Source organism: Bradyrhizobium sp. HKCCYLR20261 (assembly GCF_051168435.1).
In the GTDB taxonomy this organism is placed as follows: domain Bacteria; phylum Pseudomonadota; class Alphaproteobacteria; order Rhizobiales; family Xanthobacteraceae; genus Bradyrhizobium.
The window spans coordinates 172,350-284,493 of the sequence record NZ_JBNPUZ010000002.1; the positions used below are offsets into that span (position 1 = coordinate 172,350).

A 112,144-nucleotide genomic window follows, 5' to 3' on the forward strand; every position below is an offset into this window, starting at 1 on the left:
TTGGCCTCGGCGCGCGCGGCGAACGGCTGGTTCATGTTGACGGCGTCGACGCGGCCCTGGCGCAGCGCATCCTCGGCGACCGCGAAGCCGACCTCGACCAGCTTGATGTCTTTGGCGGGATCGAGCCCGGCCTGCTTCAGGAGCAGGTTGAACGGCCCCTGGGTGCCGCCGCCGATGACGGAGATGCCCACCGTCTTGCCCTTGAGATCGGCGATGGTCTTGATCGGCGAATCGTCCTTCACCGCCCAATACACCGAGAACCCGCCGGGCTTCTCATAGACGTGCTGGGCGACGATGTAGGCCTTGAGACCGCCGCCGACGACGCCGTTCGACAGCGACAGCGGCGCCTGGGTCGCGCAATCCAGCGCGCCAGCGGCGAGCGCCTGGGTCATCGGTGCCGTGCCCTGGAACTGGGTCCACTCGATGTTGTAGGTCTTGCCGAGATCCGGAAATTCGCTCGGCCGCTTCATCATCCAGTATTTGGATTCCTCCGCCGGAATGGTCCAGCCGACGCGGATCGTCTGCTGCGCGAAGCCCGGCCCCGCATTCGTCGCCAACGTCATCGCTGCCAGCGCCGCCAGCATTAACCGTGTCCGCATCACGCCCCTCCGAAATCGTTTAAAAGGAACCTCGCGGGGAATGTTTCATGTCTCAAATATCGGTGCAAGCGCGGAAAACATTCCGTGCTTGCCTCTGCCATGAGCAGCTTTCGCCGCACCGCGACAATGCGTCGGCAGGCGGAAAACACATGATGGCCGCGTGGAGTTTGCAGGACGCCAGACCCGCAATTTAAGGTCGCGTCGCTCCGAAGCCGTCGCAGCCGACTGGCATTGCGGCGCGGCACGCGCTAGGGAGAGGCCCCGAATTGACCTTTTAAGGAGTTCTCTCGATGTCCATCCAGCGCTTTGAAGTCGGCCCGCGCATGAGCCAAGTCGTCGTGCACGGCAATACCGTCTATCTGGCGGGCGTCGTCGCGCAGAAGACCGCCGGCGAAAGCGTGACCAAGCAGACCGAGGAGATCCTGTCGATCATCGACGGTCATCTCGCCAAGGCCGGCACCGACAAGACCAAGCTGTTGTCCGCGACGATCTACCTCACCGACATCAAGACCTTCGGCGAGATGAACGCGGTGTGGGACGGCTGGGTCTCGGCCGGCAACACGCCGGCGCGCGCCACCGTCGAGGCTGGGCTGGCCGCGCCGCAATACACGGTCGAGATCATGGTGATCGCGGCGAAGTAAGTCGTGCTCACTGCCCGCACGCGGAGTGATTTGAGTCGATAATCTCGCGGCGTGCGAACCTCTCCCCGCTTGCGGGGAGAGGTCGGATTGCATCACCAGATGCAATCCGGGTGAGGGGGTACAGGTCTCACCGCGAACGCTCCCGGCGCGTGTGCCCCTCTTCACACCACCCGTTCCGCTGCCCCTCACCCCAACCCTCTCCCCGTGAAGAACGGGGAGAGGGAGCGTAGCGAGTTCGCGGCTTCTATTTAGTCTCGCGCCGGCCGGTGTTGCGATTGAGCGGCGCGCGGCGCTCGCGCGTCAGCCCTTCCGGCAACACCGGTTCGGTACCGGGTAAGGGCTCGGCGCGCACGTCGGCGCCCCACTGCTCCCGCTGGCGCGGCGTCGTTTCGTCCTTGACCTGCTGCGGTTGCGGCAAACCGTCCTTGCTGACGGGATCATAGGCGCCGGAGCGCAGGTCGCGGGTGTCTCTGCCTGTCATGGTCGTCCAACGGACGTTGCCACCGGTTCGTTCCTACACGTGATCCTGCGACCGGCCGATGCGCACCGCCGCCAGCACGAAGTCGAAATGCGTCTCCCAGAACGGGTTGGCGAAGGCGAGCTGCTCGGCGCGGCGGGGATCGTCGACGCGATCGAATTTCGCCAGCAGGCTCTTCTTGACCCCGAACACCGCATCGGAATCGATGTAGCGATCGTCGGGATCGAAGATGTGGGTGGTCAGCGTCTCGAAGCCGTCGCCCGAGATGATGAAGTGCAGATGCGCCGGCCGATAGGGATGCCGGCCGAGCTTGCCCAGGAGCTGGCCGACCGGGCCGTCGTCGGGGATCGGATAGAAGCGCGGCTTGACGGCGCGGAACCAGTAGCGGCCCGCCTCGTCGGTGCGGAACACGCCGCGCAGGTTGAAGTCGGGCTGCAGGCCCTTCTGCTGCACGTCGTAGAAGCCGTCATCGTTGGTCTGCCAGACGTCGATCTTCACATTCGGGATCGGCCGCCCCTCGGTGTCGCGGATCGTGCCGGAGATCACCATGTCCTCGCCCTTGCGGTCGAGGCAGATGTTGCTGCCGAGCGGCAGCTCCGGCGCGTCGTGCACGTAGAACGGCCCGAGCACGGTGCTCTCGGACGCGCCGGCCGGCTTGCGGTGGTTGATCGCGTCGACCAGCATGGAGACGCCGAGCACGTCCGACAGCAGGATGAATTCCTGCCGCCATTCGTTGCACATCTGGCCGGTGCGGGTCAGGAACATGATCGCCTCGAACCATTCCTGCTGGGTCGGCTCGATCTCCTTCACCGCCTCGTGCAGCTTGCGGGTGATGACCGCCATCACCTCCTTCAGCCGCGCGTCCTTGGCGTTCTTGTTGCGGCCGATCACGACTTCGGCGGAGTTCTCTTCGGTGAAATAGCCTTGCTCATGATCGTCCATGAGGTCTTCCCTTTCCGCTTCAGTTCGCCAGGATCTGCTTGAACACGCGGCGCAGCTCCGCCGCCGGATCCTCGGCCAAGGTCTCGCGCCGCCAGCACACGTGCTGATCCGGCCGCGTCAGCACGATGCCGCCGTCCCTCACCTCGCGCAACCGCGACCAGTCGCCGTCGAGATCCTGCCAGACCTGGCGCGGGCCGATCACATGCGCGTCGATCTCGATGCCGAGCTCCTGGCTGAGCTTCCTCGCCGCCGCCGCCCAGGCCTCGCCGCCGATACCGGTCAGCACCGTGAACTTGCCATGGCCGGCGAGATCGAGCGTCGAGATTTTCGTGCCATCCTTGCCGAACAGCCACGCATGCGGCAGCCGCGCGCCAGGCCAGGTCGTCTGCTGGAAGTGCAGCTCGGGATCCCGGGTGAAGGCCGGCTCCTGCTGCCCGTCGGTCACGATGGCGTCCGAGCGATAGCGGTGGTTCATCTCGACGCCGTGGGCATCGAACTCATAGACCTTGCTGGCGATGGTCTCGCGGATCTTGGCACGCTGCTGCTCGGCCTGCTCGGTGCGGTCGCAGCGCGCGTCCATGTTCTGCTGCATCTTGACGGGATCAATCGAGTCCAGCAGGCCGAGCGCCTGGAAGATCGGCCCGAACTCCTCGATCGACTTGTTGGCGCGGGTGACGATCTGCTTGGCGACCGGCGCGCGCTCGATCGTGTAGCTGTCGAGCAGCTTTGGCCCGGCGCGGTCCTTGATGACATAAGCGAGCTTCCAGGCCAGGTTGAAGGCGTCCTGGATCGAGGTGTTGGATCCCAAGCCGTTCGATGGCGGATGGCGGTGGATCGCGTCGCCCATGCAGAACACGCGGCCATGCGACGTGCGGGTCGCGTACATGTTGTTGACGGTCCAGGTCGATACCGACTGCAGCTCGATCTGAAGCTCCTGGTCGCCGACGAGATCGCGCGCGACCTTCAAGGCAAACGCCTCGTCGACATCCGGCGCCGGCTGGTTGATGTCATAGCCCCACACGATCAGCCATTCGTTCCACGGCCGCACCATACGCACCAGACCCATACCAATGCCGCCGACATCGGCGCCGGGCTGCACCACCCAATACAGCACCGACGGCCGGTGCGCGACGTAGCGCGACAGATCGGCCTTGAACAGGATGTTCATCGAGCCGCCGACGCCCATCTTGCCCTCGAACGGCAGGCCGGCATGCTGGGCGACCAGCGAGTTGCCGCCGTCGGCGCCGATCAGATATTTCGAGCGCACGGTGAACGTCTTGCCGGTCAGGCGGTCGAGCAAGGTCGTGGTGACGCCGTCATCGTCCTGAACGTGGCTCTCATACACCGTCGACATCCGCGCCTGCGTGCCGCGCGAGCACGCCGTCTTGAACAGCAGCGGCTCCATATAGGTCTGCGGCAGGTCGTTCATCTTCGCCGGCGACGACAGCTGGTGCTCGGCGCGCGACAGCGGGTGATTGCCCCAGGTCTTGAGCCGGCCGATCTCCTCGCCGGCGAGCGAGGTGCAGAACACGTTCTCGCCCATGATGTCCTGCTCCGAGGCGAACATGTAGGCCTCGTCCTCGACGTCGCGGCCGAGGTCGCGCAGCACCTCCATCGTACGCTGGTTGGTGATGTGCGCGCGCGGCGTGTTGGCGAGCCAGCGATAGCGGTTGACCACCATGTTCTCCACGCCATAGGTGGACAGCAGCGCCGCCGCGGCCGAGCCGGCCGGACCGGTACCGATGATGAGAACGTCTGTTTTGATGTCGGCCATCGGGCCCTCCCTGTCGTTTGTTGTCAGTTGTCGATCGGTCCGCCGCGCAGCAGGCGGCGGACCGGCAGCAGCTGGATGCCGGTCCGGCTCGCGAACAGGCCCCACAATCCTTGCGGCGCGAACAGCATGATGACGATGCCGATCAGGCCGAGCGCGAGCAGATAGAGCGAACCGAAATCGGCGAGCAGCTTCTGCAGGGCGAAGAAGATCAGGACGCCGACGATCGGCCCCTCGATGGTGCCGATGCCGCCGATCACGACGATGAAGATCACATAGGCGGTCCAGTCGATCACCGAGAACGCCGCGTCCGGCGAGATCCGCGCCTTCTGCACATAGATCAGCGCGCCGACGAGACCGGTCAGCGCCGCGCTGGTCAGATAGACCATGGCCTTCAGCCGCCGCGCATCGACGCCGACGGCGCGCGCAGCCTCCTGGTTATCGCGGACGGAGGCGAGCGCGAGACCATGGCGCGAGCGCAACAGCCGATACACCGTGAAGATCGTCGCGACCGCGAGCAGCAGCGCCAGCCAGTAGCAGATGATGTCGACCGCCTGCGCCGGCCGCACGCCGAACAGACGCTGCACGACATCGGTGCCGAACATGGCGCGGGTCGCGGCCCCCGGCAGCGATGTGCCGGTGCCGCCGCCGAGCGTCTTCCATTGCGCGACGACGAGGCGGACGATCTCCGCGACCACCCAGGTGCCGATCGCGAAGTATGCCCCCTGCAGACGGAAGGCGAAGAAGCCGGCGGGGATGGCGAGCGCAGCCGCAGCCACGCCACCGAGCAGGATCGAGAGCAGCGGATCGAGCTTGAGCAGCACGACGCCGGCGAACATCGCGTAGGCGCCGAGGCCGACGAAGGCCTGCTGGCCGACGGAGACGAGGCCGGCATAGCCCGCGAGCAGGTTCCAGCTCTGCGCCAGCACCAGCATGGTCAGGATGAAGAACAGGTCCTGCAAGGTCGAGCGCGGCAGATAGGCCGGCGCGACGACGCCGGCCACGACGATGAGCGCCGCAATGATGGCGAAGACAATCGAGGCCTTGGTCCTCGTCTCGACGCGCCAGGGGATGGATCGTCCGTGCATCGCCCTGCCCCTCAATCGACCGCGCGCGGGAAGAAGCCGCGCGGACGGACCAGCAGCACCAGCACGAAGGCGATATGACCGGCGAGGATCTGCCATTCCGGATTGATCGCACCGCCGAGCGTCTGCGCCGCGCCGAGCACGACGCCGCCGGCCAACGTCCCCCACAGCGAGCCGAGCCCGCCCATGATGACGGCCTCGAACGCATAGATCAGGCGCGCCGGACCGATGGTCGGATCGAAATTGGCGCGGGTGCCGAGAAACACGGCGGCGATCGCGACGATCGCCATCGCGATGCCCGTCGCCACCGCAAAGGTCCGGTTGGGCCGGATGCCCATCAGGCCGGCGGTCACGGCGTCATCGGAGGTGGCGCGGAAGGCGCGGCCGAGCTCGGTGCCGTAGAGCACGCGGTTGAGGATCAGGATCACGCCAACCGCCGAGGCGAAGGTCAGCATCGGCATGACGCCGATGTTGAACGGCCCGATTGCGACCGACGCAGTCTCCAGCGAGCCTGCGGGAATGCGGCGGCTGTCGGCCGAATAGGCTTGCAGCAAGCCGTTCTGCAGCACCACCGACAGACCGAAGGTCACGAGCAGCGGCGGCAGGATGTCCGGGCCGAGCGTCCGGTTGAGCACATAGGCTTGCAGCAGCCAGCCGATGCCGAACATCAGCGGCATCGCGATGACAACGGCGACGAACGGATGCAGGCCAAGACCGCTGACCAGCACCAGGATCAGATAGGCCGCGAGCACGATCAAATCGCCATGCGCGAGATTCACCAGCCGCATGATGCCGAATACGAGCGAGAGCCCGGCGGCGAACAGCGCGTAGAGGCCGCCGAGCAGCACGCCCTGCAGGATGGTGTCTGCCCAGCTCATGCGTGCGCTCCGAAATAGGCCGCGTGGATCGCTTCGCGGCTGAGCTCCGCGGGCCGGCCGCTCAGGGTCACGCGGCCCTCCATCATGCAGTACAGCCGATCCGCGACCTTCATGGCCTGGCCGATGTCCTGCTCGACGATCACGATCGACGCGCCGCTGGCGCGGATCGCCGGAAACGCGGCGTAGATGTCCTTGATGATGATCGGCGCGAGGCCGAGGCTCAGCTCATCGCACAGCAGCACGCGCGGGTTCGACATCAGCGCTCGCCCGATCGCCACCATCTGCTGCTGGCCGCCGGACAGCGCGGTGCCCGGCGTGTGGCGCCGCTCCTTCAGCACCGGGAACAGCCGGTAGATCGTCTCCAGCGACCAGGGCCCCGGCGCTGCGCGGCCGTAGCGCCCGATCAGCAGGTTCTCCTCCACCGACAGCGAGGGAAACAGTTTTCGTCCCTCCGGCACCATCGCGATGCCGAGCGCCACGACATCAGGCGCAGCCAGCGCGCCGATCGGGCGTCCGTCGAACAGGATCTGATCGGCGCCGTTGCGCAGCACGCCCGAGATCGAGCGCATCAAGGTCGACTTGCCGGCGCCGTTGGCGCCGACGATCGCAATCGTCTCGCCGGCCTCCAGCACGAGGTCGACGCCGAACAGCGCCTGGAAGTCGCGATAGAACGCCGTCAGTCCATGGGTTGCGAGCAGCGCCATCAGACCTCGATCCCCAGATAGATCTCGCGCACCGCGCTGGAGGCCATGATCTCCTCGGGCTTGCCGATGCCGATGACCTTGCCGAAATTGAGCACCAGGAGCCGCTGCACCACGGCATTCAGCGCATGCAGCACGTGCTCGATCCAGACGATGGTCACGCCGGAGGCGTGGATGCTGCCGATCGTCTCGACCAGCGATTGACATTCGGCCTCCGTCAGGCCGCCGGCGATTTCGTCGAGCAGCAGCAGTTTCGGATCGGTGGCGAGCGCGCGCGCCAGCTCCAGCCGCTTCCGCTGCAAAAGGCCGAGCCCGCCGGCCAGCATGTTGGCGCGGTCGATCAGCCCGGTCTTGACCAGGATGTCGGCGCAGCGATCGGTGACCTCGGATTCCGCCTTGCGCGATCCCATGCTCGCGGCCACCACGAGGTTCTCGAACACAGTCAGCTTCTCGAACGGCTGCGGGATCTGGAACGTGCGCCCCACCCCCGCATGACAGCGCGCCATCGGCGGCATCCGCGTGACGTCGACGCCATCGAACGCCACGCGGCCGGCGTCAACACGCAGATTGCCGGTGATCAGGTTGAACAGCGTCGACTTGCCGGCGCCGTTCGGACCGATGATGCCCAGCGCCTCGCCCGGCGCGACGTCGAAGGTCACGTCATCCGTGACCTTCAACGCGCCGAAGCGCTTGGCGACATGATCAAGCTCGAGGATGGGCACGCCGGCTGCTCCGCTCATCACATGTCAGGCGATCGGCTCCATCTTCCCGCCCGCGGGAATGTTCGGCGCCGTCTTGTTGTCGGTGATGACGAGGTCGTAGCCGCCGCCATCCTTGAGCCGCCACTGCCCGCCGACCAATGGCGTCTTGCAGACGTTCTTCGCGGCGAAGGGCGGCAGCTTGGCGCCGTTCCAGGCGATCGGACCGACGATGGTGTCGAGCTTGGTCGCGGCGACCGCGGCCGTCACCTTGTCGGCATTGGTCGGATCGTCGACACGCTTGAGCACGTCGGCCGCGATCTCGAACAGCGCGTGCACGAAGCCGATCGGCTGCGTCCACGGCCGCTTGGTCGCGGCGGTGAAGCCGTCGGCGAGCTCCTTGGCTGAAGCACCCGTGAGTGACGATTTGAACGGATGGCTCGGCGTCCACCAGACTTCCGAGGAGAGATTGTGCCCCTGCTTGCCGAGCGCTTCCACGGCTTGCGGGAACAGCAGCGCCTTGCCGATCGAGGCGATCTTCGGCGCAAAGCCCTTCTGCTTGGCCTGATTCCAGAACGTGGTGAAATCCGGCGGGATCATCACGCCGGTGATCACCTCGACATTGCCGGATTTGAACGCGTTGATTTGGGCGGAGAAGTCGTCCGACAAATTCTGGTAGCGGCCGGGATCGATCAGCTTGTAGCCCTTCTCGGTCAGCACCGGCGGGAAGCCGACCTTCGGATCGCCCCAGGCGTTGCCGTCGCCGTCATTGGGGAAGAGACCGCCGACCTGCTTGTTGGTCGAGAGCTGCGCCCACATGTTGGTGAAGACGGCGATGACGTCCTCCAGGCCCCAGAAGAAGTGATAGCTCGAGCTGAACGGCTTCCACGACGCGGGATCGCCGGGATTGCCCTGCTGGCCGATGAACCAGGGCTGCCATGGCGCGACGGTCGAGATGCACGGCAGGCCCTCGGACTCGCAGGTCGTCGACACCGGGTTGGTCGTCTCGGGCGTCGAGGCGACGAGCATGAGGTTGACCTTGTCGCTGACGATCAGCTCCTTGGCAACCTCGGCGGCGCGGTTCGGATTCGACTGGCTGTCCTTGACGACGACCTGCACCTGAAGGCCGGCCGCCTTGGCCGCGGCGTTGAAGCCGTCGATGATGAACTTGTCGGCTTCTGCAAATGCGGCAAGCGGTCCGCTCTGCGGGCTGACATAGCCGATCTTGGCCGCCTTGCCGGCCGCGAGCGCGGGCTTGAAGATCGCATCCGTCGCAGACAGCAGGCCGCCGACAGCGGCAGTCTCGAGGAGCCTTCGTCGCGTGATCATGTCGTTCCCTCCCTGTTTTGTTTTTTAAAGTAACGATCGGTCTACAACGGTGGTTCTGTGCCGGCCCAGGCGTCCTGCAGCAGCGCGCGGATGTCAGCCTGGCTGAACGACCGCGGATTGGCGTAGGGGTTCCTGACAGCAATCGCGGCCGCCCGGTCGAGATCGGACTCGGTCAGGCCGAAATCCTTCAGCCGGGTCGGCGCGCCAAGCAGAACAGCGAAGCGATGCAGCGCCTTGCCGGGCGTCGCGCCGCCGAATGCCTGCGACACCGGTGCCAGAAGATCGCCGGCGACCGCGGCGTTGAAGCCGATCGTGTGCGGCAGCAGGATCGCATGAGTCTGCGCATGCGGCGTGTCGAAGCTGCCCCCCAGCGTGTGACAGAGCTTGTGATGCAGCGACATCGAGGCGCCGCCGAGGGTCGCCCCGCACAGCCATGCACCATACAGAGCATCCGCGCGCGCGACTCTGTCGGAGAGATCCGCCACCACGGCCGGCAGCGCGGTCGCAAACGCCCTGATCGCGTCGGCCGCCATCAGCGACAGGATCGGATTGCGGTCGGGCGCATACAGCGCCTCGGCGGCATGCGCGATCGCGTTCAGGCCTGACGAGACCGTCATCTCCTTCGGCAGGCTCAGCGAGAGATCGACGTCGTAGATCACCGTCTCCGGCAGGATCGCGGGATCACGCCGCGTGGTCTTCTCGCCACTGCTGGTCTCGCCGAGGATGTCGGTCATCTCGGAGCCGGCATAGGTGGTCGGGATGGCGATCTGGTCGGCCCCGGTGCGCAGCGCGATCGCCTTGCCGAGCCCGATCGACGAGCCGCCGCCGAGCGCGATCACGCAATCCGCCCCACTCTGCTCATAGGCCGCCACGGCTTCGCGGGTGACGTCCACGGGCGTGTGCATCACCGCGCCGGCGAAGACGCCGGCCGTAGCGCTGCCGAGCCGGTCGGCGAGCGCATCGATGTCCTTGCGCTGCTGCGGCGTCGCCAGCAGCAGCGCGCGCCTGCGGCCGAGCCGCTGCAGCTCGGCGCCGAGCTGCGACAATGTGCCCGCGCCGAACACGACGCGCGAGCGGATACCCGGGAAGACGAAGGCGCGTGTGCTCGTCATGTCATGCTCCGCGTCTTCGGCGCGCGCGCCATGACGAAGGTGTAGGCGAGGCTCCACGGCACATCCTTGCGCCGCGTCGGCTTGAAGTCGGCGAGCAGGCTCGGCTTCACGCAATGCAGCGCGTCTTCGGTCGTATCAGTGCGGTCGAACAGCTGCGTCGTGATCGGCTCGAAGCCGGCGGCGGAGACGATGAAATGAATGCTGGCCGGGCGCCGCAGCGGACAGCCGAGCTGCCCGAGCAGCCGGCCCGCGGGACCATCGACCGGCACAGCATAGCTCGCCGGCTTCACCGTGAGATAATCGAACGCGCCATCAGCATCGGTGGTGAAAATGCCGCGGAGATTGCAGTCCGGCTGCTCGTCCGGCTGCTGGTTCTCGAAGAAGCCCTGCCCGTTGGCCTGCCAGGTCTCGACGACGGCGCCGGCAATCGGATGACCGTCGAGATCCACCACCCTGCCCGCGACCGCGAGCGGCTCACCTGCGCCGTCGAGACAGATGTTCGCGCCATTGGGGCGGCGCGGCGCGTCGGCGCGATAGAACGGGCCGCGCGGCGCGTTCGGCGTGGCGCCCGCGGGACGGCGGCTGTTGATGTCCTCGACCAGCGCGGTCGCGCCGATGAGGTCGGCCAGCAGCACCCATTCCTGGCGGTTGTCGGTGGTGGCATCGCCGACGGCTGCGAGATACGCCATCGCGTCGCGCCATTCTGCCCTGGTCGGACGAAGCTCGCGGATCAGCTGATGGATGTGGCTGACGATGGCGATCATGCCGATCGCCAGCCGGCCGTCGCCGGCCCGCGCGATGCGCTCCAGCATGGCCTCGCCCGGCTGTCCGCCACTGCGATCGATGGGCAGCTCCTGCCGCATCGTCCCTCCCCGGAAACATTGTCCTGTTTTGTGGAACGGTAGCAGGGCCCGGCGAGGGCGTTGATGATTTCTGCGCGGGATAATATAGCACATTGCTATGAAGATCGACGAACGCCACTTGGTTCAGCTCGCCGCCGTCATCAATGCCGGGGGCGTCACCGAGGGCGCCGCGCTGCTCGGCATGACGCAGCCGGCGGTCTCGCGCACGCTTGCCGCCCTGGAAAAGCGGCTGGGCGAGCCGCTGTTCGTCAAGGGCCGCCGGCCGCTGCGTCCGACGCCGTTCGGCCGGGCGCTTGCCGATCACGGCCAGGCCATGCTGCTCGCCTCGCGCAAGGCGTCCGAGTTGATTGACAATTTCCGCCACGGGCTGGCCGGCACCGTGCGTGTGGCCGGAACGCCGTTCTTCATGGATGGCCTGATCTCCGGCCTGATCGCCGAGTTTCACAACGTCCGCCCCGACGTGCGCGTGATCCAGAGCTACGGCTACATGCCGGACCTGCAGGAGGCGATCCGTGCCGACCGCATCGATCTCGCCATCTGCCCGGTCGACGTGCTCGACGGCGATGACCTTGAATTCCAGTCGATCCTGCCCGGGCGCAACGTCATCGCTTGCCGCGTCACCCACCCGCTGCTGATGAAACGCAAGCTGAAAGGGCCGGAGATCCTGGATTACCCCTGGATCGCTCCGCCGCCGAACAGTCCGCTGCAGGCCGACATGCGCGCGCTGCTGCTGTCGTTCGGCTCGACCGGCGTGAGCATGCCTTACGTGGGCGGCTCGCTGGCAAGCGCGATGAACTATCTGAAGCGCAGCGATGCGCTCACCATCCTGCCGCACGGCGTCGTCTTCGCCTATCGCAAGGAGCGCGAGATCACCGCGCTGCCGCTGCGCGTGCCGCATCCGGAGCGCGCGCTCGGCATTCTGCGGCTCGCCGGAAGCCCGCAATCGCCCGCGGTGCTCGCGTTCTCGGACTCGGTCGCAAAGGGTTTTGCCGCGCTCGCCGAGTTGATCCGCCGCCACGAGCAATCGGTGATCTGGAAGGGCTGATCACCGCAGATAGCTGGCCAGGTTCAGGCTCTGGATCTTGGAGATCGCCGTGTACGAGGCCGTCAGTTGCGCCTGATACGTCGACAATTGTGCGGTGACCGCCGCGACGTCGACGCTGGTCAGGTCGGTCGCAAGGCTCTCGGCATAGCTCTTGTAATCGGTCTGCTGCGACTTGGCGCTCTCGATCCGCGACGCGGCGTCGGATAGCTTCGCCTGCACCGTCGCCACCTCGTCCACGGCCTGATCGGCAAGCGTCAGGGCCGCGCTGATGTCGCTGTCGGACAGGTTCGCGCTGTTCGCAACATATTTGAGGACGCGCATGACCTTTTCAAACGCCGGGTCGTCCGCCGTCACACCATAGCTCACGGACTGCCGGTCCGACACCCGCACCGACGCAAGCTCGCTGTCACCCTGGTAATAGCTGGTGTCGGCCGTCGTCAGCGAGCCCGTTCCCGACGCGAAGGCCGAGGTGTCGACGGCGGTTGTCGAGGTTCGCGCGCCGCCGAACAGATATTGTCCATCGTACCGCGTGTTGAGGATCCCCGTCATCTGCTGCAGCAATTGCTGCGCGGTACTGATGGCAGAGGAGGTTCCCGTGCTGCTGCCAGACGTCGCGGCGCTCAGCGCCGATCGCAGCTGCGTGACGACATCGGACACCTGGCCGACCGCCGAATACATCACCTGCACCTTGCTGTCGGCCAACGTCGCCGCATCGATATAGGACTGGGCACGGGTGACCGAGACCTGCAGGTTGACGACATGCTGGGTGTCGGCGCCGTAGTCCGCAAGATACTCCGATTTCAATCCCGACGCTTCCTGGACCTGCAGCGTCGCCATGGTCGCCTGCGTCCGCAGCGAGCTTGCGATCATCTGGTCGGAATTCGCAAAGGTCGCGATCCGCATCGTCATGGCATTCGCTCCGGGTTAGCTCGACTGCACGGCGCTGAGCAGCGACGAGAACATGCTGTTGACGACGGAGATGACCTGAGACGCCGCCGCATATTTGTTCTGCAATGCGCTCAGCCTGGCCGTCTCCTCGTCGATGTTGACGCCGGATTGCGAGGACAGGGAACTGGCGTAGGTCGATTGGGCCGTTGATTTCGTCGTGTAGGCGCTCGATGCCTGCGACGCCTTGCTGGCGACATTGGCGACGATGGCCGCCGCGTAGTCGGCGAACGAACCGGTCGTCGCGCTCAGGCCTCCGGCCGACGAGAAACTCGTCGCGCCGGTCAGCCTGTCGTAGAGCGCGTTGATGATCGTCGCCGACCCCGACGTCAGCACCTGGCTTCCGGTCGTCAGGGTCGTGGACCCGTCGAGCGATCCGGTCGGCAGGCCTGCATCGCCGGACAGGATGCTGCTTCTCACCGCGAAGTCGGCAGCGCCCGTCCCGGTCACAAGGTCGTTCATGCCGAAATAATCGGAGAAGCCGGCGCCGCCGATCGCGCTGCTCATATCGTTGATGGCGACGCCATACGAGGACGACGTTGCGCTGATCGACAGATGCCCGGCAGAGTCGACCGACGCGGAGACACCGGAGATGCCGTTCAGGGCGGTGACCAGGTCACCCACCGTGGCATAGGACGACAGATCGAGATCCTGGTAGGAGACGAGATTGCCGCTCTGGTCGGCCACGGCGATGCGGACCGTACCGGAGGCAGACAGCGACGCCACGCCGCTGGTCGCCGTCGTGCCGGTCAGATTGTTCGGCGGCGGCACTGCCGATGCGCCATTCGTGGTCTCGTTGAGCGCCGATGCCAATTGTGACGCCAGTTGATCGAGCTGGCTCTGCACCGCCGGGAGCGTCTGGTCGCGCAGGGTCACCAGCGCGCCGATCTTGCCGGAGGTGATCTGCGAGGTCACGTCGACGCCGTCGACCATGATGCCGCTGAAGCCGCCGGACCCATAGCTGGAGGACGCCGAGACGTTGGCCGACGCCGTATAGCTGAGCACGTGAACGGAGCTGTCGACCAGCGCCCGCCCCGACGACGTGTAGACCTGCAGGTCGCCGTTCGACGCCGAATAATAGCTGACGTTCATATAGGACGAGAGATCCTGCAGCGCGGCGTTGCGCTGGTCCTCGAGGTCGGCCGTGGACTGGCCCGACGCCGCCAGCTTCCGGATCTCGACGTTGAGATCGGCGATCTGCTGCAGGTCGTCGTTGACGCTTTCGACCGACGACGCGATGTCCTTGTCGGCGTTGGCGCGGAGAGTCTGTACGCTGCTGGACGTGCCGCGCAGCTGGCTCGCGAAATCATCGAGGGCGCTGACGACGGCGGACTGCAGCGACACGCTGCTCGGCGAACTCGCCAGCGATGACAGCGCTGACTCCAGCGATGCCAGCGAGTTGGCGAGCGACGTTCCGCCAGTCGATGTCCCCGACGTCGAGGCGCTGCCGAACAGCTGCTGAAGCTGTTCGAGATAGTTGTTCGTGGCGTCGGCGGAGCCGAGCTCGGAATTGGCGGCGATCAGCGACTTCAGCAGCAGCTTGTCGACATTGCTCGAAATGCCGGTGATCGACACGCCGGTGCCGATCCCGGCCGTGACGTCGGCGACCTGGTTGGCCGATTTCCGCGTATAGCCCGTGGTATCGGCGTTCGAGATGTTCGACGACGCCAGACTGATCTGCAACTCCGTCGCGGAGATGCCGCTGAACGCGACGAGCCGTGCTATATCGAGCGACATCGTTCGACTCCCGCTTCCCGTTGTCGATCACGCCCGGACATTGGTTCCGCAGGACGTCGCACGCGCGGCCAGACGACCGCCGGCCCCATAGGGCGAGGCGCTCGCGATCTGGTCGCGGATGGCCTGCATGATCGCCTCGATCCGCCGATGGCTGGCGTCGATCGCAGCGCGCAGGCGGACCAGATTCTCGTCCATCGCGCTGCGCAGCCTGATGATGTGCTCCATGAGCTGCTCGCGCAGCACGCGGTCGCGCACGTCGAGGCTCGCCGTCTGCCTGGCACATTCGGCGACCCGCTGCTCGAAAACCCCGGCCAGCCGGCTCTTGTCGTCGAGCTGCTTGGACCGCGAGGCCGGCAGGCCCTTGGCGAGCTCGGCATTCTCTTCCGAGATCACAGCGATCAATTCATCGATCAGCGCGAGCAAGGTGCGCACGTCGTCCTCGCTCGCCGGCCGTCGATCTGCCTGGGTTCCCTGTTTCATTCTGTCGCTCCCATCTCAATGTTCACGGCGCCGGCTTGCCTGCGCCACGCGCGCGTAGCTGCTCAAGGCGGTCACGCGGACCGCGGCAACCCTGAATTCTTCCTCGAGCAGCGCGCACTCGCGCAGCAGCTTGCGGCGGACACTCTCGATGTCGTCCATCAGCGCCAGCAATTGCGCTCGATCATCCTTGCCGACGGCCGCCGCGCGGAGCTTCAGCCGCCGCAACTTCCTCAACAGCACCTCGCCCTCACCGAGCCGGTCCTTGCTCCGCTCGGTCATGGCTACCTCATCGACGAGATCAGGGTGTCGTACATCTTGTTCACCGCCGAGACGACCTGCGACGCCGCCGAATAGGCCTGCTGGGCGGAGATCATGCTGCTGAACTGGCCTGTCGTGTCCGTCGTGCTGGACTCCAGCTCGCTGCCGTAGACCGTCCCGGCGCCGTTCTCACCGGATGCCTGCAAGGTCGCGTTGCCGGAGGTCGCGGTTGCCGAATACATGCCGCTGCTGTGCGCCACCAGCCCGTTCGGATCGCCGAAGGTCGCCACCGCGATCTTGTAGATCGGCACGGTCTCGCCATTGGAATAGGTCGCTTCGACCAGGCCGTTCTTGCCGACAGAGATGCTGCTCAGCGTGCCGAACGAGACGCCGTCGGAATTGGCGCTGAAATTGGAGACGCTCGGGGTGGTGCTGCCGGAGGCCTTCTGCGTCAGGCCGTCGGTGCCGCCGCCGGTGGTGCCGAAGCTCAGCGCGATCGAGCTGGCCGCCGCGCCGTTGTTCCAGGTGATGCCGAGATTGGTCGAGGAGACGCTGCTCAGCGAGCCATCCGAGTTGAAGTCGATGGTATAGGTGCCGCTGGTCACCGTGCCGTCCGTGCTCGTCGCCGGCGCGAAGTCGGCGGTCCATTCGTTGGCGGTCGTCGACTTGGTCCAGGTGATGTTCATGGTGTGCGCCTGGCCGAGCGAGTCATACACGGTCATCGAGCTGCTGAACGTGTCGCCGCTCGCGGCATCGGCCGGCAGATTGGCGGCAAGCGAGGTCTCGGTGGTGGCTCCGCCGTTGGTCAGCGCGACCCTGGTGTTGACCGGCTCGAGCCCGTTGCCGACGACGTTGCCGCTCGCATCGGTCCGCCAGCCTTCGAGATAGTAGCCGTTGTTCTCGAGATAGCCGGCATTGTCGATCGTGAACGCGCCGTTGCGCGTATAGAACGTCTCGCCGCCAGCGGTGGTCGAATTGGTCGCGACGAAGAAGCCCGATCCCTGGATCGCGACGTCGGTCGCGTTCGTCGTTGCGGCCAGCAGTCCCTGCTGCGTGATGTTGGCGCGGCCCGACACCGACACGCCGCCGGACGAATAAGCCTTGGAACTGCTCGATGCCGTCACCAGCTGTTCGAACAGGCCGGACGTCGTCTTGTATCCGGTGGTGTCCGCGTTGGCGATGTTGTCGCTGATCATGGCAAGCGACGAGCTCTGCGCGTTGAGCGCCGAGATGGCCGAGGACAGTGCTCCAGACAGACTCATGATGCTACTCCGAAAGGTCGCGTCAGGACGTGACGCCGATGATGTTGCTGGCGCTGACCGGGACGCCGCCGACGGTGAGCGAGGGCGTGCTGGTCGATGTGTCGATGCCGGTCACCGTTCCGGTGACGGTCGTATAGTTGAGGACCGAGTTGCCGGCCGAATCGGTGGCGGTGACGGAGATCGTGTATTGGCCGCCGTCGCTGAGCTGGTTGCCGCTCGAATCCGTGCCGTCCCAAGTGATGCTGTTGCTTCCCTTGTTGCCCGTGCCCGTGCCGGTCCAGACCGTGTTCCCCGAGGAATCGTTGATCGAGATCGATACATTCGATGCGGCCGAGGACAATGAGTAGCCGAACGTGGCGGAGCCATTGGAGAGAACGGCCGTGTCCGTCTTCGCCTCGACGGTGTGGCCGATGTAATTGACGGAGTTCAGCGTCACCAGGCTCGAGAACGAACTGGCCAGCGAGGTCATGCTGCTGTTGAGCGACTGCTGCGACGTGTAGTTGGCGTAGGACGTCATCTGATTGACGAAGTCGGTCACGCTGGTCGCGTTGAGCGGATCCTGGTTCTGCAGCTCGCTGACGAGCAACTGGAGAAAGTCGGTCGAGCTCAGCGTCGTGCGCGAGTCGCTACTCGATGACGTCGAGGATGTCGTCGTTGTCGACGAGCTTGTTGCAGTAATCGTCATGGCTGGCTCCGGCTCTCGCAGCACCTCCGGCGTGGTGGAGATGTCTGCTGATCAAACGGCCGAAGCGCCGAGATCAGGCGCACAATCAGGTCGCGAACTACGTTGTTTTGGCGGCAGAATTTGCCGCTGCGCGCTCAGCCGAGGCGGCAAAATTCGCCTGGTACGCAGCGCGGCGAGGCTCGGGCGCGCAACGACGCATGATGACGACGGCGAACCGTCGCGACCGGCTCAATGCGCTCGAGCGCGAACGCGCCATCCGATGCGACCGCCGCATCGATTGATCATTTGGTGGGTGCGGAGTGCGTGGCCCGGCTCAGCCGGCCTCGTGGACATCGGCAGATGCGGGCGCCGTCTGTTCGGACGTCGCCTGGCCAGCCGCCGCAACGATGCGGGCGGCAAGACCGGAGGGGGCACGGATCGGCGTCGACGCCAGCGCCTGCCGCACGAGGCGCGCGTCCGCGAGCAGTCGTTCGGCGTCGGGTGACGACGCCAGCAGATCGGTCGCCGACTGGCGCTGCTCAGCGGGCCATTGGGAGAGGTCCTCACCCAGGCGGTCGATCAGATCCTCGAATTCCCTGACGTCCATCGTCCGGCCATCCCGCGTCATCAGCCTCCTCATAAAGCATTCAGGCGGCGCGCGAAATTGATATTGGCCGACGGCGACGACGGACCACAGGACACGGACCGAAAACCTGTCGATTTTGGCAGGCGGACGCGACTGCGGCCGACCGGAATACCGCGCGCGCCGGTTGATGCTGACTGTTTCCAGCCAGTTTCAGGGAATTTCTGCGGTGCAACAGGAGGCTGATTCGGGCCTATCGGCGGGAGCTCGAATCGCCAGGGGGCCGCACGCTCCGCGCAGCCGCGTCGACGGACTCCCAGGCCTCCCGCAATTGGAGCAGGCTGTTCGTGATCGTCTGGACATGCTCGCGCATGCGAGGCTTGCCGTAGGCGCGCAAGGCCGCGACGATCAGCCCGTTATAGGTCTCGAACAACTGCTCCGCCACGGCCCCGCCCCTGACGGAGTCGAGATGCAGGCTCAATCCGCGCAGGATCGCGGTCGCCCGGGTAAGCTGGGCGTACCCCTCCTCGAAGCGGCGGGCCTCCTGCGCCTGCACCGATTTCTGCAGACAGGTCATCGCGCCATTGAGCAGCATGATCACGGCGCGCAGCGGCGGCACCGCCACGGCCGCGCCGCGATAGGCCTGGCTTGCAAGTTGGGCCATCGAACTCTGGGTCATCAGTCACTCGAACTCGCGTTGAGAAGTGCTTTGAGGTAGGTCAGGGTGTTGTTGGCGCTCTCGATGGCGGCCTGATATCTCGCATACTGTGCCGTGAGCTGCGTCTGGAAGGTCGCGGCCGCGCTCTTGATGTCGTCGACCTTGGCCTGCATCGTCTCGTCCTGGGACGTCAGATTGTCGATCAGCGTCTGCAGCGATCCCGTCGTGGACGAGACGTTCTTCGCGATCTGGTAGATCTGCGTGGCGAGCCCCTGTGTCGACGTCACCGTGATCGATTGCGACGTCGAGCCGGTGTAGGTGAAGGCCATGCCGGCATAGATCGTCCCGGAATTGCCGACGATGGTATTGCCGCTGACGGTGAACAGCGAACTGTCGCCGCCGACCGAGGCGGCCGTCAGGCTTCCCGACGAATCCACCGTGAGATCGAGCGTGAAGGATTGCGGCGACGTTCCGGTGTTGACGACGCTGAGCTGACTCGACGAGGTCTTGGTCTGCGCCGACAGCAGCGTGGTCACACCGCTGAGATTGGTGCTGAGGATCGTCGACAGCGTGCCGGTGTCGAGCTCGAGCTCGTTCTTCTCGTTGAAGGACAGGCCGAGATCGGCCATGGTGAGGCCGCCGACCGAGGTTCCGAGCACCGCCTGCAGCGTGTTCATGATGTCGCGCATCGTGCCATCGCCGAACAGCACCGCGCTCGATGCGGCGGTGCCGTCCGAATTGGTCGTCTGTTGCGCGATGACGGCGTCGCGAAACGCGTTGTAATCGGTGACGAAGGTCTGCAGCGCCGACGAGATCTGGCTGGTATCGGTGCCGATGTCGATGGTCAGCGACGTCCCCGACGGCGTCGCCTGCAGCAGGTTGAACGTCACGCCACTGAGGACATCGGTGATGTCGTTGGTCGTGCGGGTCATGCTGATGCCATCGAGGGTGAACTCGGCGGCCTGCGCGGTCTGCAACACCGTCGAGAAGTCGCCGGCGCTGTCGGTGACGCCGAGCGCATTGAGGACATCGTCGCCGGACGAGCTCGACGTGGTGATGTCTGCGGCATCCTGCGTTCCGGTCAGGACCAGCTGATACGATCCGCTCGACACCTGAACGATGGACGCCTCGACATTGGTCGTGGACGTCTGCGCATTGATCGTATCGACGACGTCCAGCAACGACATGTCGCTCGTGATGGTGATGTCGGCGGTGCTGCCGCCGGTGAGACCCAGTGAGAACGTGCCCGCGTATCCGAGCGCGTCGGTCTGGCTCGACTGCGCCGTTCCCGTCACCTTGTGCGCGGTCGCGATCTGGCCGATGGCCAGCGTGTGGCTTCCCGTCGCCGCGCCGTTGCTCACCGACATCGACAACGCCGATGAGGCACTGACGTCGCCGGTCGAACTGAGCGTCGCCGCCCGCGTCGCGAAGACGTTGGTGGCGAGCGAATTCACCATCGACGTCGCGAGCGAGGAAAGCCCTGACGACAGCGTTTTCAACGCCGTCTGCAGCGTCTGATACGCGGTGATCTTGGCCTCGTTGGCGGTGATCTTGGTCGAGATCTGCGTCGCCTGGGTCAGCTTGGCATTGACGGCAGACTCGATCAGCGCGCTCCAATCGATCGTGCTCGTGGTGCTGGTCCCCGAGGTGGTCAGGGAACTGCTCGAGCTCGTCGATGAAGAAGACGACGATGTCGTACTGCTGGTGCTCGACGTCGCGCTGCTCACCGTCATTCATCGTCCTCCGAGAATGGAGCCGGACCGGCGCAACGCCGGCCCGGCGGATCGCGGCTCAGCCGAGCAGCTTCAGGAGATATTGCGGGATCTGGTTGGCGGCGGCTTCCGCCGACACCGCCGCCTGGGTCTTCACCTGGGCCGAGGACAGCTTCGCCTGCTCCGAGGCGATGTCGACGTCCTTGATCGCCGAATTGGCGGACTGCAGGTTCTGGGTCTGGGTCGAGATCGAGTCGGCCGAGAAGTTGAAGCGCGACTCCTGCGCACCGATATCCGCGCGGGCCTTCGACACCGTGTCGATCGCCGTATCCAGCGTCGTCAGCGCCGTGTTCGCGCCGGCCTGCGTGCTGACGTCGAGCGTCGAAACGCCGAGCGTGGCGGCGGTGAGATCCGACAGTTTGATGTCGATCGTATCGGTGGCGGAGGAGCCGACCAGCACCGACACGCCGGTGGAGAAAGTGCTGGTGCCATCGAGCAGGCTCTGTCCCGAATAGCGCGTGCCGGTCGCGATCGAGGTGATTTCGCTGATCAGCTGCGAGAATTCCGACTGAATGTAGGTGCGGCTGGTTCCGACCGTGGTGCCGGAGGCCGACTCGGAGGCCAGCGACTTCATGCGCGCCAGGATGTCGCTGATGTTGGACGCGCCGCCGTCGGCGGTCTGCAGGATCGACGTCGCCTGCGCGGCGTTCGTCGCGGCCTGCTGCAAGGTGGTGATGTCGGACGAAATGCGGGTCGAGATGGCCAGGCCGGCGGCATCGTCGGAAGCCGCGGTGATGCGCGAGCCGCTCGACAGCTTCGACAGCGAGCTCGTTTCCTGGTTGGAGTTGATGTTCAGGTAGCGGACGGCCGAGTTGGCGGCGATGTTGGTGGAAATGGCGGGCACGGTGAGAACTCCTGAATGATCGGCAAGACACGCCGCATCGTGGACGGACTGACGGTGCGGATCAGCCCCGTCTGATCGATCAAACGGAAGCGACTGCGGGAATCAGGCGGGATTTCTGCCGCGCCGTCGCGCGTATGGTTAGCGGTCGGTAAAGGCGCCGCGAATGTCGCGCTCGTGCCGGCGCAGGATCTCGCGCAGTTGCTGACGTCCGCGCTTCAGCAGCGACTCCACCGCCGAAACCGTCGTGTCCATGACGCCGGCGATCTCACCGTTACTCATGTTCTCGTGATACGACAGGATCACCGCAATGCGCTGCTGCTCGGGTAGCCGCTGCATGGCGGCATCGAGGATGTCGCTCATCTCGGCGCGCTCGATCACGCTGACGGCGTCGGGCGTGCTGTCGGCCACCTCCGGAACGACGTCGACATTTTCGGTCCGCGGCTTGCGGCGGATGTCGATGCAGCGATTGCTCACGACGCGATACAGCCAGGTCGAGAACTTCGCGCGGCCGTGCTGCCAGCGCCCGCGATGGGTCCAGACCTTGAGCATCGTGTCCTGGACGACATCCTCGGCGTCCGCGGCGCTGCCGACGATGCGCAGGGCGATCGCATAGGCGCGGTCGACGTGGCGCTCGACCAGCAGACGGAACGCAAGCTCATCTCCTGTTGCAAGCCTGTCGAGCAGTTCCTTGTCTTCATCAAAGATCGCAGGTTCGACGACGGGCTCGCAGGCGGGAACGGTGCTGGCCGACTCGCTCCAGGGCATCGATACGGCATCCTGCGACGCCGGCTCGTTCAAGGACACGCCATCGGCCGGGGCACAGACATCCAGCGCGTAGCTCATTTCCGACTCTCCAACCCGCATTGCCGATCGCGCAGTTCGCAGACGGCTTCCGATCCTTGAACGGTGCGATCGCCAGATCCAGGCAAGCTATTTTTGTTGTTTTTCAATTGCTTAGATGGAAACTTTTGCCTGGAGCGCGGCAAATTCTGCCGCACGCGAAGGCCGGGTCGCGCGATGTTGAAGACGAGAAAGCCGCTGGTCGGCATGGCAGGGATTCATTCCGGACGACGAATTCAGTAGAAAACGCAACCGCAACGCCAACTAACAGCAGCCGGTGACCACATCTGGCGCAACAGCGCAGCGTCGGCCCCGATGACTCGCGATGTCGTGCGAGCAGTGATTTTCACTCGGCAAATTTTTCCGAATCACGTCGTCGAAATTATCGTATTTTTTGACGCTGTCAGTTGCCGCGTGCCGCGTTTTCGGAAACTGCCGAAGATTTTTTACGACAGTGTGCGCCTGATCGCGCGATTTCATCCGTTGTAGTTGATGCATATGATGATTTAGAGGACGATCGACCTTGCAGGTCGAGCGTTTCGTGCGCGCGTGTATTGCTGAATGTTTCAAATCACGTCGGATCTATGCACGATGATGTCTCTCGCTGTCATGAGAGCATCGGTCGCGACGTTCGCCGTGCGCGCTATCCTCCTGCCATCGGCAATTCCGAGTGCCGAACAACGCCATTGCAGAGCCAACTAATCAAACCCGCGCCCGACGACGGGACTCCATCCTTTCGCGGCCACAAGCTCAACCGCGACACGTTGAAACATCTCGAAAAGAAATACGCGTTTGCCGTGTGAAAGTAACAAGCGCAGCCGCCGATTCAGATCGCCGGACTTCAACTTGATGCGCCTGATTGGCCGCCGTCGTCCGTTTCACGCTGAAGAGGACACGGCATGACGCGATCAGACTTTCACTCCATTCACGGCGCGATAGCAATCTTGCGCAGACATGGCGTCAAGCTCGGCGACCAACAGATGCGCCGCCTGGAATGGCTGTCGCATGCGGTGGGACCTCTCGCGATATGGAACGGCGACCGCCCGTCCGCTGGCGGACGATACACCATCGTCGTCATTGATCCCCCAACGGGCGCGGGCGCGGAGCTCCTATTCGGCGCGATGAAATCGGGCGACGCCATCGTCATTCCGTTCGGAGAAAATCCGGCATTCGATTTCCTCAAATCCAAGTTCACGGAGTGCGGCACGGTCGGCGTCTCCGCGGACGCACCCCACCAGCTATGGTGGGGAGGCATCGACCGGAGCTCTTCAAGCGACGCGGCCGCCAAACCCGCAATGCGCATCGTCTCCTGCCATCCCAGCCGCGTCGGCGACCTGCACGTCTATCATCTGCGGCGATCGCTCGAGCGTCTCGGGCTCGCTTTCGACATCGAAGCGATCGACGGACGGGATCGGCTGACCGCGGCCGACAAATCCGCTTTCGTCGCCCGCATGTGGCGAAGCGCCCGCGAGCCGCTGCTGTATGTCGACCCCGACGTGATGTTTCAGGCGGTGCCTGATCTTCCTCAGCTCGCCACCTGCGATTTCGCGGTCCACAAGTGGAACGGCTGGGAAATGTCAGCACGGACGCTGTATTTCGGCCGCTCCGTGGCGGCCGAGGCGCTGCTTGCAACCTGGCACGACATCGCCACCTCCTATCCGGATGTCTGGGACGGCTACGTGATCGACCAGGCCTGGAGCGCAGTGACGTCCCAGATGGCCCTGGACACTGTCTGGCTGCCGCGATCCTACCATGCCGTCGCAGGCGAAGCCGATATGCGGCGCGCAACCATCGTCCACAATCTCCCGCCGACTGGCATGGATCGGGGCGCCGATGCGGATTTCGCCGTCAGGGCCCGCCTGCCCAGGCGGGCAGGTCGCGCGGGAGCCACGGATTCACTGCTCGTGATCACGTCCGAGGCGGCATCCGATCAAGCCGTCACGGTCATTCTGCGTGACGAGGGCAGCCCCGCGCGTGATACAGCCGCGAGCCTTCAGGCGCTGACCACGGCATTCGCTCGCGACAATGGCGGCTTCTGCCGCCTCGAAGTCTCGCTTTGCGCCTGGCAAGACGACGTCCGGATTGTCAGGGACGCTGCGCGCCGATCGGACAACAATCTGATCGAGATCGCGCCCGGCCAAACGCTGCGGCCCGACCTGTTCCGCGCGCTTGCCGCCAACGCCAGGTCCCAACCATTCAACCTCGTGACCGACCGCCCCTAACCCCACCGGGATTGCGCACCATGTTCGATACGATCATCCTTCTCACCGGCAGCCGCGATCAGCACCTCGCTCTGACCGAGCTCCTCAAGGCGCACAATCCGGCCTTGTCGTTCCGCTGCGCCGTGAGCTTGCAGGAGCTCGAACGCATCGAACGCGACCTGCTCGGCAGATCCCGCCTGATAGCGTTCACGGCGGGCGTCATCGTGCCACCTCATATCCTTCAGGCCCTCGGCCATGGCGCCTACAATTTCCACCCCGCCACGCCCGACTATCCCGGCTGGGCTCCCGCCCACTTCGCCATGTACGAGGGTGCCGAGCGCTTCGGTGCGACGGCCCATGTGATGGAGACCCGCGTCGATTGCGGCGCGATCGTCGGGGTCGAGACATTCGACATCCCCCGTGGCATCGACGTCCGCGGCCTCGAGCAGATGGCGTTCGTGCGAACGGCCTATCTGTTCTGGCGCATGGCGCGCGAACTCGCCTGCCACGCCGCCCCGCTGCCGGAGCTCGATATCAGTTGGAGCGGAGTCAAGAGCACGAAGCAGATGTATGCTGCGATGTGCGAGATGCCCGCCGACATCGCGCCGGCCGAGATGATGCGCCGTATCCGCGCCTTCCACGACGATTACCGCGGCATCGCGCTCACCGTGACCGTCAACGGCGTGCGGTTTGAACTGTCGCGGGCAAGGACTGCGGATGGACTGAAATCCGTGAGCGCCCCCGCTCTTGCGGCCGATGGCGAGGTGCGGTCGGAGGCTCTGCTGGCCAGCAGGGTCAGCTGAACGCCCGGCTGACGGAGCGCGGCGTCGCCCCCGCAGCAGGACGAAACCGGAGCCGCAGGCGACTCATTTCATCTTGTCCCGCGTCGCGTTTTCGTCTCTAATTTGATCGTGCAGCATCGCTGCATGTCCGCACGCTCCGAGGCCGCAGCGTGTTTCCAAGGCAATGATCGCCATATCTCCCTTTGCGGAGAACGGCGACTTTTGGCCGGTCTCCGCACGGGCAAGCGGAGATTCGCATGATCCTCGATTCCTACCGAATTGACGTAGAACCCTATTACCAGCCGTCCGGCCAGGAGGTCGCGACCTTCATGGCCGCCTATCACGAGCGGCTGCCGGTGATGCTGAAGGGCCCGACCGGCTGCGGCAAGACCCGCTTCATCGAGCACATGGCCTGGCGGCTTGGAAAGCCGCTGATCACGGTTGCCGCGCATGAGGACATGACGGCAGCCGATCTCGCTGGCCGCTATCTGCTGGAGCCATCCGGCACGGTCTGGCACGACGGGCCGCTGACTCTCGCCGTGCGTCACGGCGCGATCTGCTATCTCGACGAGATCGTCGAGGCGAGGCAGGACACCACGGTCGTGATCCATCCGCTGACCGACGCGCGGCGCATCCTGCCGCTCGACAAGCACAATGAGGTCGTGCCGGCGCATGCCGACTTCCAGCTGACGATCTCCTACAATCCCGGCTACCAGAGCGCCGTCAAGGACCTCAAGGAATCGACCAAGCAGCGCTTCATCGCGATCGATTTCGGCTATCCGCCGCCGGCCACCGAGAGCGCGATCGTCGCGCGCGAGAGCGGGGCCGATGCCGATCTTGCCCGCCTGCTCGTCAGCATCGCCGAGCGCTCGCGCAACCTGCAGGGTCACGGGCTCGACGAGGGCGCCTCGACGCGGATGCTGATCCACACCGGCCGCATGGTGCGCGCCGGCCTGCCGCTGCCGGCCGCCGTGCAGTCCGGCATCGTGCTGCCGATCACCGACAATCCCGACATCCGCGCAGCGCTGTCGGACGCGATCGAGGCGTGCCTGCCGTGAGCGCGGCGCCGCTGCAACTGCTGACCGATCCCGACGGGCCGACGCGGACGCTGCATCTGTGGATCCGTCAGCGCGAGACGTTGCGGCCGCTCTTCCTTGCGGCATGGGAAACATTGTCGCGCCGCTTCGATGCCGCCGAGATGGATGCGTGGGCTGGCGCCATGCTCGTGCTCGCGAACGTCAATGCCGGGCCGGCCTGCCTGATCGCCTATTGGGAGGCGAGCACCGGCGATACCGCCGGCGAGATCGCACCGCTGCTCGGCGCGGCGCAGGCAGCCGCAGAGGTGTGCCGCCATGCTGGCGCGCCGGCCGCGACAAGTGCGCTGAAGGCGCTGCCCGCAGCCCGCCGCATCCTCGGCCCCGGCGCGGCCCTGTCGCGCTGGTGGCGAACGATGGACATGCTGGCGAAGCAGGCGCCGGAGTCGATCGCTGCCGCCGCGAGCCACATGACCGAGATCCTGCGGCCGGGTACGATCGCGGGGTTCGAAAGCTTCGTCGCCGCCGGCCTGCGCGCCGCCGCCGGCGATCGCCGCAAGCGGCTCGCCTTCTTCTCGCTGCAGGACGAGCTGGCACGCCGCCTGATCGCGCGCGATCCAGGCAGCGTGACGTTCGGCGATGTCGAGACCGAGCTGAAAGCCTTCCTCACCGCGCTCCATGGAGCGGTGCCGCTGCTACGGAGCATGCCGGTCGAAGGCGGGCAGACGCCGCAGCGCCGCTCCGCCCTCGCCGGGCCGCTGATCCGCCTGCCGGAGGTCTATCGCGGCATGCAAGGCGAGGCCGCCCGCGCCTTGTTCCGCGCCGCTGCCGCGCATGCGCAGGCGCATCTCGTGCTCGGCCGCGCCCGCTTTCCGATCGGCCAGCTCAAGCCGCTGCAGGTCGCCCTGGTCAACCTGATCGAGGATGCGCGCGTCGAGGCGCTGGCGATGCGCGCGCTGCCCGGCCTGCGCCGGCTGTGGGCGCCCTATCACGTCGCCGTGCCCACCACCGTTGCGACGGCGCCGACGCTTCTCGCGCGGCTGGCGCGGGCGCTGTTCGATCCCGACTATGCCGATGACGACGGCTTCGTCGGCAAGGGGCGCGCGCTGTTTTCAGCGGCGCGGCCGAGGCTCGATGACCACGCGATCAGCCGCGAGATCGGCATGCTGCTCGGCAACGATCTCGGCCAGATGCGGGTGCAGTTCAACGCCAAGACCTATGTGGTCGAGCCGCTCTACCGCGATGACGGTCTCGGCCTGTGGGAGTTCGATCAGGACACGCCGCCATCGGCCGAGACATTGGAGCTGTTCATCGACGCGGTCAGGCCGGAGCAGCAGCAGCGCGACGATGGCGAGCGGCACGAGCAGGATGCCGAGGACGCGCCGGCCGAGCCCGGCCGCGCCCGTCCCGTAGCCCCGGACGCCCGCGGCGTGATCATCGCACGTTATCCGGAATGGGACCGCGTCGACGCGATCGAGCGCCCCAACTGGACCACGGTGCGCGAAGTGGCCGCGCCGGCCGGCGATGCCGCGCGCATCGAGCATGCGCTGGATCAGGCGAGCGCCCTGCGCAGCCGCGTGGCGCGGCTGGTGCGCAGCGTGCGCATCGGCCGCACGGTCAGGCTCAAACGGCAGCAGGATGGGCACGACCTCGATCTTGATGCAGTGCTCGACGCGGGGATTGCGCTGCGCAGCGGCGAGATGCCGGACCTGCGCGTATTCCGCTCGGCCAAGGCGCTGCACCGCGACCTCTCGGCGCTGCTGCTGATCGACATTTCGGAATCGACGCGCGACCGCCTCGCCTCGGGCGCGACCGTGCTCGACGTCGAGCGCCTTGCGGTTGCGCTACTCGCCGAGGCCATGGATCAGCTCGGCGATGCCTTCGGCCTGCTCGCCTTCGCCTCGGACGGGCGCAACGACGTCCGCATGACCACCATCAAGGCGTTCAGCCATGCCTATGACCGCGACTGCCGCGCGCGGCTTGCTGGTCTCGCATCGGGACTGTCGACCCGGCTCGGCACGGCGTTGCGCCATGCCGGCGCGGTGCTGCAGACAGCCACCACAAGCCGCAAGCTGCTGATCGTGCTGACCGACGGCGAGCCCTCCGACATCGACGTGCCGGATCCGCTCGATCTCATCGAGGACGCGCGGCTCGCCGCGCTCGGACTACATGGCCGGGGCATCGATGCCTATGGCGTCGTGCTCGGCCGCGGCGGCGTCGATGCCGCGACGCGCATCTTCGGCCGCGGCGACACGATGCTGGTGCATAGTGTCGAGGATCTGCCGGCGCGGCTGTCGGAGCTGTATTTCAGGCTGGCGCGGCGCTGAGCTATTTGCGCCGGCGCGCCAGCGTCAAGCCGAGCGCGGCCTCGGCCGCAACATGGAAGGCAGCATCCATCGCGCGCGACAGGATGCCGCCGTCCGGCGCGAGGATGCGCAGCACGAGGCCGGCGTCGTTCGGTGCGGCCGACGTGCCGGCCAGCGCACCGCAGGCATCGGCCGCCTGCTGCAGGCTCTTCGCGGACGGCAACCGATCGGCCGGCGCGATGAGGACGAGATTGGCGGCCGCGGCCATCGCGCCCAGCGCGCCAGAGAGGTCGTCGCCGCCGATGCGGCCGGCGTCCTGCAGCAGCAGACGGCCGTCGGGACGCACGATGCGCAGGCGGCTCGACAGCTCCGTGAACATCCGGCCGCTCCCGCGCGGATCGTGCACGGCAAAGCCGTCCGCCACACACAGCACGGCATCCTCGGCGACCGTCGCCGCGGTCCGCAGCGTGAGCTCGGCCCCGGGAAACAGCACATAGGGATCGTTCGTCACGGCGCAGAACGCACCGGCCTCGACCGTCACCGTCAGGCGTTGCACGGCGCCGACATCGCGGCCGTCGTGAACCACAGTCGCCGCCTGTGTCGTGAGGTGAAACGCCGCGCCGCGCGCGACGCTCACATCGAGGCCGATGCGGTCGCCGGCATAGAGACCGCCTGACGCCGATTGCAGATACAGCGTCAGCAGATCGGGTTTGGCCGCATCGAGATAGAACCCGCGCGTCACATGCAGGGGATAGCCGACATGCTGACGGCGCAGCATGCTGCGGCCGCCGGCATGTTCGATGGACAGCGCGGCCTCGACCGCGCGGCCCTCAGACGCGGAACAGGACGGCAGCGGAGATCGCATCGGCGACCGCCTCCACGCCAGTGCCCGATTTCAGATTGGTCGAGATGACCGGTCGCCCGCCACGCACCTGCCGCGCGTCGGCGAGCATGCGCTCGAGATCGACGCCGACATGCGGCGCCAGGTCCATCTTGTTGACGACCAGGAGATCACAGCGCAGCAAGCCAGGTCCACGCTTGCGCGGGATATCGTCGCCGCCGGCGACGTCGATGACGAAGATCCACCAGTCGACGAGGTCGAGCGAGAAGGTCGAGGCGAGATTGTCGCCGCCGGATTCGAACAGGATCAGCTCGACGCCGGGAAAGCGCGCCTCGAGCTCGTCGCCGGCCGCGATGTTCAGTGTCGGATCTTCGCGGATGACGGTGTGCGGACAGGCCCCCGCCTCCACCGCCGACACCCTCTCGGGATCGATCAGGCCGGAGCGGCGCAGCCGCTCCGCGTCCTCCTTGGTGACGAGATCGTTGGTGACGACGGCGAAATCGATGCCGCGCCGCTGCAACACCGGGATCAGCGCCTCGATCAGCGCGGTCTTTCCGGAGCCTACGGGACCGCCGATGCCGACGCGTGCGGCCCCCGTCGCCGCTTGCACATCGGTCGACCTCAATGTCTGCAGCATCGTCTCACCTCAGCATGTAGCGCCGCGCCAGCGGCAGCTCGCGCGCCGGCTCGCAGGTCGCGAGCTCGCCGTCGACGAAGACATCGAAGGTCTCGGGATCGACCCGGATGTTGGGACACGCATCATTCCACACCATGTCGCGCTTGGAGAGCTTGCGCGTGCCCTTCACCGGCAGCAGCTGCTTCGACAGGCCGAGCTCGGCAGCGAGCCCGCGCTCGATCGCCAGCGGATGCACGAAGCAGGCGGACAGCGCTGCGGGCGCGCGGCCGAACGCGCCCCATTGTGGCCGCATCAGCATCGGCTCGCAGGTCATCAGTGACGCCGCGCTGTCGCCCATCGCGCCCCAGGCGATGAAGCCGCTCTTGATCACGAGCTCCGGCTTGATGCCGAAGAACGCCGGACGCCACACCACGATGTCGGCGATCTTGCCGTCCTCGAGCGAGCCGATGTGGTCGGCGATCCCAAACGTCTTGGCGGCATTGATCGTGTACTTCGCGATATAGCGGCGGATGCGGGCGTTGTCGCCGAAGCCGGGCTTGTCGTCCGGCAGCGGCCCGCGCTGGTCCTTCATCTTCGAGGCCAGCTGCCAGGTCCGGCAGATCACCTCGTGGATGCGCCCCATGCCCTGGCTGTCGGAGCCGAGCATCGAGATCGCGCCGATGTCGTGCAGCACGTCCTCGGCCGCGATGGTCTGCGCGCGGATGCGGCTCTCGGCGAAGGCGACATCCTCGGGGATGGCCGGATTGAGATGGTGGCACACCATCGTCATGTCGAGATGTTCGTCGAACGTGTTGACCGTGTAGGGATTGGTCGGATTGGTCGACGACGGCAGGCAGTGCATCTCGCCAGCGACGCGGATGATGTCGGGCGCATGACCACCGCCGGCCCCTTCGGTGTGATACATGTGGATGGTGCGGCCGCCGATCGCCTCCAGCGTGTTCTCGACGAAGCCGGACTCGTTCAGCGTATCGGTGTGGATCTGGACCTGGAAATCCCAGGCGTCGGCGACCTTCAGACAGGTGTCGATCGCCGCCGGCATCGTGCCCCAGTCCTCGTGCAGCTTCAGCCCCATCACGCCGGTCTGCAACTGCTCGATCAGCGGCGCCTCGCGATACGAATTGCCGCGGCCAAGGAAGCCGAAATTCATCGGCCAGGCCTCGGCCGCCTGCAGCATCTTGCCGGTGTTGAACGGACCACCGGAATCGATGCCGACGGTGATCGGGCCGAGCGAGCCGCCGATCATCGTGGTGATGCCGCTCGCCAGCGCATGCTCGACCAGGCCGGCGCTGTCGAAATGGACGTGCACGTCGATCGCGCCAGGCGTCGCGACCAGGCCCTCGCAGTCGCGCACGGTGGTGCCGGTCGAGACGATCAGCCGCGGATCGACGCCGTCCATGATCGCGGGATTGCCGGCCTTGCCGATGCCGACGATGCGCCCGTTGCGGATGCCGAGATCGCCCTTGACGATGCCGATGACGGGATCGATCACGGTGACATTGCAGAGCAGGAAATCCAGCGCGCCTTCGGCGCTGGTGATGCCGGCCATGCCGATGCCGTCACGCAAGGTCTTGCCGCCGCCATGCAGGCATTCGTCGCCGTAGATCGCGTGGTCCTTCTCGACCACGGCGAACAGCGAGGTGTCGCCGAGCCGCACCGCATCGCCGGTGGTCGGGCCGTAAAGTGCGGCGTAGTCACGCCGGTCGATCGTCGCCAATGGATATCCCCCTTCAATTGGTCAGGCGCCGCGGAAGCCGCGCGCCTTGGCGCGCGCCAGCGCCGCACTGCGCACCGCAGGATCCGACGCTGCGCCATCAGTCAGATTGTTGAGGCCCGACAGTTGCTGCTGGCCGCCGAACTCCACGAGCGTGACCTCCTTCGAGGCGCCCGGCTCGAAGCGCACGGCGGTGCCGGCGGGAATGTCCAGCCGCATGTTGAAGGCTGTGGCGCGATCGAATTCGAGCGCCTTGTTGACCTCGAAGAAATGGAAGTGCGAGCCGATCTGGATCGGACGGTCGCCGGTGTTGACCGCGGTCAAGGTCACGGTGCGGCGGCCTTCATTGAGCGTGAGCTGGCCCGCCTGCGCCCTCACTTCGCCCGGGCGCTCCGGATCAGCGGTGGCGCCCGGCGCGGGACGGATCGGCTCATGCACGGTGACGAGCTTGGTGCCGTCGGGAAACACGCATTCGACCTGGATGATGTCCATCATCGCGGCGATCCCCGGAAGCACGTCGTCGGTCGTCAGGATGGTCGAGCCGTGGCTGATCAGGTCGGCCACGCTGCGGCCGTCGCGCGCGCCTTCGAGGATCTCATCGGTGATGATCGCGACGGCCTCAGGGTAGTTCAGCTTGAGCCCGCGGGCACGGCGGCGGCGCGACAGCTCCGCGGCGTTGAAGATGGTGAGGCGCTCGAGTTCGGTGGGTGTGAGCAGCATGCAGTGACACTCTCAATTGGCGAACAGCCGCAATTCGGCATGGACGTGCCGCGCGGCGGCAATGTCGAGAACGGGGATGAAGCTCTCCAGCTCGGCGTCGTCATCGACCGGACGCGCGACCAGCTCGTCGATCAGCGGCAGCAGCGCCTGCAGCACGCTCTGTCCCTGCAGCGCGCCGACACTTCCGAGCCGCACAGCGGCCGTGATGAGCCCGGAGGCGACCGTGTAGGCCGAGCACAATTCGGCATGCCGCTCCTCCAGTTGCAGCGCAGCCCAGACCGCGCCCTGCATGACGGCGATATGGCCGTGGCCCTCACCTGCCCTCAGGCGCTCGCGCAGCTTCACCGCGAGCGGCTGGCCGAGCCGCGCATGCGCGGCCAGGAAGGATGCGCCGTTGCGCCGCGAGCCCGCGCGCAACGCCTCGATCAGGGTCGACGCCTCGACCTCCCGGTCGATCGCGTCGAGGACCGCGACGTCTGGCCCGGCGCGGAACGATCGCAACAGGGCAACGCGGTCATAGCTCGCCCAGCGCTGCTGCAGCACCGCCGCGCAGAGGCGCTCGAACTCCGGCAGGCCCATGTCGGGCCGCAGCGCGAGCGCGCCCTCGATGCCATAGGAGAACGCGAACGCGCCGCTCGGGAATGCGGCATCGGCCTGCCAGATCGCACGCAGCAGCGGCAGCATGGTCAATGATCGCCGTGATGATGATGGTGGTAATGATGGCCGCCGGTCGACGCCGGCTCGGCAGGCGCCGGGGCATCCGCGGCATCCTCGTCGAGCACGGTGACGGCGACGCGGCGCGCCGCGATCAGGTTCTCGATCCGCGCGGTGTAGTCCTCAGGGCGCCCTTCCAAGGCGACCAGCAGCACCTCGCCGCCGAACCTGACGCGCCAGTGCAGATTGCCGACTTGGTAGCCGAGCTCGACCGCGTCCGAGATCGAGCGCGGCTCGAGCCGCAGCCAGCGCTCGGTCGCGGCGCGCACCACGATGGCGCGGTCGGCCTCGAGCAGCAGCACCGCGCCGTCGAACAGTTTCTCGGTCCGCGGCAGCGCAATGGCTAACTCCTCGCCGCTGCGCGTCGCAATCAGCAAACGGCGGCGTGCGAGGTCGGCGGCCGGCACAGTGACGACATCGACCGCCCCCTGATGCTCGAGACGATGGAGCTCCTCGGAGAAGTCCGGCTCAAGCCTGCTGCCCAGCACGTGCTCGATGCGTCGCATCGCAGAAATCTCCATTCACCCGATGACAAGACAATGTCGGCGGCGGATGTGGCCCGCCGCCGACGGCATTCGAGCTAGCGGTGCGCGACCTTCTTGTTCGGGATGCCCTCGATCGGGCATTCCTCGGTCCCGACGGTCGAGCGGGTGAACGACTCCACCATCTCGCGCGTCCCCTCGGGATCGGCGACCCATTTGGCGTAGAAGTCGTACGGACAGGCCGCGACGCCGCGATCGCCGTCACCGGAGTTAATCAGACCGGTGTAGCCGCGGTGGACGAGCTTGAAGAGGTGGTTCTGCGACTGGCCGTTCTTGCGCGCGTCGCGGATCAGCGACTTGGACAGCTGCGCATACTGCACGCCGTAATCCTCCTCGCCGCATTCGCCGAGCGTGCGGCCGTCGAAGCCGATGATCGCCGAATGGCCGAAATAGGAGTAGACGCCATCGAAGCCGGAGGCGTTGGCAACCGCGACATAGACGTTGTTGGCCCAGGCCATCGCCTTGGCCATGATCACCTGCTGGTCCTTGGCCGGGTACATGTAGCCCTGGCAGCGCACGATCAGCTCCGCGCCCTTCATGGCGCAATCGCGCCAGATCTCTGGATAGTTGCCGTCGTCGCAGATGATCAGCGAGATCTTCAGGCCCTTCGGCCCTTCCGAGACATAGGTGCAGTTGCCGGGATACCAGCCCTCGATCGGCACCCAGGGCATGATCTTGCGATACTTCTGCACGATCTCGCCCTTGTCGTTCATCAGGATCAGCGTGTTGTAGGGCGCCTTCTTCGGGTGCTCCTCATGACGCTCGCCGGTCAGCGAGAACACGCCCCAGACCTTGGCCTTGCGGCAGGCTTCCGCGAAGATCTCGGTCTCGTCGCCTGGCACTGTGGAGGCCGTCTCGTACATCTCCTTGGAGTCGTACATGATGCCGTGAGTCGAATATTCCGGGAAGATCACGAGATCCATGCCCGGCAGGCCCGTCTTCATGCCGACGATCATGTCGGCGATCTTGCGGGCGTTGTCGAGCACCTCCGCCTTGGTGTGAAGGCGCGGCATCTTGTAGTTCACGACGGCGACGCCGATCGTGTCGTTGCTGGACGTGATATCACCGTGAAGCATCTTGCTCTCCTTGCTGCCAACCCGTCAGAAGCCTGCCGTTCGCGATGCGATGCGCCGGCCCGCGCATCCACTTTCTCCACGACATCCGATCGTCACACTGCCATGTGGCGGTGAACCATCGCGTCGGTGAGTTCCGAAATGTCTCCCGCCGCGACGATGCGGCCCTTCTCCATCATGGCGAAGCGGTGCGCCGCGTTGCGTGCGAACGCGACGTTCTGCTCGACCAGGATCACCGTCAGCCCGACCTCGCGGTTGAGCCGGATGATGACGTTCTCGATCTCCTCGACGATCGACGGCTGGATGCCTTCGTTCGGCTCGTCCAGCAGGATGATCCGGGGGTTCGCGGCCAGCGCGCGGGCGATCGCGAGCTGCTGCTGCTGTCCGCCCGAGAGCACGCCGCCGTTGCGGTCGAGATTGTTCATCAGATACGGGAACAGCTCGGCGACCAGCGGCGGGATCTCGCGCTTGCCGTCGGCCCGCGCGAACGATCCCATCAGGATGTTCTCGCGGATGGTGAAGTCTGGAATGATCTCGCGCCCCTGCGGCACATAGGCGATGCCGGCGCGCGCCCGCTTGAAGGTCGGCTCGGCGCCGATCTCCTGATCGCCGAGCCAGATCTGGCCGTGCATCTTGTCGGTCAGCCCCATCAGCGTCTTGAGCAAGGTCGTCTTGCCGGTGCCGTTGCGGCCCAGGATCGCGGTCACGCGGCCATCGGGCACGTCCAATGAAACGTCGTGCAGGATGTGGCTGCGGTCGTAGAAGCTGTCGACATGCGCAAACGCCAGCATCAGGTGATCCCCTTCGATCCGAGATAGGCGGCGCGCACCTTGGGATCGTTCTCGATCTCAGACACGCTGCCTTCCGCCAGCACCTGGCCGAGATGCAGCACCGTGATCCGCTCGGCGATCTCGCGGACGAAGGCCATGTCGTGCTCGACCACGATGATGGTGTGGCGGCCCTTGAGATTGTTGACGATCAGCGAGGTCTTGTGGGTCTCGGCCTGGGTCATGCCCGCGGTCGGCTCGTCCAACAGGATGATCTTGGGATCCTGCGTGATCAGCAGGCCGAGCTCCAGCCATTGGGTCTGGCCATGGCTGAGATAGGCCGCGACCTGGTTGGCCTCCTCGGTCAGCCCGATCAGCTCCAGCACCTCGTCGATCTTGGATTTCGCTGTAAAGCCAAAGCCGAGATTAGCGAACACGCCGGGATTCTTGCAGCTCGCCACTTCCAGGTTGCGGCGGACCGTGAGCTCCTTGAACACGCTGGGGATCTGGAACTTGCGGCCGATGCCGGCGCGGGCAATCTTGTGCTCCTCCCAATTGGTGATCTCGGTGTCGTGTACGAACACGCGGCCGCCGGTCGACTTCGTCTTGCCGGAGATCAGGTCCATCAAGGTCGTCTTGCCGGCGCCATTGGCGCCGAGCAGCACGCGTAGCTCGCCGTCCTCGACGATCATCGAGACGCCGTTGACCGCCTTGAAGCCTTCGAAGTCGACGCTGAGTCCGTCGATGGTAAGCGCTGCCTGGGCCATGAGCTACTCCGCCGGCTGCGAGGATGGATCGTTGACGCGCAGGGCCGGCGCCGGGGTCGACGGCTTCCGCGCAATGAAGCGGTCGATCAGGTCATGGGCGAGTCCCGCGATGCCGCGTGGCATGTAGAGCACGACCAGGACGAAGATCAGGCCGATGATCGCCTTCCACGCTTCGGCAAAGCCCTCGGTCTCGCTGACCGTCGCCGAGATCATGTTGATCAGGATCGCGCCGATGCAGGCGCCGAGGATCGAGGCGCGGCCGCCGACTGCGGCCCACACCACCATGGTGATCGAGAAGCTCAGATCCATGAAGGTCGGCGAGGCGAATTCCGACACGATCACATAGAGCATGCCGGCAAAGCCTGCGATCAGCGCCGACACTGCGAAGAAGAAGATCTGGTAGGCCGGCACGTCGAAGCCGAGATAGCGGGCGCGGTTCTGGTCGTCACGGATCGCCTGCAGGATGACCCCTGCCCTTGTCTCGACCAGGAGGCGTGCCAGCACCAGCACGACGCTGAGCGAGATCGCGATCAGATAATAGGTCGGCACGACATAAGGATCGAACTCGAACTCGCCGAGCTTGAACCAGCCGAGGTCGGTAAGGCCATTGAAGCCGTTGGTGACCGGCTGGGCGTCGATCATGACCAGCCGCACCAGCAGCACCAGCGCCAGCGTGATGATGGAGACGAACACGCCGGCGATGCGCTTGCGGAACACGATCGAGCCGAGCACGAAAGCGATCACGACGGGCAGGATCAGGCCCATGGCGACACCGAACCATTGGCTCTGGAACGGTAGCCAGAGGAACGAGGCCTTGTTGATGCAGCACAGCTCGGTCTTGGCGCCGGGCTCGGCGTTCCAAAGCATGAAGTCCGGCACCGGCCTGTCGGAGCCCTGCTGCAGGCTGGTGGTGCTCGCGAGCTTCAGCGACATCGCCAGCATGTAGGCGCCGGCGCCGAAGAACAGCCCCTGCCCGAGGTTGAGAATGCCCGCGTAGCCCCAGGACAGCGCCACGGCGATGCCGAGCATGCCGAACACGAGATACTTCGCCAGGCGGTTGAGCCAGAACGAATCCATGACGAGCGGCACGAGCATGATCGCGACGATGAAGATCGCGTAGATCGCCCAGTCGATACGGCGCTTCGACAGCATGTCAGCGCCCCTTGAGGGCGAACAGGCCCTTCGGCTTGAGCACGATGATGGCGATGACGACGCCGAACACGACGGCGCGGGCGAGGATGTCGTTGGTCGCGGCCGCAACGAGCCCGTTGATCTCGCCGAGAATGCCGGCGGACAGCACCGATCCGAGCAGGCTGCCGACGCCGCCCATGACGACGACAAGGAAGCCGTCGACCACCATCGAGGTGCCCATGTCGGGAAACACCGTCTTGAAGCCGGACATCATCACGCCGGCGACGCCGGCAAGGCCCGATCCGAAGGCGAAGGTCAGCGCGTTGACGCGGGTGACGTCGATGCCGCAGGCGGCCGCCATTTTCGGATTGCGGATGATGGCACGGACCTGCGTGCCGGCCACGGTGCGGTAGATCACGAACCAGGTGGCGATGGCGAGAACGGCCGTGACCAGGATGATGAAGGTCCGATAGCGGTTGATGTCGGAGCCGAAGACATGGAACGTGCCCTGCAGGATGTCGGGCACGCTGACATTCTGCAGCCCGGGGCCGAGGCCCTGGATGTGGATGCCGAAAAATGACAGCCCGAATTCGAGCCGCACGGCCTGCTGGATCAGGATGGCGATGCCCCAGGTCGCGAGCAGCGTGTCGAGCAGCCGGCCATAGAGCTTGCGGACCACCACACGCTCGATGAGCAGGCCGAGCAGCGCGGTGACGATGAACGCGAGCGGGATGGCGACGAAGATGTTGGTGCCCAGCCACAGGCCGGAGAGCACGGTCACATAGGCGCCGACCATGACCATCTCGCCATGGGCCATGTTGATGACGCCCATCGCACCATAGGTGATGGCGAGGCCGAGCGCGACCAGGAGCAGGATCGATCCCAGGCTGAGACCGATGAACAATACCTCGAGCATGACATGTCTCCCGCCATCCACCGCGCGAGGGAGGCGCGCGGTGGATGAGGTTTCCTTACGACGTCAGGTTTTCAGCTTGGCCGCGTCGAGACCTTTCCCAGTACAGAAAAGGTTCGTCGGGGTCTCGCCATAGGCGACGTAGGGAAGCGGCATGACCGGCTCCTTGTAGGCATCGATGATCTTGCCCTGCCCGTCCGGAAGCCACTGCGCGATGCGCGGCGTCAAATAGGTATGCAGGTTCTCGGCCTCGATCTTGACGTGGCCGTTGGGCGCGTCGAACTCCTGGCCCTTCACCGCCTCGCGGATCGCCACCGGCGTGATCTCGGCGGCCTTCTCGACCGCCTGCTTCCACAGGAACACCTGGAAGTAGGACGATTCCAGCGCGTGATGGGTCACCGCCTTGGGGTCCTTGACGAACTTGCGGTAGCGCTCGATGAACGCCTTGTTGCGGTCGGTGTCGATCGCCTGGAAGTACGGGAACGAGGTGAAGGAGCCGACCGCATATTCGGCGCCCATGGCCGCGATCTCGATCTCCGAGGTCACCGTGGCGCAGATCGGCAGCTTGTCGTGGGTCAGGCCCTGGTTCTTGTACTCGCGATAGAACGCGATGACGGAGTCGCCGACCACGTTGGACAGCACGACGTCGCAGCCCGAGCTCTTGATCTTGTTGACCATCGAGCCCCACTCGGAATGGCCGAGCTCGAGATATTCGTCGGCGATCCACTCGCCGCCGTTCTTCTCGATCAGGATCTTGGAGACCTTGGCCATCTCGCGCGGATAAATGTAGTTCGATCCGACGATGAAGAACTTCTTCTTGCCGAGCGTCTTGATGATCCAGGGGATGAAGTTGGACAGCTGCTGGTTCGGAACGGCGCCGGTGTAGACGACGTTCTTCGAACACTCGAAGCCTTCATAATAGGTCGGATAGAAATACAGATTGTTGCGCTTCTCGAACACCGGGAGCACGGCCTTGCGGCTCGCCGAGGTGTAGGAGCCGAACACGGTCGGGACCTTGTCCTGGATGACGAGCTTGGAGGCCTTCTCATTGTAGGTCTTGGGATCGGAGGCGCCGTCCTCAGCGATCGCTGAGATCTTCATGCCCTTGACGCCGCCGGCGGCGTTGATCTCGCTGATCGCCATCATCGTGGCGTCGTGCAGCGACTTCTCCACGATGGATAGACCGCCCGTCAGCGAGAATAGCACGCCTACCTTGATCTCGCCGGCCGCCTTGGCGCCAGTCGAGAACACCCATGGCGAGGTAATCAGTGCGCCGCCCGCCAGGGCGCCGCTCTTCAAGAATTTGCGTCGATCGACTGCCATACCGCACACTCCCCGTTGTCCAGGCACACGTCCTCGTTCGCGCCGAAGCACGTTGCTTGCTGCCAAAATTCGCCCAGAGCGGTTCGAGCTCCGACGACGCGCGGAGCGCCGGCGGTCAAACTCGAGCCCAAAAACAAAAAAGCCCGACGAACCCTTCACGGGTTCTTCGGGCTACCTAGCCGATGCCAGACCAGCATCCTTGATGGTCCGGCGGCGCTGAGATGGATCAACTCCCCTCAACTAACAAAAGCTAATCATTCTTCGCGCGGTATTGCAAGAGCTCGTTTGCATGAATGATTGCCGCAGCCATGTCGTCCATCGACAGCCGCTTGGACATCGCCTGCTTGCGGATGCTCTCATAGGCATCAGCCTCGCTCAATCCCTGGCCATCCATCAGGATCGCCTTGGCTTTCTGGATCCGCTGGATGCCGGCAAGCTTGCGCTCCAGCTTCCGGACGCGCTTTTCGGCTTCGCGCCGCTCCAACCACAGGCTGCGCGCAATCGTCAGATTCGTGAGCAATCCGAACGGCCGGATCGGCCGCTCGATGACGGCGACCGCACCGGCCTCAAGTACCAGTTGCAAGGTGGATGGATCCTCATAGGAGACGACGGCGATGAGGGTCGGCCGATGGTTTGCATCCGATTTGAGCAGCCGCTGGATCTCCAACCGCATGTCGTGCTCGATCGCGAGCAAGACGACGTCGGCGCCATCCGCCCATCCATCCGGCACCGGCCACTGGATCTCGACCATGCAACCAATGCGGCGCAGATGCTCGACGAGCTTGGTCCGCTCGCTGTCCGGCGGGTGCACGACATGGACCCGCAGGCCGCGCAGATCACGAAGAATTTGGATCGCCACGCCCGATTCTCCGCCACGCTACCGCTGGACCATCAGGACCGAATGAGCTGCTGCTCGTCGACCGACCAGTCGTCGAGGCTCTGCACCACGCAATAGGGATCAGGCTTGACGCGCACGCCGGGATTCCAGACGATCTGAAAACGGCCCTGACCATCGACGCGCGCGATCCGCGGCCACAGATAGGTGTGGTTGTTCTCGGGATCGACCCGAACGCGTCCCTGCGGCGCATCGAACTCGAAATCCCGCATGTTGCCGAGCACCTGCTCCGGATCGTCCGAGCCGCATTTGGCGACCGCCCGCATCGCCAGATGCACCTGGAAATAGGCCGCTTCCGCGCAAGCCGTCACCGGCGCATCATCGCCATATTGCGCCTTGAAGCTCGCAACGAAGCGCCGCGCCGCCTGCGAGGACAATGTCTCGAAGAACGGTGCCGCGGTAATGTGGCCTTCCGCGACGTCCGCCCCCATGTCGGCAACTTCCGCTTCGCTGGTGCTGAGGCTTGCAATCGGCATTTTCGTCGGATCGAACCCCGCCGCGCGATAGGCGCGATAGAATTCCGCGGTCCCGCTGCCGACCACGGTCGAAAAGATCACGTCCGGCGACGTTTTCTTGACGCGGGCGATGACCTTGTCGAAATCCTTGGCCTGCGCATGCAACGGCACGTAGATCTCGTCCAGCACCTTGCCTTTGCCCTGCACCACGAAATCCGCCATCAGCCGGTTCGACTCGTAGGGAAAGACGTAGTTGGAGCCGACGAACAGGAAGCGGTTGCCGTAAGTCGATAGCAGGAAGCGCGCGAGCTGCAGCGAATTCTGGTTCGGCGCGGCCCCGGTATAGATGCAATTACGGGAGTACTCGAAGCCCTCATACAGGGTGGGATAGAACAGCAGGCCGCGATGGCCTTCGACCGACGGCAGAACCGCCTTGCGCGTGCTCGACATGTAGCAGCCGAACAGCAGGCGGATGCGGTCGACCTGGAACAGGCGCTCGGCAAACGAGCGAAACTTCTTCGGCTCGGAACCGGGATCGTAGATGATGGGCTCCACCGGACGCCCGAGGATGCCTCCGGCGGCGTTGATCTCGGCGATCGCAAGCAGGGTCGCGTTCAGTTGTGTCCGTTCGATCCCCGAGGTCACGCCGGTCTGCGAAAACAGCACGCCGACACGCCAGCTTTCGAGCTGCCTTTCTGATGATCCCATCTGACGACTGCACCACGCCCCGATTGACCGTCTCCCGACACCGCTGATCGGCATCGGAGACAACCGCCTCTCGCATTCTGTGTAGGATGACTGTTCGCGTGGCGTCAACTCGTCGGCCATGTCGCTGCCGACGGGCGGAACGTCAACCGGCGCTCGAAATTGCCCCCGGATCGGTTTCGACGATGTCGCAATGGTGGGTCAGGCGGTCCAGCACTGTGCTGACCGATGGCCTGCCGGCGGTCGAGGCCGCCTGCACCGAGACGATCACCGCGGCCGTTGACGCGAGCGCAAACGGAGGCGCGAGCGCGATCGTTTCCGCGCGGGGAACACGCACGGACACCCGCATCTGGAACCATAGGAACGATTCGCTGTGCCGATCTTGAGTTGATTGCAGAAGGAGACCGGGCTCGCCGGCGACGGATGGCCCATGAGGACGAGAGCGGATGCAGGCAGGTTTTGCGTTTACGAAGCTGGTTGACCGCCTGAGGAGTCTGACGGAATTGTCGATCGATGATCTCGAGCTCCTCAGGCGAATGCCAAGCACGATACGAAGCTTCGCCCCGCATGAGGAGGTCTGGCGCAAAAGCGAGGAGCCTCCGACCTGCTGCTTGCTGCTGCAGGGCTATCTCTGCTGGAAGGATGTCGATGCGGGCGCTGGCCAGATCACCGCAATCTACGTTCCGGGGGATGTGCCGGATCTGTACACGACCATCGTCCCGCAAGTCGCGGGACACCTCTGCGCTCTGACTCCGGCCGTCGCGGCCTTCGTGCCGCATGCCTTCTTTCGCGACGTGCGCGCTCACTCCGAACGGCTGGCAACGGCGCTCTCGCTGCTGATGCTGGCCGACGCGGCGGCGCTACGAACCTGGCTGACCAATCTGGGGAGCCGGGACTCGCTGAGCCGCGTGGCGCACCTGATCTGCGAGATCACCGTGCGGCTGCGGGCCGTCGGGCTCGGGCACGAGTTGCGTTTCCCGTCGCCGTTCACCCAATCGGATCTCGCGGCGATCTGCGGCATATCCCCTGTGCATGCCAACCGGACCATCCAGGACCTCCGCCGCCGGGCCCTGCTGCATTGGCATTCGCGGACGATCACGGTCACGGATTGGAAGGGGCTGACGCGACTGGCTGGCTTTCGGCCGGATTATCTGATGCTGCGCCAACCGCCAGCACTTGACCCTGCCACGGCGGGGCCGCTGGGCCCGGAGCCTACACTGGGCCTGGACGCGGCGAGCTGATCGCGGCGACCCGGTCGCACAGGGCTTGCCTCACCTGGGCGACGACACCAGTCCAGTCTCCCGGCGACTGCTGGTGAAACAACCGTGTTCGCGGATACCAATAGGTTCGCATTCCGGCCGCGGGCCAACGCCAGTCGGGGTCTGCGTGCAACATGATCCAGGTTTCGCAACCGAGCGCACCGGCCAGATGCCCCACCATCGTATCGACGGTGATGACGAGATCGAGAGCGATCAGCGTGTTCGCAAGCACATCGATGTCCGCCGAGCTGATGTCTCGGGCACCGATTTCGGCGACCTCCGCCGCGCCGAGGTCGGCTTGCAGCGAGAATGCAGCGATGCGCGGGATCAGCAGCGTTCGAACGAGGTCGGCGGGCAGCTCCCGCCGCTTGTCCCAGTTTCCGACGCGCCACACCAATCCGACCGCGAGGCCGTCATGCGCAGGCAGCGCCACCGGCGGCCCTGCGGGCGCGAGATAAGACGCTCTCATGCCGGCATCTTCGCCATCAACCCGCAGCGCATGCGCGAGCTCCATGATCTCGATATCCACCTCGAAGGCCACATCCGGGGTACCGTCATGCAAAGGAAGCACATGCCGGACGCCCGGCACCCGCGCGATCAGGCCGCACAGCGCCGGCTGGCACCACACGATCACGTCGCGGGCGACGCGGGCAAGCGCCGGCAGGAACCGGGCAAACTGGATCGTGTCGCCGAGCCCATGATAGCAGCGCACCAGCACGACCCTGCCGCCCAGGTCCTCGCCACGCCAGATCTTCTGCAAGTGACGCGGGCCCTCATGTTTCGCGGGGCCGGTCGACCGTACCGTCAACAGGTCGCGGTCGGCGATCGTCCAGGCGCGCGCGAAATCCTGCGCGCGCATCGCGGCGACCCAGTCGGTTTGCTCGCTGCTTTGGCCGCCCTCTCCGCTCACGCGTCGCGGCGGACGAATTTGTGGAAGCGGCTGATCTTCCCGTCCTTGGTGCGGTCCTGATACAGGAACGCGAGTTCGGCCTCGTCGAACTTGCGGAAGAACTCGTCCCAATCGATCTCGTCCAGAGACTTCTCCTTCGGCCCGAAGTCGATGCGCAGGATGCCTGCGTGCCCCTCCTGCTCCGTCGACGCGACGGTGGACGGACGACCGTCGCGCTCTTCGGCCCATTTGCGGATCTTGCCGTGATCGGTGGTGGTTGCGCTCTCGCTCATCGCGGACCTCCTCACAAGACGGACGAGACGGATCGTGCCTCGCTGCTGCGATCAAACGCGAGAGCACCCGATTCGTTCGTAAAACGGGCCGGGACAGGTGTGCTGCCAGGCTTCTTGTTCTTCATCATTGAAGAAGGTCGTTCCTGCCCCCCGTGCACGGAATCTAATCTAGATCAGCCTTTCCCGCCTTTTCAGGCGAAAACGACCGGGGCCGCAGCGTCGCCGGGTGCTCCAACAGGAACGAACATATCCCGGGCACGTTCGCCGACGTACTTAGGTTTCGCTCATGTCGCGTGGCCAAATCCGGAGGACGACACTCGATGCACTCCCGTCTTCAAGACCGACATCGTGTTCGTGTCGGAGTCGTCGGCGTCGGCAACTGCGCCAGCTCCTTCATCCAGGGCCTCAGCTACTATCGCGATGCGAAGTCCAACGAGCCCGTCCCCGGGCTGATGAACGCGGACATCGGCGGCTATCACATCGGCGACGTCGAGATCGCCTCCGCCTTCGACGTACATGCCGACAAGGTCGGTCGCGATGTCGCCGACGCGATCTGGACCCGGCCGAACAACACTTTCCGATTCGCGCCGGTTGAGGAAACCGGGGTCATCGTCGCGCGCGGGCCGGCGCTCGACGGCATCGGAAGATATCTCGAGGACGACGTGCCGCTGGCACCGGGACCGGAAGCAGACGTGACCGATGTCCTGAAGCGGTCGCGCACGGACATCGTCGTCTCCTATCTGCCCGTCGGCGCGCAGAAAGCAACGGAGTACTATGCCGCCCGCGCCATCGAGGCCGGCTGCGGCTTCGTCAATTGCATCCCGGTCTTCATCGCATCCGATACGTCCTGGCGCAAACGCTTCGAGGACGCGGGTCTGCCGATCGTCGGCGACGACATCAAGAGCCAGGTCGGAGCCACCATCATTCACCGCATGCTGGCCAACCTGTTCCGCGAGCGCGGCGTCCGGCTCGACCGCACCTATCAGCTCAACGTCGGCGGTAACACCGACTTCAAGAACATGCTGGAACGTGAGCGGCTGAGCTCCAAGAAGATCTCCAAGACCCAGGCGGTGACCAGCCAGTTCGACGTGCCGCTGCCCGTCGACGACGTGCACGTCGGCCCGAGCGACCACGTGCCGTGGCTCACCGACCGCAAGCTCGCCTACATTCGCCTCGAGGGCACGACCTTCGGCGGCGTACCATTGAGCGCCGAGCTGAAGCTCGAGGTGTGGGATTCGCCGAACTCCGCAGGCGTGGTGATCGACGCCGTGCGCTGCGCCAAGCTGGCCATGGACCGCGGCGTCGGGGGGGCCCTGACCGGGCCGTCCAGCTATTTCATGAAATCGCCGCCCCGGCAGTTCACCGACGAGGAGGCCCGACGCAGAACGCGCGCCTTCATCGACGACGTGCCGCTCGACGACGCCGGCTGAAGGCCTTGATGATGACCATCACGATCCACCTGATCCGGCACGGGCATCATCCCCTGCTCGGCCGCACCCTCTGCGGCCGCATGGCCGGCGTCGCGCTCGATGACGAGGGACGCCGCGAGGCCGAAATCTGCGCCCGGCTGATCGATCCCATTCCGACGCTGATCCAGTCGAGCCCGCGACAGCGGGCGCTGCAAACGGCCGACATCATCGCGCGCCAGTACGAGCTACCAGTCGAGATCGCGCCGGCCTTGGACGAGCTGGATGCCGGCGACTGGACTGGCCGCAGCTTCGCCGAGCTCGATGCCGATCCGGCGTGGCGGCAGTGGAACGCCAAACGTGCCTCGTCCGCGCCGCCCCATGGCGAGAGCATGGCCGCGGTGCAGCAGCGGATGATGTCACACGTCGCCCAACTCTGCCGAACCCATGGCAGCGCCAGCATCGTGCTCGTCAGCCATGCCGAGCCGATCCGGGCCGCCATCATGCAGGTCGCGAGGATCGCCCTCGATGAGTTCGCTTCGGTCGATGTCGCGCCAGCCAGCATCAGCACGCTGGTCGCGGATTCCGCCGGCTTGAAGCTGATCCAGGCCAACATGAAGGTGCCGGCGTGAAGATCGTCATTTTCGGGCTGACCATCTCGTCGTCCTGGGGCAATGGCCATGCCACGCTGTGGCGTGGGCTGTGCAAGAACCTCATCCGTGCTGGCCATAGCGTCGTGTTCTTCGAGCGCGACGCGCCCTATTACGCCGACAACCGCGACATGGCCGAGCTCGCAGGCGGTCATCTAATTCTCTACCGTGGCTGGCAGGATGTCGCGAGGCAGGCCAAAGCGGCCCTGGCCGACGCGGATGCCGCCATCCTGACGTCCTATTGTCCCGATGGCCATGACGCCACGACGTTGATCCTCGACAGCCGCTGCGGATTGAAGGTGTTCTACGACCTCGATACGCCGGTCACGCTGGAGCGGCTGCGAAGCGGCGAGCCACTTTCCTACATCGGCCCGCGCGGGCTCGTCGATTTCGACCTCGTACTCAGTTTCACCGGCGGGCCGCGCCTGTTCGACGAATACCGCAATCAGCTCGGGGCGCGCATGATCGCGCCGCTTTACGGCCATGTCGATCCCGACGTGCATCGGCCGGTCGCGCCGCAGCCGCAATATCGGGCCGCGCTGTCATATCTCGGGACCTATTCGGCCGATCGCCAGGCCGCGCTCCAAGACTTGTTCGTCGAGCCGGCGCGCGGCCGTGACGACCTGCGCTTCCTGATCGGCGGCGCGCAATATCCGCGGGATTTTCCCTGGTCGTCGAACATCTACTTCGTGCGCCATCTGCCGCCGGCAGAGCATGCCGCCTTCTTCGCCTCGTCGCGACTGACCCTGAACGTCACGCGCCGCGCGATGGCCGAAATGGGCTGGTGTCCCTCGGGACGGCTGTTCGAGGCAGCCGCCTGCGGCGTGCCCCTGCTCAGTGACACCTGGGACGGGATCGCGGATTTCTTCGCGCCCGATCAGGAGATCATCCTGGCCACTCGCTCCGAGGATACGCTTGCGGCATTCGCGCGCGACGACGGCGAACTGGCGCGCATTGCGGCCCGCGCCCGACAGCGCGCGCTCGACGAACACAGCTCGCAGACGCGTGCGAACGAGATGATCGGTCTGTTCGAACGGGCGATCCGGCGCGCACCGACGCTGACGACACAGGAGGCCTGACATGTGGGGCATCGTGCCAGCCGCCGGCCGCGGGAGCCGCATTCAACCGCTGGCGTTCTCCAAGGAGCTGCTCCCGGTCGGCAGCCGCAGCGACGGTGGCGTCGAGCGGCCATGCGCCGTGTCGGAATATCTCGTCGAGCGGCTGATCCTCGGCGGCGCCGACAGGATCTGCTTCGTCATCTCGCCGGGAAAATCGGACATCCTCGAATATTTCGGCGATCGCTACGGCGGCGCTCGCCTTGCTTATGTCGTCCAGCCCGAGGCCGCTGGCCTGTGCGACGCCGTCTTCCGCGCCTCGACCGTGATCGGCGACCACCAGGACGTGCTGGTCGGCCTGCCGGATACCGTGTGGTTTCCGAAGGCGGGGCTCGCCCGGCTGCCCGCTGCCGATCTGTCGTTTCTGCTGTTTCCCGTCGAACATCCCGAATTCTTCGACGCAGTCGTGCTGGACGGCGACGCCGTCAAAGAAATCCAGGTCAAGCAGCGCGACGCAACCTCGAACTGGATCTGGGGCGCATTTCGCATGTCGGCGCGAGGCTTCCATGACCTCAACATCCTGTGGGAGGCCCGTGGCCGCAGCGATGAATACTTCGGCACGCTGGTGAACGGCTATCTCGCCGCCGGAGGCGCTTGTGTCGGCGTCAAGGCCGGCGAGGCCTATGTCGATGTCGGCACCATCAACGGCTACCGCACCGCGATCGCGCTGCTCGCGGCCTCGCAGGACGGCCACGAGCCGCGTCCCATGTTGCGCGCGGCCGCCGGCGCTGGCGTCGCCGCGCCTTTCCCGGGAGGACGCGCATGACCGGCGCCCTGTTGTCCCGGGACGAGATCCGCCGCCGCGTCGATGCACTCGGCCCGTGGTTTCACAACCTCGACCTCAAGGGCGTCGCGACTGCGCCGACGCATTTCCTCGGCGATTATCCCGCCGTGAAGTGGCGAGGCTTCGCCGACATCGTCCCGGATGATCTCACCGGAAAGTCCGTGCTCGACATCGGCTGCAACGCCGGCTTCTACGCCATGGAGATGAAGCGGCGCGGCGCCGATCGCGTGCTCGGCCTGGATACGGATGACGACTATCTGGCACAGGCGCGCTTTGCTGCCGACGTCAACGGGCTCGACATCGAGTTTCGAAAGCTCTCGACCTACGATGTCGGGCAGCTCGGTGAGACGTTCGATCTCGTGATCTTCATGGGCGTGCTCTATCACCTGCGCCATCCGCTTCTGGCGCTCGACCTCATTCGCGATCATGTCGTCGGCGATCAACTGTTGTTCCAGTCGATGCAGCGTGGCTCCCCGGAAGTCGACGAGATCGCCCGCAACTATGATTTCTGGACCACCAGTCCGTTCGACAGCCCGGGCTATCCCAGGATGCATTTCATCGAGCACAGCTACGCCGATGATCCCACGAACTGGTGGGCGCCGAACCGTGCCTGCGTCGAGGCCATGCTGCGCAGCGCCGGCTTCGTGATCGTCGCGCATCCCGAAGCCGAGGTCTATCTGTGCCGCAAGGCGCAGCGCTCCCAACCGGACGGCCCGGTGTATCCGGCGCGAGGTGTGCGATGATCGAGGCTGCCAAGATCTGGAACGAGCCGAACAACAAGTCGCATTGGGACCTTCAGCTCGATCCCGACTGGGCGCGCTTCGCGGACACCGCGATCGCGGCCGGCAAGGCAATTCGCTCGGTGCACACGACGTTGCCGCGGGTGCTCGGCGGCATCTCGCCGATCGATCCCGCCTTCATCAACAACATGAAGGCGCGCGGCGTGCTGGATCACGTCGACGCCGTCGCAGTGCACGGCTTTCCGCTGGATTGGAATCTCTGGAAGATCGACGAATGGCCGGCCAGGCTTGCCGAGATCCAGGCGCTCGTCTCCGTGCCGGTCTGGGTCACCGAGGTCGGGGTGTCCTCGTTCGGCGCCGACGAGGTGCAGGCCTGGGGCTTGCAGCGCACCGCCGAGCTGCTCAACGGGCGCGCGCCGCGCATCCACTGGTACAGTCTGTACGATCTGCCGATGGCATGGGAGGCGACGACCCGGCACAAGGAGGCCGAAGGCTCGTCCTACTATCGACACTTCCACATGGGTCTGCTGCGCGAGGATGGCGCGCCGAAGCTGGCGGCGGAGCTGTTTCCGGAGCATGCCCACGGCATGGGCCTGTGCCAATGGTTTCATTTCGAGGACCATCGCCTGAATGATGCGGTGCTGTGGTTGCGCCGGCTCGGCGTCCGCCACGTTCGCACCGGGCTGTCCTGGGCCGACAGCTTCCGTCCCAACGCGCTCGACTGGTTCGATCGCCAGATGGAGGCGCTGGCCGAGTTCGACGTCACCGTCACATTCTGCTTTACGCCGGAGCATCGCGGCCTTGCCGCGCACCACACCAGCCCGCCGCTCGACGCCAACGAGTTCGCCGACTTCTGCGCCAGCATGATCTTGCGCTATTGCGCGCGGACAGGGTCTGCGGCGGCTCGGTCCGACCTGCCGGAGCCGCTGCCATGCGTGCCCTGATCCTGGTGTTGGATTCCGTCGGCGTCGGCGGCGCCCCCGATGCCGCCGATTACGGCGATGCCGGCGCCGACACGGTCGGCCATATCGCCGAGGCGTGTGCAGCCGGCCGCGCCGACACCGACCGGCGCGAGGGACCGCTGCGTCTCCCCTATCTGGTGGCGCTCGGCCTCGGCGAGGCGTGCGAGCTCGCGACTGGCCGGCGGCCGCCCGGCCTGGATGGCCCGGCGAGCGCGGGTGCGGCGTTCGGCTGTGCCAGCGAGCGATCGCGCGGCAAGGACACACCGTCGGGACATTGGGAGATCGCCGGCGTGCCCGTGTTGTTCGACTGGGGCTACTTTCCAAGGAGCAGTCCCGCCTTTCCGCCGGACCTCATTCGGCAGCTCTGCGCGACGGCGGACCTGCCCGGCATTCTCGGCGATCGTCACGCCTCCGGCACCGAGATCATCGCCGAGCTGGGCGAGACCCATATGCGGACCGGACAGCCGATCTGCTACACGTCCGCGGACTCGGTGTTCCAGATCGCGGCCCACGAAGAGACCTTCGGCCTCGACCGGCTCTATCGCCTGTGCGAGGCGGCGCGGATGCTGGTCGATCCTTTCAACATCGGACGTGTCATCGCCCGCCCCTTTGTCGGCGACACCGCCGCCACATTCCGCCGCACCGCGCATCGCCGCGACTACGCCGTCCCACCGCCGGAGGCGACCATCCTCGATGTCGCGACCGCGGACGGGCGGCCGGTTCTGTCGATCGGCAAGATCGACGACATCTTCGCGCACCGCGGCACGGGCCGGAATCTGAAGGGCGACGACAACGATGCGCTGTTCACCCGAACGCTCGATGCTCTCGACGTCCTCGGCGACGGCGGCCTGCTGTTCGCCAACTTCGTGGACTTCGATACGCTCTACGGTCATCGCCGCGATGTCGCCGGCTATGCGCGCGCGCTCGAAGCCTTTGACGCGCGCCTGCCCGAGCTATTGGGCCGGCTCCGCAATGACGACCTCCTGGTGCTGACCGCCGATCACGGCTGCGATCCGACCTGGAAGGGAAGCGACCATACGCGCGAGCGCGTGCCGATTTTGGTCGCCAACGGCGCCAGCGCCGGCCCCATCGGTCGGCGCGCGAGCTTCGCTGATGTGGGCGCCACCGTCGCACGACATCTTCAGCTTGCTCCAGGGCCCAATGGTGCGCCCTTCTGGTAAGCCGCAGCTAGATGTGGGTTATTGATCCAAATTAGGGAAATTATTGTTTGTACGTCGCGGAGGAACGAACATTCGTTGCGCTGCTTCTCACCTCCAGAAGTTCACTCACGACGCTGCGATGGAGTAGCCTGGCATGACACGTGTCCTTATCACTGGAGGCGCAGGCTTCATCGGCTCGCACACGGCCGACGCACTGATCTCCGCAGGCCACGAGGTCCGGCTGCTCGATTCGCTCTCTCCCCAGGTGCACGGCCCGCACCGTCAACGCCCTTCCTACTTGAACGCGGATGCCGAACTGATGGTCGGCGACATCACCGACGCCGTTATGGTCGAGCGCGCGCTGCGCGGCGTCGACAAGGTGCTGCATCTGGCCTCCAGCGTCGGCGTCGGCCAGAGCATGTACGACATCGAGCCCTATGTCCGCACCAATGAGCTCGGGACCGCTGTGCTGCTGCAGGCTTTGGCCAATCGCCCGGTGACGCGGCTGGTGGTCGCGTCATCGATGAGCGTCTATGGCGAGGGCGCCTGCCGGACCGCGGACGGCGCAGCGGTCGCACCGGAGGAGCGTTCGCTCGCGCAGCTCCGGCGCGGCGACTGGGAGCTGGCGGATTCGGAGGATCGCCCGCTCGAGCCCATCCCAACGCCGGAAACCAAGCAGCCCACGCTGAGCTCGATCTACGCGCTGAACAAATATGCCCAGGAGCGGATGTGCCTGATCACCGGCAAGGCGTATGGCATCCCGACCCTGGCGCTGCGGTTCTTCAACGTGTTCGGGCCGCGCCAGGCGCTCTCCAATCCGTACACCGGCGTGCTCGCGATCTTCGCAGCCCGCCTCCTGAACGAGCGTCCGCCGCTCGTCTTCGAGGACGGCCTGCAGCGCCGCGACTTCGTCCACGTTCATGACGTCGCACGCGCCTGCGTGCTCGCGCTCGACGGCGATCAGGCCGATGACGTCCTCAACGTCGGCTCCGGCCAGAGCCGCACGATCGTCTCTGTCGCGGAAGATCTCGCCCGCGTCATGGGCCGGTCGCAGATGACGCCGTCGATCACCGGCAAGTACCGCGCCGGAGACATCCGGCACTGCTTCGCCGACATCACCAAGAGCGAGCGCCTGCTCGGCTTCAGACCGCAGGTCCGCTTCGAGGATGGGCTTGCCGATCTGGCGGGCTATCTCGCCGGCCAGATCGCCGAGGACCGGGCTGAAAAGGCCAACGATGAGTTGTTGCGGCGTGGGCTTGTGGCATGACGAATTTGGCCTCCTCCTCCGCCCCGATCGTGATCACCGGCGGCTGCGGCTTCATCGGCTGCAATCTCGCCGATCGGCTCGCGACACGCGGCGACAACGTTCTGATCCTGGACAGCCTGATCCGCGCCGGCGTGCGCGAAAATGCGCAATGGCTGAAGTCCAGGCACGGCGACCGGATCACGATCGCGGTCGGTGACATCCGAGATCCCATCACCGTCATCGACAGCATCAAGCCGGCAAAGGCCGTGCTGCACCTCGCCGCGCAGGTCGCGGTGACGTCGAGCATCGACAGCCCGATGGACGATTTCGAGATCAACGCCCGCGGCACGCTGAACGTGCTCGAGGCCGTCCGGCTGCACAACCCCTCTGCGGCCATGCTGTTCGCGTCGACGAACAAGGTGTACGGCCGCCTGATCGGCAATGACCAGATCGCGCGCAACGGCCAGCGCTATCAGCCGATCGATCCTGCCATGAGGCCGGGCGTCTCCGAGGCCGCGCCGCTCGATCTCTATAGTCCGTATGGCTGCTCGAAGGGCGCCGCCGATCAATATGTCCACGACTACGCGCGGGTTTATGGGCTGAAGACCGCCGTGCTGCGGATGAGCTGCATCTACGGCCCGCGCCAGTTCGGCACCGAGGATCAGGGTTGGATCGCGCATTTCGTGCTCTCGGCCTTGCGCGGCACGCCGTTGACGATCTATGGCGACGGCTGCCAGGTCCGCGACGCGCTCTACGTGGCCGATGCGGTCGATGCGTGGCTCGCAGTGCTCGACGGGATCGACGCGGCGCGAGGCCGCGTCTTCAACCTCGGCGGCGGCCCGTCGAATGCGATCAGCCTGCTGGAGCTGATCGATCTGATCACGCCGCTGGCCGGCCCTGTCTCCTTCGGCTTCGCGGATTGGCGTCCGGGCGATCAGCCTTGGTACGTCTCGGACATCACGGCGCTGAACCGCGCCACCGGCTGGCAGCCAAGAACGACATTTGCGGACGGCCTGCGCAGCCTGCACGGCTGGCTCGCAGAGCGGTTTGCGCAAGCCTCCGGCCGGGAGGCGCTGGCATGACCCGAGTCGCCCTGATCAATCCGAACTGGACGTTCGACGGCAGCATCTATTTCGGCTGCCGCAGCCCGCATCTGCCGCTCGAGCTCGGCATTTCCGAACACCTGCTGCGCGAGGCCGGCCACGCGACGCTGCTGCTCGACGCCCACATGTTCGACCTGACGCCGTCCGACATCCTGGCCGAGCTCGTGACGTTCCGCCCTGACATGATCGTGCTGACGACAGCTCCCACCTATCTGTTCTGGCGCTGTGCACCGCCCGAGTTGCGGGTGCCGCAGGAGCTGGTGTCGACCTTGCGCGAGAGCGGAGCGACCCTCATCGCGGTCGGCCCGCACGGCTCGACCACGCCGCGGGCCACCTTGCGAAAGCTCGGGGTCGACATCGTCGTCATGGGCGAATGCGAACAGGCCGTGAGACGGCTGGCCGCTGGCGAGCGCGGCTTCAGCGGTCTCTGCTTTGCGGATGCCGACGGCGCGATCCGCATCCATGGCGGACCGCTGGCCGCCAGCTTCATCGACCAGCCGGCGCTGCAATGGCCGGCCGAGATGATCCGCCGGCATGAGCACCACCATCATCGCTTCGAGGCCAGCCCCGCCGGGCCCGGTGCGGAGGTCGAGGCATCGCGCGGCTGTCCGTATCACTGCACGTTCTGCGCAAAGGACAATTTCCGCAACGCCTACCGCAAGCGCCCCGCTGCCGTGATCCTCCACGAGATCGATGACCTGCTGACGCAGGGGGTCGAGTATGTCTATTTCGTCGACGAGATCTTCCTGCCCAATCCCGAGCTGCTGCAGGGTCTCGTGGGCCGGGGGCTCAAATTCGGTGTGCAGACCCGGATCGACCTGTGGAAGCCCGAGATGCTGGCTCTGCTCGGGCGTGCCGGCTGCGTGTCGATCGAGGCTGGCATCGAGAGCCTGTCGCCTGAAGGCCGCGCCGCGCTGGCCAAGAACTGCCGCATGACCACCGAGCAGCTCGCTGAGCGCCTGGTCGAGGCGCGGCGGCACGTTCCGTTCGTACAGGCCAATCTGATCGAAATGCCGCAGGACGACGACCCCGTCGTGCAGCGCTGGCGCCAGCGCATGCAGGATGCCGGCGTCTGGGCCAACGATCCCGTGCCGCTGTACCCGTACCCGGGCTCGCCGGACTATCAGAAGCTGTGGGGCACGCCCGACGACCAGGCGTGGGAGCGGGCTCATGCGCACTACCTGACGCTCTTCAACCAGTTCAGCGACGTTCAGAACGCGCGGCCTGTGCCGCTGGCGGCGCTCGAGATGCAGGTCGCGCGATGAGCACGGTCCGCCGCCAGCGCGTCATGATGACCACCGACACCGTGGGCGGCGTGTGGAGATACGCGACCACTCTCGCGATCGCGCTGGGCGACCTTGGCGTGGAGGTTCACCTCGTCACGCTGGGGCGCCGGATGAACTCCGATCAGCGCGCCGACATCGCGGGCGCCGGAATTCGACTGTTCGAAACTGATCTGGCCCTGGAGTGGCAGGATCCGGAAGGGCGCGACATCGATCACGCGAGGCGCGTGCTGCATGCCATCGCGTGCGACGTTCAGCCCGATCTCGTCCATCTCAACAGCTTCCGCGAGGCGACGTTCGCCTGGCAAGCGCCGGTTCTCGTCGTCGCCCACTCCTGCGTTCGATCGTGGGGACTGGCCTGCGACGAGACGCGCTTCCTGCAGGAACCGCGGTGGCAGTGCTACAGCGCGCGTGTGGCCGAGGGATTGCGCAGCGCCGCCGCATGGGTCGCGCCAAGCCGTTCCTTCGGCGAGACTGTGGGCCGGCTCTATGATCCGCCACGCCCCGGACGGCCGATCTGGAACGGCATCGCCTCACGCTTCGACATCCCAGCGAACAAACAGATGGTCGTGCTCGCGGCCGGACGCATGTGGGACAGGGCCAAGAACATGCGCGCGCTCGCCGAGATCGCGGCCGGATGTCCCTGCCCGATCCATGTTGCGGGATCCGGCGCCGACCAGGACGGCCTGCCGCGAGATCTGCATCCGCTGGGCGAGCTCGCCCATGCCGAGCTGCAGCAGTGGATGAGCCGCGCCGCGATCTTCGTGAGCCCGGCGCTGTACGAGCCGTTCGGCTTGTCGGTGCTGGAGGCCGCCACCGCCGGCTGCGCGCTGGTGCTCTCGGACATTCCGACGTTTCGAGAGCTCTGGCAGGATGCCGCCGTCTTCGTGCCCCCCGGCGACATCAGCGCGCTGCGGAGCACGCTGAACTGGCTTGTCGCCGATCAGGCCGCGCGGATCGTGCTGCAGGACGCCGCACGCCAGAGGGCTCGCCGCTATGCGCTCTGCCGAACGGCGAAAGCCTATGCCGATCTCTACGGCGAGCTGCTGGCCGCGGCGTCGCCGCCTCACCACTCCAACATCCCCGCCGAGGCGTTTGCATGAAGTGCGTGCTCTTCTACCATGCGTTCTCGTCGTGCTGGAACAATGGCAATGCGCATTTCCTGCGCGGTGTCGCGCGCGAGCTTCATGCCCTCGGACATGAGGTCATCGTCCATGAGCCCGCCGATGGCTGGAGCCGTCTCAACGCGGTCAAGGACGGTGGCGAGGCAAGCCTGCGCGAGGTGCCCGAGCTGTTTCGTGGCGTCGATGTCAGGCCTTACGATGGTACGCTCGACCTGTCCCGTGCGCTCGACGGCGCCGATCTGGTCGTCGTGCACGAGTGGAACACGCCCGATCTGGTCAAGGCGATCGGCCGTCACCGTATCGCCGGCGGCCGCTACGCCCTGTTGTTCCACGATACGCATCATCGCGCCGTCACGGCGCCGCAGGAGCTCGCGCGTTTCGATCTCGCCGGTTATGACGGCGTGCTCGCCTTTGGCGAGGTGCTGCGCCAGATCTATCTGAAGCTCGGCTGGACCCGACACGCGTTCACGTGGCACGAGGCTGCGGACACCGCCCTGTACCGTCCATTGCCTGACGCCGCTCCGCAACACGACCTCGTCTGGGTCGGCAATTGGGGCGACAACGAGCGCAGCGCCGAGCTGCGCGAATATCTCATCGAGCCCATCACCGCTCTCCGGCTCGACGCAACGATCTACGGCGTGCGTTATCCGGACGACGCGCTGTCGGCGATGCAGCGGGCGGGCATCCGCTACGGCGGCTGGCTACCGGCACACCGTGTTCCAGAAGCGTTTGCTGCCGCCCGCGCCACGGTTCATGTCCCTCGTGCGCCCTATGCGCAATCGCTGCCGGGCATTCCCACCATTCGCATGTTCGAGGCCATGGCCTGCGGCATCCCGGTCGTCTCGGCGCCTTGGAGCGATGTCGAGAGCCTGTTCCCGGACGGCACCTATCTGCGCGCGGCCAATGGCGACGACATGCGTCGGGCGCTCAGGAGCCTGTTGAGTGATCCGGAGTTGGCCGGAGCCGTCGCCGACAAGGCGCGCCGCACGGTGCTGGCTCGTCACACCTGCCGCCATCGCGCGCAGCAACTGCTCGACATCGCCGGGACGTTGAGCCGCGGCGAGACTCGGATGTCGACCGCATTCGCAGGAGCCGCCTCATGAACATCTGCTTTTTCGGCTCCAGCCTCGTCTCTTCCTACTGGAACGGTGCAGCGACCTACTACCGCGGCATGCTCAAGGAGATCGCCAGGCTCGGTCACGACATCACCTTCTACGAGCCGGACGCCTTCGAGCGGCAGGCCCATCGCGATATCGCGGATCCGCCCTGGGCCCGCGTCGTGGTCTATCCTGCAACGCCGGATGGTTGGCAACGCTCGCTCGATGCCGCGGTCGGATCGGCGGATCTTCTGATCAAGGCCAGTGGCGTCGGCGTGTTCGATGCCGAGCTCGAGGACGCCATATCGGCCATCGAAGGCCGCGTGCTGCGGTTCTACTGGGACGTCGATGCGCCAGCCACCCTGGATGCGATCGCGGCCGATCCCCAGCATCATCTGCGCCGTGCCATCCCGCGCTACGATGCGGTCCTGACCTATGGCGGCGGCGATCCGGTCGTGACAGCCTATCGCGACGTCGGCGCGCGCGATTGCGTGCCGATCTACAATGCGCTCGATCCCGACACCCATCATCCGGCAGCATCCCGCGCGGACTTCGACTCCGACCTCAATCTGCTCGCCAACCGCCTGCCCGACCGCGAGGCCCGCATCGAGCGTTTTTTCATCGACGCTGCCAGCCGGCTGCCGGGCAAGCGCTTCGTGCTCGGCGGCTCCGGCTGGCACGACAAGCCGATGCCGGCGAATATTCGCGCCGTCGGCCATGTCGGCACGGCCGACCACAACGCCTTCTTCGGCTCGGCGCGCGCGACGTTGAACGTCAACCGCGACAGCATGGCGGCTTACGGCTTCTCGCCACCGACCCGGGTGTTCGAGGCGGCGGGCGCGGGCGCCTGCCTCATCACGGACCAATGGGACGGCATCGGACTCTTTCTCGAACCCGACCGCGAGATCCTGGTGGCCGCCGATGGCGCCGGCGTCGCAGCGCATCTCGACACGCTCTCACCCGCGCGCGCACGCGCCATCGGTGAACGCGGCCGCGCGCGCGTCATGGCGCATCACACCTATCGTCACCGCGCGCGGCAATTCCACGCCCTGCTTCAAGGCAGAAGCCCCCGTATCGAGGCTGCAGAATGAACCTGAATATCGTCGTCATCGGATTATCGGTCACTTCGTCCTGGGGCAACGGTCACGCCACCACCTACCGCGCCCTGCTCGCGGCGCTGGCGCGTCGCGGCCACACCGTGACATTCCTGGAGCGCGACGTGCCGTGGTACCGCGATCATCGCGATCTGACCGATCCCCGCGACTGGCGCATCCATCTCTACAAGGAGCTTCCGGAGCTGCCGCACAGATTCGGCGCGCTGATCCGCGATGCCGACCTGGTCATCATCGGGTCCTACGTGCCGGACGGCATCGCCATCGCCGACTGGGTCACCTCGCAGGCCCAGGGCGTCACGGCATTCTACGACATCGACACGCCGGTGACGCTTGCCGGTCTCGAGCAAGGGCATGGACTGGCCTATCTGTCGGCGTCGATGATTCCGCGCTTCGATCTCTATCTGTCGTTCTCCGGCGGGCCTGCATTGGCGATGGTCCAGGACCTCTACGGCAGCCCGATGGCGCGCGTGCTCTACTGCAGCGCCGACATGGAGCTGTATCGGCCGCGCGATGTTCCGGATCGCTGGTCGCTCGGTTATCTCGGCACCTACAGCGTTGACCGTCAGCCTCAGCTCGAGAACCTGCTGCTCGCGCCGGCGCGCGCCATGCCCGATGCGCGCTTCGCCATCGTCGGCGCGCAATATCCGGACGACATCGTCTGGCCCGCCAATGTCGAGCGGATGACGCATCTCCCACCGCACCAGCATGCCGATTTTTTTGCCGCCCAGCGCTTCACCCTGAACGTCACCCGCGCCGACATGCGCAATCTCGGCTATTCGCCGAGCGTCCGGTTGTTCGAAGCCGCCGCCTGCGCCGCGCCGGTGCTGTCCGATGCCTGGCCCGGGCTGGAGACGGTCTTCACGCCGAACAGCGAAATTCTCGTGGTGTCCTCGCCGCGGGACGTGACCACGATCCTGCGCGACATGCCGGAGGACACCCGCCGGGCGATCGGCGACCGCGCCCGCCGCCGCGTGCTGCGTGATCACACGCCTGATCACCGGGCGCGGCAGGTCGAAGACTATCACCGCGAGGCACTTGCCCGGCGCGCACGGATCGCGCGGCGCTCCGCCGTCTCTGCGACCTCTGACGCCGTCGAACTCAAGCTGGGACTGTCATGACCATTCGTTCCTCGATTTCATCGCGTCCGTCGCACCGAACGCTCGTCGCGGGCGGCGCTGGCTTCATCGGCTCGCACGTTTGCGACACGTTGTTGCGACGTGGCGATACCGTGATCTGTGTCGACAATCTGCACACCGGATCGCAACGCAACATCCGTCCCCTGCTCAATCATCCCAATTTCAGCTTCCTTGCCCATGATGTGCGCGAGCCGCTGGAGATCGAGGGAGAGCTCGACCGGATCTACAATCTGGCCTGCCCGGCGTCGCCGCCGCACTATCAGCAGGATCCGATCGGCACGATGAAGACCTGCGTGCTCGGGATGCTCCATCTGCTGGAGCTCGCACGGGAAAAGTCCGCGCGCATCCTGCAGGCCTCGACCAGCGAAGTCTATGGCGACCCCGAGATACATCCCCAGCCGGAGAGCTATGTCGGCCACGTCAACACCATCGGACCGCGCGCCTGCTATGATGAAGGCAAGCGTGCCGCGGAAACCTTGATGTTCGACGCGCAGCGCATGCACGGACTGGAGATCAAGGTTGCCCGCATCTTCAACACCTATGGCCCGCGCATGCACGAGAACGATGGCCGGGTGGTCTCGAACTTCATCGTTCAGGCGCTGCGTGGCGCGCCGATCACGATCTACGGATCCGGCAACCAGACGCGCAGCTTCTGCTTCGTCGACGATCTCGTCCGCGGACTGGAAAAGCTGATGGAAAGTCCGGCGGAGGTGACGGGTCCGGTGAATCTCGGCAATCCGCATGAGATGACCATCGAGGCGATCGCCCGGGAGGTTCTGACTTGCACCCGCTCGGCCTCCACCTTGGAATTCAAGCCTCTTCCAGTCGACGATCCCAAGCGGCGCAAGCCGGTCATTTCAACGGCGGAACATCTCCTTGATTGGCGCCCGCGGGTTGCCCTGCGAGAAGGGCTGGAATCCACCATCGCCTATTTCGCCCTCGAGGTTGCCGGCCGTGAGCCGCCCGCGGACAGCCACACCGCCGGAACGGTACGACGAGAACGCTCCGTAAGGCTCACACTCGCACGATCTAAATGAACTGCCTTTCTTCCGCGCACTCATGTCGGGTAACGCAGGCGTGCTCTTACCGACAACAATCTGGCGTAACCAAGTTTCAGAGCCCGGCGGTATGGGCGATCGTCACCAGCGTGGTCGGCTCCTGCTCGACCAGGAAGCGCAAGGTCCCGCCGCGCGACACATCCGCCTGGGCCGCAACCGGCAGCGTGAGCAGGAGTGCCATCGCAAGACCGCGCGCATGTTGACCGAACGCACGATAGCTCATGGACTGCTCCCTCCTGACGAACACCGAGACGCGAGACGTCCCCACCTGATCTGCCGGATCCACAACAGAAGCCCCATCGAATATTTTCTGATGAAGGCCGGGGACGCGGAATGATCGTAGCGACTTGTTTGTCGGTTGGAGAATGGCCTCCGCGAAGCCCTCCGCCGTTGCAGCCGCCTCGCGCCATTCGAGCAGCAAGAGACCGGCTCGCGCACCAATGCTCGCGCCAGCGACCCGCGCTGCAACACAAGGTGCAATAGCGACATTTCGCAGAGCCGTGCAGCAGAGCTCCAGCCAGGCCGAATTCATCAGCAGTTTCAGGGACAGCGAAGCCGCTGGCTGGGGCGGGAGGGTACTCAGCCAGATTTTGCCCCCGTGCAGTAGGCGCTACATACCTGAAACGACTGGATAAATCCGGTCGACACTAGACGTGTGTAGCAGCCAAGTGCTGCATAGGCAATGCGCGCAATCTTGTGATGGCCCGACCGATCGTTCACGCACGACATCGGGCACCGACCGATCTCGCATATCACGACTACGACAGTTCATCCGCCTGTTGCTGAGCCCGGCGGCGCGGCAGACCGCTGCCGTGAGCGCTTTCCTGGACCGACGAGTGGGGCTGCCTTTCCTCGATCAGTGGTGGCCTCTCTACCCTGTCTCCGAAGACCTCGCGCAGTCTCGGCAGCCTGGCGGCACTGACAACTCCACTCCAGCCGCCGTCTCTACCGTGCCAGTGCAATCCACATTGCTCGAGAACGGTGCGCTTGCGGATCGCCACGTTGCGGGTAATCCTAACGAAGGTCTCGACCGTCTCTCCGTCAAGGCCTCCCTCGGCTTCAGCGCGACGACCATCGCCGCTTCGGTCGAGGACGTCGTGCAACGCCGCGCAAATCGCTGAGGCGGACACTCGCGCGAGGTTCATACCAGTAAGCATGTTAGTCGTGAGTGCAATGAGTTCCTCCTTCCGTGTGGATTCCAGATTGGCGATCCTCGCGTCGATCCAAGCTCGCTGGTCACGCAGGGCGGCTAGCTCCGTGTCGATAGTTCCGAGCTTCTTGATGCGAGTGCTGTGCGTAGTGGCCATATTGGTCCCTCCTGGGAGAGACGAGACCATAAACGACAGAAACCGGAAACAGAGCTTCTTGGCGGTGGCGAAACTAAACTTCAAGGCGCCAGGGAACGCTCAATATACAAAAAGTTAAGCCCCTGTTCGATGGCGATCACATTTGCGAGATTAAGGGCAATCCTGCTGACGGTGTGCTCGGGTGCGGTCCGGGTGCTCGCCTACACCGCGCGCACGGCGATATACGATCCACGCATCGATAAGGTGTTCGACTATACGTCTCTCGCTGCAGACTTTGCCTGCGGCGGCATCATCCTCCCTGAGGACCACCCTCCCGAGTTCGTAGATCTCGATGCTCTTGCCGTGAACCTCGATCGCGCGGAATCCAGAAAGATCCGGACACCGCTGGCGGAACGAGAGCGCTTGCCTCAAGTCGGCCTGGCGCTGGTCGTCGCGCTCCCGCCACATGGCGAGCTATGGCTGCACGAGGCGGCCGAACTGATGCGGAGAATCGTGAGGCGGCCGCCGGGCTCGGAGGCGATTGCGATCCACTGGGCGATCCACGAGGCCGCCATCAATCGCCACGGGCACGCGTACTATGCCCTCCGCTCATTCGACGCCTGTGGCAATGCAGGTCCTCGCATTAGGGATCTCATGGCGCGCCATCGATCCACAATCCTTGGCACCGGCATCGTCGAGGCTGTCGATTGGCCGTCGCTGGTCTGGGAAACACAGCAGGCATTTTTCGAGGAGCTCGGCCTCAACCTCGTGGTGGATCCAATTGCCCCTGCCCCTGGTACGCATCTCCCACCCGTCGTCTACGCCAACGGCGCGATCCACAATGAGCGAACGAGAGCGCAAGTCGCCCGCTCGCGCGAGGACGCATACGCGGAAAACCTCGAGGTAATTTGCGGAGAGCCGGTACGGCTCGTCGAAACGCTATTGCGTGGGCGTTCCTCGATGCGTGTTTCCGAGCTCGAACGGCTATGCGCAAAATTCGTCGATCATCCTGCCGATAAACTCTCTGTCATCGAACGTATCCTGACCAACAGGGATATCGTGGCTCTAGCTGAGGATGGTTCGGTCAAGCCACGGTACCTAACAAGTCGCCGGGTCATCGACTTGATCGCGGAAGCCACCGAATTCATCGATAGTTCGAGCGAACGGCGGCTGGCGACCTTCACCGCGGCCGATCAAAATTCGCTCGTCCCACTTATTGCCAGGCACTATGATGCCGAGAGGCGATCGGATCGCCCCGTGATCCTCGGTCATGCGCAGGCAGAGTGTGAGGCGACAGGCTCCGCACTTGCAGCCCACGCGCCAATTGTCGGCACGGTCGACATGGCCGTGACAGGCCCCGACCACCTCCGCGCGATTGGCCGTGAACGAGACCTAGTCATTCGTCCCGGACGGACTATTATTGTACCGCATGCCGAGCGCATCGACGATCAGCGTCTGGCTCGGCTGCTAAAAGAAGTACAGAAACAGGGAGCCGAGATCATTCTTGGTCACGACCAAAGCAGCCAGCTCGGGATCGTCGACCGCGGTCTAGCTGCGTACGCCGCAGATCGGACACGCGAACACACCGAGAGCTACGGAAAAGACGACGTAGAACGCTTGTTGAGAGCTGGATTGATCCGGCTAGCACTCGACACGATGGCGGATCACAAAGTCCTACGGTTCGACCATGATCACAGTCCGAAAGCCCATGAGGCAGCGCTTGTCATAGCCTGCCAGGATCGACCTCGAGTAAACGAACTCGCCCACTTGATCAAAGCGCAGCGCGTACAGGCCAACGGTATCGAGCCGGCGGAAGAACTGATGACGTTTCGCGGAACACTTTCTTTGTCGGTCGGCGAATGGATCGTCACCACCGAGCCTTGCGAAACCCCTCATCTCGAGGTCGGTCAGTTTGCGCAGGTTGTAGCCATCGCCCCATCGAAGAGCGCGATCGAAGTAGCGCACCAAGGGGACATCAAACGGATCAACCTCGAGAGGTTTGCGGCAATCAGATCGGCAACCACGGTCACCATGAGGGAAGCCCGCGCCCTTCCCAAGAATATCCCGCTTGCTGTCGAGCTTACTGGCCGTCGGCATATCTGGGCGGCTCTGCTCCTCGTCGCCAGACGGCATACTCACGCTCAGCTGCACATCGATACCGCGCTCGCTCGTTCGGTCGAGGAACTGGCCGATATTGCGAAGCGCTCCCTGCCGGCGGCACTGCCACATCAACGCGTAACCATGACAGATCTAAACGCAGACACCGAACATGTTTCGCGACACCAGCCTGAATTGGAAGAATTCCCAGCGCCTGAGGGCGATCTCAGCGCAACTGTTGGAAGCCGGTTTGAACCTGAAGCTTTCCCGCAGGCGCCCTTCGTCCATCCGGCGGCGCCACGGCCGATCCATCTCGAAGAGAGCGTCCGCAGCATGATCGCGTCCGATCCCGTCGCTTACGAGGGCTACCGTCTGCTGTATGATCACGTCGGACCACACAATCCCAATAGTCGTCAGAACACGGAGCGTATGCTACGCCTATGCTACAGCGAGCTAACCGCGGCCCTCATTCGCCACCTTGCGGGTTGCGAAGCACAGCCGGCACGCGATGAGCTTAGCGAATTCGACCTTCCGCCCGAACTCTCTGAGCACGATCCGATCCGATGGACGCTCCAAGATGTTCAGCTGGCCAGACTCGACCTTCGAAGCGTAACCATTCCCGGGTCGGACTGGACCCTTAGGGCTCCGCGTTCGGAGCACGGTCGATTCTATCGATCGCCTGGGAGTTAGAGCGATATCCCATCTGCTCTTGAACAGGCCCCCCTATGAGTGTGATAGAGACAGACCTTATTAAGTATGGGGCGTGATCTAGGCTCTGTCGTTCGGTACGATCTGCATATGAACCATAGGTGATACCTTGTGTGTCGGATCGTACTAGGACGGCAGATTGCAAGACCCGCGCCCGAGTCCAAGACTTTCGGCTTTTCGCTGCGTCCAGACCCCTTGTGGCCCTTTTATCGAAGACATGGCGTCGTGGCGCCATGGTGCTATTTTTCAAAGGAGACGTCGGCGAAGCTCGCATTGATTCCCGTCACGCCGAGCGTGTGGTTCCTGAGCTTCTTGTTGAACAGCGTTACGCCATCGGGCGCAACCAAATGGATAGCCGCGACATCGTCATAGATCAGGTTCTGGAATTTGATCCATAGCGCCCGGCGCTTGTCGGGATCGGGCTCGACGGCGGCGTCCTCGAGCAGCTGGTCGACGGCCGGGTTGCTGTAGTGCGAGGCGTTCGAGAACGGCAGGCCGATCTTGAAGTTCTTCGACCAGAACGCACGCTGAATGCCCGGCGTCGGATCGAAGGTGTTTGACAGCGATTCCAGCGTGATGTCGAACTCGCGGCCGGCATAGGCCTTGTTGATGTAGGTCGAGAAGTCGAAGAACTGGAAATCGACGGCGATGCCGAGCTTTGTCAGCGCCTGTTTGACGAAATCGCCGGCCGCCTGCAGATTGAACGGGTTGGCATAGAGTCGGATCGGAAAGCGGGTGCCGTCGGCCTTCTTCGGGTAGCCGGCCTCGTCGAGCAGCTTGTTGGCTTTCGCCAGGTCGAGCGGATACGGCTTGATCGAAGGATCGACGAAGTCGGCCAGATCCGGGCTGACGGCCGACGGCGCCACCTTGCCGTAGCCGAAATAGACGAAGTCGAGCAGCCGGCCATAATCGATCGCGTGCGCGATCGCGAGCCGCACCCGCTTGTCCCGCAGGATCGGATTGTCGTAGTTGAAATACAGCTGCGTCATGCCGGCATTGTATTCGTAGCCGCGCGTCTCAGAGCCTAGATGCGGCAGCGCCTGCAGCCGGGCGAGGTCCGAGCGCGGCACGGGCGGTCCGCCGCCGAGGTCGATCTCTCCGGTCTCGAAGGCGACCGAGCGGGCCGCCTGGTCGGCGATGAAGCGGACGATGATGCGATCGAGATAGGGTTTGCCGGCATCCCAGTAGTTCGGATTGCGGTCGAGGATGATGTGGCTGCCCTTGACCCACTCCTTGAACACGAACGGGCCGGTGCCGATCGGAGCGCCGGCGTTCTTGTTGGCGAGCGGATCGGTGCCCTCGTAGACATGCTTCGGCACGATCGGCGACTCCGACGCATCGAGCGCCTTGAGCAGATACGGCGCCGGCTTGGACAGCACGATGATCGCGGTCAGCGGGTCGGGCGTCTGCACCTCCTGGACGAAGGCGAAGGTACCGCGCCCGCGCGGATGGTTCTCCTTCAGGAGCTTGATCGAATAGGCGACGTCGGCCGAAGTGAAGTCCTTGCCGTCGTGCCATTTCACATTGGGACGGAGCTTGAAGCTGTAGCGCAGGCCATCTTCGGTGACCGACCATTCGGTCGCCAGCGCCGGCTGCGGCTTGAAGCCGAAACCGTATGTCAGAAGACCTTCGGTCACCTTGGGCGAGATGCGCGTCGATGGACCGGCGGTGTGGGCGATCGTCACCAGCGTGGTCGGCTCCTGTTCGACCAGGAAGCGCAAGGTCCCGCCGCGGGGCGTCTCCGCCTTCGCTCCGACAGGCAGCCCCAACAGGAGTACCATCGTAAGACCCAGCGCATGTTGAACGAGCGCACGAAAGCTCATGGCACTGCCTCTTTTGACAGAATCGTTGATGCGAGACGTCGTCGCCTGAACGGCAAGCTCTACACCAGAGGCCATGTCCAATGCTTACTGATGAATAGCGGGAACACGGAATGATCATAGCGACTTGTTTGTCAGTTGGAGCATGAGCCTCTCGCGATGCCCTCCCGCGTTGCAGCTGCAGCGATCCTTGCCGCGCGCGATCCCTCCTGCCCCCGGCGCGACACAATGCACCACCGCAGTCATCAACTGAGTGATAGCAGCGCTGATGCGCCTGCGATCCAGAGACGTTTGTTGCCGGTCTCGTCCGAAATTTGGAATGGCCAGATCCCGGGATTTTCCCTTTGCTATGACGCTCGGACAATCACCCCAACCAACGGCTCACACCATGATCCCGCGCTTTCCTTCGCTCTCCCTCGCCCGACGACGCGTGCTGATGAGCGGCCTTGCGGCGGCCCTGGTCGCGATGACGGCCCTGCCCGCGGCCCATGGCGCCGGCGCGGCGAAGAACGGCGGCGACATCGTCTTCCTGATCGACTCGCTGGGCAGCACCTGGATCCCGAATAACAGCGCGATCTCGAGCTTCCAGGGCCATATCTGGGGCCACGTCACCGACAAGCTCGTCTATGTCGATGCCGACGGCAAGGTCAGCCCCTGGATCGCCGAGAGCTGGGAGCAGAACGAGGACGCGACCTCGTTCATCCTGCACCTGAAGAAGGGCGTGACCTTCTCCGACGGCACGCCGCTCGACGCCGCCGCCGTGGTCGCCAATCTCGACATCTGGTATGCGGGCCGCAAGAACGAAGGCATCAACCCGATCGGCCTGTTTCCGAAGACCTACAAGAGTGCCGAGGCGGTCGATGCCGCCACGGTGAAGGTGTCGTTCAAGGCGCCAACCTTGGGCTTCATCCCGACGCTCGGCTATCACGGCTCGATCCTGATCTCGCCGAAGACGCTGGCGCAGCCCGCCGGACAGCAGGCCGATCTCGGCAAGACCTCGGGCAGCGGCCCCTATGTGGTCGAGTCCTGGAAGGAAGGCGACTTCGTCAAGCTGGTCAAGCGCAAGGACTATAATTGGGGCCCTGCGGCCGTCGGCCACACCGGACCGGCCTTCCTCGATTCGATCACCTACAAGCTCGTCGCGGAGCAATCGCTGCGCGTCGCCGCAGTCCAGTCCGGCCAGGCCGACGTCGCCTACAATGCATCCCCGCAAGAGCTGAAGTCACTCAAGGACGCCGGCTTCACCGTCGCAACGCCGCGCTATCTCGGCTTCGTCAACGGCTGGGCGATCAATACCAAGCTGGAGCCCTACAACGACGTCAAGGTGCGCCAGGCGCTGCAGGCCGCGATCAACCGTCAGGAGATCATCGACACCGTCTATACGCCGGAGTGGAAGCTCGCGACCTCGTTCATCCAGAGCAACGTGCCCGGCGCCACCGACCAGAGCGCGCTGTTGGCCTATGATCCCGACAAAGCCGGCAAGCTGCTCGACGAGGCCGGCTGGATCAAGGGCGCCAACGGCGTCCGCAGCAAGGACGGCAAGCCGCTGACCTTGACGCTCTACTCCAATCCCTACCTCGCGACGGCCAAGCCGGTCGACGAGCTGATCGCCCAGCAGCTCGGCAAGGTCGGCTGGAAGGTCGCCATCCGCGCCTATGACGTCGTGACCTTCGGCGAAAAGGTCGCGTTCGGCGGCCCGGCGGTCCCGGCCTATGAGGTGACCCGCAGCTTCATCGATGCCGGCACGGTGGCGAGCATCCTGACCAACGCCAACAATGGTGAGAACTGGTTCGCGCTCGGCGACAGCGACGGCAAGCTCAACGAGCTGCGCGACAGGATTGCGAGCGCCGGCACCACCGAGATCCGCGCGCCCCTGCTCGACGAGCTGCAGCGCTACGTGCTGACGCAGGGATACTTCATTCCCCGCACGCAGATCGTGCAACGCATCTACGTGCAGTCGCCGCGGCTCAAGGGCGTGGTTTACAACGGCATCGCCTATGCCAGCTACTACACGGCGACCAAGGGTGAGTAGCCCGCGTTGCGGACAGGAGAGGTGAGGAGGCAGGCGGCATGAGCAATGCCTATCTCGGCTTTGCCGCGCGGCGGCTCGCCCAGGCCGTCGTCGTCATCCTGCTGGCCTATGTCTTCACCTTCGTGGTCGTCAGCATCCTGCCCGGCGATCCGATCACCAACGTGCTGCGCGATCCGCAGAACGGCTTCACCGAGCACGAGATCCAGCAGATCATCGCGGCCCAGGGTCTCGACAAGCCGGTGCTGGTGCAGCTCTGGACGTCGCTGACGCATTTCCTCGTCGGCAATTTCGGACTGTCGATGCGCTCCAGCCGGCCGGTCACGACGCTGATTGCGGAGGTTCTGCCCTCGACCTTGATCCTCGCGTCCTCAGGGTTCGCGGTCGCGCTGCTGCTCGCAAGCGCCATCGCTTACGGCACGCAGTTCGTGCCCAAGCGATATGGCCAGGGCCTGCTGCGCGGCTTTCCGTCGCTGTTCCTGTCGGTGCCCAATTTCGTCATCGGCCTGGTGCTGATCCATCTGTTCGGCTTCCAGCTCGGCCTGTTCAAGGTGATCGCGCCGAACAGCTTCTGGGCGACGTTGTTCGCAGCGATCGCGCTCGGCATTCCCGTGTCGGCGCAGATCGCGGAAGTCCTGATCGCCAATCTCGACCACGAGCGGGCGCAGGACTACACCAATGTGGCCCGCAGCCGCGGCCTCGGGCCAGTTCGTCTGTTCTTCAAGCATCTGCTCAAGCCGTCGTCGCTGCCGGTCGTCACCATCATCGCGCTGACGCTCGGTGAGCTGCTCGGCGGCTCGCTGATCACCGAGACGGTGTTCGGCCGCACCGGCATCGGCAGCCTGGTGCAGCGCTCGGTGAGCACACAGGATCTGCCGGTGCTGCAGGCGGTGGTCTCGCTGGCCGCCGTGGTGTTCGTGCTGGTGAACCTGCTCGCCGATCTCGTCTATCCGCTGCTCGACCCCCGGGTGAAGCTGATCGGCGCCGCCAGCCGGCGCCCGACCACCGCGGACGAGGCCGCCGTGCCTCCGCAGGCGGTGACGCCATGAGCCTCCTCACCTCCTCCGCATTCGTGCCGGCGACCAGCCGGCTGGCGGCTCTCAAAGTGCCGCCAACCGTCCTGCTGTCCTTCGCCGTGATTGCGCTCGTGATCGTCTGGTCGATCGCGCCCGGCCTGTTCAGCAGCTACAGCCCCGTCAATGGCGTGCCCGCCGACAAGCTGCTCGGCCCCAGCGCCGCGCACTGGTTCGGCACCGACCATCTCGGCCGAGACCTCTATGCGCGTGTCGTGCATGGCACGGCGTCGTCGGTGAGCTCCGCCCTGATCGCCGTCGGCATCGCCGCATTGGCCGGCGGCCTCATCGGCCTGCTCGCAGGCTTCTTCGGCGGCTGGGTCGACATCGTGCTGGCCCGTCTCGTCGACGTGCTGCTGGCGATCCCGCACTTCCTGCTCGCCGTGATCATCGTCACCGCGCTCGGCTTCGACACGACCAACGCGGCGATCGCGACCGGCATCTCGGCGGTGGCGGTGTTCGCCCGCGTCATGCGCTCGGAGGTGATCAAGACGCGGCAGGCCGTGTTCGTCGAGGCCTCGTTCCTGCTCGGCGGCTCGCGCTGGCACATCCTGCTGCGGCATGTGCTGCCGAACGCGTCGCGCTCGGTGCTGCCGCTCGCGGTGCTGCAGTTCGGCCTGTCGATCCTGGTGATCGCGAGCCTCGCCTTCCTCGGCTATGGCGACCCGCCGCCGGCCTCCGACTGGGGCCTCTTGATCTCGATCGGCAAGGACTATTTGAAATGGCCGTGGCTGGTCTACGCGCCGGCATTCGTCACGATCGGGACCGTGCTCTCATTGAACAGGATCAGCCGATGGCTTCGCCGGACCGACTGAGCGCCACATTCAGCCGCGACACTCACGAAGCGCCAGACTTGCAGCCGTCAGTTCCCCTGCTCCGCGTCGATGGCCTGTCCGTGTCCTACGGCCGACAGCAGGTCGTGTCCGGCGTCAGCTTCGAGCTCGGCCGCGGCAGGAGTCTTGCTCTGATCGGCGAGTCCGGCTCCGGCAAGTCGACGATCGCCCGCGCGGTGCTGCGGCTGCTGCCGAGCGGCGGTCAGGCGACCGGCCGTGTCGTCTTCGACGGCAAGGATGTGCTGGCGCTTTCGGAGCGCCGGTTCCGGCCGCTGCGCGGCCGCGCCATCGGCTTCGTGCCGCAGGACCCCGGCAATGCGCTGAACCCGGTGCGCACGATCGGCGCCCAGGCGCTGGAGGCCGCCGCGCTGCTCGACGAGCCGGACCACAGAGTCCGGCAGCAGCGTATCCTGGAGACGTTCGCGCAGGTCGGGCTCGACAATCCCCAGCGCGTCATCGAGTCCTATCCGCATCAGTTGTCCGGCGGCATGCTGCAGCGGGTGCTGATCGGTCTCGCGGTGCTGCCACGGCCGTCGCTGCTGGTCGCGGACGAGCCGACCTCGGCGCTCGACGTCACCATCCAGAAGCGCATTCTCGATCTGCTGTCGCGATTGCAGGCCCAGCTCGACATCAGCCTGCTGCTGATCACCCATGACCTCGCGATCGCCGCCGAGCGCACCGATGCGCTGGTGGTGCTGAAGGACGGCGTCGTGCAGGAGAGCGGCCGCACGGCCGCCGTGTTCTCCGCGCCGGCCTCGGCCTATGCGCGGAAGCTGCACGCCGATGTCCCGGCGCTCAACCCCGACCGTTACGCAGGCTTGCGCGCCTCCGGCGCCCGCAACCTCGCTCAGGGCACAGCCGCGAAGATCGCAGTCCACGCCGTCACCAAGACCTTCAGCGTCGGCGACAGGACGCTCACCGCCGTCGACGACGTGTCGTTCACCGTGCCGGCCGGCACCACGCATGCGCTGGTTGGCGAGTCCGGGTCGGGCAAGACGACGACGATCCGACTGCTGCTCGGGCTCGAGCAGCCCGACAGCGGCACGATCGCGGTCGCCGGCGAGACGCTCAATGGCCGCGCGCCGGCGGCGTTGCGTTCGGCATGGCGGCACCTGCAGCTGATCTACCAGAATCCGTTCACCTCGCTCGACCCGACCTGGACCGTCGAGCGCCTCGTGCGCGAGCCGCTGGACCGGTTCAAGATCGGCACAGCGGAGTCGCGGCGCGCGCAGGTCCGGCAATCGCTGGCCGATGTCGGGCTCGGCGAGCATCTGCTTGCTCGCAAGCCCGGCGCGCTGTCGGGCGGCCAGCGCCAGCGCGTGGCGATCGCCCGCGCGCTCGTGCTGCGGCCGGATGTGATCGTGCTGGATGAGCCGACCTCCGCGCTCGATGTCACCGTCCAGGCCGACATCGTCGAGGTGCTGCTGTCGCTGCAGGCGAGCCTCGGACTGACCTATGTGTTCGTGTCGCATGATCTGGCGCTGGTTCGCCAGCTCGCCCACACCGTCTCGGTGATGCATCGCGGCCGCATCGTGGAGCACGGTACCGTCGCCGAGATCTTCGACACGCCCCGCGAGCCGTATACGCGCGCGCTGCTCGCGTCGATCCCCTCGGGGGTGGCAGCTCCCGCGCACGCGCCGCAGCGCCGCGCGATGATCACGGCCGCCTGATCGACGTCAGCGACCTCACGATTGGGACGCCGACGCACCGAAGCGCGCCGGCTGTCACTCCTACTCGGCCGCAACGTTGAGCGGACCGCGCCAGATCGCCGATGCGTAGAGCTCGCCATTGAAGTCGGGATCGACCGAGCCATTGATGCGCGCCTCATGCGCCGCGAGGTCGTCCAGGAACAGATCGCGGCTGATCCGCGACACCACGCCCGGAATGTCGCGCTTGAAGCTCGGGACGTCGCCGACCGGCAGGCCGTAGCTGACGAAGGCGGCCGGATTGAACACGTGGATGTTCTTCAGGAACGGCGCACGTCCCGACTGCCTCTCCAGGTACTCATGCCCGGCCCCGAGATAGGGATAGCCGCCGAGACCATCGTCCTGCTCATCGGCCGGCGGCGTGAACCGGTCGCGCCACAGCAGGATGTCGTCTGCGAAGTCGGCGAGCTCCGGCCTGCGGTGCGCGTCGACGGTGAAACCGGTGCCGACGATGGCGAAGTCGAACTTGAAGTCGCCGCGTGGCGTCACCGCGATCCCCTGCGCACCTTCGACGCGCACATCCGTCCACGGCGAGGACAGATGCAGATGGAAGTTGCGATGCCGAGCCGCCCGCGAGATCGCATCCGGCGGCGGCGTCGAGCCGGCCTGGCGGAAGCGGATCGCCTGGTGCCAGCGGATGGCATCCGGCAGCGCGCCGTAATTGTCGTAGGCGCCGGGATAACCGCGGATGCGGATGACCGGCAGCGAGGCCAGCTCGTGGCGACGCGCAAACAGATGCACCTCGCTCGCCCCGCTCTCCAGCGCGACCGCCGCCGCATCGAATGCCGAGGCAGCGCTGCCGACCACCGCGACCGACTTGCCGCGCAATGCCGTGAAATCGATCGCCTGCGAGGTATGGGCATAAAACGACGCCGGCAGCTTGTGCGCGATCACTTCGGGGACGTAGGGTCCGCCCGCGCCGAGGAAGCCGTTGGCGAGGATGACCTTGCGCGCGGTTTCGATGCGCGCCGTGCCGTCTCGTTCCAGATGCAGCCTGAGATAACCGCTGGCCGGTTCGATCCGCAGCAGCCGCGTGCCATACTGGACATTGATGTCGAGGACTGAGCGGTACCAATCGAGATAGGCGGCCCAGTCGACCCGGGCGATCCGGTCGATCTCCGAATAGGCCGCTTCGCCGTGGCGCGCCTCGTACCAGGCCTGGAAGCTCAGACCGGGAAGGCCGAGCTCCGGCCCCGGCAGCGTCTTCGGCGTGCGCAGCTTGGTCATGCGCGCCGTGGTCAGCCAGATGCCGCTGCCGGCAGCGTTCTTCGCCGCATCGATCACCGTCACCTTGCCGATTCCGGCACGGCGTAGCGCGAACGCGAACGTGCTGCCGGAATGCCCGCCGCCGACCACGACCACGTTGTGGTCGACGCCGTCGCGATCGGGCACCCAATTCTGCGGATCCGGTCCGATCAGCCGCAGCGTCTCGCGTGCGGCCGCGTCGAGATGAGGTTGTGACATCTGTCGTCTCCAGAACTGTGGATCAGTGAATGTGCGGAAAGCCGTAGCGGTCCGCGAGATAGGCGAGGATGCGGCCGGGATCGTTGATGAAGCGCCGGCCATTGGCGATGTCTGCGTCGGCCGGCACCGGCTTGTCGTCGGCGAAGATCAGGACCGGCAAGGACTGATGCTCCCAGCCGATCAGCGCCACGACCGCTTCGCGCGGCCGCTCGAACGGCAGGCGATGAACCTCGATCTGCGTCGCAAGGCCTGGGAATGAGCCGAGCAATCCTTCGATCGCATTGCAGTGCGGACAGACGAAGAACCGTCCGGGATGCGCCTCATCGCGAAATCCGGGTGTGAGGAGGAAAAGCCGATCGCCGCTCATGACGTATGATCACCGAAGAACCGACGCAGTCGTTTGATCCTAGAAGCGATCGCAACGCGGTCAATGAAACAGAACAGGCTTTGTTTTCGCACTGTTGCAACGATCGACTAATGAGGACGATGATCGAGAAATAAACCATGTGCACGAGGCGTTCATTCTCGCTTCGCCCGCAACTACGCAAATCTATTTCATCGACAGCATCGGCACGGCACCGCTAAAGTTTCGATTTTCTCAGCCGGGTCGCTTCCCTTCCAAGGGCGTCCGGCACTCGAACGGATATCGCCATGTCAGATCCCCTCGCCGTCGTCAGCCTCCAACAGGACACGCCGGAGCTCGCCCGCGCCTATGAGCAGCTCGGCGTCATCCAGTTCAACCACGGCAAGCTGCTGCTTGAGGCGCTTTCGCTCAAGTCAGGAGAGCGCGTGCTCGATGTCGGCACCGGGACCGGCCGGCTCGCCGAGTTCGCGGCTCATCTCGTCGGCCCCAAGGGCCACGTCGTCGGCATCGATCCGCTGGACAGCCGCATCGCCATCGCCCGCCTGCGCCAGTCGACCAACCTCGTCTTCGACACCGGCCGCGCCGAGGACCTCTCCCGCTTCGCAGCCGGCGAGTTCGACGTCGTCTACTTCAACAGCGTGCTGCACTGGATCGCCGACAAGCTGATCGTGCTGGCCGAAGCCGCGCGGGTGCTGCGGCCGGGCGGCCGCGTCGGCCTCACCATCCAGGACCCCACCGCCCCGCACGAGTCCCGCCTGCTGCTGCGGCGCGCGGTCGCCGAGGTCGGCCTCGATGCCGGACGGCTCACCGCCCACGGCGTTCATGCCGCAACCGACGACGAGCTGCGCGCGTTGTTCGATCAAGCGGGCTTCGTCGGCTATCACAGCGAGCTGCGGACCCTGGTGGAGACGCATGCCAGCGCCGATCAGCTGCTCGGCTGGTCCGAGAGCAGCGCGTTCGGCAATTTCCTGGACGGCTTCTCCCATGCCGAAGGCAAGCAGATCCGCGCCGCCTTTGCGAAGCTGGTGGAGTCGCATCGGACTCCCGAGGGCCTGAAGCTCGCCCGCTATCTCCGCTACGCCTCCGCGCGCAAGCCTGAATAGGACCACATCAGCGATCGTCGTCGTTCCGGGGCAATCGTCAATGGGCAGACGCGCAGCGGCTGACCGTTGGCGATTGAACCCGGAACCTGGAGATGAGTTGGCGCAAGACAACCTCGAGATTCCGGGTTCAAGGCCTGCGGCCTTGCCCCGGAATGACGCAAGCTTATGACATCTTGAGATGCTGAGCTGTCACAGCAAACGATCTGCTCATCAGTTACTCCGTCATGCCCGGGCTCGTCCCGCCTGCGCGGCCGAAGCCGCTTCGGCGCGGCGAAGGCCCGGGCATCCACGTCGTTCTCAGCATGCCGGACGACGTGGATGGCCGGGACAAGCCCGGCCATGACGGCGTGGAGAGAAACGCGCAGAGAACCCCGACCGTCGTGCGAGTGTAGCAGCCACCGGCCGGGCAGCGGCATGCGTCTCCTCAAGCCGCCGCTCGAATACCGACAACAGACGCTACGCAGCTCGACTGGTCGGCTTCGTCGCCTTGACTCGGGTCACGCTCTGGCGGCCGTCGACACTGACCGGGATGTCGCCATCGATCGTCGCCCGTCGCACGATGCGGTGCTGGTCGCCGTAATCATTGACCGCGATGTGCTGGGTCGCACGGTTGTCCCAGATGGCGATGTCGCCGGCCTTCCAGCGCCAACGGACGGTGTTCTCCGGCGCGGTGATGTAGGACTGGAACAGGTCGAACAGCTTCTGGCCATCGGCCTTGCGGATACCGACGAAGCGCTGGACGAAATTGCCGAGCAGCAGCGTGCGCTCGCCGGTCTCCGGATGCACGCGCACGACGGGATGCTCGGTCTCGTAGATCGTGCCGGTGAACACCTCCTCGAAATGCTTGCGGTCAGCCTCGGTCGCCCGGCTCCTTGTCGCGGCATAATCATAGGCGTTGCTGTGCACGGCCCAGAGATCGTCGGCCAGCCGCTGCAGCGGCGCCGGGAGATCCTGATAGGCCGCCGCCGTGTTCGACCAGATCGTGTCGCCGCCGAATTCGGGAATCACGACGCCGCGCAGCACGGCGGCCTTGGGATAGGCGTCGACGAAGGTGACATCGGTGTGCCAGGAATCGGCGCGGCCGCCGCCGCGGGCGGAGTCGAGTTCGAGGATCGACGCCGTGCCCTTGATGGCGCCGACGGTCGGATGCGGGACGAGGTCGCCGAGCCGCTTGGCAAAGCGCTCCTGCCCGGCATCGTCGAGATGCTCCTGGCCGCGAAAGAAGATGACGCGATGCTGCAGCAGCAGATCGTTGATCTCCTTGATGAGCTGATCGGGCAGATCACCCGACAATTTCACATTGCGGATCTCGGCGCCGAGCCGGGCCGACAGCCTGGAGACGTCGGACGACTGGATCGACCGCGCTGCGGCTGGATTTGATTGCGGAACTGAGTGGACGCTGGCCATGCCGGGGCTCCCGATGCGTTCTTGATGTGTCGGGTCGCTGATCCTTGCATCTGAAATTGCGGAGTCAGGTCAGCGACACGCAGGGGAAGGCTATACGCAGGTCAGCAGAATTGGCTTTCAAACTTATCAGTTCCGAAAGAAGGGATCATCGTCGCGCGACGTCTGCGCTAGAACAGCGCGCTCCACTCGCGCTGCGCTGGCCGGTCCCCCCCTCGCTCACGCATTGCGCCAGCGCACCAGCCGATGCTCGATCGCTGTGGCGCTGCGGTCCACGATGAAGCCGACCAGGCCGACCACCACGATGCCGAGCATCACCAGCGCCATCTCGAAGCGCTCCCGCCCCGAGATGATCAGGCCGCCGATGCCGGGCCCTGCCGCCATGAAATACTCGGCGCCGATAGTGGCGAGCCAGGCATAGATCAAACCGAGATGCAGCCCCGTCAGCATCGATGGTAGCGCCGATGGCAGATAGAGCGACCACACCAGTTGCAGCGGGCTGAAGCGGAAGACCTCGCCGACCTCCTTCAGCTTCCCCGAGGTGGAGCGGACGCCTTCCACCGTGTTGAGGATGACGGGGATCGAAGCCGCCAGCGCAATGAACACGATCTTGGCGGCCTCGTCGAAGCCGAACCACAGCGAGATCAGCGGAATCCAGGCCAGCAGCGCGATCTGCTTGAGGCCGTTGAACCAGGTCGTGAAGATGCGGTCGGCAATGCTGGACAGGCCGAGCAGCAGGCCCACCACGATGCCGATGCCGGACCCGAGGGCGAAACCGAGCAGGTCGCGCCGCAGGCTGGTCGCCAGCGCATGCGGCAGCTCGCCGCTCGCGAGCTCCTGCCAGGCGACGCGCGCCACCTTCTCCAACGGCGGCAGGAATTGCGGGTTGACGAGGCCGGAATGGCTGCCGACCTCCCAGGCCGCGAGCAGCAGCAGCGGCAGAACGAGCCTGCGCCGCAGGCTGGTCGCCGCCGACCTCGCGATGGTCTCAGACGCCATCCGTGCGCCACCGCTGCAGCCGCGACTCGACGCCCGCCAGCAGCTTGTCGCTGGCAAAGCCGATCACGCCGATCACGATCATCGCCACCAGCACCGTGTCGAGCCAGAACATCTGCCGGCCCCAGACCAGGAGATAGCCGAGCCCCTCCGACGAGGCGAGCAGCTCAACGCTGACGAGCGCGATCCAGGCATGGGTCAATCCATAGCGCAGGCCGGTGAAGATCGGCGGCACCGCGCCAGGCAGCACGACATGGCGCAGCATCTGCAACGAGGAGAAGCGGAAGGTCTCGCCGACCTCGACCAGCGCGCGCGGCACGTTGGCGATCCCGGCGCTGGTGTTCATCGCGACCGGCACGAAGGCGGCCTTGGCGATGACGACGATCTTCAAGGTCTCACCGATGCCGAGCAGCAGCATCGCCAGGGGAATCCAGGCCAGCGCGGGCACCTGGGCGATCGCGGTGAACAGCGGGCGAACGTGATCGTCGACCCGCCGCGACAGTCCCATCGCCGCCCCGAGCACGAGCCCCGCGCCGGCACCGACCGCGAAGCCCAGGACCACGCGCAGCAGGCTGATGCCGGCGTGCTGCGCCAGCTCGCCGCTCGCGATCATCTCGTTCAAGGTATGCAGCACATCGGCCGGCCGCGGCAGGATCTGCTCGGCCAGCCAGCCGCGTTCGCTGCCGATGATCCAGACCGGCAACGCGACGGCCGGGAAGATCAGCAGCCATGCGGCGGCCTTCGCGCGCGTGATCAAAGCCGAAACCAACACATGGCCAGGCCATTCTCGCCAGCTCCGAGCAGCGAGTGCGCGCGTCGGGCTCAGATCAGTCTCGATGACCGCATCGCTCATGCATCACTCCGGCGGTCTTTGTCCGCGCCAGGATCGGTTGCGCCGTCATGCTCGAGCGTGCCCAGCACCTCGTTGCGGAGGCGGACCAGGTCGTCGTCGCTGCGCCCGCGGGGCCGGGCAGCGGCGACATCGAAGATGCGCGAGATACGGCCGGGACGCGGGGCGAGCACGACGACGCGGTCGCCGAGAAACACCGCTTCGTCGACGTCGTGGGTCACCAGGATCATGGTGATCTTCTCGTGTGCCCAGATGCGCTGCAGCTCAGTCTGCAGCCGGGCCCGCGTCAGCGCATCCAGCGCGCCGAACGGTTCGTCCAGCAGCAGCAGCCGCGGCCGATTGACCAGCCCGCGCGCGATCGCCGCGCGCTGCGCCATGCCGCCCGACAGCTGATGCGGATACGCCTCGGCAAAGCCGTCGAGGCCGACCAGCGCAATATGCGCCGCGACCGCCGCGCGCTTGTCGGCCTCGCTGATCGGCGCATTCTTCAGCCCGAGCGCGATGTTCTGGCGGACGGTCGCCCAGGGAAACAGCCGCGGCTCCTGGAACACGATGCCGCGATCCAGGCTCGTGCCGGTGACGGCGTCGCCGTCCTGGACGATGCTGCCCTGATAGTCGCGATCGAGCCCGGCGATCAGGCGCAGCAAGGTCGACTTGCCGCAGCCGCTGGGACCGAGCAGCGCCACGAACTCTCCTGGATGAACGGTCAGCGAGACATCGTCGAGGGCCGCGATCGGCGCACCATTGACGCTGAAGGTCCTGGAGACACCGCGCACCTCCAGACGGCCGCGCGCGGTCGCGGCCTCTCGGATCGGCGTCTCGACAGGGCCTGCTCGTTCAGCCGCAAGGCTCATTGGCCCGCCGCCACCGGCTTGCCGTCCGCGCCGAATTCCTGCCAGTACCCCGCCAGCCCCTGCTCCTTCAGGGCCTTGTCGAGGAAGCTGCGGTCGAACCAGCCGTCGATCTCGACATTGCGGCGGAGCAGGCCGAACTCCTTCGCCTGCCGTGCCTGGACGCGATAGCTCTCGATGATCGAGGCGTCGATGATCGGCGAGTTGCGGTATTTCAGCTCCTGGTCCTTGAAGTCGAACCGATAGCCCGACGCCGGGAAGCCGGAGCGCGCCGAAATCTCGAAGAATGCCTCGCGATTGGCTTCGTCCGACGACCAGCGCGCCGCGCGCACGATTGCGGAGACGATCTTCTGCGTCACGTCGGCATGTGCGGCGATGAACGCCTCCTGCCCGATCAGGGTCGATTGACGCTCATAGGCCGGGTTGTCGCCCTTGGTGGTGTAGATGATCTCGGCGATGTTCTTCTCGACCAGGCTCGCGAGCGGAAAGTTGCCGAAGGCAGCGTCGATATCGCGCGAGGTCAGGGCGGCATTGGTCGTCGCCGTGTCCATGTTGATGACCTGGACGTCCTTCTCCTGCAGGCCGTAGCCGGCCAGCACCTTCACCGCCGCAAGGTGGTTGTTGGTGCCGCGGAAGAGCGACACCTTGCGCCCCTTGAGATCTCCGACCTTGCGGATCGGCGAGTCCTTCGGCACGGCGAGATAGATCGGCGCATGCGCGCCTGCGGCCAGCAGGATCTTCGTCTTCAATCCGTTGGCGCGGCCGATGATCTGCGGCAGATCGCCCTGCAAGGCGAAATCGAGCTGATTGTTGGCGAAGGCCTCGTTGACCGCCGGACCCGCGCCCTTGAAGAACGACCACTCGATCTTGACGTCCGGCAGGTCACGCAGCTCCTGCTCGACATAGTGCTCGGCATGCGCGATGGCCGCCGACGACCCGCCGGAGAACTGCCGGTTGTCGGCACCGACCGAGGCGAAGCCGATCCGCACGGTCAGCGGCTCGGCTGCGGCCTGCGTCAGGCCGAGCAGACCGAGGGTCATCGCGGCCAGAAGCCCGATCGAGAATTGCATGCGCGTCGACATCACGTCTCCTGTCCTTCTGCTGATCTGGCGGACCCCGGCAAGGCATCGAGACGAAGGGTGTCGCCTCCCATGGGGGAGAACCGACCAGGCCCCGACGCCTCACCGCGAGATCACGACGCCTTGTTGTCGAAGCCGGCCGGGATGAAGGCCGGCAGCTTCTCCTCGATGAACTGCTTGACCTCCGGCGACTTGAAGATCTCGATGAAGGCCTTCAGCTTCGGATTGTCCTTCTTGTCCGCGCGCGCGGTGAAGCGCAGCACCAGGCCATCATCGATGGTCCGGTCGATGATCAGCGCAGACTTCGGATCGCCGCCCGCCGGGATCAGATAGGTGATGTTGACGAGACCCAGCGTCACGTCATCGAGCGAGCGGTAGGTCTGAGCCGGATCGAGCTCGACGATCTTCAGGTTTTTCGGGTTCTCGATGATGTCGAGCTTGGAGACCGAGAACCCCTTGCCCGGCGCCAGCTTGATCAGGCCGGCGCGCTCCAGCAGGATCAGCCCGCGCGCGCCATTGAGCGGCTCGTTGGGAATGGCGACGGAATCGCCGTCCTTCACTTCGTCGAGCCTCTTGATCTTCCTGGAGAACAGCCCGACCGGGGCGATCACGCCGACCTTGTCGACCTGAACGAAGTTATAGCCGCGCTGCTTGTTCTGCAGCGCCAGATAGGTGGCGTGCTGGAACAGATTGGCGTCGACGTCGCCGGAGTTCACGACCTCGTTGATCGCCACCCAGTCCGACAGCTCCACGACCTTGACGTCCTGGCCCTTCTCCTTGGCGAGCTTGGCGGCAAACCCGACCAGCTGGCCGATCGGACCGGCGCTGGTGGAGATCTTCAGCGGCTCGTCGGCGCGAACCGCGACGGAAAGGCCAGAGACCAGGCCCACGGCCAGCATCACGCGCAGCAGCATCTTCATCAAAATCCATTCCTCGTTTGATCAGTCCGAACCTGTCGAGCTGGAAATGATGTGCGTGAGCCCGGTCGCTGTCGAGCGCTCGCGGAAAATAACGATGCGCGTTCTGTGGCACGCGCCGCGCGGGGCCTGTTTGTTTCCCGATCACGCCGCGCGAGCATGCGTTTGTTGTTCAGAGCTGGCGGGTCAAGAAGACGGAACCGCGGGGCGTATTGTACCCGACACCGTGAAGACCGCCGCGCGACCATCGCGCCTACCGCCACGCTCGGGGGAATTGATTTCGCCCTGAGATGTCAGGGCAGAATGATCGATACGCAGTCCGGTCCAAATGAAAACAACGTACTCCGGTCGAGCTGCTATCGTCGATGACGATCGCCAGCACAGTCTCTCGCGCGATTCCGATCAAGACCTGTTGGAAAGACGACCGATGACCAGGCCGCGCGAACTCAGGATCAATGCCTTCAACATGATGGCTCCGAGCCACAATTGGGGCGGGCTGTGGTCGCACCCGCGCGACCAGTCGATCAACTACAACACGCTGGACTATTGGGTCGACTACGCCAGGACGGCCGAGCGCGGCCTGCTCGACGGCATCTTCCTCGCCGACGTGTTCGGCGTCTACGACGTCTACGGCAACAGCGCCGACACCGCGCTGTCCCGGGCGATCCAGCTGCCGAACGCCGAGCCGACTTTGCTGGTCTCGGCGATGGCGCTCGTGACCCGTCATCTCGGCTTCGGCATCACCGCCAACCTCACCTACGAGCACCCCTACCAGTTCGCACGGCGCTTCTCGACGCTCGATCATCTGAGCGGAGGCCGCATCGGCTGGAACATCGTGACCGGCTATCTCGACAGCGGCGCGCGCGGCATGGGCCTGCCAGGGAATCGCGCCCATGACGACCGCTACGATGCGGCCGAGGATTTCCTCAGCGCGGTCTACAAGCTCTGGGAGGGCAGCTGGCAGCCCGGCGCGGTCCATCGTGATCGCGCGAACGGCCTGTTCACCGATCCATCCAAGGTGCATCGGGTGCAGCATCAAGCCGCGCATTTCAAGGTCGATGGCATCCATCTCGCCGAGCCGTCACCGCAGCGCACGCCCCTGCTCTACCAGGCCGGCACCTCCACACGCGGCCGCAGCTTCGCCGCGCGGCATGCGGAAGCCATCTTCCTGAACGGCCAGACGCGGCCGGTGCTTTCGCGCGCCGTGCGCGAGATCCGGCAGGCGGCAAAGGGCGCCGGCCGCGATCCCTACGACATCCGACTGTTCGCCGGCGCGACCGTGATCGTGGCGCCGACGCGGGCCGAGGCCAGCGACCTGCTCGCGGAGTACGCCGCGCATGTCGACCAGGCCGGACAGCTCGCGCTGCTCTCGGGCTGGGCGGGCATCGATTTCTCGACCTACAATCCGGATGATCCCATCCGCTATGTCGAGAGCAACGCCATCCAATCGATGGTCGAGAATTTCACCGTGCGCAGCGAGCGGCCGGTCAGGATCGGCGATCTCGCCGCCTTGAGCCGCGCCGGCGCGCGCTCGCCCTTCGTGGTCGGTTCGCCGCAGGACGTCGCCGACGAGCTGATCGCCTGGGCCGAAGAGACCGATGTCGACGGCTTCAACCTGTTCCGCCTGGTGGCACCGGAGTCCCTGGAAGCCTTCGTCGACCTCGTGGTGCCGGAGCTGCAGTCGCGCGGCGTCTACAAGACGGCCTATCGCGACGGCACCTTGCGGGAAAAACTGTTTCCCGGCCGCGGACCTCTCCTGCATCAGACGCATCCGGGCGCGCGCTATCGTGATCCCGCGACCCTGGAGCAGATGGCGCCGGAACGGACCGACGCGGCGGAGTGACTTGCGATCGGCGGCTACGTCGCCTCGACGGGCGGAACAGGCAGCGCCGTCACCGACTTGATCTTCTCCATGGCGAAGCGCGACGTCACATTCTTCAAGGCGACGGAGCCGATCAGCTTCTTGTAGAACAGATCGTAGCTCTGCATGTCGGCGACGACCACGCGCAGCATGTAGTCGACGTCGCCGGCCATGCGATAGAACTCCATCACCTCCGGCATGCCGCTGACGATTTCCGCAAACTTCTTCAGCCAGGCGTCGGAATGGTCGGCGCTTTCCACCGAGACGAACACCGACAATCCCAGACCGATCCGGTTCTGATCGACCAGGGCCACCTTCCCGGTGATGATGCCCTCGGCTTCCATGCGCTGGATCCGCTTCCAGCAGGGTGTCGACGACAGGCCGACGCGGTCGCCGATCTCGGCGACCGACAGTGACGCATTCTCCTGCAATACCGTCAGGATCTTGCGATCGATCGCGTCGATGCGCCGTGGCGCAGTCGACGAGGGGACAGCGGCGTCCGCCATTCGGGGAACTTTCTTCTCAAGACACAACCGTCATCAATCTGCATGGAATATCCTTCTATTCAAGCTGATTTTCGACGCGTCGAGACGTGCCTTCAGAGAACAATCTGCTCCGAAAAAGCCTCTTCGTAGTTCAGCTACTCATGCCGTATCGTCCTGGTACGTCTGCTCCTATCATCTGCAGCGATCGATGTGTGCGCTTTATCCCGCCGTGCCGATCCGATACTGGCCCGGCGGCGGCGTGCCGTTCACGGCGAAGTCGCCGACGATGCGGTCGCGATAGACGCGCGGATTGTGCGAGATGATGGTGCGGGCGTTGCGCCAGTAGCGGTCGAGCGCGAGCGGCTTGGCGGCCGAGGAGGCGCCGAGCGCATCGAACAGGATGGTGGTCGCCTGCAGCACGAGGTCGGAGACGACGGTGACCGACTGGTCGAGCTCGATCTCCGCGATGGCGATGGCCTCGGCGGCGCGTTCGTCATCCCCGCTCAGGTGCGCCTCGTGGGCGCGCTGCAAGGCCTCGGCGACCTTGAGCACGATCAGGCCAGCGGCATAGGCATTGCCGCGGACACGGCCGACGATCTGCAGGATCTGCGGATCGGCCGAAACGGTCGGCGCGTTGCCATGGCTGAACACGCGCTTGCGTTCGCGCACCAGGCGGGCGACGTCGCCGGCGGCGGCGCGGCCGATGCCGGCCAGGGTCGCCAGATGGACCAGCTGGTAGAACGGATTGGAGTATTTGAAGCGCTCGCCGACCGGCACGATCTGGTCCGGCTCGATCGGCGCATCGGTGAAGATCGCGGTGCCGCTGGCGGTGGTCGCCTGCCCGAAGCCGTTCCAATCGTCCAGCACCTCGACGCCGCCGCCATGGCGCGACACCACGACTCCGACCGGATCACCGTTTTCGAGCTGCGCGGCGACATTGATCCAGTCGGCGAACAGCGTGCCGGTGGTGTAGTATTTGCGGCCGTTGAGGACGGTACGCCCGTCCTTGTTCGAAACCACGGTGGAGAACGCGCTCACGCTGGCATCACCGATCTCGGTATGGCCATTGCCGAAGAACGTCTTCTCGGCCAGGCGGCCGAGCCACAGCTTACGGCGCTGCGGATTGCGCGAATTTAAAACGTCCTCGGTGAAGCCGAAATGGGCGCGCACCGCATTGGTGACGTTGGAGTCGCCCTCGGACAGCTCGATCAGCAGGTTGAACAGCTCCGGCAAGGTCGCACCGCCGCCGCCGAATTCCGCGGGCACACGGACCGCGGTGAAGCCCGCCGCCCGCAACGCCTTGATCTCGTCATAGGGCAGCTTGCGCTCCAGATCCCGCTCCACGGCGCTCGCGCGGATCTTCTGGAACAGCGGCCGGAACGGCTCGGCGAGCTCTTCGTAGCGCGCGCTGGGGCCACTGCCCCAGCCGAGTGCGATCTGTGTCATAGTCGTTCTCCTTATTGGGCTCAGCGGTGCGCCACTGCAGCTGCGTTGAAGTCACGGTTGAACTCCACGGCGACGTCGATGGCCTTCGGAATGACGCCGGACTTGAGCAGCACCTCGGCGATGCGCTGCTCGCGCGCAATGAGTGCATCGTCGAACACCACGAACGAGGATTGCTGGAAGGCCGTGACGAACTTCGCGCGCGGCGGCGTCTGCTTCAGCTTCTCGACGAAGATCGCCTCGATCTCCGCCATGTGATCGGGATACCAGGTCCAGTAGGTCCTGAGCCGGGTCAGGAAGTCCGCGATCTGCGCCTTCTTCTCAGGGTTGCGCAGTACGTCGCCGCGCGCGGTGAACACGTTGAGGGCGGGAATGTCGAGTTCGTCGCTGTTGACGAGGATCTTCGCCTTGCCGGCCTCGATGGTGTCGATCACGCCGAGTGTCGAGCCGGAGAAGATGTCGACCTTGCCGGAGTTGAAGGCGGCCGCGCTCGTGGTGGTGTCCTGCAGGCGAACCGCTTCGATGTCCTTTTCCGTCAAACCCGCCTTCACCAGTGACAGCACATATTGCAAATAGTTGTAGCCGCCGTAATTGTGCGACCAGGAATGCCCCTTCGCATCGGCCAGCGTCTCGACGCCGGTACCGGTCCGCGCCACCGTCACGATCGGCGGGTATTTCTTGTCGGCGGTGCGCCAGCCGGCCACGATCTGCAGCGGGGCGTTGGCGGCGGTCCATTCCTCCTTGGCCTTGCCTTGCTCGATGATCAGCGAGGTGTCGCCCATGTGCCCGATGTCGATCGCCTTCGAATACAGCGCGGAGAGCTGCGCCGCCGGACCGGTCAGCGTGACCCACTGCACCTCGTAGGGCGCGCCGTCGAGCACCTTCGACGCGGCGACCGTCTCCGGCAGGGTCTGATCCTGGAAGCCGACCAGCAGCACCGGCTTGGCGCCTTCGGCAATCGCCGTGGTCGACAGACCGATCGCCGCCACGGCGGCAGCCACCAGCGACTTGAGGAGATGTGTCGAGAGAGTTGTCTTCATCGTCATCCTCCTGGGAACTTGTCAGATCGGCGCCGCGTCGGTCGCGACGCCGAGTTCGGCCAGCAGTCGCTGGCGCAGCAGTTCGATATGACGATCGGTGCGGGCCCGCGGCCGCGGCGATCCGACGTGCTGATCGAGGCGCACCCGGCCGCCATTCAAGACCACGACCCGATCGGCGAGAGCGAGCGCTTCGTCGATGTCGTGCGTCACCAGCACCACGCCCGGAGAATGCCGCCGCACCAGCTCGTGAACGAGACCCTGCATGCGAAGCCGGGTCAGCGCATCGAGCGCGGCGAACGGCTCGTCGAGCAGCAGGAGGTCCGGCTCCTGCACCAGCGCCCGTGCCAGCGCGACGCGCTGCGCTTCGCCGCCGGAGAGCGTGCGCGGCCAGGCATCGGCATGGCTCGCTAAGCCGACCTCGGCGAGTGCGGTCGAAGCGAGCTGGCGGCTCGCCGCAGTGCGCGGATGACCGAGCACGACGTTGCGCCAGACCTTGAGCGCCGGCACCAGCCGTGGCTCCTGAAATACGACAGAGCGCGCGGCCGCCACGGCCACCTCTCCCGCATCGGCGCGGTCCAGCGCGGCAAGGATGCGCAACAGCGTGGTCTTGCCGGTGCCAGATGGCCCTAGCAGAGCGACGAACTCGCCCTTGCGCACAGAGAGATTAACACCGTCGAGCACAGCGCGGCCGGCGAAGCTGCGCCGCACGCCGCGGAGCCGCACGGTCTCCGGACCGAGATCGTTGTCGACCGCGTCGTGCCCGGTCTCGACCACGACCGGTGCGACCGGGCGCAGGCTGGCCAGATCATGCAAAGACAAGCGAGGCCCTCCATGGCAGCGCCGCGCGTTCGACCGAGCGCATCACGAGGTCGATCACGATGCCGAGCAGCGCGTAGACGATGATGCCGGCGATGATCACATCCGTGCGCTGGTTCTGATTGGCGTTGTTAAGGATGTAGCCGATGCCGGAGCGGGCATTGATCTGCTCGGCGGCGACCAGCGCCAGCAGCGATACGCCGGCGGAGAAACGGATGCCGACCAGGATCGACGGCAGCGCGGTCGGCAGGATCACCCGCAGCGCGATCTGCCGCGGATCGAGCCCGAACACCTTGCCGGCCTCGATCAGCTTGGGATCGACGCCGCGCACCCCCGCATAGGTGTTGAGATAGACGGGAAAGATCGTCGCGCCATAGATCAGCGCGACCTTGGCGGTCTCGCCGATGCCGAACCAGATGATGAAAAGCGGAATCATCGCGATGAACGGGATCGTGCGCAGCATCTGCAGCGGCGCATCGAACAGCTCCTCGCCGAGCCGCCAGAGACCGGCGAACAGGCCAAGGGCCAGCCCGGTGCCGGCGCCGAGAGCAAGGCCGCTCAGCGCGCGGCGAAGCGAGGCCGGAATGGCGGCCTGCAGCTCCCCCGTCGTGATCAGCTCAGCGAAGGCGTCGAGCACGGTCAGCGGCGACGGCAGGACGGTCGGCTCGACGAGGCCGAAACCAGACACCGCCTGCCACGCCGCCAGCAGCGTGATGGGCACGAGCGCCCGGAGTGCACCGCGGCCGCTCGCGATCCGCGTGCGCCGGCTGACGGCGGGATCACCGGCGCCGAGCTCGACGAGTTGCACGTGCGCCGCAACGTCACGCGACTCGCTCGCGGCGATGGTCGCCCCGGACAGGCTCATGGAAAGACCTTGAAGGACAAATCCGGATCACGCTCGATCTGCGCCAGCAGGCCGACCTCCCAATCGAGATAGGCCTTGAACGCAGCGAGCCTGTCGCCGGACTGCTGATAGGGCGAACGCCAGACGTCGTCAGCCTCGTGGATGAGTGCGGTCTCGCCCGTCTCCAGCGGCAGGCCGGCCGCGCGCCACGCCTGCGTGCCGCCCGCCAGCACGCGAACGGGCCGGCCGATCTGCGGAGCAAGCTCAGCGGCGGCGAACGCTGCGAGGACACCGTCCGCGGACGTCAGCACGATCGCAGAATGATCACCGAGATCGCGCGATGCATCGAGCCTGGCGCGGATGGCGAACCTTGCGCCGGGGATGTGGCTAGCCGCATAGACGAGACTGGTGTCGAGATCGATCACGGTGACCGCACCCGTATCGAGCTCGGCCTTCAGCGCGGCAGGCGCGATCGTCTCCACCGCCGGCGGCGCGCGCAGCAGAGGCGGCTGATCCGGCCTGGTCAGCCGTCCCTCGCCGGTCTGCCGAACCGCCAGCGCGTGAACCTCGCCCCAGCCGAGCTGCACCAGCCAGCTCGCGGTGATCGCGGCACGCACGCCGACCTGGTCGTCGACCACTACGATCCGGGCGTTGCGCGCGCCGACCCAGCGGTCGATGCCCTGCACCAGTTGACCGCCCTCTGCCCAATGCGCGCCAGGCAGATGGCCCGCCTCGAACTCGGCCTTACTGCGGACATCGTAGACGTAGAGCGAGCGCCGGTCGGCGTCGCCTCGAAAGCCATCGAGTGTCGCCTCGTCGATCCACGACAGCGCGAAACGGCGGGACAGCTTCGCGACGGCGGCCTTCGCTTGTGCCAATGCCGCATCGCTGGGCGGCTGAAGCTCCGCCTTGTGGCCGTGGTCGAGGCTCCAGCCATGGGCCAGCCACGCCATCGTCCCGTTCTCAAGCGCCACCACCTTATTAGGCAGCCCTGCGTTGATCAGCGCCTGGGCACCGATGATCGATCGCGTGCGTCCGGCGCAGTTGACGACCACGAGATCGTCAGGCGATGCAATCAGATCGTGGGCGCGCAGCGGCAGCTCGGCATTGGGCACGGCATGAGCGCCGGGCAGCGAGAAGTTCTCGAACTCCTGCAAAGTACGGCCGTCGAGCACGGCAATGCGCTCGCCCGTATCGAGCCGCGCCTTGAACTCCTCGGCCGAGATATGCGGCGTGCCGTAGGCGTGCTCGACGAACTCGCCGAACGCCTTCGAATAGGCGCCCGAGCCGGTATAGACCTCGCGGCCCGAGCTGGCCCAGGCCGCCACGCCGCCGCTCAGCACCGAGACATCCACGAAGCCGAGCTCCGCCAGCTTCGCCGCCGCGCGCGCGGCGAGATCGCCCTGCCCGGCATCGGTCACGACGATCGGCACGGACCGTCGCTTGAGCAGGCTGCCGGCGCGAAGCTCGAGCCGGCTCAACGGCAGCGGCACCGAGAAGATGATGTGGCCGTCTCTGGCGATCACCCCCTCCTCACGGACGTCAACCAGCGCCAGCTCGGCATTGTCATGCAAGCGGGCTGCAAGCACGTCGACCTCGATGCCCGGAAAGCGCGACGGCGCGATCGATGCGAGTGGTGCGTTCATCAGAATGCCTCCAGCGCTTTTCCAGCTGTGATCAGGTCCGCAGCGCGGCGACGTTGGTCGGTGCACCGAACAGCGTCTCACTCGCTGTGGCCCGACGCGCCGGGCGTGCGATCCCGAGATGGTCGCGCAACGTCGTGCCCTCGTAGTGCTCGCGGAAGATGCCCTTGCGCCGTAGCAGCGGCACCACCTCCTCCGCGAATGCATCGAATCCGGTTGCGATGACGTCCGGCATGATGTTGAAACCGTCGACGAAGCCGGTCGCGAACCAGTCGGCGATGCCGTCGGCAATCTGCTCGGGCGTGCCGACCACGATGCGATGGCTGGTGCCGCCGCCCTGGGCGCGGATCAGCTGGCGCACGGTCAGATTGCCACGCTGGGCGGTTGCGACAGCGCCCTTGAAGAAGGTCTGGATGCCATCGGCCGCCAGCGGCAAGGGCGGCAGCGGTTTGTCAAGCTCGAGACTCTCAGGCGAAACGCCAAGCGTGCCGGCGAGACGCCGCAGACCATATTCGAACGGCAACAGCTCCCAGAGTTCCTGCTCACGCTGCCTCGCTTCGGCCTCGGTGCCGCCGATCACCGTGACGAGCCCAGGGAAGATCAGGATGTCGCTGGCGCGCCGGCCATGCGCGACCGCACGCGCGCGCAGATCGGTGCTGTACTCCTCGGCCTCGTCGAGGGTGAGGGCGACGGAGAACACCGCGTCCGCGTAGCGCGCCGCGAGGTCGCGGCCTGCATCGGAGCCGCCGGCCTGCACCACGATCGGCCGCCCCTGCGGCGAGCGCGGCACGTTGAGCGGTCCGGCGACGGAAAAATGCTTGCCGCGGTGATTGATCGCGTGGATCCGCGACGGATCGATGAGCCGCCCGGCCGCCTTGTCGCCCAGCACCGCATCATCGTCCCAGCTGTCCCAGAGCGCGCCGACCACCGCAGTGAACTCGGCACCCCGTTCATAGCGTGCGTCGTGCTCGGGGCGCACATCCGCACCAAAATTGCGACCCGCCGCCGGATCAGCCGTGGTCACGACGTTGAGGCCGGCGCGGCCGCGGCTGACATGGTCGAGCGACGCCCATCGGCGGGCAATGTTGTACGGCTCGTTGTAGGACGAGGATGCTGTGCCGATCAGGCCGATATGCGTGGTTGCCGCGGCGATGGCGGTGAGCACGATGCTCGGCTCGAGCGACTGGAACGAGCGAAACTCCGGACTGTCCGACAGCGACGGAAAATCCGCCAGGAACACTGCATCGAACGTCGCGCGCTCGGCGAGCCTGACGGTCCGCACCCAATAGTCGATGTCGAAGAACCCGGCGGGATCGGACGCCGGCCAGCGCCAGGCGGCGCCGAACGTCCCGGCATTGAGGAAGTTGAGATTGAGATGAAGCTGCCTCGCCATGCGTCTCTCCCCGCCATCGACTGCCACCGGTCCCGCCACTGCATCCGGCGCGACGCGCGATCAGAACGCCGGGATCTGTCCCGGAAGCCGGTCCTTGATGAGCTGGCGGATGGTGTCGTTCTGGAAGGCGCGGACCAGCGTGGGCACCCAGGGCGCATCCTTGTCGCGCTCGCGCACCGCGATGAAGTTGCTGTAGGGATTGTCGGCCGGCGATTCGATCGCAATCGAATCCTTGCCGGGAATGAGGCCTGCCGGCACTGCGTAGTTGGTGTTGACCACGGCGGCATCGAGATCGCCGAGACTGCGCGGCAGTTGCGCGGCGTCGATCTCGCGGAACTGCAGCTTCCTGGGATTGTCGACCACGTCGAGCACCGTCGGCAGCAGGCCTGAGCCCTCCTTGACCTTGATCAGCCTCTCGGCCTGCAGCAGCAGCAGCGCCCGGCCGCCATTCGAGGGATCGTTCGGAATTCCGATCGCAGCTCCCGCCTTGATCTCGTCGACCGATTTCACCTTTTTCGAGTACAGCCCGATCGGCGCGATGATCGTGGTGCCCACCGGCACGATCTTGTAGCCGCGCGTCTTGATCTGGTTGTCGAGGAAGGGCCGATGCTGGAACGCATTGGCGTCGAGATCGCCCGAGTCGAGCGCCGCATTCGGCAGCAGATAGTCGTTGAAGACGACCACGGACACGTCGAGCCCGTCCTTGGCCGCGATCTCCTTCACCTTGGCCCAGAGAATCTCCGCATCGCCGCCGGAGATGCCGACCTTGATCTTCTGATCGGCGAACGCCGGCGCGGCGAACAGCACAAGGCCGGCCAAGATCGAAAGCAGGATGCGTCTCATGTCGCTTGGTCTCCAACAAGGCAAATTGAATGTTCCAAATAGTGGACACGAACGCTTGCCGTGACAATGAAACGCGCGACCAAAGTTGACTGCGACCGGGGAAGGATCGTTTCTCGCGCATGAATAGCGTGACGTACTTGTTTCTCTGCGGCCGTCTACGCACCTCAGGAGAGCGTCGAAGCCGGTGGGCGGCGTGATTCCGGCCTTCTCGACTCTTTTCGGAAGCAGAATGATGATGAGTGATACTTTCAGATTCCGTCTGGTTGGGCGCAGCATCGGCGGCCGGGCGCAACTGGATCGGCGCGCGCTAAGGGTTCAGCCATCATGCTCACGGTTTGGGGACGCAAGACATCTTCGAATGTCCAGGCGCTGATGTGGTGCATCGGCGAGCTCGGGCTCGCCTATCGACGACAAGACGTCGGCCATCGCTACGGCGGGACCGACACGCCGGACTTCCTGGCCATGAATCCCAACGGCACGATCCCCGTGCTGGTTGACGAGAACGGCCCGCCGATCTGGGAAACGGGAGCGATCCTGCGCTATCTGGCAGCCCGGTATGGCACCCTGTCATTTTGGCCGCCGCTGCCACCCGATCGCGCCCACGTCGACATGTGGGCCGAATGGGCAAAACTCAATGTCGCCCTCGCGTTCACCGGCCCGGTCTTTGGCGCGGTCGTGCGAACCGCGCCAACAGACATCAATTGGACCGCGGTGCGCCGCGCGATCGGCGATCTGTCACGTGCGCTCGACATCGCAGACGACCGGCTGAGCCGAAGCGACTTCCTGTGTGGCGAGACCCTGACGCTGGCGGACATCCAGTTCGGGCACATCCTGTTCCGCTATTTCGACATCGCCATCGAACGCCCCCGGCACTCGGCCATCCGCGCCTATTTCGAGCGGCTTTGCCAACGGCCCGCCTATCGCGAGCACGTCATGGTCTCCTACGATGAGCTCCGGATCTTCTGAGAACGACGGCAGACGCGGCTGGTGGGGATGTCAGGAAGCGATGTCAAATGACCGATCCATCGCTCCCTGAACGTCCGTCGGCCGCTCCGCCGGCTAGCGCGTCACCGCCGCCTGGTCGCGCTCCCAGGGGAAGGAGATGACGTTGCCGTAGTACTTCTTGAGCGTCTCCTTGACCTCCGGTGTGGTCTGGTAGATTTCGATGAACCGCTTGATCTGCGGATCCTGGGCGCGATCCGGCCGGGTCACGAACCGCAGTGCGTAAAGGTCGTTCGGCTTTTCCAGCAGGACCGGCGTGTTCGGATCCAGGCCGCCGAGTTTTGCGAATGCCGGATAGGTCACGGCCGCATCGACGTCATCCAGGGAGCGTGAAATCTGGGGACCGTCCACCTGAACGATCTTCAGCTTCCTTGGATTGTCGAGAATGTCCGCGATGGTCGCGCGGTAGCCGACGTCCGGCTTGAGCTTGAGCAGACCGGCCTCCTGCAGCAACGCAAGGGCGCGCCCGGTGTTGATGGCATCGTTCGCAATCGCGATCGTCGCGCCATCCTTCAGCTCGCCCAGCGACTTGATCTTCTTCGAGTAGATTCCGTTCGTCGTCGAATAGCCGAGGCCGACCGGTACCAGCTTGTAGCCGGCCTTGCTGATGGAATCTTCTAGAAACGGCAGGTGCTGAAAATAGTTCAGGTCGAGATCGCCATTCGACACCGCGATGTTGGGCGTCGACCAATCGCTGAACTCCACGATCTTGACTTCGAGCCCCTGCGCCTTTGCCTTTGCGACCACGATCTCGAGCACGCCATTGGTTGGCATGGTTGCCACACCGACCCTGAGCGGTGAGGCGATTGCCTGCCCCGAGAGAGGAAGCAGAAGAAGGAGCGCAAGAACCCATTTGGGCCGAACAACACGAACGACCGAACTACGAAGCAGCAGCATCATCGAAATCACGTCAACCTACCATCCAGGACAGAGAGAGAGAGCTCTCAATTCTGGTCGCAAAACCCTGCGCATACAAGGAAACGGACAACCAATGTTGGCGAGACATCTGAAACGCTCGTCCATGACGGAAGACGTCAGGACGAGATCCTTCTCGATGGCGCGGAAGCGACGACTACTCCGCCGCGACCGCCTCACGCGCCTGGCGCTGCGGTCGGCGCAGGCCGAGATGATCGCGCAAGGTGCGGCCTTCATACTCCTCGCGGAACAGCCCGCGACGGCGCAGCTCCGGAACGACCAGGCGGATGAAGTCTTCGAGGCCGGTCGGCAGGGTCGGCGCCATGATGTTGAAGCCGTCGGCGCCGTAGTTTTCGAAGCGCTCCTCGAGCTGATCGGCGATCTGGCTCGGCGTGCCCACCACCTGCCAATGCCCGCGCGCACCGGCGATGCGCAGATAGAGGTCGCGCAGCGACAGGCCCTCACGTCGCGCGAGATCGACCAGCAACGCCTGCCGGCTCTTGCCGCCTTCGGTCTCCTTCAGCGCCGGCACCGGCCCGTTCGGATCGGCATTCAGGATCTCCGTCGTGCCGAGGAAGGTCGCGAGCAGGTCGAGGCCGACCTCGGGCGAGATCAGCGATTGCAGATAGTCGAACTTCTCCTTGGCTTCGCTCTCGGTCTCCCCAACCACGGGGAACACACCCGGCAGAATCTTGAGGTCGTCGGGCTCTCGCCCGTACTTGGCCAGCCGGCCCTTGACGTCGGCATAGAACGCAACAGCATCGGCCAGCGTCTGCTGCGCCGTGAAGATCGCCTCCGCCGTTCGCGCCGCCAGCGCCTTGCCGGGCTCGCTCGACCCGGCCTGCACGACAACCGGCCGTCCCTGCGGCGACGGCGGGATGTTGAGAGGCCCCCTCACCTTGAAATGCCGCCCGCGGTGATCGAGGACATGCAGCTTGGCGGCATCGAAATACACGCCGTCGGCGCGGTCGCGGACGAAGGCATCGTCGTCCCAGCTGTCCCACAGTCCGTTCACGACATCGGCGAACTCTTCCGCCCGCGCATAGCGATCCGCATGCGGGATGAGGCCGTCATAATTGAAGTTCAGCGCGGCGGACGCATCCGTCGAGGTCACGAGATTCCAGCCGGCCCGCCCGCCGCTGAGACGGTCGAGCGAGGCAAACTGCCGGGCCACATTGAAGGGCTCGTTGTAGCTGGTCGATACGGTGGCGACGAGACCGATGCGGGACGTCACCGCCGACAGCGCCGACAGCAGCGTCAATGGCTCGAACGGATAGACGCCGGTATGCGCCTTGCGGGTCGCGGCATTCAAGCGATCGATCTTGACGCCGACCTGATCGGCCAGAAACACAGCGTCGAACTTGGCGTCCTCGGCCAGCCTGGCGAATTGCACGAAGTCCTGCAGCGTCTGGCTGTCGGACGCTTCCTTGGAACGCCACGCCGCGACGTGATGGCCCGTGAACAGGAGGAATGCACCGAGCGAAAGCTTGTCCTTGCGGCGGGCCATCAGAGGTCTCCGAGACGAAAATGAAAGGATGTTGGGATCAGGCGGAAGGATCGATCCAGAGATCGGCGAAGCTGCCGTTCAGGCCTTCCGCGCCCGGCGCGAAGTTGCGCACCTTGCGGTTGGCGATGATGACGCCGCCGGCGGCGACCAGATCGACCGAGGCCACATCCTCATGAATGATGGACTGGAATGACGACCACAGCTGGCGGCGCTTCTCCACGTCCGTCTCGATCGCCGCCGCCTCGAGCAGGCGGTCGACCTCCGGATTGCCGTAGTGCGCGGCGTTGGAGAACGGCAGGCCGATGCGGAAGTTCTTCGACCAATAGGCCCGCTGCACGCCGAGCGTCGGGTCGAAGGTGTTCGACAGGCTTTCGATGGTCAGATCGAACGCCCGGTCGCGATAGACGACGTTGAGATAGGTGGCGAGATCATAGCGCTGGATCTCGATGTCGAGCCCGATCCGCCGCAATGAATTGCGCAGGAAGTCGGCGAAGCTCGGCGGCAAGAACGGATTCTGAGTCAACCGGAGCTTGGTGCGGATGCCGCCGGCACCGCGCGGCAGGCCGGCCTCGTCGAGCAGACGATCGGCCGCCTTGATGTCGAGCGGCCACGCCTGGATCTTGGGGTCGTAGAATTTCGGCAGCGCCGTGCTGATCGGTGAGGGCGAGACCAGGCCATAGCCGAAATAGACCACGTCGAGCAGCGCCTTCAGGTCGATTGCATGCGCGATGGCCTTGCGGACCCGCCGATCCTGCAGCACCTGGGTGTCGAAGTTGAAGAACAGCTGCTGCTGCGGTCCGGAATAGGCATAGGTCGTCGTATCGACCACGAACCGTTTGTCGGCCTTGAAGCGCTCGATGTCGCCATAAGGAACCGGCGTCGCGCCGATATCGACCTCCCCGGCCTCCAGCGCCGCGGCACGCGCGGCCGGATCGAGCACCACCTTTAGCACCAGCCGATCGACATAGGGCTTCGGCGCGTCCCAGTAGTTTGTATTGCGGACGAACAGAAGATGGCTGCCCGGCACCCATTCCCGCAGAATGAACGGCCCGGTGCCGATCATCTGCTCCAGCTTCGGCTGCTCCTCCGGCTTGAATGTCGAATAGACGTGCCGCGGCACGATCGGCGACTCCGCGCCGGCCAGGGCCGAGATCAGGAACGGCGCCGGTTTCGACAGCACGATGACGGCCGTCAGCGGATCCGGCGTCTCGACCGCCTCGACATTGGCGAAGGTGATGCGGCCGCGCGGATGGGCGATCTTGAGGCGCTCGACCGAGAACGCGACGTCAGATGAGGTGAAGGGCTGACCATCCGACCATTTGACGCCCGCCCGCAGCTTGAACGTATAGCGTTTGCCGTCCTCGCTGATCGACCATGAGGTCGCGAGCACCGGCTTCGGATTGAGATCGTAGTCGTAGGCCAGCAGGCCTTCGTTGATCTTGGTGCCGATCGTCTGCCCCGTGCCCGACGAGGTGTTGATCGCGATCAGCGCCGACGGATCAGGATAGTAAACCCAGTTGAGCGTTCCGCCCGACACGGGTTTTTCCGCGACAGCTCGCGCATGTCCAGGCAGCATGAGGGACGCAGCCGACGCGAGAGCGCCCAGGTTGAAGTCGCGGCGATCGATCTTCATTGCATCACCATTCACCACCGGTCCGACGCGCGATCGACGGTCGTCAACACCAAGTCATGCCCTTTGCTTCGCAAGGCCGTCACCGGCGCGCGACCTGACCAAGGGCTGCGCAATGATAGACATGACTGGTAGAGAATTTGCTTTTTTTGTTGCCCGCGATCACGCGTGATCGCATTCGCTCCGACGTGCATCAGCAACTGCATTGTTTTCATTTTCGATCCGTAAGCCCAACCGGATTGATTGATCAGTTGTTTGATGAATAACTCGCGCGATCGATTGTCACTTGATGAGAATAAATGATCCTCACGCGCCGCGAACTCAACAAAACCCTTCTGTTTGGAACGATCACCGCCGCTGCAGGTCCCATGCGAGCGTCGCAGGCTGCGGAGCCGCGGCGCGGCGGAACGCTCAACCTTGTGATCCAACCCGAGCCACCGATTCTGGTCAGCCTCACCCACACCGCGGGACCGACGACGCGGGTCAGCCCGAAGATCACCGAGGGTCTTCTGACCTTCGACCTCGACTTCAAACCGCGGCCGCAATTGGCGACCGACTGGCAGGTCAGCGAGGACGGCCTGCGCTATGCGTTCACTCTGCGGCGCGGCGTGAAGTGGCATGATGGCCGCGATTTCACCTCGGCCGACGTCGCCTATTCCATCGGCCTGCTCAAGCAGCATCATCCGCGTGGCCGCGGGACGCTGTCGTCGGTGCGCGAGGTCGAGACGCCCGACCAGCACACCGCCACCATCGTTCTGGACAAGCCCGCGCCCTATCTCCTGGCGGCACTGACAGCCTCGGAGTCGCCGATCGTTCCGCGCCACGTCTACGAGGGCAGCGATCCACTGAGCAATCCGAATGGGCGCGCGCCGATCGGCACCGGCCCGTTCGTGTTCAAGGAGTGGCAGCAGGGCAGCCACATCATTCTCGAACGCAATCCGAATTATTGGGACCCAGGCAAACCCTATCTCGACCGCATCGTCGTCCGCTTCATCGCCGACGCCAACGCGCGCGCGGTCGCGCTGGAGACGGGCGAGATTCATCTGGCGCCCGATACGCCGGTGCCACTGGGCCAAATCCAAGCGCTCAAAGCCAATCCGTCGCTGCTCATCGAGACTCGCGGCTACGACTACCAGCCGATCGTCTACCGTCTCGAATTCAATCTCGCCAATCCCTACTTCGCCAAGCGCGAGGTTCGCGCCGCCGTCGCCCACGCCGTCGATCGCGACGCCATCACCCGCGTCGTGTTCTACGGCTGGGGCCAGAACGCGCCCAGCGCCGTCAGCCCGGCCCTGAAACAGTTCTACAATCCGGACATCCCGCGCCACGATTTCGATCCAAAAAAAGCCGAGGCGCTGCTCGATGCCGCGGGTTATCCGCGCGGAGCGGACGGGACCCGCTTCAAGGTGTTCCACGACTACATGCCGTATAGCGAGGTCTACCAGCAGCTCGGCGCCTATACGCGCCAGGCGCTCGCCAATATCGGCATCGGTGTCACCTTGCGGGCGCAGGACGTGCCGACCTGGTTCAAGCGGACCTACACCAACCGCGACTTCGACTTCATGAGCAACGGTATGAGCCACTCGTTCGATCCGACGGTCGGCGTGCAGCGGCTGTACTGGTCCAAGAACTTCAAGCCCGGCGTGCCGTTCTCCAACGGCTCCGGCTACAGCAATCCGGAGGTCGATCGGCTGCTCGAGGCCGCTGCGGTCGAGAGCGATCCGGCCAAGCGCCGCGAGCTGTTCAAGGCGTTCCAGGTCATCGTCGCCACCGACCTGCCCGACGTCAATCTCGTCACCGGCGCCAATCTGACCATCGCCAATCGCAAGGTGCGCGACCACACCACCACGATCGACGGCCCGTCGGCGAACTTCGCCGACGTCTGGCTCGAGGCGTGATGGCGTGGGGAGAGACCATCGATGAGCTGTGATCTCGACACCTTGAACCCGCATTTCGCCAAGGCAGCAGCCCTGCGCGAGGTCTTTGCGCGGGACGCGGCGGAACGCGACCGTGCGGGCGGCAAGCCGCTGGTGCAATTGGCGCTGCTCAAGGACAGCGGCCTGTTGAACCTGCTGATCCCGCGCGACTACGGCGGCGCCGGCGAGCGCTGGTCGGCGGCGCTGAAGATCGTACGCGAGTTCGCCAAGGTCGACGGCGCCGTCGGGCATCTCTACGGCTATCATTTCGGCTCGCAGCACGCCGCCCATCTGCGCGGCACGCCCGAACAGGCGGCTGATACCTTCACGCGTTCGGCAGCCGGGAACTGGTTCTGGGGCAACACCGCCAACAGCTTTTCCAAGAGCCTGTTCGGCCGCCGCGACGGCGACGGCTATATACTCGACGGCTACCGGCCGTTCGCCTCGGGCTCGCATATCGCCGACTACCTGCAGATTGCCTGGGAGGACCGCGACACCGAACAGCGCAGCTTCGCGGTGATCCCGGCGACGCGCGACGGCATCCGCATCGAGAATGATTGGGACGGCTTTGGCCAGCGCCAGACCGGCAGCGGCCGGGTCACCTATGAGGGCGTGCGCGTCCACGATCACGAGGTGCTGTCCTACAAGCCCGATGGCGGCCGCCCCTACCAGACCATCACGCCGTTCCTGCAGCAGAGCACCCTGCTGAATGTCTTCATCGGCAGCGCGCAAGGCGCCCTGCTCACCGCCCGCGACTACACCCAGGACAAGTCGCGGCCGTGGATCCACTCGGGTGTCGAGCGGCACACCGACGATCCCTGGATCAAGCGCGTCTATGGCGAGCTCTACACCAAGGTGCGGGCCGCGACCTTGCTGGCCGACGATGCCGCCGCCACGCTCGATCGCGTCTGGGCGCGCGGGCGTGATCTGACCGCACGAGAGCGCGGCGAGGCCGCGGTCGCGATTGCCGGTGCCAATGTCCATGCCGGCGAGGTCGCGCTCGATGTCACCAGCCGGATCTTCGAGGTGATGGGCGCACGCTCGGCGACCATTGCGAACGGCTATGATCGCTTCTGGCGCAACGTGCGCATTCACACCCTGCACAACCCGGCGGAATACAAGACCCGCAATGTCGGCGACTGGTTTCTGACCGGCGCCCATCCCGAGCCGTCCGCATTCCAATAGGCGCGCGAGTGGCGCGATCGACGGAGAATTTGCTTGCCCAGGACACCCAAGACCATCGCCGTGAACGGCTTCGCGATCTTCAGCCCGGTGCATCTGTCGCCCGGCCTGTGGCGTCATCCGGACGACCGCTCGCTGGCGTTCGACACGCTCGGCTATTGGACCGACGTTGCGCGGACGCTCGAGGCCGGCAAGTTCGACTCGATCTTCATCGCCGACGGCATCGGCATCCACGACGTCTATGCCGGCAATGCCGATGCAGCGCTGAGCACCGCGGCGCAGATCCCGAAGCTCGACCCGATGCTGCTGGTCTCCGCCATGGCCGGTGTCACCGAGCATCTCGGCCTCGGCATCACCGCCTCGGTCTCCTACGAGCCGCCGTTCACTCTGGCGCGCCGCTTCTCGACGCTCGATCATCTGACGAAGGGGCGCGTCGCCTGGAACATCGTCACCGGCTATTCCGCGGCGGCCTCGCGCGCCGTCGGCCGCGCCGACATCATGGCGCATGATCCGCGCTACGATCTCGCCGACGAATTTCTCGACGCGGTCTATGCGCTGTGGGAAGGCAGCTGGGACGATGGCGCCGTGATCGCGGATCGCGACCGCGGCGTGTTCGCTGATCCCAGCCGCATCCGCAAAGTTCATCATCAGGGTCAGCACTTCAAGGTCGACGCCATCCACCTGGTGCATCCGTCGCCGCAGCGGACGCCGTTCCTGTTCCAGGCCGGCGCCTCCCACCGCGGCAAGGACTTTGCCGCGCGGCATGCCGAGGCGGTGTTTCTCGGTGAGCATTCGAAGACGCGCACCGCCGCCAATGTCGCGGAAACGCGAGCACGTGCGCAAACGTTCGGTCGCGATGCCCGTGACATCCGCTTCTTCGGCCTGATCACCGTGATCGTCGGCGAGACCCGCGCCGAGGCCGAGGCGAAATATCGCGACTACCAGCGCTACACCGACCCGAAGGGCGCACTGGCGCTGTTGTCCGGCTGGACCGGCATCGACCTGTCCCGCTACAGCCTCGATGATCCGTTCCCGACCATCAAGAAGGACAATGCGGTCACCTCGATGATCGACACCTTCGCGGCCGCCGAGCGCGTCTGGACCATCCGCGACATCATCTCGCACAATTTCATCGGCGGCCGCGGCCCTGTCGTGATCGGCTCGCCGGCCGAGGTCGCCGACGAGCTGCAGGCCTGGATCGCCGAGACCGACCTCGACGGCTTCAATCTGAGCTACGCGATCACGCCCGGCGGCTATCGCGACTTTGCCGATCTGGTCGTGCCGGAGCTGCAGCGCCGCGGCGTCTACAAGACCGACTACGCGCCCGGTACCCTGCGCGAGAAGACCTTCGGCGCCGGGAACGCGCGTCTGCCCGACACCCATCCGGCCGCCCGCTTTCGCTTCGATGCTGCGGCGTCGCGGTCGCAGGCGCTGGCGTCGGGCTGAGCAGGCGATGTCGACGCAAACCACGGTTCGGAGGACCACATGTCGAATGTGACCCGTCTTGCCAAGGTGCTGCGGCGGACGACCTTGCAGGCGGTGCCGACCGTGATCGGCATCGTCATCCTCAACTTCCTGCTGCTGCAGCTCGCACCCGGCGACGCCGCCGACGTGCTCGCGGGCGAATCGGGATCTGCGACGATGGAGACGGTCGCGGCGCTGCGGGCGCGGTTCGGGCTGGACCAGCCGGTGTTGATCCAGCTGATCGCCTATCTCGACAATCTCGCCCATTTCAGCCTCGGCTTCTCGCCGCGCTACAATCTGCCGGTCTCCGACATCATCGCGCAGCGGCTGCCGGGCACGGTCATCCTGATGCTGACGGCGCTCACCCTGGCGCTGGGCTTCGGCATCGCGCTCGGCACCGTGATGGCGACCTATGCCGGACGCTGGCCCGACCGGCTGATCTCGATCGGCATCACCTTGTTCTATTCGATCCCCGGCTTCTGGATCGGCCTGATGCTGATCCTGTTGTTCTCGGTCAAGCTCGGCTGGCTGCCGAGCGGCGGTTCCGGCACCATCGGCGCCAGCCTGTCGAGCGCCGAGCTGATCATCGACCGCGCGCGCTACATGGTGCTGCCGGCGCTGTCGCTCGCGCTGTTCTACATCGCGATCTATTCGCGGCTGACCCGCGCGGCGATGCTCGACGCGCAGACCCACGACTATGTCCGCACCGCCGCCGCCAAGGGCCTCTCCCCGTTCGCGATCACCGTCAGTCATGTGCTGCGCAACGCGCTGCTGCCGGTGACGACGGTGGCCGGCATGCATCTCGGCGGCCTGCTCGGCGGCGCCGTCGTCGTCGAGACCGTCTACAGCTGGCCCGGGCTCGGCCGCCTCGCCTTCGAGGCCGTGATGAGCCGCGATTTCAGCGTGCTGCTCGGCATCCTCCTGCTCTCCTCCCTGCTCGTGATCATCGCCAATGTGACGGTCGACCTGGTGCAGGCCTGGCTTGACCCGCGTATCGAGACCCGCTGATGCTCCAGATCAACACGCGCACCGCCCTGCTGCAGCCCGAGGCTGACACGCAGCCGATCGCCGTCTCGGCCGAAGTCAGCCCATCGTCCTGGCCGAACCTGCACGCGGCCGACACGCATGTGATCAGCGCGACCAGCCCGAATGTTCGCCGCCTCACTGTGCTCCGCCTGCTGCGCAATCCCTCCGTCGCAGCCGGCGGTGGGCTGCTGTCGCTGATCATCCTGGCCGCCGTGCTGGCACCCTGGCTGTATCCCGGCGATCCCCTCTCGATGGTGGCGCGGCCGCTGCTGTGGCCGGGCCAGAACGCCGCGTTTCCGTTCGGCACCGACTCGCTCGGCCGCGACGTCGCCGCCGGCCTGTTCCATGGTGCGCGGGTGTCGCTCCTGATCGGCGTCGTCGCCACCTCGATCGGCGTCAGCGTCGGCATCCTGGTCGGCGCGACAGCGGGATATCGCGGCGGCTGGATCGACGACGTGCTGGTGCGCGTCATCGAGCTGTTCCAGACCGTGCCGAGCTTCATCCTGCTGGTCGTGCTGGTCGCGATCGCGCAGCCCTCGATCCTCACCGTCACCTGGGCGATCGGCCTCGTCACCTGGCCGACCATCGCGCGGCTGGTCCGGGCCGAATTCCGCGTGCTGCGCGAGAAGGATTTTGTGATGGCCGCGCGCAGCCTCGGCTTCGGCCATGGCCGCATCGTGATCCGCGAGATCCTGCCCAACGCCCTGCCCGCGATCATCGTCACCGCGTCCGTCATGGTGGCGACCGCGATCCTGATGGAGGCGGCGCTGTCGTTTCTCGGCCTCGGCGACCCCAACGTCGTCAGCTGGGGCAGCATGATCGGCTCGGGCCGCGAGCTGATCCGCACCGCCTGGTATCTCACCGCGCTGCCCGGAATCGTCATCGTGCTCACCGTGCTGTCGCTGAACCTGATCGGCGACGGCCTGACCGACGTGCTCAATCCCCGCACCGGCGTGGAGCGCTGAGCATGGCGCCGCTGCTCGACATCGACGGCCTCACGATCAGCTTCCCCAGGGCGACGCCGGTCAAGGACCTCAGCTTCCGGATCGCCGAAGCTGAGACGCTCGCCATCGTCGGCGAATCCGGCTCGGGCAAATCGCTGACCGCGCTCGCCTTGATGCGGCTGCTGCCAAGGACGGCTGCTATCACCGAGGGCACGATCCGCTTCGCCGGCGAGGACCTCGTTAAGATCTCCGAGCCCGCGATGCGCGCGCGCCGCGGCCGCGACATCGCGATGATCTTCCAGGAGCCGATGACCTCGCTCAACCCGGTGCTCACGATCGGACGCCAGATCGGCGAGGTGCTGCGGCTGCATCGCGGGCTGACGCGCGCGCAGGCCCGGCGCGAGGCGCGCGACCTGCTCGATCTCGTCCGCATTCCCGATCCCGACCGCTGCCTCGACGATTATCCGCACCGGCTCTCCGGCGGCATGCGCCAGCGCGTGATGATCGCGATCGCGGTCGCCTGCCGGCCGAAGCTCCTGATCGCCGACGAGCCGACCACCGCGCTCGACGTCACCATCCAGGCCCAGGTGCTGGAGCTGCTCGACCGTCTCAGGCGCGAATTGTCGCTTGCGCTGCTGCTGATCACCCATGATCTCGGCGTCGTCGGCCAATGGGCCGACCGCGTCGTCGTGATGTATGCCGGACGCAAGGTCGAGGAGTCCCCGCCCGATCAGCTGTTCGCCGATCCGCTGCATCCCTACACGCAGGGCCTGCTCGCGGCGTCGCCGCGGCTGCACGACGATCTGCATTACCGCGACAGCCGCCTGTCCGAGATTCCCGGCAGCATCAGCTCCGCCGTCGCGCAACAGGGCTGCCCGTTCGTGCCGCGCTGCCCGCAGCGTCGCGACGTCTGCCGCACCGCCTTCCCGGATCAGCAGATCACAGGCCTCGGCCGCAGCGTCGCCTGCCATGCGGTCACGCCGCCGATCGCAACAGGACACTCGCGCCATGACGCTGCTCTCCGTCTCTGACCTCAGCACCACCTACACGTCGGGCCGCAGCGCCGTGCGCGCCGTCGACGGCGTGTCGCTCGAGATCGCGCGCGGCGAGACGATCGGCCTGGTCGGCGAATCCGGCTGCGGCAAGTCCACGCTCGGCAAGACCATCCTGCGGCTGGTCGAGCCGTCCGGCGGCCGCATCCTGTTCGACGGCGAGGATCTCACCGGGCTCTCGGAATCCGCGCTGCGCAGCCGGCGCAAGCGGCTGCAGATGGTGTTCCAGGATCCGTTCGCCTCGCTCAATCCGCGCCAGACCATCGGCGAGATCCTGAGCGCGCCGCTCGCCGTCCATGGCGTCAAATCGCGCGCCGAGCGGCAGCGCCGCATCGACGACATCCTCGCCCGCGTCGGCCTGCCGCCTGACAGCGCCGGGCGCTATCCGCATGAATTCTCCGGCGGCCAGCGCCAGCGCATCGGCATTGCCCGGGCGCTGATCCTGGGGCCTGACCTCATCATCTGCGACGAGCCGGTGTCGGCGCTGGATTTGTCGGTGCAGGCGCAGATCCTCAATCTGCTCGCCGAGCTGAAGCAGAGCCTCAATTTGTCGCTGCTGTTCATCTCGCACGACCTCTCCGTCGTCCGCTATCTCTCCGACCGCGTGCTGGTGATGTATCTCGGCCGCATCGTCGAGAGCGGCAGCCACACGCAGATCTGGCACCGGCCGCTGCATCCCTACACCAAGGCGCTGATCGACGCGGTGCCCGACCCCACCCGCCGCCGCTACGCCGCGCCGCTGCCCGGCGACCTGCCCGACCCGCGCAGCGTGGCCGGCGGCTGCCGCTTCGCCCCGCGCTGCCCGCTCGCCACCGACCTCTGCCGGACGCAGGACCCGCCGCTGCGCCCCGCCGCCGCCGGACATCACGTCGCCTGCCATCATGCCGAGCCGGCGCTGGTGTCTTGAGCGGCTCTGCTCGCGTTGCGTCACAAGTGAGCTGATGAGTGGCGTCTTCCACCGTCATTCCGGGGCAATCGTCAATGCGAAGCCGCAACGCGGCTTTGCGTTGGCGATTGAACCCGGAATCCCGAGCTTGTTGAAAATGAACGCAAGCCAATCTCGAGATTCCGGGTTCAAGGCCTCTCGGCCTTGCCCCGGAATGACAGTGGGCGGGACGAACAGCGCGTCGTCACAACGGATCAGGCAGCCCATCAGCGACGCTCCGATGCCTTGTGCCAAGACATCGTGCGCACGCCTTTCTCCACGCTTCAAACAGCAGGCATGGCTTCGCGATCTCGCGGCGATCTCCGCCCGAGTTGGTCCCTCACGTGAACCTCTTCGAGACGAAGAGGCGCAGGGAAGACCGGGAGCTTGCCGCCCCCATGGCCCCCGTGCGGAGAATAATGCACGGGGTAGGAACCACAGGTTCGGCCGAGACATCCCAGCCTTCCCTGCGCGACGGTTTTGCGGGTTATAGGCGCTCTCCCCGGGGACCGGCTGTCTTGCCCCCGTCGCCAGCGGATCATCACCACCAGCTTGGTCTCAGCGTCGGGAGACCAGGACCACACCACTTCGCCGTCGCATCACTCCGTCCGTCGGCCCGGCTGTGACACCCGGCTGCGAAGCAACGCGCCCGTCGCATCCCCGGCTCGACGCTTCATGACGATCGCGAAACGTCCCTCTTCGCGAGCCGGGATGCGCGGAAATGTGGAGGTGATTTGCCCGACGTGGCAAGAGAGAAGCCCGCGACAAACTGGCACGACGGGCAGTTGGCGCATGCGGGGCATGCAGGGATTGCCCGTCGGACAGATGACCAAGGAAAATGCCAGGGAAGCTACTTTCCCTTCAGCACCCACTTCTCACACGTCTAATACTGATCTAGAATTCGTCAAACTGGACGACAATAATTAGCCCGATTGGCGATTTTGCGGCACCATTGAACTACGCACATTTCATCTGCTCTGCCTCAAACAGACACGAGCGAGGCGTTTCAAATGGATATAGATGCCTATTTTAGAGACTTTTATGTAAGAACTAAGCCGCTATTCAATACGTCCGCTTTAACATACGCTGGACTTGCCACCTTATTTGGCGGCATCCCGCCACTTAGTTTACTGAAACGGCTATTCGAGTTCTGGACCGGAACGTCATTTAACCTATTCTGGCTACCTAAGATGCTACTAGCCGGATACCAATTTGTTCGCGACAAATTACTCAGCTATCTTTTGTCAGCCGCAAATCTGCTCTCTGATTTATTACCAGATCAAATCGCCATATACTTTAAAACGTTTATTCATCTTCTTTTTTCTAGCCTGGTGATAGACATACTGTCTCTCTGGATCATCATCGCATTCGGGATCTTTCGAGGCTCCCTGAAGAACAGAACCACCGATCGACAGCGGCTGAGGTCAGACCCCAACGGCTTTCGGAACTCATTGCGCGAGGCAGCACACCTAAATAACTTAGATCCCGACAAACTGATAGAGCGTGTAGAGACCGGCTTAGCTCCGGGCTTGAAGGCGAATGCCTACTTTTTCTACCGGTCACTCAGAAGCTGTATACGCTGACCACTTGTCGTCTACAGAAACATAAAGCAACTTGCGAAAAGGACCGGCAAGGAACATGCCGAAGTTCTTCTTTGGGAGTGGGGCCTGTCTCTATTTTACGCACTATTTGGAGCCACTACGTATTTAGTTTTGAGTGGCATCATCGCCAACTAAAGGAGCACTTTCCCACAAAAGCCACTCAACAACATTGGCTACGGCCCCTTATGCGTTCTTAGATTTTTTGCCACATGATCGACTGAACGCGACTGTTGTAGTCGTTCGCGGCGGGCTTGTCAGATCAGAGCGCAAGTGTTGCAATTATTCCGGTTTCAGGCCTGCACCCTTGCCCCGGAGTAACGGTGGATGTGGCTCAGTCGCAAGAACCGGACACCAGCCAGCCCGTCTCCTCCCCTCACTGCCCAAACAGTCGGAAACTGCGATCCGCCTCGCGCAAATGCTCCGTCGAAGCGACGTCGCGGCGGTAGCTGCCGAGCAGGCCGCTCTGGCGGGCGGCGATGAGGTCGACGCCTTCGAGCTCGTCGGCGAAGGGCGAGACGAACAGCGCGTCCTCGGGGGTAATAGAGCTGGCACAGGAAGCAGGTCTGGCAGTCGGCCTAGCGGGCGATCACGGGAAGGTCATCGGGTCCGCATATCCAGACTGCGCAGGTCTTCCATCACACACGCAGCTGTCGTGACAATGACTTCGACATGCTGATGATCGACGTGGTAACGATCGTGCTTGGAAGGCGGTGACGACCGCCGCCCTGATCCTGCTGATCCTGCCGCTTGCGCTGACGCTGCGGCCCCACCCCGCAGCCGCCGCAGCCACCAATGACAGTCTGGACAGAACAATCATGATCAGATCCGAAAAACCCGCCATCGCGCTCATCGGTCCGGGGGCCATCGGCACGACCATCGCGGCGGCGCTGCATGAGGCTGGGCGGACGCCTGCGATTTGCGGTCGCTCGCCGCACAGCCACCTGACGCTGCGTTTCGACGGCGGTGAGGTCGTCGTCCCCGGCCCCGTGCGGACGGATCCGACCGAGATCACAACGCCGTTCGATCTGGTCTTCGTCGCGGTGAAGTCGACACAGATCGCGACGGCGGCGCCGTGGCTTTCGGCTTTGTGTCACGCGCAGACGGTCGTCTGCGTGCTGCAGAACGGCGTCGAGCAGAAAGACCTGATCGCGCCGCATGTGCCCGGCAGCCCGGTGCTGCCCTCGGTGGTGTGGTTCCCCGCGCAGCGCGAGCCGGACGCCTCGGTCTGGCTGCGCGCAACGCCGCGCCTCACCGTGCCGGACACGCCGGCGACCGATGTGGTGCTGGCGGCGTTGCAGGGGACGCGGTGTTCGGTCGATGTCGCCGCGGATTTCACCTCGGTTGCGTGGCGCAAGCTTTTGCAAAATGCGGTGGCGGGCTTGATGGTTCTGGCGGGGCGTCGTGCCGGCATGTTCTCCCGCGACGACATCACCGGCTTGGCGCTCGCCTATCTGCGGGAATGTCTTGCGGTCGCCCGGGCGGAGGGCGCGGTGCTGGGCGACGAGGTGCCGCAGGAGATCGTCGACAAGTTTCATGCGCTCCCGGCTGACATGGGCACATCCATCCTCGCCGACCGGCAGGCGGGACAGCCGCTCGAATGGGACATCCGCAACGGCGTCGTGCAGCGCTATGGCCGGTCCCACGGCGTCCCGACGCCGATCAGCGATCTCGTCGTGCCGCTTCTGGCAGCCGCCAGCGATGGCCCTGGTTGACTGCACCCTCTCCCTTTGTGGGCAGGGCTATCGCATATGACGATCGCAGCATTGGACTCGTGTCTCTCCGCGTCGTCATGGCCGGGCTTGTCCCGGCCATCCACGTCGCACGGCATACTGAGAACGACGTGGATGCCCGGGACAAGCCCGGGCATGACGGTGTAACTCAGTTGCAGGATCGTTCGTCGCGAAAGCTCAGAACTCCATATGCGATAGCCCTGCCTTGTGGGAGATGGTGGCTTCGATGCGTCGCATCGAAGCCGGGTGAACGGTCTCTCTGCACACCGGAAGCGTTGCTGTGGAGACAACCCCTCACCGGACCGAGACTGACGCTGATGCCAGCGTAGCCCTCTCCCACAAGGCAAGAGCGCGCAATCACGGGCAGCGGTTGCACTCCGGGCGGCCGGCCTGCCTCATTCCCTCACTGCCCGAACAGCCGGAAGCTGCGATCAGCGTCGCGCAGATGCTCCGTCTCATCAGTCCACCCCACCGCGCGGCGGTAGCTGCCGAGCAGGCCGCTCTGGCGGGCGGCGATGAGGTCAACGCCTTCGAGCTGGTCGGCGAAGGGCGAGACGAACAGCGCATCCTCGGGGCAATAGAGCTCGCACAGGAAGCAGGTCTGGCAATCGGCCTGGCGGGCGATCACGGGAAGGCCTTCCGTCTTGTCGAAGACGTTGGTCGGACAGGCCGTGACGCAGATGTTGCAGCCGGTGCAGCGCTCGGGATCGATGATCTCGATCATTCCGCGGCCTCCACCAGCGCGCCCTCGTCGTGTGGGCGTGGCGCGGTCCAGACCTCGTCGAGGCCGCCCGTGGTGACGTAGTGACGCTGCCGCGAATCCGCTTGCGGATGATCCTCGCGCCAATGCATGCCGCGGCTCTCGGTGCGCGCCAGCGCGCTGCGATACATCCAGCGCGCGGTGGCGAGCATCGCCGCGCCTTCGCGGGTTCGGATCAGATCCGGCCAGGCCGCGGCGTCGGCTTCGCTCACCTCGCGCCACAGGCGGTCGAGGCGGCCGAGCGAGGCGGTCAGCCGGTCGGCGGTGCGGAAATAGTTGATCTCGTACGGATACGCTTCGTCCTGCACGGCGCGGGCGAGCCGCGCCGGATCGAGCGCGCGCTGCGGCGCCGCCTGCAGGCCGGCCGTGCCAGCGCGCCGCACCGATGTCTGAGGCGACCGCCTGGTGTGGAGCGCGTAGTCGGCCGCGCCGCGGCCCGCAAAACTGCCGGAGGAGATCGCCCAGGCGGCGTTGTGGCTGCCGCCGCCGGTGAAGCCGCCGCAGATCAGCTCGCGCGTCGCGGCATCGCCGGCCGCGTAGAGGCCGGGCACCGTGGTGGCGCAGCTGTCGTCTGTGATGCGCAGGCCGCCGGTGCCGCGGATCGTGCCCTCCAGCCGCAGGGTGATCGGGAAGCGATCCGTGAACGGATCGATGCCGGTGCGGTCATAAGGCAGGAAGAAGTTCGGCTGCGAGGCGCGCATCGTCGCGCGCACCTGCTCGTCCGCCTTGTCGAGCTGCGCATAGACCGGGCCCTGCAGGAGCGCACGCGCGATCGCCTTGCGGCCGCCCTTCGACGCCGCGCCGGGAACGACGCTGCCATCCTCATAGGTGAAGGTGGCCCAGCCGAAGAACAGCGTCTTGGTGACCGAGCCGAAAGCGGCCGAGATCGCATAGGCGTTGGAGAACTCCATGCCGCTGAATTCGGCGCCGGCCTCCGCCGCCATCAGATAGCCGTCGCCGGTGAGGCCGTTGGAGCCGAGCGTCTTGCTCAGGAACGCGCAGCCGCCGGTGGCTATGACGACGGCGCCCGCGCGCACCGTCCAGCTGTCCTCGTGCTGGCGGCGCACGCCGCTGGCGCCGGCCACCGCGCCGCTGTCGTCGACCACGAGCTCCAGCGCCGGGCTGTGATCGAGGATGGTGACACCGGCCGATTTGGTCCGCTTGCGCATCAGCCGCATGTATTCCGGCCCCTGCAGCGAGGTGCGCCGGGGCTGGCCGTCGTCGCCGGGCGGATAGGGATAGCCCCAGTCCGACAGGCGGTTGCTCTGCGCATAGGTCTCGTCGAGCACGCGCGCCATCCAGCGCCGGCTCTGCAGATAGCCGCCCGCCGCCTCGCGGCTCGCCATCGCCGCCTCGCGCTGCGCCGGCGCCGGGTCGACATACCAGACGCCGGTGCCCGACGGCGCCGTCGCGCCCGATGTGCCGCAGAAACCCTTGTCGGCGAGCACGACGCGCGCGCCGCGCTCGGCGGCGCTGATCGCGGCCCAGGTGCCGGCGGGGCCGCCGCCCAGCACCAGCACATCGGCCTCGAACGTCACGCCGGCGGGATCGTTGCGCCGCTCCGCGCGCGGCCTGATGGCAACCATGAGCAAGCTCCGAACGAGTCAATGGATGAAACAGTGATGCGACATCGTCGTTCAGCTGGTCAGTCCAGGCAATTCCACAGTTCGGCGATTGCGAGCAGGCGCGTGCTCGGTTGCCGGGAGGATGGAGAATTTTTGTTTGAAGATGCTTGAACCGCTCGAGGCGAGACGGCGCTCGCTTGTGAGGGGCGACGCGCCCTTTCCTTCGTCATCGCGAGCGTAGCGAAGCAATCCAGGGCGGCGGGCGGGACTCTGGATTGCTTCGCTGCGCTCGCAATGACGCGGGGCTGATAGTTGAGACGGCGCTCGCCTGCGTCTCGCGGGGCTGGCAGTCGCGCCGGCGCTCGCCCGCGTGAGGTGCGACGCGGCCTCTCCTCCGTCATTGCGAGCGTAGCGAAGCAATCCAGGGGCGGTGGGCGGGATCCTGGATTGCTTCGCTGCGCTCGCAATGACGCGGGGCTGATAGTTGAGACGGCGCTCGCCTGCGTCTCGCGGGGCTGGCAGTCGCGCCGGCGCTCGCCTGCGTGAGGTGCGACGCAGCCCCTCCTCCGTCATTGCGAGCGTAGCGAAGCAATCCAGGGCCGGAGGGCGGGATCCTGGATTGCTTCGCTTCGCTCGCAATGACGCGGGGCTGATAGTGGAGACGAACAGCAACATCGTCTCTGTCGTTGAGTGCGTCCGCTATAACAGACGAACTTCTGATATCACGGCCAAACCCGATGCTGCGCTGCGCGAGGCCGTCGCTTTGTCGGAGGAAAGCGAAAGGCGGTATTCATCTATTCTTGCCGGCACCTGCAGCGCGATTAGTCTCTGGATCAGCAGAACGACAGCACGATCGTTCTCAGTCAGTGGAGACTTCCGATGAACGCCGCAATGCAGATGATGCCGATGCCCGCGATGATGGGCGGAATGATGAACCCGATGATGTCCGGCATGATGCCGATGTCCGGCGGCATGATGCCGATGGGGAACATGATGCCCGGCATGCCGATGATGCCGATGCCCATGCCGATGATGGCCTGCCAGATGAAATGCACGATGACACCTGATGGCATGACCTGCGAGATGATGCCGATGGACGCCGCCATGAAGGACATGTTCATGAAGTGCTGCGAATCGATGATGTCGATGATGCAGATGGGCATGCCGATGATGATGTGCTGCGGCGGCATGATGATGATGTGCATGCCGATGAAGGCCGCCTGATCGGCGCGAGCGGCGGTGCCGGCCTGTCGCCTGCCGCTCGATCGATCCCGACATGATCGCCCGCGACACAGCGTCTCCTGGGTTATCTCAGGAGACGCGCTCGGCGTAGGTCATGACGAGATAGAGTACCGCCTCAGATGTCACCAGGTTGCGGTAGACATGCGGAACGTCGGCCTCGAACAGCGCCGCGTCACCTTCGGCGAGCGTCACCGGCTTGTCGCTGCCGACGGCGATCTCGACCACCCCTTTTGCCACGAACAAATTCTCCCGCGTTCCCGGCGCATGCGCCTCCGCAGTCTCCCGGTGCAGCGGGGCGATGCGCAGTTCGTAGAACTCGACGGTGCGGCTGCCCTCGAACGGAAACAGCGCCCGCGAGGTGAACCGGCCGTCATTCGAGGTCAGACGCTTTGCGTCGGAGCCGCGCAGGATGCAGGGGCCGCGCGACACCTCGCCTTCGAGCAACTGGGCGAAGGGAACGTCGAGCGCATTGGCAATCTTCCAGAGCACGCTGATGGTCGGTACGCTCTTGCCGGTTTCGATCTGCCCGAGCATCGCCCGGCTGACGCCGGACTGCCGTGCCAACCGCTCCAACGAATGACCGCGCCGCGTTCGCAGGCGGCGCAGATTGCGT

Annotated in this window: 105 protein-coding genes (2 of these 105 only partly in view); 38 read left to right on the forward strand and 67 right to left on the reverse strand. The window is 65.4% G+C overall.

The genetic code is table 11. The annotated features are described in order from the left end of the window. Positions 1 to 599, reverse strand: partial view of an ABC transporter substrate-binding protein gene (locus tag ACQR1L_RS04430; RefSeq protein WP_434856716.1) — the 5' portion only. 379 nt of this gene lie to the left of the window's left edge; only the first 599 of its 978 coding nucleotides appear in the window; the start codon lies at positions 597 to 599; the stop codon falls past the left edge of the window. A gap of 290 nt (positions 600 to 889) precedes the next feature. On the opposite strand from ACQR1L_RS04430, the gene ACQR1L_RS04435 reads away from it, so the two are divergent. Continuing rightward, positions 890 to 1,240, forward strand: a complete 351-nt coding sequence (locus ACQR1L_RS04435) for a RidA family protein (RefSeq protein WP_008965519.1) — start codon at positions 890 to 892, stop codon at positions 1,238 to 1,240. A 244-nt stretch (positions 1,241 to 1,484) separates the two neighbouring features. Here ACQR1L_RS04435 and ACQR1L_RS04440 read toward each other — a convergent pair whose 3' ends face one another. The 10 genes from ACQR1L_RS04440 to ACQR1L_RS04485 are packed head-to-tail and all read right to left on the reverse strand — an operon-like array spanning position 1,485 to position 11,046. Continuing rightward, entirely contained in the window at positions 1,485 to 1,721 is a 237-nt protein-coding gene (locus tag ACQR1L_RS04440) for a hypothetical protein (protein WP_434856717.1), read from the reverse strand. Positions 1,722 to 1,754: 33 nt separating this feature from the next. After that, the gene (locus ACQR1L_RS04445; RefSeq protein WP_434856718.1) at positions 1,755 to 2,660 is read right to left on the reverse strand and encodes an intradiol ring-cleavage dioxygenase; all 906 of its coding nucleotides are present in this window, start codon (positions 2,658 to 2,660) and stop codon (positions 1,755 to 1,757) included. A 19-nt stretch (positions 2,661 to 2,679) separates the two neighbouring features. Then, a complete protein-coding gene (locus ACQR1L_RS04450; protein ID WP_434856719.1) occupies positions 2,680 to 4,434 on the reverse strand; it encodes an FAD-dependent oxidoreductase in 1,755 nt (584 codons plus the stop codon). 23 nt (positions 4,435 to 4,457) lie between these two features. Continuing rightward, positions 4,458 to 5,519: a branched-chain amino acid ABC transporter permease gene (locus ACQR1L_RS04455; RefSeq protein ID WP_434856720.1), complete on the reverse strand. Its 1,062-nt coding sequence runs from the start codon at positions 5,517 to 5,519 to the stop codon at positions 4,458 to 4,460. A gap of 11 nt (positions 5,520 to 5,530) precedes the next feature. After that, the gene (locus ACQR1L_RS04460) at positions 5,531 to 6,394 is read right to left on the reverse strand and encodes a branched-chain amino acid ABC transporter permease (protein ID WP_434856721.1); all 864 of its coding nucleotides are present in this window, start codon (positions 6,392 to 6,394) and stop codon (positions 5,531 to 5,533) included. Continuing rightward, a complete protein-coding gene (locus ACQR1L_RS04465; RefSeq protein WP_434856722.1) occupies positions 6,391 to 7,098 on the reverse strand; it encodes an ABC transporter ATP-binding protein in 708 nt (235 codons plus the stop codon). Before ACQR1L_RS04465 ends, ACQR1L_RS04460 begins: the two co-directional genes overlap by 4 nt. After that, positions 7,098 to 7,817 carry an ABC transporter ATP-binding protein gene (locus ACQR1L_RS04470; RefSeq protein ID WP_434857237.1) on the reverse strand — a complete coding sequence of 240 codons (720 nt, stop codon included), beginning with the start codon at positions 7,815 to 7,817 and terminating at the stop codon, positions 7,098 to 7,100. Before ACQR1L_RS04470 ends, ACQR1L_RS04465 begins: the two co-directional genes overlap by 1 nt. A gap of 24 nt (positions 7,818 to 7,841) precedes the next feature. After that, positions 7,842 to 9,122, reverse strand: coding sequence for an ABC transporter substrate-binding protein (locus ACQR1L_RS04475; RefSeq protein ID WP_434856723.1), 1,281 nt, complete (start codon positions 9,120 to 9,122; stop codon positions 7,842 to 7,844). A 41-nt stretch (positions 9,123 to 9,163) separates the two neighbouring features. After that, the gene (locus ACQR1L_RS04480; protein WP_434856724.1) at positions 9,164 to 10,234 is read right to left on the reverse strand and encodes a maleylacetate reductase; all 1,071 of its coding nucleotides are present in this window, start codon (positions 10,232 to 10,234) and stop codon (positions 9,164 to 9,166) included. Beyond that, a complete protein-coding gene (locus tag ACQR1L_RS04485) occupies positions 10,231 to 11,046 on the reverse strand; it encodes a dioxygenase (protein ID WP_434857238.1) in 816 nt (271 codons plus the stop codon). Before ACQR1L_RS04485 ends, ACQR1L_RS04480 begins: the two co-directional genes overlap by 4 nt. Before the next feature lie 148 nt (positions 11,047 to 11,194). Here ACQR1L_RS04485 and ACQR1L_RS04490 point away from each other — a divergent pair, with 148 nt between their 5' ends. Then, the gene (locus ACQR1L_RS04490) at positions 11,195 to 12,142 is read left to right on the forward strand and encodes a LysR family transcriptional regulator (RefSeq protein WP_434856725.1); all 948 of its coding nucleotides are present in this window, start codon (positions 11,195 to 11,197) and stop codon (positions 12,140 to 12,142) included. Here ACQR1L_RS04490 and ACQR1L_RS04495 read toward each other — a convergent pair whose 3' ends face one another. The 11 genes from ACQR1L_RS04495 to ACQR1L_RS04545 all read right to left on the reverse strand — a co-directional run bounded on the left by ACQR1L_RS04495 (position 12,143) and on the right by ACQR1L_RS04545 (position 22,188). After that, on the reverse strand, positions 12,143 to 13,051 hold the full coding sequence (locus ACQR1L_RS04495; protein WP_434856726.1) for a flagellin: 909 nt from the start codon (positions 13,049 to 13,051) through the stop codon (positions 12,143 to 12,145). It lies immediately after the preceding gene. A gap of 15 nt (positions 13,052 to 13,066) precedes the next feature. Then, the gene (gene flgK / locus ACQR1L_RS04500; protein ID WP_434856727.1) at positions 13,067 to 14,824 is read right to left on the reverse strand and encodes a flagellar hook-associated protein FlgK; all 1,758 of its coding nucleotides are present in this window, start codon (positions 14,822 to 14,824) and stop codon (positions 13,067 to 13,069) included. Positions 14,825 to 14,851: 27 nt separating this feature from the next. Continuing rightward, positions 14,852 to 15,304, reverse strand: coding sequence for a flagellar protein FlgN (locus ACQR1L_RS04505; RefSeq protein WP_434856728.1), 453 nt, complete (start codon positions 15,302 to 15,304; stop codon positions 14,852 to 14,854). Between the two features lie 15 nt (positions 15,305 to 15,319). Continuing rightward, on the reverse strand, positions 15,320 to 15,583 hold the full coding sequence (locus ACQR1L_RS04510; RefSeq protein ID WP_434856729.1) for a hypothetical protein: 264 nt from the start codon (positions 15,581 to 15,583) through the stop codon (positions 15,320 to 15,322). A gap of 2 nt (positions 15,584 to 15,585) precedes the next feature. Beyond that, positions 15,586 to 16,824, reverse strand: coding sequence for a flagellar hook protein FlgE (flgE, locus tag ACQR1L_RS04515; RefSeq protein ID WP_434856730.1), 1,239 nt, complete (start codon positions 16,822 to 16,824; stop codon positions 15,586 to 15,588). Positions 16,825 to 16,846: 22 nt separating this feature from the next. Then, positions 16,847 to 17,509 (reverse strand): flagellar hook assembly protein FlgD, encoded by a 663-nt coding sequence (locus ACQR1L_RS04520; RefSeq protein WP_434856731.1) that lies wholly within the window; start codon positions 17,507 to 17,509, stop codon positions 16,847 to 16,849. 313 nt (positions 17,510 to 17,822) lie between these two features. Next, a complete protein-coding gene (locus tag ACQR1L_RS04525) occupies positions 17,823 to 18,116 on the reverse strand; it encodes a hypothetical protein (RefSeq protein ID WP_434856732.1) in 294 nt (97 codons plus the stop codon). A gap of 208 nt (positions 18,117 to 18,324) precedes the next feature. Then, on the reverse strand, positions 18,325 to 18,750 hold the full coding sequence (gene fliS, locus ACQR1L_RS04530; RefSeq protein ID WP_434856733.1) for a flagellar export chaperone FliS: 426 nt from the start codon (positions 18,748 to 18,750) through the stop codon (positions 18,325 to 18,327). After that, positions 18,750 to 20,462, reverse strand: coding sequence for a flagellar filament capping protein FliD (fliD, locus tag ACQR1L_RS04535; RefSeq protein ID WP_434856734.1), 1,713 nt, complete (start codon positions 20,460 to 20,462; stop codon positions 18,750 to 18,752). Before fliD ends, fliS begins: the two co-directional genes overlap by 1 nt. Before the next feature lie 58 nt (positions 20,463 to 20,520). Beyond that, a complete protein-coding gene (locus ACQR1L_RS04540) occupies positions 20,521 to 21,345 on the reverse strand; it encodes a flagellin (RefSeq protein ID WP_434856735.1) in 825 nt (274 codons plus the stop codon). Positions 21,346 to 21,483: 138 nt separating this feature from the next. Further along, positions 21,484 to 22,188, reverse strand: a complete 705-nt coding sequence (locus ACQR1L_RS04545; protein WP_434856736.1) for an RNA polymerase sigma factor — start codon at positions 22,186 to 22,188, stop codon at positions 21,484 to 21,486. Between the two features lie 896 nt (positions 22,189 to 23,084). On the opposite strand from ACQR1L_RS04545, the gene ACQR1L_RS04550 reads away from it, so the two are divergent. From ACQR1L_RS04550 to ACQR1L_RS04565, 4 genes are all read left to right on the forward strand, one after another. Continuing rightward, entirely contained in the window at positions 23,085 to 24,407 is a 1,323-nt protein-coding gene (locus ACQR1L_RS04550; protein WP_434856737.1) for a hypothetical protein, read from the forward strand. Between the two features lie 20 nt (positions 24,408 to 24,427). Further along, positions 24,428 to 25,189, forward strand: coding sequence for a formyltransferase family protein (locus ACQR1L_RS04555; protein ID WP_434856738.1), 762 nt, complete (start codon positions 24,428 to 24,430; stop codon positions 25,187 to 25,189). A 236-nt stretch (positions 25,190 to 25,425) separates the two neighbouring features. Further along, a complete protein-coding gene (locus ACQR1L_RS04560) occupies positions 25,426 to 26,226 on the forward strand; it encodes a CbbQ/NirQ/NorQ/GpvN family protein (RefSeq protein WP_434856739.1) in 801 nt (266 codons plus the stop codon). Next, the gene (locus tag ACQR1L_RS04565) at positions 26,214 to 28,529 is read left to right on the forward strand and encodes a nitric oxide reductase activation protein NorD (RefSeq protein WP_434856740.1); all 2,316 of its coding nucleotides are present in this window, start codon (positions 26,214 to 26,216) and stop codon (positions 28,527 to 28,529) included. Before ACQR1L_RS04560 ends, ACQR1L_RS04565 begins: the two co-directional genes overlap by 13 nt. Position 28,530: 1 nt before the next feature. On the opposite strand, the gene ACQR1L_RS04570 is transcribed toward ACQR1L_RS04565, so the two are convergent. The 15 genes from ACQR1L_RS04570 to ACQR1L_RS04640 all read right to left on the reverse strand — a co-directional run bounded on the left by ACQR1L_RS04570 (position 28,531) and on the right by ACQR1L_RS04640 (position 42,051). Continuing rightward, positions 28,531 to 29,373, reverse strand: a complete 843-nt coding sequence (locus ACQR1L_RS04570; protein ID WP_434856741.1) for an urease accessory protein UreD — start codon at positions 29,371 to 29,373, stop codon at positions 28,531 to 28,533. Next, positions 29,339 to 29,986 (reverse strand): urease accessory protein UreG, encoded by a 648-nt coding sequence (gene ureG, locus ACQR1L_RS04575; protein ID WP_434856742.1) that lies wholly within the window; start codon positions 29,984 to 29,986, stop codon positions 29,339 to 29,341. The genes ACQR1L_RS04570 and ureG overlap by 35 nt, the downstream gene beginning before the upstream one ends. A gap of 4 nt (positions 29,987 to 29,990) precedes the next feature. Further along, the gene (gene ureC / locus ACQR1L_RS04580) at positions 29,991 to 31,700 is read right to left on the reverse strand and encodes an urease subunit alpha (RefSeq protein WP_434856743.1); all 1,710 of its coding nucleotides are present in this window, start codon (positions 31,698 to 31,700) and stop codon (positions 29,991 to 29,993) included. A 21-nt stretch (positions 31,701 to 31,721) separates the two neighbouring features. Beyond that, a complete protein-coding gene (locus tag ACQR1L_RS04585) occupies positions 31,722 to 32,417 on the reverse strand; it encodes an urease subunit gamma (RefSeq protein WP_434856744.1) in 696 nt (231 codons plus the stop codon). A 12-nt stretch (positions 32,418 to 32,429) separates the two neighbouring features. Continuing rightward, complete coding sequence (locus ACQR1L_RS04590; RefSeq protein WP_434856745.1) at positions 32,430 to 33,101, reverse strand: urease accessory protein UreF; 672 nt, start codon at positions 33,099 to 33,101, stop codon at positions 32,430 to 32,432. A gap of 2 nt (positions 33,102 to 33,103) precedes the next feature. Then, on the reverse strand, positions 33,104 to 33,637 hold the full coding sequence (gene ureE, locus ACQR1L_RS04595; protein WP_434856746.1) for an urease accessory protein UreE: 534 nt from the start codon (positions 33,635 to 33,637) through the stop codon (positions 33,104 to 33,106). Between the two features lie 74 nt (positions 33,638 to 33,711). Beyond that, the gene (locus ACQR1L_RS04600) at positions 33,712 to 34,749 is read right to left on the reverse strand and encodes an aliphatic amidase (protein WP_012042181.1); all 1,038 of its coding nucleotides are present in this window, start codon (positions 34,747 to 34,749) and stop codon (positions 33,712 to 33,714) included. 92 nt (positions 34,750 to 34,841) lie between these two features. Next, positions 34,842 to 35,537 (reverse strand): urea ABC transporter ATP-binding subunit UrtE, encoded by a 696-nt coding sequence (urtE, locus tag ACQR1L_RS04605; protein ID WP_434856747.1) that lies wholly within the window; start codon positions 35,535 to 35,537, stop codon positions 34,842 to 34,844. Beyond that, positions 35,537 to 36,280: an urea ABC transporter ATP-binding protein UrtD gene (urtD, locus tag ACQR1L_RS04610; protein WP_434856748.1), complete on the reverse strand. Its 744-nt coding sequence runs from the start codon at positions 36,278 to 36,280 to the stop codon at positions 35,537 to 35,539. The genes urtE and urtD overlap by 1 nt, the downstream gene beginning before the upstream one ends. A gap of 3 nt (positions 36,281 to 36,283) precedes the next feature. Further along, positions 36,284 to 37,432: an urea ABC transporter permease subunit UrtC gene (gene urtC / locus ACQR1L_RS04615; protein WP_434856749.1), complete on the reverse strand. Its 1,149-nt coding sequence runs from the start codon at positions 37,430 to 37,432 to the stop codon at positions 36,284 to 36,286. Between the two features lies 1 nt (position 37,433). Further along, on the reverse strand, positions 37,434 to 38,327 hold the full coding sequence (gene urtB / locus ACQR1L_RS04620) for an urea ABC transporter permease subunit UrtB (RefSeq protein ID WP_434856750.1): 894 nt from the start codon (positions 38,325 to 38,327) through the stop codon (positions 37,434 to 37,436). A 63-nt stretch (positions 38,328 to 38,390) separates the two neighbouring features. Further along, positions 38,391 to 39,647: a transporter substrate-binding protein gene (locus ACQR1L_RS04625; RefSeq protein ID WP_434856751.1), complete on the reverse strand. Its 1,257-nt coding sequence runs from the start codon at positions 39,645 to 39,647 to the stop codon at positions 38,391 to 38,393. 250 nt (positions 39,648 to 39,897) lie between these two features. Then, the gene (locus tag ACQR1L_RS04630) at positions 39,898 to 40,506 is read right to left on the reverse strand and encodes an ANTAR domain-containing response regulator (RefSeq protein ID WP_434856752.1); all 609 of its coding nucleotides are present in this window, start codon (positions 40,504 to 40,506) and stop codon (positions 39,898 to 39,900) included. Between the two features lie 32 nt (positions 40,507 to 40,538). Then, positions 40,539 to 41,705, reverse strand: a complete 1,167-nt coding sequence (locus tag ACQR1L_RS04635; protein WP_434856753.1) for a transporter substrate-binding domain-containing protein — start codon at positions 41,703 to 41,705, stop codon at positions 40,539 to 40,541. A gap of 142 nt (positions 41,706 to 41,847) precedes the next feature. Beyond that, positions 41,848 to 42,051, reverse strand: a complete 204-nt coding sequence (locus ACQR1L_RS04640; RefSeq protein ID WP_434856754.1) for a hypothetical protein — start codon at positions 42,049 to 42,051, stop codon at positions 41,848 to 41,850. 97 nt (positions 42,052 to 42,148) lie between these two features. Between ACQR1L_RS04640 and ACQR1L_RS04645 the strand changes: the two genes are divergently transcribed. After that, entirely contained in the window at positions 42,149 to 42,943 is a 795-nt protein-coding gene (locus ACQR1L_RS04645; RefSeq protein ID WP_434856755.1) for a Crp/Fnr family transcriptional regulator, read from the forward strand. Here the strand turns inward: ACQR1L_RS04645 and ACQR1L_RS04650 are convergent. Together ACQR1L_RS04650 and ACQR1L_RS04655 are read right to left on the reverse strand one after the other, a co-directional pair. Beyond that, positions 42,915 to 43,820 carry a hypothetical protein gene (locus ACQR1L_RS04650; protein ID WP_434856756.1) on the reverse strand — a complete coding sequence of 302 codons (906 nt, stop codon included), beginning with the start codon at positions 43,818 to 43,820 and terminating at the stop codon, positions 42,915 to 42,917. The two genes, ACQR1L_RS04645 and ACQR1L_RS04650, sit on opposite strands and share 29 nt — an antisense overlap. A gap of 47 nt (positions 43,821 to 43,867) precedes the next feature. Further along, on the reverse strand, positions 43,868 to 44,143 hold the full coding sequence (locus ACQR1L_RS04655) for a hypothetical protein (RefSeq protein ID WP_434856757.1): 276 nt from the start codon (positions 44,141 to 44,143) through the stop codon (positions 43,868 to 43,870). A gap of 320 nt (positions 44,144 to 44,463) precedes the next feature. Here ACQR1L_RS04655 and ACQR1L_RS04660 point away from each other — a divergent pair, with 320 nt between their 5' ends. From ACQR1L_RS04660 to ACQR1L_RS04730, 15 genes are all read left to right on the forward strand, one after another. Further along, positions 44,464 to 45,573: an inositol-3-phosphate synthase gene (locus ACQR1L_RS04660; RefSeq protein WP_434856758.1), complete on the forward strand. Its 1,110-nt coding sequence runs from the start codon at positions 44,464 to 44,466 to the stop codon at positions 45,571 to 45,573. Positions 45,574 to 45,584: 11 nt separating this feature from the next. Continuing rightward, positions 45,585 to 46,181, forward strand: coding sequence for a histidine phosphatase family protein (locus tag ACQR1L_RS04665; protein ID WP_434857239.1), 597 nt, complete (start codon positions 45,585 to 45,587; stop codon positions 46,179 to 46,181). Further along, positions 46,178 to 47,278 carry a CgeB family protein gene (locus tag ACQR1L_RS04670; protein WP_434856759.1) on the forward strand — a complete coding sequence of 367 codons (1,101 nt, stop codon included), beginning with the start codon at positions 46,178 to 46,180 and terminating at the stop codon, positions 47,276 to 47,278. Before ACQR1L_RS04665 ends, ACQR1L_RS04670 begins: the two co-directional genes overlap by 4 nt. Before the next feature lies 1 nt (position 47,279). Further along, entirely contained in the window at positions 47,280 to 48,080 is an 801-nt protein-coding gene (locus tag ACQR1L_RS04675; RefSeq protein ID WP_434856760.1) for a nucleotidyltransferase family protein, read from the forward strand. Beyond that, complete coding sequence (locus ACQR1L_RS04680; RefSeq protein ID WP_434856761.1) at positions 48,077 to 48,841, forward strand: TIGR04290 family methyltransferase; 765 nt, start codon at positions 48,077 to 48,079, stop codon at positions 48,839 to 48,841. The genes ACQR1L_RS04675 and ACQR1L_RS04680 overlap by 4 nt, the downstream gene beginning before the upstream one ends. Further along, the gene (locus ACQR1L_RS04685) at positions 48,838 to 49,782 is read left to right on the forward strand and encodes a beta-xylosidase (protein WP_434856762.1); all 945 of its coding nucleotides are present in this window, start codon (positions 48,838 to 48,840) and stop codon (positions 49,780 to 49,782) included. Before ACQR1L_RS04680 ends, ACQR1L_RS04685 begins: the two co-directional genes overlap by 4 nt. After that, complete coding sequence (locus ACQR1L_RS04690) at positions 49,770 to 50,981, forward strand: phosphopentomutase (RefSeq protein ID WP_434856763.1); 1,212 nt, start codon at positions 49,770 to 49,772, stop codon at positions 50,979 to 50,981. Before ACQR1L_RS04685 ends, ACQR1L_RS04690 begins: the two co-directional genes overlap by 13 nt. Before the next feature lie 133 nt (positions 50,982 to 51,114). Beyond that, entirely contained in the window at positions 51,115 to 52,227 is a 1,113-nt protein-coding gene (locus ACQR1L_RS04695) for an NAD-dependent epimerase/dehydratase family protein (protein WP_434856764.1), read from the forward strand. Beyond that, entirely contained in the window at positions 52,224 to 53,288 is a 1,065-nt protein-coding gene (locus ACQR1L_RS04700) for an NAD-dependent epimerase/dehydratase family protein (protein ID WP_434856765.1), read from the forward strand. The genes ACQR1L_RS04695 and ACQR1L_RS04700 overlap by 4 nt, the downstream gene beginning before the upstream one ends. Continuing rightward, positions 53,285 to 54,574 (forward strand): TIGR04295 family B12-binding domain-containing radical SAM protein, encoded by a 1,290-nt coding sequence (locus ACQR1L_RS04705; protein WP_434856766.1) that lies wholly within the window; start codon positions 53,285 to 53,287, stop codon positions 54,572 to 54,574. The genes ACQR1L_RS04700 and ACQR1L_RS04705 overlap by 4 nt, the downstream gene beginning before the upstream one ends. Further along, positions 54,571 to 55,695 carry a glycosyltransferase family 4 protein gene (locus tag ACQR1L_RS04710; RefSeq protein ID WP_434856767.1) on the forward strand — a complete coding sequence of 375 codons (1,125 nt, stop codon included), beginning with the start codon at positions 54,571 to 54,573 and terminating at the stop codon, positions 55,693 to 55,695. Before ACQR1L_RS04705 ends, ACQR1L_RS04710 begins: the two co-directional genes overlap by 4 nt. Next, on the forward strand, positions 55,692 to 56,819 hold the full coding sequence (locus ACQR1L_RS04715; RefSeq protein ID WP_434856768.1) for a CgeB family protein: 1,128 nt from the start codon (positions 55,692 to 55,694) through the stop codon (positions 56,817 to 56,819). Before ACQR1L_RS04710 ends, ACQR1L_RS04715 begins: the two co-directional genes overlap by 4 nt. After that, positions 56,816 to 57,904, forward strand: coding sequence for a CgeB family protein (locus ACQR1L_RS04720; protein WP_434856769.1), 1,089 nt, complete (start codon positions 56,816 to 56,818; stop codon positions 57,902 to 57,904). The genes ACQR1L_RS04715 and ACQR1L_RS04720 overlap by 4 nt, the downstream gene beginning before the upstream one ends. Beyond that, a complete protein-coding gene (locus ACQR1L_RS04725) occupies positions 57,901 to 59,046 on the forward strand; it encodes a CgeB family protein (protein WP_434856770.1) in 1,146 nt (381 codons plus the stop codon). The genes ACQR1L_RS04720 and ACQR1L_RS04725 overlap by 4 nt, the downstream gene beginning before the upstream one ends. After that, positions 59,043 to 60,101 (forward strand): UDP-glucuronic acid decarboxylase family protein, encoded by a 1,059-nt coding sequence (locus ACQR1L_RS04730; protein ID WP_434856771.1) that lies wholly within the window; start codon positions 59,043 to 59,045, stop codon positions 60,099 to 60,101. The genes ACQR1L_RS04725 and ACQR1L_RS04730 overlap by 4 nt, the downstream gene beginning before the upstream one ends. A gap of 76 nt (positions 60,102 to 60,177) precedes the next feature. Here the strand turns inward: ACQR1L_RS04730 and ACQR1L_RS04735 are convergent, their stop codons facing one another. Further along, complete coding sequence (locus ACQR1L_RS04735) at positions 60,178 to 60,345, reverse strand: hypothetical protein (protein WP_434856772.1); 168 nt, start codon at positions 60,343 to 60,345, stop codon at positions 60,178 to 60,180. Between the two features lie 535 nt (positions 60,346 to 60,880). Beyond that, on the reverse strand, positions 60,881 to 61,429 hold the full coding sequence (locus ACQR1L_RS04740; protein ID WP_434856773.1) for a hypothetical protein: 549 nt from the start codon (positions 61,427 to 61,429) through the stop codon (positions 60,881 to 60,883). A gap of 129 nt (positions 61,430 to 61,558) precedes the next feature. Here ACQR1L_RS04740 and ACQR1L_RS04745 point away from each other — a divergent pair, with 129 nt between their 5' ends. Then, the gene (locus ACQR1L_RS04745; RefSeq protein ID WP_434856774.1) at positions 61,559 to 64,195 is read left to right on the forward strand and encodes a MobA/MobL family protein; all 2,637 of its coding nucleotides are present in this window, start codon (positions 61,559 to 61,561) and stop codon (positions 64,193 to 64,195) included. A 257-nt stretch (positions 64,196 to 64,452) separates the two neighbouring features. Here the strand turns inward: ACQR1L_RS04745 and ACQR1L_RS04750 are convergent, their stop codons facing one another. Continuing rightward, on the reverse strand, positions 64,453 to 66,036 hold the full coding sequence (locus tag ACQR1L_RS04750) for an ABC transporter substrate-binding protein (protein WP_434856775.1): 1,584 nt from the start codon (positions 66,034 to 66,036) through the stop codon (positions 64,453 to 64,455). 385 nt (positions 66,037 to 66,421) lie between these two features. Here ACQR1L_RS04750 and ACQR1L_RS04755 point away from each other — a divergent pair, with 385 nt between their 5' ends. From ACQR1L_RS04755 to ACQR1L_RS04770, 4 genes are read left to right on the forward strand one after another with little or no spacing between them, the layout of a single operon-like run. Beyond that, positions 66,422 to 68,065, forward strand: coding sequence for an ABC transporter substrate-binding protein (locus ACQR1L_RS04755; RefSeq protein ID WP_434856776.1), 1,644 nt, complete (start codon positions 66,422 to 66,424; stop codon positions 68,063 to 68,065). A 38-nt stretch (positions 68,066 to 68,103) separates the two neighbouring features. After that, positions 68,104 to 69,111, forward strand: coding sequence for an ABC transporter permease (locus ACQR1L_RS04760; RefSeq protein ID WP_434856777.1), 1,008 nt, complete (start codon positions 68,104 to 68,106; stop codon positions 69,109 to 69,111). Next, positions 69,108 to 69,950 (forward strand): ABC transporter permease, encoded by an 843-nt coding sequence (locus ACQR1L_RS04765; RefSeq protein WP_434856778.1) that lies wholly within the window; start codon positions 69,108 to 69,110, stop codon positions 69,948 to 69,950. The genes ACQR1L_RS04760 and ACQR1L_RS04765 overlap by 4 nt, the downstream gene beginning before the upstream one ends. Next, positions 69,929 to 71,638 carry a dipeptide ABC transporter ATP-binding protein gene (locus ACQR1L_RS04770; RefSeq protein WP_434856779.1) on the forward strand — a complete coding sequence of 570 codons (1,710 nt, stop codon included), beginning with the start codon at positions 69,929 to 69,931 and terminating at the stop codon, positions 71,636 to 71,638. The genes ACQR1L_RS04765 and ACQR1L_RS04770 overlap by 22 nt, the downstream gene beginning before the upstream one ends. Before the next feature lie 60 nt (positions 71,639 to 71,698). On the opposite strand, the gene ACQR1L_RS04775 is transcribed toward ACQR1L_RS04770, so the two are convergent. Then, on the reverse strand, positions 71,699 to 73,138 hold the full coding sequence (locus ACQR1L_RS04775) for an FAD-dependent oxidoreductase (RefSeq protein WP_434856780.1): 1,440 nt from the start codon (positions 73,136 to 73,138) through the stop codon (positions 71,699 to 71,701). A 22-nt stretch (positions 73,139 to 73,160) separates the two neighbouring features. Continuing rightward, positions 73,161 to 73,505, reverse strand: a complete 345-nt coding sequence (locus tag ACQR1L_RS04780; RefSeq protein WP_434856781.1) for a DUF3088 domain-containing protein — start codon at positions 73,503 to 73,505, stop codon at positions 73,161 to 73,163. Between the two features lie 284 nt (positions 73,506 to 73,789). Here ACQR1L_RS04780 and ACQR1L_RS04785 point away from each other — a divergent pair, with 284 nt between their 5' ends. Next, the gene (locus ACQR1L_RS04785) at positions 73,790 to 74,605 is read left to right on the forward strand and encodes a class I SAM-dependent methyltransferase (protein WP_434856782.1); all 816 of its coding nucleotides are present in this window, start codon (positions 73,790 to 73,792) and stop codon (positions 74,603 to 74,605) included. A 456-nt stretch (positions 74,606 to 75,061) separates the two neighbouring features. Here ACQR1L_RS04785 and ACQR1L_RS04790 read toward each other — a convergent pair whose 3' ends face one another. The 6 genes from ACQR1L_RS04790 to ACQR1L_RS04815 all read right to left on the reverse strand — a co-directional run bounded on the left by ACQR1L_RS04790 (position 75,062) and on the right by ACQR1L_RS04815 (position 80,705). Further along, positions 75,062 to 76,012 carry a TauD/TfdA dioxygenase family protein gene (locus tag ACQR1L_RS04790; RefSeq protein WP_434856783.1) on the reverse strand — a complete coding sequence of 317 codons (951 nt, stop codon included), beginning with the start codon at positions 76,010 to 76,012 and terminating at the stop codon, positions 75,062 to 75,064. Positions 76,013 to 76,228: 216 nt separating this feature from the next. Beyond that, positions 76,229 to 77,008 carry an ABC transporter permease gene (locus ACQR1L_RS04795; RefSeq protein WP_434856784.1) on the reverse strand — a complete coding sequence of 260 codons (780 nt, stop codon included), beginning with the start codon at positions 77,006 to 77,008 and terminating at the stop codon, positions 76,229 to 76,231. Continuing rightward, positions 76,998 to 77,858, reverse strand: coding sequence for an ABC transporter permease (locus ACQR1L_RS04800; RefSeq protein ID WP_434856785.1), 861 nt, complete (start codon positions 77,856 to 77,858; stop codon positions 76,998 to 77,000). The genes ACQR1L_RS04795 and ACQR1L_RS04800 overlap by 11 nt, the downstream gene beginning before the upstream one ends. Beyond that, entirely contained in the window at positions 77,855 to 78,709 is an 855-nt protein-coding gene (locus ACQR1L_RS04805) for an ABC transporter ATP-binding protein (RefSeq protein WP_434856786.1), read from the reverse strand. The genes ACQR1L_RS04800 and ACQR1L_RS04805 overlap by 4 nt, the downstream gene beginning before the upstream one ends. Continuing rightward, positions 78,706 to 79,788, reverse strand: a complete 1,083-nt coding sequence (locus ACQR1L_RS04810; RefSeq protein WP_434856787.1) for an ABC transporter substrate-binding protein — start codon at positions 79,786 to 79,788, stop codon at positions 78,706 to 78,708. The genes ACQR1L_RS04805 and ACQR1L_RS04810 overlap by 4 nt, the downstream gene beginning before the upstream one ends. 110 nt (positions 79,789 to 79,898) lie before the next feature. Further along, complete coding sequence (locus ACQR1L_RS04815) at positions 79,899 to 80,705, reverse strand: MetQ/NlpA family ABC transporter substrate-binding protein (RefSeq protein WP_434856788.1); 807 nt, start codon at positions 80,703 to 80,705, stop codon at positions 79,899 to 79,901. A gap of 424 nt (positions 80,706 to 81,129) precedes the next feature. Between ACQR1L_RS04815 and ACQR1L_RS04820 the strand changes: the two genes are divergently transcribed. After that, positions 81,130 to 82,545: an LLM class flavin-dependent oxidoreductase gene (locus tag ACQR1L_RS04820; protein WP_434856789.1), complete on the forward strand. Its 1,416-nt coding sequence runs from the start codon at positions 81,130 to 81,132 to the stop codon at positions 82,543 to 82,545. Positions 82,546 to 82,559: 14 nt separating this feature from the next. Here the strand turns inward: ACQR1L_RS04820 and ACQR1L_RS04825 are convergent, their stop codons facing one another. The 8 genes from ACQR1L_RS04825 to ACQR1L_RS04860 all read right to left on the reverse strand — a co-directional run bounded on the left by ACQR1L_RS04825 (position 82,560) and on the right by ACQR1L_RS04860 (position 91,070). Further along, positions 82,560 to 83,069, reverse strand: coding sequence for an Lrp/AsnC family transcriptional regulator (locus ACQR1L_RS04825; RefSeq protein ID WP_434856790.1), 510 nt, complete (start codon positions 83,067 to 83,069; stop codon positions 82,560 to 82,562). Between the two features lie 198 nt (positions 83,070 to 83,267). Next, on the reverse strand, positions 83,268 to 84,494 hold the full coding sequence (locus ACQR1L_RS04830) for an acyl-CoA dehydrogenase family protein (protein ID WP_434856791.1): 1,227 nt from the start codon (positions 84,492 to 84,494) through the stop codon (positions 83,268 to 83,270). Between the two features lie 20 nt (positions 84,495 to 84,514). Beyond that, the gene (locus ACQR1L_RS04835; protein WP_434856792.1) at positions 84,515 to 85,531 is read right to left on the reverse strand and encodes an ABC transporter substrate-binding protein; all 1,017 of its coding nucleotides are present in this window, start codon (positions 85,529 to 85,531) and stop codon (positions 84,515 to 84,517) included. Positions 85,532 to 85,552: 21 nt separating this feature from the next. Further along, positions 85,553 to 86,305, reverse strand: coding sequence for an ABC transporter ATP-binding protein (locus tag ACQR1L_RS04840; protein ID WP_434857240.1), 753 nt, complete (start codon positions 86,303 to 86,305; stop codon positions 85,553 to 85,555). Between the two features lie 31 nt (positions 86,306 to 86,336). Next, positions 86,337 to 87,212 (reverse strand): ABC transporter permease, encoded by an 876-nt coding sequence (locus ACQR1L_RS04845; RefSeq protein WP_434856793.1) that lies wholly within the window; start codon positions 87,210 to 87,212, stop codon positions 86,337 to 86,339. After that, positions 87,209 to 88,837 carry a rhodanese-like domain-containing protein gene (locus ACQR1L_RS04850; protein WP_434856794.1) on the reverse strand — a complete coding sequence of 543 codons (1,629 nt, stop codon included), beginning with the start codon at positions 88,835 to 88,837 and terminating at the stop codon, positions 87,209 to 87,211. Before ACQR1L_RS04850 ends, ACQR1L_RS04845 begins: the two co-directional genes overlap by 4 nt. 31 nt (positions 88,838 to 88,868) lie before the next feature. After that, the gene (locus ACQR1L_RS04855) at positions 88,869 to 90,227 is read right to left on the reverse strand and encodes an LLM class flavin-dependent oxidoreductase (protein ID WP_434856795.1); all 1,359 of its coding nucleotides are present in this window, start codon (positions 90,225 to 90,227) and stop codon (positions 88,869 to 88,871) included. 60 nt (positions 90,228 to 90,287) lie between these two features. Then, a complete protein-coding gene (locus ACQR1L_RS04860) occupies positions 90,288 to 91,070 on the reverse strand; it encodes a MetQ/NlpA family ABC transporter substrate-binding protein (RefSeq protein WP_434856796.1) in 783 nt (260 codons plus the stop codon). Positions 91,071 to 91,394: 324 nt separating this feature from the next. Between ACQR1L_RS04860 and ACQR1L_RS04865 the strand changes: the two genes are divergently transcribed. After that, the gene (locus tag ACQR1L_RS04865) at positions 91,395 to 92,036 is read left to right on the forward strand and encodes a glutathione S-transferase family protein (RefSeq protein WP_434856797.1); all 642 of its coding nucleotides are present in this window, start codon (positions 91,395 to 91,397) and stop codon (positions 92,034 to 92,036) included. A 93-nt stretch (positions 92,037 to 92,129) separates the two neighbouring features. Here ACQR1L_RS04865 and ACQR1L_RS04870 read toward each other — a convergent pair whose 3' ends face one another. From ACQR1L_RS04870 to ACQR1L_RS04885, 4 genes are all read right to left on the reverse strand, one after another. After that, positions 92,130 to 92,972, reverse strand: coding sequence for a MetQ/NlpA family ABC transporter substrate-binding protein (locus ACQR1L_RS04870; protein WP_434856798.1), 843 nt, complete (start codon positions 92,970 to 92,972; stop codon positions 92,130 to 92,132). Positions 92,973 to 93,144: 172 nt separating this feature from the next. Beyond that, positions 93,145 to 94,494: an LLM class flavin-dependent oxidoreductase gene (locus ACQR1L_RS04875; protein WP_434856799.1), complete on the reverse strand. Its 1,350-nt coding sequence runs from the start codon at positions 94,492 to 94,494 to the stop codon at positions 93,145 to 93,147. Positions 94,495 to 94,531: 37 nt separating this feature from the next. Further along, positions 94,532 to 96,127: an ABC transporter substrate-binding protein gene (locus ACQR1L_RS04880; RefSeq protein ID WP_434856800.1), complete on the reverse strand. Its 1,596-nt coding sequence runs from the start codon at positions 96,125 to 96,127 to the stop codon at positions 94,532 to 94,534. Between the two features lie 11 nt (positions 96,128 to 96,138). Beyond that, positions 96,139 to 96,552 carry a hypothetical protein gene (locus tag ACQR1L_RS04885; protein ID WP_434857264.1) on the reverse strand — a complete coding sequence of 138 codons (414 nt, stop codon included), beginning with the start codon at positions 96,550 to 96,552 and terminating at the stop codon, positions 96,139 to 96,141. On the opposite strand from ACQR1L_RS04885, the gene ACQR1L_RS04890 reads away from it, so the two are divergent. The 7 genes from ACQR1L_RS04890 to ACQR1L_RS04920 are packed head-to-tail and all read left to right on the forward strand — an operon-like array spanning position 96,493 to position 104,615. Further along, positions 96,493 to 98,022 (forward strand): ABC transporter substrate-binding protein, encoded by a 1,530-nt coding sequence (locus tag ACQR1L_RS04890; RefSeq protein ID WP_434856801.1) that lies wholly within the window; start codon positions 96,493 to 96,495, stop codon positions 98,020 to 98,022. The genes ACQR1L_RS04885 and ACQR1L_RS04890 overlap by 60 nt on opposite strands. A 21-nt stretch (positions 98,023 to 98,043) precedes the next feature. Next, a complete protein-coding gene (locus ACQR1L_RS04895; RefSeq protein ID WP_434856802.1) occupies positions 98,044 to 99,225 on the forward strand; it encodes an acyl-CoA dehydrogenase family protein in 1,182 nt (393 codons plus the stop codon). Between the two features lie 33 nt (positions 99,226 to 99,258). Continuing rightward, positions 99,259 to 100,668: an LLM class flavin-dependent oxidoreductase gene (locus ACQR1L_RS04900; RefSeq protein ID WP_434856803.1), complete on the forward strand. Its 1,410-nt coding sequence runs from the start codon at positions 99,259 to 99,261 to the stop codon at positions 100,666 to 100,668. A 39-nt stretch (positions 100,669 to 100,707) separates the two neighbouring features. Continuing rightward, the gene (locus ACQR1L_RS04905) at positions 100,708 to 101,694 is read left to right on the forward strand and encodes an ABC transporter permease (protein WP_434856804.1); all 987 of its coding nucleotides are present in this window, start codon (positions 100,708 to 100,710) and stop codon (positions 101,692 to 101,694) included. Further along, positions 101,694 to 102,677: an ABC transporter permease gene (locus ACQR1L_RS04910; protein ID WP_434856805.1), complete on the forward strand. Its 984-nt coding sequence runs from the start codon at positions 101,694 to 101,696 to the stop codon at positions 102,675 to 102,677. Before ACQR1L_RS04905 ends, ACQR1L_RS04910 begins: the two co-directional genes overlap by 1 nt. A gap of 2 nt (positions 102,678 to 102,679) precedes the next feature. After that, positions 102,680 to 103,687 (forward strand): ABC transporter ATP-binding protein, encoded by a 1,008-nt coding sequence (locus ACQR1L_RS04915; RefSeq protein ID WP_434856806.1) that lies wholly within the window; start codon positions 102,680 to 102,682, stop codon positions 103,685 to 103,687. Next, positions 103,665 to 104,615: an ABC transporter ATP-binding protein gene (locus ACQR1L_RS04920; protein WP_434856807.1), complete on the forward strand. Its 951-nt coding sequence runs from the start codon at positions 103,665 to 103,667 to the stop codon at positions 104,613 to 104,615. Before ACQR1L_RS04915 ends, ACQR1L_RS04920 begins: the two co-directional genes overlap by 23 nt. Before the next feature lie 54 nt (positions 104,616 to 104,669). Here ACQR1L_RS04920 and ACQR1L_RS04925 read toward each other — a convergent pair whose 3' ends face one another. Further along, on the reverse strand, positions 104,670 to 104,861 hold the full coding sequence (locus ACQR1L_RS04925) for a hypothetical protein (protein WP_434856808.1): 192 nt from the start codon (positions 104,859 to 104,861) through the stop codon (positions 104,670 to 104,672). A gap of 2,188 nt (positions 104,862 to 107,049) precedes the next feature. Between ACQR1L_RS04925 and ACQR1L_RS04930 the strand changes: the two genes are divergently transcribed. Then, positions 107,050 to 107,946, forward strand: a complete 897-nt coding sequence (locus tag ACQR1L_RS04930) for an oxidoreductase (RefSeq protein WP_434856809.1) — start codon at positions 107,050 to 107,052, stop codon at positions 107,944 to 107,946. Positions 107,947 to 108,367: 421 nt separating this feature from the next. On the opposite strand, the gene ACQR1L_RS04935 is transcribed toward ACQR1L_RS04930, so the two are convergent. From ACQR1L_RS04935 to ACQR1L_RS04950, 4 genes are all read right to left on the reverse strand, one after another. Further along, complete coding sequence (locus ACQR1L_RS04935; RefSeq protein ID WP_434856810.1) at positions 108,368 to 108,688, reverse strand: 4Fe-4S binding protein; 321 nt, start codon at positions 108,686 to 108,688, stop codon at positions 108,368 to 108,370. After that, entirely contained in the window at positions 108,685 to 110,310 is a 1,626-nt protein-coding gene (locus tag ACQR1L_RS04940) for an FAD-dependent oxidoreductase (protein ID WP_434856811.1), read from the reverse strand. The genes ACQR1L_RS04935 and ACQR1L_RS04940 overlap by 4 nt, the downstream gene beginning before the upstream one ends. A gap of 842 nt (positions 110,311 to 111,152) precedes the next feature. Next, positions 111,153 to 111,494 (reverse strand): hypothetical protein, encoded by a 342-nt coding sequence (locus tag ACQR1L_RS04945; RefSeq protein WP_434856812.1) that lies wholly within the window; start codon positions 111,492 to 111,494, stop codon positions 111,153 to 111,155. A 106-nt stretch (positions 111,495 to 111,600) separates the two neighbouring features. Beyond that, on the reverse strand, positions 111,601 to 112,144 hold the 3' portion of the coding sequence (locus tag ACQR1L_RS04950) for a helix-turn-helix domain-containing protein (protein ID WP_434856813.1). Its footprint extends 98 nt past the window's final position; 544 of the gene's 642 nt are visible here — the last part of the coding sequence; its start codon lies beyond the right edge, outside the window; the stop codon is at positions 111,601 to 111,603.

What these genes read in the sequence shown, in the direction of transcription:
- ACQR1L_RS04435 (WP_008965519.1), top strand. Translation starts at nt 890, where the DNA reads ATGTCCATCCAGCGCTTTGAAGTCGGCCCGCGCATGAGCCAAGTCGTC.
- ACQR1L_RS04440 (WP_434856717.1), bottom strand. Translation starts at nt 1,721, where the DNA reads ATGACAGGCAGAGACACCCGCGACCTGCGCTCCGGCGCCTATGATCCC.
- ACQR1L_RS04445 (WP_434856718.1), bottom strand. Translation starts at nt 2,660, where the DNA reads ATGGACGATCATGAGCAAGGCTATTTCACCGAAGAGAACTCCGCCGAA.
- ACQR1L_RS04450 (WP_434856719.1), bottom strand. Translation starts at nt 4,434, where the DNA reads ATGGCCGACATCAAAACAGACGTTCTCATCATCGGTACCGGTCCGGCC.
- ACQR1L_RS04455 (WP_434856720.1), bottom strand. Translation starts at nt 5,519, where the DNA reads ATGCACGGACGATCCATCCCCTGGCGCGTCGAGACGAGGACCAAGGCC.
- ACQR1L_RS04460 (WP_434856721.1), bottom strand. Translation starts at nt 6,394, where the DNA reads ATGAGCTGGGCAGACACCATCCTGCAGGGCGTGCTGCTCGGCGGCCTC.
- ACQR1L_RS04465 (WP_434856722.1), bottom strand. Translation starts at nt 7,098, where the DNA reads ATGGCGCTGCTCGCAACCCATGGACTGACGGCGTTCTATCGCGACTTC.
- ACQR1L_RS04475 (WP_434856723.1), bottom strand. Translation starts at nt 9,122, where the DNA reads ATGATCACGCGACGAAGGCTCCTCGAGACTGCCGCTGTCGGCGGCCTG.
- ACQR1L_RS04480 (WP_434856724.1), bottom strand. Translation starts at nt 10,234, where the DNA reads ATGACGAGCACACGCGCCTTCGTCTTCCCGGGTATCCGCTCGCGCGTC.
- ACQR1L_RS04485 (WP_434857238.1), bottom strand. Translation starts at nt 11,046, where the DNA reads ATGCTGGAGCGCATCGCGCGGGCCGGCGACGGCCGGCTGGCGATCGGC.
- ACQR1L_RS04490 (WP_434856725.1), top strand. Translation starts at nt 11,195, where the DNA reads ATGAAGATCGACGAACGCCACTTGGTTCAGCTCGCCGCCGTCATCAAT.
- ACQR1L_RS04495 (WP_434856726.1), bottom strand. Translation starts at nt 13,051, where the DNA reads ATGACGATGCGGATCGCGACCTTTGCGAATTCCGACCAGATGATCGCA.
- flgK (WP_434856727.1), bottom strand. Translation starts at nt 14,824, where the DNA reads ATGTCGCTCGATATAGCACGGCTCGTCGCGTTCAGCGGCATCTCCGCG.
- ACQR1L_RS04505 (WP_434856728.1), bottom strand. Translation starts at nt 15,304, where the DNA reads ATGAAACAGGGAACCCAGGCAGATCGACGGCCGGCGAGCGAGGACGAC.
- ACQR1L_RS04510 (WP_434856729.1), bottom strand. Translation starts at nt 15,583, where the DNA reads ATGACCGAGCGGAGCAAGGACCGGCTCGGTGAGGGCGAGGTGCTGTTG.
- flgE (WP_434856730.1), bottom strand. Translation starts at nt 16,824, where the DNA reads ATGAGTCTGTCTGGAGCACTGTCCTCGGCCATCTCGGCGCTCAACGCG.
- ACQR1L_RS04520 (WP_434856731.1), bottom strand. Translation starts at nt 17,509, where the DNA reads ATGACGATTACTGCAACAAGCTCGTCGACAACGACGACATCCTCGACG.
- ACQR1L_RS04525 (WP_434856732.1), bottom strand. Translation starts at nt 18,116, where the DNA reads ATGACGCGGGATGGCCGGACGATGGACGTCAGGGAATTCGAGGATCTG.
- fliS (WP_434856733.1), bottom strand. Translation starts at nt 18,750, where the DNA reads ATGACCCAGAGTTCGATGGCCCAACTTGCAAGCCAGGCCTATCGCGGC.
- fliD (WP_434856734.1), bottom strand. Translation starts at nt 20,462, where the DNA reads ATGACGGTGAGCAGCGCGACGTCGAGCACCAGCAGTACGACATCGTCG.
- ACQR1L_RS04545 (WP_434856736.1), bottom strand. Translation starts at nt 22,188, where the DNA reads ATGAGCTACGCGCTGGATGTCTGTGCCCCGGCCGATGGCGTGTCCTTG.
- ACQR1L_RS04550 (WP_434856737.1), top strand. Translation starts at nt 23,085, where the DNA reads ATGACGCGATCAGACTTTCACTCCATTCACGGCGCGATAGCAATCTTG.
- ACQR1L_RS04555 (WP_434856738.1), top strand. Translation starts at nt 24,428, where the DNA reads ATGTTCGATACGATCATCCTTCTCACCGGCAGCCGCGATCAGCACCTC.
- ACQR1L_RS04560 (WP_434856739.1), top strand. Translation starts at nt 25,426, where the DNA reads ATGATCCTCGATTCCTACCGAATTGACGTAGAACCCTATTACCAGCCG.
- ACQR1L_RS04570 (WP_434856741.1), bottom strand. Translation starts at nt 29,373, where the DNA reads ATGCGATCTCCGCTGCCGTCCTGTTCCGCGTCTGAGGGCCGCGCGGTC.
- ureG (WP_434856742.1), bottom strand. Translation starts at nt 29,986, where the DNA reads ATGCTGCAGACATTGAGGTCGACCGATGTGCAAGCGGCGACGGGGGCC.
- ACQR1L_RS04585 (WP_434856744.1), bottom strand. Translation starts at nt 32,417, where the DNA reads ATGCTGCTCACACCCACCGAACTCGAGCGCCTCACCATCTTCAACGCC.
- ACQR1L_RS04590 (WP_434856745.1), bottom strand. Translation starts at nt 33,101, where the DNA reads ATGCTGCCGCTGCTGCGTGCGATCTGGCAGGCCGATGCCGCATTCCCG.
- ureE (WP_434856746.1), bottom strand. Translation starts at nt 33,637, where the DNA reads ATGCGACGCATCGAGCACGTGCTGGGCAGCAGGCTTGAGCCGGACTTC.
- ACQR1L_RS04600 (WP_012042181.1), bottom strand. Translation starts at nt 34,749, where the DNA reads ATGCTTCACGGTGATATCACGTCCAGCAACGACACGATCGGCGTCGCC.
- urtE (WP_434856747.1), bottom strand. Translation starts at nt 35,537, where the DNA reads ATGCTGGCGTTTGCGCATGTCGACAGCTTCTACGACCGCAGCCACATC.
- urtD (WP_434856748.1), bottom strand. Translation starts at nt 36,280, where the DNA reads ATGGCCCAGGCAGCGCTTACCATCGACGGACTCAGCGTCGACTTCGAA.
- urtC (WP_434856749.1), bottom strand. Translation starts at nt 37,432, where the DNA reads ATGCTGTCGAAGCGCCGTATCGACTGGGCGATCTACGCGATCTTCATC.
- urtB (WP_434856750.1), bottom strand. Translation starts at nt 38,327, where the DNA reads ATGCTCGAGGTATTGTTCATCGGTCTCAGCCTGGGATCGATCCTGCTC.
- ACQR1L_RS04625 (WP_434856751.1), bottom strand. Translation starts at nt 39,647, where the DNA reads ATGGCAGTCGATCGACGCAAATTCTTGAAGAGCGGCGCCCTGGCGGGC.
- ACQR1L_RS04635 (WP_434856753.1), bottom strand. Translation starts at nt 41,705, where the DNA reads ATGGGATCATCAGAAAGGCAGCTCGAAAGCTGGCGTGTCGGCGTGCTG.
- ACQR1L_RS04640 (WP_434856754.1), bottom strand. Translation starts at nt 42,051, where the DNA reads ATGCGGGTGTCCGTGCGTGTTCCCCGCGCGGAAACGATCGCGCTCGCG.
- ACQR1L_RS04645 (WP_434856755.1), top strand. Translation starts at nt 42,149, where the DNA reads ATGCAGGCAGGTTTTGCGTTTACGAAGCTGGTTGACCGCCTGAGGAGT.
- ACQR1L_RS04650 (WP_434856756.1), bottom strand. Translation starts at nt 43,820, where the DNA reads ATGCGCGCGCAGGATTTCGCGCGCGCCTGGACGATCGCCGACCGCGAC.
- ACQR1L_RS04655 (WP_434856757.1), bottom strand. Translation starts at nt 44,143, where the DNA reads ATGAGCGAGAGCGCAACCACCACCGATCACGGCAAGATCCGCAAATGG.
- ACQR1L_RS04660 (WP_434856758.1), top strand. Translation starts at nt 44,464, where the DNA reads ATGCACTCCCGTCTTCAAGACCGACATCGTGTTCGTGTCGGAGTCGTC.
- ACQR1L_RS04665 (WP_434857239.1), top strand. Translation starts at nt 45,585, where the DNA reads ATGACCATCACGATCCACCTGATCCGGCACGGGCATCATCCCCTGCTC.
- ACQR1L_RS04675 (WP_434856760.1), top strand. Translation starts at nt 47,280, where the DNA reads ATGTGGGGCATCGTGCCAGCCGCCGGCCGCGGGAGCCGCATTCAACCG.
- ACQR1L_RS04680 (WP_434856761.1), top strand. Translation starts at nt 48,077, where the DNA reads ATGACCGGCGCCCTGTTGTCCCGGGACGAGATCCGCCGCCGCGTCGAT.
- ACQR1L_RS04685 (WP_434856762.1), top strand. Translation starts at nt 48,838, where the DNA reads ATGATCGAGGCTGCCAAGATCTGGAACGAGCCGAACAACAAGTCGCAT.
- ACQR1L_RS04690 (WP_434856763.1), top strand. Translation starts at nt 49,770, where the DNA reads ATGCGTGCCCTGATCCTGGTGTTGGATTCCGTCGGCGTCGGCGGCGCC.
- ACQR1L_RS04695 (WP_434856764.1), top strand. Translation starts at nt 51,115, where the DNA reads ATGACACGTGTCCTTATCACTGGAGGCGCAGGCTTCATCGGCTCGCAC.
- ACQR1L_RS04700 (WP_434856765.1), top strand. Translation starts at nt 52,224, where the DNA reads ATGACGAATTTGGCCTCCTCCTCCGCCCCGATCGTGATCACCGGCGGC.
- ACQR1L_RS04705 (WP_434856766.1), top strand. Translation starts at nt 53,285, where the DNA reads ATGACCCGAGTCGCCCTGATCAATCCGAACTGGACGTTCGACGGCAGC.
- ACQR1L_RS04710 (WP_434856767.1), top strand. Translation starts at nt 54,571, where the DNA reads ATGAGCACGGTCCGCCGCCAGCGCGTCATGATGACCACCGACACCGTG.
- ACQR1L_RS04715 (WP_434856768.1), top strand. Translation starts at nt 55,692, where the DNA reads ATGAAGTGCGTGCTCTTCTACCATGCGTTCTCGTCGTGCTGGAACAAT.
- ACQR1L_RS04720 (WP_434856769.1), top strand. Translation starts at nt 56,816, where the DNA reads ATGAACATCTGCTTTTTCGGCTCCAGCCTCGTCTCTTCCTACTGGAAC.
- ACQR1L_RS04725 (WP_434856770.1), top strand. Translation starts at nt 57,901, where the DNA reads ATGAACCTGAATATCGTCGTCATCGGATTATCGGTCACTTCGTCCTGG.
- ACQR1L_RS04730 (WP_434856771.1), top strand. Translation starts at nt 59,043, where the DNA reads ATGACCATTCGTTCCTCGATTTCATCGCGTCCGTCGCACCGAACGCTC.
- ACQR1L_RS04735 (WP_434856772.1), bottom strand. Translation starts at nt 60,345, where the DNA reads ATGAGCTATCGTGCGTTCGGTCAACATGCGCGCGGTCTTGCGATGGCA.
- ACQR1L_RS04740 (WP_434856773.1), bottom strand. Translation starts at nt 61,429, where the DNA reads ATGGCCACTACGCACAGCACTCGCATCAAGAAGCTCGGAACTATCGAC.
- ACQR1L_RS04745 (WP_434856774.1), top strand. Translation starts at nt 61,559, where the DNA reads ATGGCGATCACATTTGCGAGATTAAGGGCAATCCTGCTGACGGTGTGC.
- ACQR1L_RS04750 (WP_434856775.1), bottom strand. Translation starts at nt 66,036, where the DNA reads ATGAGCTTTCGTGCGCTCGTTCAACATGCGCTGGGTCTTACGATGGTA.
- ACQR1L_RS04755 (WP_434856776.1), top strand. Translation starts at nt 66,422, where the DNA reads ATGATCCCGCGCTTTCCTTCGCTCTCCCTCGCCCGACGACGCGTGCTG.
- ACQR1L_RS04760 (WP_434856777.1), top strand. Translation starts at nt 68,104, where the DNA reads ATGAGCAATGCCTATCTCGGCTTTGCCGCGCGGCGGCTCGCCCAGGCC.
- ACQR1L_RS04765 (WP_434856778.1), top strand. Translation starts at nt 69,108, where the DNA reads ATGAGCCTCCTCACCTCCTCCGCATTCGTGCCGGCGACCAGCCGGCTG.
- ACQR1L_RS04770 (WP_434856779.1), top strand. Translation starts at nt 69,929, where the DNA reads ATGGCTTCGCCGGACCGACTGAGCGCCACATTCAGCCGCGACACTCAC.
- ACQR1L_RS04775 (WP_434856780.1), bottom strand. Translation starts at nt 73,138, where the DNA reads ATGTCACAACCTCATCTCGACGCGGCCGCACGCGAGACGCTGCGGCTG.
- ACQR1L_RS04780 (WP_434856781.1), bottom strand. Translation starts at nt 73,505, where the DNA reads ATGAGCGGCGATCGGCTTTTCCTCCTCACACCCGGATTTCGCGATGAG.
- ACQR1L_RS04785 (WP_434856782.1), top strand. Translation starts at nt 73,790, where the DNA reads ATGTCAGATCCCCTCGCCGTCGTCAGCCTCCAACAGGACACGCCGGAG.
- ACQR1L_RS04790 (WP_434856783.1), bottom strand. Translation starts at nt 76,012, where the DNA reads ATGGCCAGCGTCCACTCAGTTCCGCAATCAAATCCAGCCGCAGCGCGG.
- ACQR1L_RS04795 (WP_434856784.1), bottom strand. Translation starts at nt 77,008, where the DNA reads ATGGCGTCTGAGACCATCGCGAGGTCGGCGGCGACCAGCCTGCGGCGC.
- ACQR1L_RS04800 (WP_434856785.1), bottom strand. Translation starts at nt 77,858, where the DNA reads ATGAGCGATGCGGTCATCGAGACTGATCTGAGCCCGACGCGCGCACTC.
- ACQR1L_RS04805 (WP_434856786.1), bottom strand. Translation starts at nt 78,709, where the DNA reads ATGAGCCTTGCGGCTGAACGAGCAGGCCCTGTCGAGACGCCGATCCGA.
- ACQR1L_RS04810 (WP_434856787.1), bottom strand. Translation starts at nt 79,788, where the DNA reads ATGTCGACGCGCATGCAATTCTCGATCGGGCTTCTGGCCGCGATGACC.
- ACQR1L_RS04815 (WP_434856788.1), bottom strand. Translation starts at nt 80,705, where the DNA reads ATGAAGATGCTGCTGCGCGTGATGCTGGCCGTGGGCCTGGTCTCTGGC.
- ACQR1L_RS04820 (WP_434856789.1), top strand. Translation starts at nt 81,130, where the DNA reads ATGACCAGGCCGCGCGAACTCAGGATCAATGCCTTCAACATGATGGCT.
- ACQR1L_RS04825 (WP_434856790.1), bottom strand. Translation starts at nt 83,069, where the DNA reads ATGGCGGACGCCGCTGTCCCCTCGTCGACTGCGCCACGGCGCATCGAC.
- ACQR1L_RS04830 (WP_434856791.1), bottom strand. Translation starts at nt 84,494, where the DNA reads ATGACACAGATCGCACTCGGCTGGGGCAGTGGCCCCAGCGCGCGCTAC.
- ACQR1L_RS04835 (WP_434856792.1), bottom strand. Translation starts at nt 85,531, where the DNA reads ATGAAGACAACTCTCTCGACACATCTCCTCAAGTCGCTGGTGGCTGCC.
- ACQR1L_RS04845 (WP_434856793.1), bottom strand. Translation starts at nt 87,212, where the DNA reads ATGAGCCTGTCCGGGGCGACCATCGCCGCGAGCGAGTCGCGTGACGTT.
- ACQR1L_RS04850 (WP_434856794.1), bottom strand. Translation starts at nt 88,837, where the DNA reads ATGAACGCACCACTCGCATCGATCGCGCCGTCGCGCTTTCCGGGCATC.
- ACQR1L_RS04855 (WP_434856795.1), bottom strand. Translation starts at nt 90,227, where the DNA reads ATGGCGAGGCAGCTTCATCTCAATCTCAACTTCCTCAATGCCGGGACG.
- ACQR1L_RS04860 (WP_434856796.1), bottom strand. Translation starts at nt 91,070, where the DNA reads ATGAGACGCATCCTGCTTTCGATCTTGGCCGGCCTTGTGCTGTTCGCC.
- ACQR1L_RS04865 (WP_434856797.1), top strand. Translation starts at nt 91,395, where the DNA reads ATGCTCACGGTTTGGGGACGCAAGACATCTTCGAATGTCCAGGCGCTG.
- ACQR1L_RS04870 (WP_434856798.1), bottom strand. Translation starts at nt 92,972, where the DNA reads ATGATGCTGCTGCTTCGTAGTTCGGTCGTTCGTGTTGTTCGGCCCAAA.
- ACQR1L_RS04875 (WP_434856799.1), bottom strand. Translation starts at nt 94,494, where the DNA reads ATGGCCCGCCGCAAGGACAAGCTTTCGCTCGGTGCATTCCTCCTGTTC.
- ACQR1L_RS04880 (WP_434856800.1), bottom strand. Translation starts at nt 96,127, where the DNA reads ATGAAGATCGATCGCCGCGACTTCAACCTGGGCGCTCTCGCGTCGGCT.
- ACQR1L_RS04890 (WP_434856801.1), top strand. Translation starts at nt 96,493, where the DNA reads ATGCGAGCGTCGCAGGCTGCGGAGCCGCGGCGCGGCGGAACGCTCAAC.
- ACQR1L_RS04895 (WP_434856802.1), top strand. Translation starts at nt 98,044, where the DNA reads ATGAGCTGTGATCTCGACACCTTGAACCCGCATTTCGCCAAGGCAGCA.
- ACQR1L_RS04905 (WP_434856804.1), top strand. Translation starts at nt 100,708, where the DNA reads ATGTCGAATGTGACCCGTCTTGCCAAGGTGCTGCGGCGGACGACCTTG.
- ACQR1L_RS04910 (WP_434856805.1), top strand. Translation starts at nt 101,694, where the DNA reads ATGCTCCAGATCAACACGCGCACCGCCCTGCTGCAGCCCGAGGCTGAC.
- ACQR1L_RS04915 (WP_434856806.1), top strand. Translation starts at nt 102,680, where the DNA reads ATGGCGCCGCTGCTCGACATCGACGGCCTCACGATCAGCTTCCCCAGG.
- ACQR1L_RS04920 (WP_434856807.1), top strand. Translation starts at nt 103,665, where the DNA reads ATGACGCTGCTCTCCGTCTCTGACCTCAGCACCACCTACACGTCGGGC.
- ACQR1L_RS04925 (WP_434856808.1), bottom strand. Translation starts at nt 104,861, where the DNA reads ATGGGCTGCCTGATCCGTTGTGACGACGCGCTGTTCGTCCCGCCCACT.
- ACQR1L_RS04930 (WP_434856809.1), top strand. Translation starts at nt 107,050, where the DNA reads ATGATCAGATCCGAAAAACCCGCCATCGCGCTCATCGGTCCGGGGGCC.
- ACQR1L_RS04935 (WP_434856810.1), bottom strand. Translation starts at nt 108,688, where the DNA reads ATGATCGAGATCATCGATCCCGAGCGCTGCACCGGCTGCAACATCTGC.
- ACQR1L_RS04940 (WP_434856811.1), bottom strand. Translation starts at nt 110,310, where the DNA reads ATGGTTGCCATCAGGCCGCGCGCGGAGCGGCGCAACGATCCCGCCGGC.
- ACQR1L_RS04945 (WP_434856812.1), bottom strand. Translation starts at nt 111,494, where the DNA reads ATGCACATCATCATCATGCCGCCGCAGCACATCATCATCGGCATGCCC.